Origin of the sequence: Ciceribacter sp. L1K23, from assembly GCF_018122705.1 — a bacterium.
In the GTDB taxonomy this organism is placed as follows: Bacteria; Pseudomonadota; Alphaproteobacteria; order Rhizobiales; family Rhizobiaceae; genus Allorhizobium.
In genome coordinates this window covers 1,459,618-1,573,936 of record NZ_JAGRRC010000001.1, presented here as the reverse complement: position 1 = coordinate 1,573,936, position 114,319 = coordinate 1,459,618, and the positions used below count along the sequence as shown (strand labels likewise).

The following is a 114,319-nucleotide window of genomic DNA, read 5'->3' as shown; positions in this document are numbered from 1 at the left end:
CGGAATGCCGCAACCCATCAGGATGCAGACGACGGCCGTCAGGATCAGCGTGAACAGGAGCGTCAGCGTCGGTACGCCCATCAGCTCGAACGGCAGGACGGCGAGCATGCCGTGCACCGAAGCCGCCCAGTCCTGCGCCAGACCCGTTACCATATAGGCGATCTTGAAGCCGACCCCGGTCAGCGTCACCACGCCGATGACGACGCCAACCAGCGCCGCCGCCGCCGTCACCGACAGCGATTGTTTGGCGCCGAGGATGAAGCCTTCCCACACGCCATGGGCCGCACCGCGCAGGCCGTGCATCACCCCGCTTTCGCGCACCTGCTGGATGACGAGAACGCCGATGCAGGCCGTGATCGACCAGAAGGCGGCGGAAAACGGCGTACGTCCTGAGAGCAGGATCGCGACCAGCACGATCAGCGGCACGACCGACAGCCAGCCCTCTTTCAGCACCTTCCAGGCATTCGGCAGCTCGTCGAGCGACAGCCCGCGCAGGCCGAGCCGCCGGGCCTCCAGATGCACCTGAACGAGAACGCCGAAGAAGTGCATGAAGGCCGGCACCAGCGCCGCCGTCAGGATGGTTGTGAGCGGCAGGCCGAGATATTCGATCATCAGGAAGGCAACGGCGCCCATCACCGGCGGCGTGATCTGCCCACCGGTCGAGGCCGCCGCCTCGACGGCCGCCGCGAAATGGCGGGGATAGCCGATGCGGATCATCGCCGGGATAGTCAGCGCCCCCGTCGTCACCGTATTGGCGATCGACGAGCCCGAAATCGATCCGAGCAGCGCCGAGGACAGCACCGAGACCTTGGCCGGGCCGCCGGCATAGCGCCCGGCCAGCGCCGAGGCGACGTCGATGAACAGCTGGCCGAGCCCGATGCGCGTCGCCATCACCCCGAACAGCACGAAATGGAAGACATAGGTCGCGATCACGCCGAGCGCCGTGCCGTAGATCCCCTGCGATGTCAGGTAAAGGTGGTTGACGATATTGGTCCAGCTGGCGCCCGGATGCACGAAAATGCCGGGCATCGCCTTGCCGAAATAGGCATAGGCGATGAAGAGTAGCGCGATGACAGGCAGCGGCCAGCCCATCGAGCGGCGCACCGCCTCCAAAAGCACGACGATCAGGATCGTCCCCATGACGACGTCGATCGGCAGCGGATTGCCGACGCGGAAGGCAAGATCGTCATAGATCCACGGAACGTAGAGCGCCGCGATCAGCCCGGCGATGCCGAGCACCCAGTCGGCGAGCGGCAGGCCGAAGGGGGCAAGCGCGCCCGGCCTGATCTCCTTCTTGCCGAAGGCCGAGAAGCTCAAGAACACCACGAGCAGCGTGATGCCGAGATGCAGCCCGCGATGCACGGTCGCCTGCGGAATGCCGAAGCCCGCCGTATAAAAGTGGTAGCACGACAGTAGGAACAGCACGGCCGACGTCAGGATGGTCAGCGGCCAGGCGAGCACCCGGAAGCGCAGCTCCGGATCGAAGCTCTCCTCGATCTCCTGCAATTCGTCCGCCGTCAGGTGACGGACGGTTTCGCTCTGCTCCAGGTCTTTCTTGTCCACGCTCATGGTCCCCACCAGGCTAGTCTCGGGCTTGAGAAACAAAGGGCCGCGCATGCACGCGCGGCCCCTGCTGATCGCTATCGTCAGGCGCAATCCGCGCCGGTTACTTCAGAAGCCCGGCTTCCTTGTAGAACCGTTCGGCACCCGGATGCAGCGGAATGCCGACGCCGTTGAGCGCGGTGTCCTTGGTGATCACCTTGCCCTTGGCGTGGCCGGCGTCGAGCTGCTTGCGGGTGTTGTCGTTCCACAGCGCCTTGGTGATGCCGTAGATCAGCTCTTCCGGCTGGTCGGCGCTGGTGATCCATTGCGCGCCGACGGCAAGCGTCTTCACATCGTCCGCATTGCCCTCATAGGTGCCGCCCGGAACCGTGTCGGCCGCGAAGAAGCTGTACTTCTCGCAGATCGAAGGCGCCTCGTCGCACGAGATCGGCACCAGCTTCACATCGTGCTGGCTGGCAAGCTCGGCGATCGCGCCGGCCGGATAGCCGCCGACGAAGAAGAAGGCGTCCATGGCGCCGTCGCGCATGCGGTCCGCCGCCTGGTCGGGCTTCAGATATTCGGGCGTGATGTCGGATTCGGAAAGGCCATAGCCTTCCAGGATGACGCGTGCATCGACCAGCGTGCCGGAGCCCGGCTCGTCCAGCGAAACGCGCTTGCCCTTCAGGTCGGCGACGCTGTTGATGCCGGAGCCGGCGCTCGCCACCAGGTGGATGCTTTCAGGATAGAGATTGGCGATCGCGCGCAGGTTTTCCACCGCGGGCTTGCCTTCCCAGATGCCGGTGCCGGTATAGGCCCAGGTTGCGACGTCGGACTGGGCGAAGCCCGATTCCAGCGTGCCGCCGGCAATGGCGTTGATGTTGGCAACCGAACCGTTGGACGACAGCGCCGAAGCCACGAGCCCCGGAACCCCGCACGAACCGCCCTCTTCGCAGGCGCGCGAGCCCGGAGGACTGGAGATCGCATTGGCCAGAAGACCGCCGATCGGATAATAGGTTCCGGCCGTGCCGCCGGTGCCGATCCGGAAGAACGACATGTCCTGCGCCCCGGCCGACGTCGCGAGCCCCAGCGCCAGCAGAGCGCCTGCGATCGATGTAAAGTGTCTCATGATACCTCCCGGTTTTTTCTCTTGGACATCCCCCAAGCTTATGGATGTTCGCCGGGGCGTGCAAGGCGTGGGGAGCGGACGGTTTGGGAAGGGGAGGAAATTCGGGTTGTTTTGTCGGGAGTTGGGTTAGGCGGGAGGATGCTAGGATGAGATGCCGAGCATGCGGACTGACTAGAATGGAACGACCGAGTTGGGGCAGAGAACCGGACTAACGGCTTCAGGGCATTCAGATGTAAGAACGGACAATCGGCCTGGCACACCCACATAAAGTGCGGCATTTCGCGTTCCATGCCGGATCGTTCCAATCGATCCGTAGTCTGAGGTTCCCTTTCTTGAAGATGCTTTTACGCCTTTCGGCGACCGAAACTCATTGGTGGTAGAGCCTGCGTCGGCATCTTTCACGGCTGGCGCAGAATCTGCTAGATAGACGAGCAAAGAACAAGCTGAGGGGGGACTGGATTTGACTGTAAATCTACCGCGGCGGCCCGTACGCGAGGCGCTTTCACGCTATCAGATCGGCGGCGGCCGTGGGCGCTAGCTATCCAACTAAAATCATCCTCGCCTTCCGCAGCGGCGGCGTCTGCGCCATGCCGAAATGCGGCAAGCACCTGACGTATGACTCACCGTCCGGCGATGACACTTATGTCGGCGAGGCCGCTCATATCAAAGGTGAGAAACCGAAGGCTGCACGCTACGAAGCCGCCATGGGAGATGAAGAGCGCGACCATGTCGACAATCTGCTCTATCTCTGCACCGATCATCACACGATAATCGACAAGGTGCCCGCAGATTGGCCGACGGAAAAACTCATCGAGATCAAGACCAAACATGAGAAGCAGGTCCGGCAGGCTATGGAACTGGCCTTTGCCGATGTCGCTTTCCCCGAACTCCAGAACGCCGTAGCATGGGTTTCTAACCAGCCGCCCGCGATAAACGGTTCCTTCGAACTCACCGCACCCGAAGAGAAAATCAAGAAGAATGCGCTCACGAATGGCGCACGTCACATCATAGCCGCCGGACTCATGTCCCGCGACACGGTCGCCGCATATGTTGAGGCGGAAGCGCAGCTCGATCCCGATTTCCCAGAGCGCCTAAAAGCCGGCTTCCTCGAAGAATATTTCAAGCAGCGTAAGGAAGGACATAAAGGCGACGAGCTATTCGAGCTCATGTGCGCATTCGCGCAGCGAGGGTTACGGAAGCAAGCTGACAGGACGGCGGGTATTGCGGTCTTGGTCTATCTGTTCGAAATCTGCGACGTATTCGAGAAATGATCCTGCCAACCAAACATATCCCGCAGAATGAGGCCCTACTGGGCGTGGGCGCGACGATGCTTTCGCACCTGCATGGGCCGATGACGGTCTCCGGACTCTGGGAACGCCTCCGCTCCGAACCCAATGTTGGAACGTTCGAACGCTTCGTGCTGGCCGCGAACCTCCTCTACATGATCGGAGCCATCGACATGGAGAATGGTTTGATCGTGAGGGCCGCTCCATGATCCGTTCCGTTCGCGCCAATAAAAGAGGTTTCCACACTGCCACCTTCCAGGTCGGCGTGAACCTTGTCCTCGCCGACCGGTCGAAAACCGCCGGTGACAAGGACACCACCAACGCGCTCGGCAAGTCGACCTTGATCGAGATCATCGACTTTTGCCTCGGCAACAATGCCTCCCCCAACAAGGGGCTTCGCGTCGAGGCTCTGGCAGGTTGGGCCTTCACCCTCGAACTGACGATCGCCACCAAAGTCGTGGCAGTCACACGCGAAACGGACTCTCCCGGATTCATCGCGATCGAGGGGCAGACCGATCATTGGCCCATCAAGCCGACGCTTAACAAGGAAGGCCTGTCCGGTCTCGATACCAAGAAATGGCGCACCATACTCGGTTGGGCGATGTTTGGGATCGGTGAACTGGCATCCGACGCGGGCTATAAGCCATCGGCGCGGTCGCTCCTCTCCTATTTCGTACGAAATCAGGCGGCAGCCTATAACACACCATTCAAATATTTCGATAATCAGAAGACCTGGGACATTCAAGTACACAATGCGTTCCTACTCGGTCTTAACTGGGAAAAGGCCGCAATATGGCAGCAACTCAAGGATCAAAAAAACGCCCTCGAAGCGCTCAAACAGGCAATCAAGACCGGCGCAGTCGACGGTGAACTGGCATCCCTCGGCGAACTGGAAGCGGAGCGACTGCGCCTGTCGAACCAGCTTGAGCGTGAGCGGGAGGCCCTGTCCAATTTTCGCGTCCTGCCGCAATATCGCGAGATCGAGGCGCAGGCCAACGGCCTGACTGTTGAAATTCATGAGATGGTCAACGCCAACATCATCGACAAGCGTCGGCTCGATCGATATCGCGATTCGCTAAGAGGTGAAGACCCGCCGACCGATACCCGCCTGGAAGCACTCTATGCTGAGGCAGGCGTTGCCTTACCCGGGGCCGTCGTCAAAACCCTCACCGACGCTCGAAGTTTCAACGCCAAGATCGTGTCCAACCGGCGCGATTTCATCGCAAGCGAGGTTTTTGCCCTCGAAAGCGCCATCGCCGAACGACAGATCCAGCTCGCAACGTTGACAAATCGGCGCGCCGAATATCTCAACACTCTCGCCGGCCAAGGCGCACTCGAAGAGCTGACACAGCTACAGGATCTTCACGCCGCAACTCGCCTAAGAGTTGACGCATTGACAACCCGCATCACTCAGCTGCAGCAAATGACGACCAAGGCCGATACGATCAAGGTCGAGACCGTCGCGCTCAAACGATCGGCGACCCTCGACTATGAGGAACGGCGTGAGGTCTGGTCGAAGGCGCTTAGCCTGTTCTCGGAATTCTCCGAGAACCTCTACAAATCGCCTGGGCGACTCGTCATCGACATTGGCGATACCGGCTACAAATTCGATGTCGAGATCGCCGGCAGCCCGAGCGAGGGTATCAGCAAAATGAAGATTTTCTGCTACGATCTGATGCTGATCTCCTTCGCACGCGAGCGCGGCCTGGGCATTGACTTCCTCATCCACGACAGCACCATTTTCGATGGCGTCGATCCGCGCCAGCGTGCCCATGCCCTCGAACTGGCTGCGGCCATGGCCACGAAATACGGCTTCCAATACATCTGCACACTGAATACTGACATGGTGCCCGCCAAAGACTTCTCGGGCAATTTCGACTTCGAAGCCCTGGTCCGTTTGCGGTTGACCGACACCGACCCCAGCGGAAGCCTGCTCGGCTTCCGCTATTAACACCCCAGCCATGATAAGTTGGTCGCAGATGAAGCGGTCCAGAGACATTATTCGGGCTGTCTGAGCGGACCTTCCAGATAGTAGGCAATGAGGGCTCCGAATACTCACTTCGACATTTGCTTGGCCGCGTTGTCGCCGGCGGAGCTCAGCACGCGAGAAGTCTGCTTTCCGGAGAAAAATCAGATCGGCCTTAGCAACTGAAAAGAAGGCTCCGTCCCCCTCACCCCCACAAACTCCAGAAAAACCGCCCTGACACCACCAGCAGAAACACCCCGAAGCCGATTTCCAGCTGGCGTTTGCTCATTTTGTGCGCCAGCTGCGCGCCATAGGGGGTGACGAGGAAGGTGATGGGGATGATCAGCGCCACCGCGATCCAGTTGATGAAGCCGGTGGAAAACGGCGGCAAGAGCGGATCGCCCCAGCCGGCGACCACATAGCCGGCGAGCCCCGGCAGCGCGATCAGCACGCCGACCCCGGCCGACGTCGCCACCGCCTGGTGGATCGGCCGGCCGTAGAAGGTCATGAAGGTGTTGTTGAGCACGCCGCCGCCGATGCCCATCAGCCCGGAGAGCAAGCCGATGCCGGTGCCGACGAGAAAGCGCGCCGGCTGGCCCGGAAGGTCGGTGCCGAGCTGCCAGCGCCCGTGCAGGAAGATCATCCTGATAGCAAGCGCCAGCGCAATGCCGGCGAAGATCGCCCGCAGTGCCTCGCTCGAGGCATAGGCCGCGATCACGCTGGCGAGGATCGCGCCAAGCGGCACGGCGAGGATCCAGCCCTTGAGCAGATCGTGGTCGACGGCGCCGCGCTGCCGATGCGCCAGGAACGAGCGGATCGAGGTCGGCACGATGATGGCAAGCGACGATCCCACCGCCAGATGCATGCGCACCGCATCGTCGATCCCCACATAGCCGAAGATCTGGTAGAACACCGGCACCAAAACCGCCCCGCCGCCGATGCCGAACACGCCGGCGAGCAACCCCGCCACTGCGCCCGCCGCCATCAGCATCCCGCCAAACATCAGAAGGTCGGAAATGGGGTACATGTCACACCTCGTGCGGACCTCGCCCACCGAAGGGTGGCCCGTTGCAGACCGACGCCCGCCAACCGCTCCGGTCATCCGGACCGCCGGCGCCAGCGTCATAAGATGGTGACGTTGATAGCGGATTATCCGGCCCGGACAAGGAAGGCATGGCCGATCCCGGTACGCTTCCCGCAAACCGCTCCGGGACATCGATCTGGAGGGCATTGCGAGGGGGTAATCCTCAAACGCGCACGGCCGCGGCAACCGACGACCGGACCAACCGATACCCGAGACCGCGAGCGGCAGGCCTTGCCTTCCGGTCCCGTCCTTTCCTCCAGCCGCGGCCTCCCCGCCCGCCGCGACGCTGGGTTTGGCCGGCGCTCCCCCGCGCGCCGGCTATTTTTTTTGCCTTGCGGCTCAGTCGACCGTCCGGCTCGGAGGTTTTGAAACGCCGCCGGTCACCGTCGGGTCCGGCGTGATGTCCGTCGAGGCCTCACCCAGCGTGTCCTGCGGCATCGCAGGTGCCACAGCAGGCGGCGCGACGACATAGACAGGCTGATCCGTGCCGATCCCGTCGACGACCGGCTGCTCGGTCGCCCCTTCGGCGATCACCATGTCCTCCGGCGCGATGGGCACAGCCGGCGGCGGTGCCACGACCGTTTCCTGCAGCGTCGTCCCCGGCGCCGCGCCGATCCCGAGCCCGGCATCCATGCTCACCCCGTCGGCGGGAATGGCATACGCCCCCCCGGCAAGCGTCTCGCCACTTGTCTCCCCGGACGTCGCGTCATCGGCCACCACAGCGCTGCCCGCCGGTTCGGCCCAGGTCTGCGTCATCGCCGCACCCGAAGCCGTCTCCGGTGGCACGATCGGCTGCGCCGCCTGGTCGGCCATGGGCGCGTCCGGAAAGTCGGCGGCGGCCATTGCGCCGCTCTCCGTTGCGTCGCCGGTGTCGGCGCCGGGATCGCCCACCCGGCCAATCAGCTGCCGGCTGCCATCGACACGGCCGACGAGCTGCCGGTCCGGGCTTGTTCCCGATCCGATCTCCGCCGGCGGCAGGAAACGCTCCGGCGAACAGCCGGCCAGCGGAACGACCGGCACCAGCAGCGGCAGAACCCGCCGGCAAAGGGAGGAAAACAGCATCGACACACCATCCCGCGACAGCTCACCCGCCGCGCCTTCGCGCCAAGGATGGCCGAGAGACGTTTATCAATCCTTTCGGGCGCTCCTGCCGGCACCGGCGCCTCCGTCCACGCCGCATCGGCATGCGCGCCTTCGCCCTATCGCCTCACGCCCCTGGCCCTGCTAAGAGAGAGCGTATCGCAAGGCACGCCTGGAGGCAGGAGGTTGACATGCCAGGATCCGACATCATCCGTTTGACGCTCGCAGCGACGCTGTTCGTCGCCCCGGCCCTCCCGGTGGCGCTGCCGGTACTTGGGGCCGCGTCGCCCGCCGCCGCCCAGTCCTCCTGCGACCGCTGGACTTCCGACGTCTGGGAGGTCGAGGGCGGCGAGGCGATGACGGCCTCCGTTTGCGCCAAAGGCCCCGCCGAGCGCCCCGCGCAGCTCTACCTGCAATGCTGGGAACCCGGCAGTTTCGCCCTCACCTTCGATGACGGCGGGTCCGGCACCCCGCCCGGCGACGATTACGAGTACAAGGGCACCTTCGTCTTTTCCTCGGGCGGCACCCGCGTCGAGAAAGAGCTTGCCTTCATGGCCATGGACGGCGTCATGGTCGCCGATATCAAGGCCGACGAGCCGCTCGCCACCCTGCTTGCCGGCGACGGCCCGCTCACCGTCAGCCCGCCCGGCCCGGACTTCGTGGAAGCCACCTTCCCGCTTTCCGGCGCGCGGGAGGCGATCGCGGCCGTCGCCGCCGATTGCGCCGCGCAATAACCCCCAAAAAGAAAGGGGCCGGCGCCAGGCCGACCCCCATCCATCGACGCCGCTGCCCCCCGGCGCGGCGCCTGATCGTCACGCCGCCCGGCGGCCGCCCTGCTGGGCTTCAGTGCCGAGACGCAGCCGGCCGAGCAGTTCGCGCAGGTTGCGGGCCTCCGCGGCAAGCGTCTGTCCGGCCGCCGTGGTCTCTTCCACCATCGCCGCGTTCTGCTGGGTCATCTGGTCCATCTGGTTGACCGAGGTGTTGATCTCCTGCAGTCCGGTCGACTGTTCGCGCGCGGCCGTTGCGATCGTGTTGACGTGATCGTTGACCCGGTTGACCAGTTGCTCGATCTCGATCAGCGCCTCGCCGGTGGAGCGCACCAGCTTGACCCCACCTTCCACTTCCGCGGCGGAATCGTTGATCAGCATCTTGATCTCCTTCGCCGCATTGGCCGAACGCTGCGCAAGCTCGCGCACTTCCTGGGCCACGACCGCGAAACCGCGACCCGCCTCGCCCGCACGCGCCGCTTCCACGCCGGCGTTCAGCGCAAGCAGGTTGGTCTGGAAGGCGATCTCATCGATCACCGAGATGATCTGGCTGATCCGGTTGGACGCGCCCTCGATCCGGCCCATGGCATCGACCGCGCTGCGCACGATTTCGCCCGAACGGTTGGCCGACGCCTTGGTCTCGTTGACCATCTCGCGCGCCTCGTTGGCCCGTTCCGAGGAGGTCCGCACGGTTGCGGTGATCTCGTCGAGCGCGGCTGCGGTTTCCTCGAGGGCTGCCGCCTGCTGCTCGGTGCGGCGAGACAGGTTGTTGGTCGCCTCGCTGATGCCTTGCGCGTTTTCCGTCACCACATTGCTGGTCTGGCTGATCGCCCCGAGCACGCTGCTGAGCGCGCCCACCGCCGCGTTGAAGTCGCGTCGCAGCTTCTCGTATTCCTCGCCGAGCGCGCCGATCGAGACCGTCAGGTCTCCCTGGGCCAGACGCTCCAGCGCCGTACCCAGTTCGTGGATCGCATGCTCCTGCCGCTCGGCCGATGTGCGCAGCACCCGTTCGTTCGACTGCCGCTCGCTGTCGAGCGCCTGCTGCTGCTCGGCCTCGCGGACCCGCAGGTTGAGCCGGTCCTTAACGGAGTCGCGCAGGATGAGCAGCGTCTTCGCCATCTTGCCGATTTCGTCTTTGTTGTCGGCATCGACGATCTCGGTGTCGATGCGCTCCTCGGCGATATCCGCCATCGAGGTGCGGATGCGGGCGATACCGCCGCAGATGCTGCGCACGACAAGCCAGGCCGCGCCGGCGATCAGCAGGATCGCCACGACGCTGATCGTACCGTACTCGATCGCGTTGCGACGGAAGGCGGCCGCCAGGTCGTCGGCATAGACGCCCGTGCCGACGATCCAGCCCCAGGGTTCGAAGCCGATGACGTGAGAGAACTTCTGCACCGGTTCGTCAAAGCCGGGCTTCGGCCACAGATAGTCGACGAAGCCTTCCTTGCTGGCCTTCACGGTATTGACGAACTCGACGAACAGGAACTTGCCTTCCGGGTCCTTGTTCTGGCTCAGATCCTTGCCGTTCAGTTCCGGCTTGATCGGATGCATGACCATGGTCGGGGTCATGTCGTTGATCCAGAGATAGCCGTCGGTGCCATAGCGCATCGCGCCGATCACCTCTTTCGCCCGCTCCTGCGCTTCTTCGCGCGTCAGCGTGCCGTCGACTTCCATCTTGTGGAACTTCTCGAACACCTTGATCGCCGTATGGTCGATCGAGGCCAGACCCGCGCGCCGTTCCTGCGCGAGGGAGTTGTAGGTATAAAAGACGCTGAAGAACAGCGTGGTGACCAGAACGGCCAGTGCCAGGGCAACAAGTAGGTAGAGCCGCATGGCGATGCTGATACGGTGCATTCGTCATCCTCCTAAATAGCGCAGTACGCGTATTAATATTGCTAAATTACGGTATAGGAGTATGTGAATGTCATTCCTTTATGAAACACTAAAGCCCCCTTGTTTTCGGAGGAGTTATCTAAAAAAAGCGATGTAATTGACGGAAAGTTGAACGAAACTCGCATGTATACGAACGAGATTCGGCCATGGAAGGGATCGAGGATGACGGAAAAAGCCATGCCGGGCGGCGAACTGACGCTCAGAACCCTTGCCATGCCGGGCGATGCCAACGCCGCCGGCGACATTTTCGGCGGCTGGGTGATGGCCCAGATGGACCTCGCCTGCGGCATCCGCGCCGCCGAGCGGGCCCGTGGCCGCGTCGTCACGGCGGCCGTCGAGAAGATGGCCTTCGACATGCCGGTCAAGATCGGCGACACGCTCTGCGTGTATACAGATATCAGCCGCGTCGGCCGCACCTCGCTGACGCTTTCGGTCGAGGTCTGGGCCCAGCGCTACCTCACCCACACCATGGAAAAGGTCACCGAGGCCACCTTCGTCATGGTCGCGCTCGACGGTGAAGGCCGCCCGACCCCGGTACCGCCGGCGTGAGTTGACCCGGCCGACCTGCCCGGCCACGCCAATCGACTTGGCACGTGCGCGTAACCCGCCCATCTCCCGACCAGCCCCTCTCTCCCGCCGCAATGTGCGAGCAACCGAGACAACCGCCGCCGTGACGGTTTCTCCGGCTTTCCAGTGGATATCTAGGGGAACGAGGGCGAGGAGTGGCCATGCGCCGCCAAGGATCGGTAAACCATTTCAACGCTTTCGCCCCCTGCCGAGTGCCGCTGACCACCCGCGCGAGACCCCGTTAACGAACTCTTATCGAATCCATGGAAGCGTGCGGTCAAATACGCGTCGGCGTGCCGATCACTTTGATTTTAGTTTTGTTTTCAGCTCGGGATACCATTTTTGGACAACCTAGCCAGCATCGGCCGGACCCGCTTCGCAGCGGCGATCCATGAAGTCCAGACAAGGGTTCTGATGGCCGGCCAGCCGTCCACCCTGGCCTTCAACACCCTCATCGTCGTCTCCGTGACCCTCCTCACCATCGCCGTGGGCGACGGGTTCTACGCCATTCTGGGCTGGGCCGCCGCGGTCCTGACAACGATCGCCTTTCGCGCGGCGCTGCAGGTCTGGTTGCGCAAGCGCCAGCTGCCGGCCATGGCGCCGCAATTCTGCCTGAGGGCCATCGGCATCGGCGCGCTCTGCTCGGGTCTTGCCTGGGCGGTCCTGCCCTTCGTCATCGCCGATTTCGAGGGCACCGGCGCGGATGCCTATGTCTACCTGATCATGATGGGCATTTCCGGCGGCGCCGTCATTCGCGGCATCGGCTGCGCCTATCCGAGCCTTGCCTTCGCCGTCCCGGTCCAGCTCGCCATCCTGGTCTCGCTGCTGCGCACCGGCGGCACGGTCGATCTGGTGCTTGCCGCCAATGTCGTCGCCTTCACGGTCATCCTCGTCCGCAGCAGTATCGACGCCGAGCGCGTCTTTGTCGGCAACGAACTGGGCAAGCTGGAAGCCACCTCCCTTGCCGGCTCGCTGTCGCGTGCCAACCGCGACATTCAGCAGTCGAACAGCCAGCTCGAGGTTGTCGCCAGCCGCGACTCGCTGACCGGCCTTCCCAACCGCACCCGCTTTGCAGAAACCCTGGCGCACACGATCGACGTGGAACGGGAACCGGCCTGCCTGCTGCTGCTTGACGTCGACCGCTTCAAGACCATCAACGATACGCTCGGCCATGGCGCCGGCGATGCCGTGCTGAAGGAGGTCGCCCGTCGTCTTCACGCGGCGGCCGGCGAGACGGGCCTGATTGCCCGGCTCGGCGGCGACGAATTCGCCATTCTGGTGACCGGAGAGGATGCGGTATCGAGGGCGGCAGTGCTTGCCGACCGCATTCTCGACGTCAGCCGCCAGCCGGTGGCGCTCGCCGGCACGGCGCTCTCCATCGGTCTCAGCATCGGTCTTGCCGGTTATCCCGACCATGCCGCCTCGGCCGGCGAACTGCTTGCCTGCGCCGATATGGCGCTCTACGCCGCCAAGGAACGCGGCCGCCGCCGCGTCCAGGAATTCGAACCGACCATGAAGTCCCGCGCCGACCGCCAGCGGCTGATCGAGCAGGATCTGGAAGCCGCCATAGACCAGTCGCGTCTCGAAGTCTGGTTCCAGCCGCAGGTGAGGCTCGATACCGGCGAGATCACCGGTTTCGAGGCGCTGCTGCGGTGGTTCCACCCGCAGCTCGGCGTGATCTCGCCGCCGGAAGTGGTCGAGGCCGCCCAGGCACTGCATCTCGCCGAACGGCTGACGGAATTCGTCGCCGACCGCGCCTGCCGGCTGCTCTCCCGTCTCGCCGGCCTCGGTCTGCCGGCCGCCACCGTCGCGCTCAACGTGTCGCCCAACGAGTTCGCGCTCTATTCGGTCGCCGACATGTTGGAGCGCGTCACCAACGCCCATGCGATCGATCCCCGGCTGCTGGAAATCGAGATCACCGAGGAGGCGATCCTCGATGCAGATGGCGCCGGCGAACAGCTGAAACGCCTCGAAACCGCCGGCTACAAGCTGGCGGTCGACGATTTCGGCATGGGTCATTCCTCGCTCGCCTATCTTGTCAGCCTCAAGGTCGACCGCCTGAAGATCGACCGCAGCTTTGTCACTGGCGTCTCCGAGACCCGCGCCAACCAGGAACTGATCACCGCCCTTGTCGGCCTCGGCCAGGCGCTGTCGATCGAGATTGTCGTCGAAGGCGTCGAAAGCGCCGGCGACGCCGCCACCCTCAAGTCCCTCGGCTGCCGCATCGCCCAGGGCTACCACTTCGCCCGCCCCATGCCCGTCGAAGCCCTCGACGCCTGGCTCGACGTCAGACGGGACCGGCCGGGCAAGAGGAAGGCACGGCATCTGTCGGTGGCGTGACGGGGGCGCAGCAAAACCTACGTACCGCTGAATATTCGGTCGACTGTGCGATGGATCAGCTGGTAGGGGGCCCAAGGGGGACGTAATCCTCCTTTTTCCGATTTAAATCGCTATCGTATTCTGGCCACGCGAGACAGCTTAGCTCTCGCCAACGTTAAGTCGGTGTTATCGACCCGCGTGTAACGGTCGCCATCTACGCCGTTTAATGATATTGCGGGAAACGGACAGCATCTGGTGGTTCAGTCTGCATATCAATCTGAACCCCTAAACTAACGAGAGAACTCTCTTTGCGCCCACATTTGTCCGATTTTTATATTGAGAGCTTCAGAGAGCTACGCTCAGTCGACCTAAGCGGTTTGGAGCAAATAAACCTAATTGTCGGCGGGAATAACAGCGGAAAAACCTCTGTGCTAGAGGCAATAGCAATTGCTCTGTCACCTGTGGACGTAGTTGATTGGTCTGCGACAGCGCGAAGTAGGGAAGTACGTTCTGCCTTTCCGGCAAGCGACGGTCTAAGTGCCCTTGACGCCATCAAATGGATGTTCCCACACGATAAGGGTAGAGGGCTAGAACGACCTGATCGAATAGCGCTCCATATGCGTGGTTCATGGATAGTAGATAAACTCGTTGCTCATTGCACGGTGATCAGAGGAATAACACCGGAAGTCTTACGCAACGATACGGTGCGCCGTAGCCGTCGTAGCCGAGAAGACGCTTTTGATCTCGAAGAAACCGGATTGCACCTTGAGATAACTGCTAATTTGAACAATAGTCTTGCTGACGATCCTGAGCCTTCGCTATTCGACCCGGAAGAAAAAATTCTCTATAGAGACGTTTTTCTCTGGCCATCAAGCGGATTAACACAGCGGCAACGTTCGGCTCCAAGACTTAGAAAAGTATTGCTTGCCCCCTACTCTCATCGAAATCAACCTCTACTGCTAAAAAGTATATCAAGATTAACCCAACTCGGCTTTAAGGATCGCCTGGTAGATCTTCTCAAAAGCATCGATAATGACCTCCGCGATCTTGATATAATAACATCAGAACCATTTTACAGGCCGACATTGTTGGTTGAGCGTAAAGGTGCGGGATTTGTACCAATTAGCGTGCTTGGCGATGGGTTCCGCCGTGCGCTTTCCATCGCACTAGCTATGGTGGAGGCACGTTCTGGCGTGCTTCTTATAGATGAAATAGAGACTGCTTTTCACGTAAGTGTTTTAGACCAAGTTTTTCCTTGGATGGTTGAGATTGCCCGTGAGTTGGATGTCCAAATCGTCGCTACAACGCACAGTCTGGAAGCGATTCAAGCTATGTCAAGCGACAGGACAGGCGTCGGAGCGCTATCGTTAGCTGCTTTCCATCTTAGCTCAGACGGCCCGGGTCTCCACTCTTCAAAGCGTTATAGTCTGGACATGTTGGGGCGTCTCGTCAGAGACCGTGGGCTGGACATAAGATAAAATGGGGCACTCGTTACTCGCTGTCGAAGGTGTTCATGACGCCGCCTTTTTCGGCCTTCTCCTTGCAGAACAAGGCTTGAAAAAGGTTGCGAAGGTAAGCGACGTTCCCTCTGTCTGGCAAAAGCTTATCCCAAGCAATTTTCCCGTGAACGACCGATTGGACCATGTTGTCCACTATCCGGACATTTATCAGCATCCAGAGAAATCCGATACATCAGTTGCTATCGTAGTCGGACGGGGTCAAACACTTATCAAAGATGAGCTTATAGATGCTGTCGGCATTCTAAAGTTGGAAATGATAGAAAAAATTGCAATTTGCATTGATGCTGATTTGGATGCGAACGGTGCGTTCTCGGAAATAAATAACATATTTAACGAAGTGAATGAGTGGGCGCTTCAACAAGGAGTTTTGAAGAAGGCCTTAGTGATTCCGGACAAAGCAGGTGAATTCTCTACCGGCAAACTAAGCCTCGGAGGATTTGTTCTACCGAACAATCTTGCTGAGGGGGCATTAGAGACGCTGCTGATCGAGTTGGCGAATGAGCGCTTTGGCGAAATTAGCAAAAGAAGCTCAGTTTTCATCAGAGAGGTAGATGAAGCCCATGATTCATCCGATAAACTGATGAAAAGATTTAGGAAGGGTGGAAACCGCCTTAAAACACATACCGCGATTGTCAGCAGTTTCCTCCGACCGGGATCAAATCTAGCTGTCTCCATTGAGCAATGTGACTGGCTGCCAGAAGGTGATCATATTGCATTGATTGAGGTTCGGAAGTTCATCAAAGACTTTCTGGCGTAAAAACTGTTTCACGGCGGATCGTCGGTGTCGGACATGGGGCACGGGAGTGCAGACTTGGCGCCTCACCGCTATTGATTGTCGGTCATCAACTCTCAAGATTGGCAACGCCCCCCTCACACCTTCGCCGCCAGCCTTGCCGTCTCCACCAGCATCCGCAGATCGAGGATCATCGGCCGGATGTCGCGGTCGAAGTCGAGGGCGCGGCCGCCGTGGGGCAGTTCGAAGAAGTCCTTCGCCGTTGCCACCAGCAGGAAGCCGTGCTTGTGGTGCAGCACGATCCGGATCGGCCGCTGCGGCCATACTGTCACGAGATAGGCAAGCGCCTTGCCGAGCGCCGGCAGCCGTCCGGAGGCCGCCTCGGCATTGTCGGTCCGGAATTCGTAGAGCACCGCCTCGGGCAGGCTCTCGTCCGTCACCGCCTCCAGCCCGCCGTCCCCGAAGATCGCCCGCGCCAGGCCCGCCAGCCCGACCGGACGCGGACCGCCGGAGAGGATGCCGGGAAAGCCCGTCTCCGGCGCGAAGGCGACGATCACGCCGCGAAACACCTCCTTGCGGCCCTTGCCCTTGCCGGTGGTCATGACCGTCTCCCCGATCAGGAAGCGGAAACCGCCATCCGTGCCGCCGATCTCGTCGCGGAAGGTCGCCTGCTCGTGCGGCAGGCAGGCCTTCGGAAACCGCTCCAGCACCCGCCTCGACCCTTCGGCTTTGTAGGAGAGATCGTCGACGAAGCCGAAGATCAGCGGCAGCAGCCGGTCGCGCATCCCCTGCCGGAATCGCCGGAGCGGCCGCTCGGACCAGAAAACGGCGCCGTAGGCCAGGCCCGCGATCGCCAGGCCGGCGAGGCCGGCGATGAACCGTCCGCCGATGGCGCCGACAACCAGCAGCAGCGCGACGACCGCCACGGCGAAACCCGTCAGCGCGGCGCCGCGCCGCATCCACGCCTCTCGTTCCACGGGCGCTCGCTCGGCATTGTAGGCGTCGATCTCCGCCCTGATCCGCGCCAGTGTCTCCGGCGCCGGCGCCAGCGCCTCATGCCGTTGATCCGCCATGATGTGTTCCTCGACCCGGCGAAAGAATACCACCGCACGGCCCCGGCGCGAAGCCGCCATGACGGAGCCCCGACCATCGCTCCCGAACCCTGACATATCCTGTCAGCATCCGCGCTTTCGTTTTACTTTTGTTCCGATTTTCCCCGCCCGGCCCCTTCCCTTTGCCGCGGCTGTTCTCCATATTCCGCCCATGGCCAGATCACCGAAGAAATCCCCCGCATCCGATGGTTTCGAAGAGCAGCCCCAGGCGTCGTTCGAAGGCGCGCCGCTCACCGGCAGCGTCGCCGACTGGGTGAAGCAGCTGGAGGCCGAGGCCGAGGCCTCGACCGTCGAAAGCCAGCGCGAGCTCGCCTCGAAAGCCGGAAAACACCGCAAGAAGATCGAGATCGAGGCCCGCAAGCACGCCGAAAAGGTCGCGCTGGAAAAGGCCCAGAAATCCACCACGGCAAAGAACACCACCGCCTCGAAAACCTCCCGCGGCGTCTCGATCGGCGCCTCCTCGGACCCGAAGACCCGCGCCGCCGCCGGCCTCAATCCGGTCGCCGGCCTCGACGTGTCGCTGGAGGAGGCCGAGGGCCTGTCGAAATCCGGCGTCACCGCCACGGTCGAGGCGCTGTCGGCGCTGATCGAGAGCGGCAATCCGCTGTTCAAGGACGGCCAGATCTGGACGCCGCACCGCCCCGCCCGGCCGGAGAAATCCGAGGGCGGCATCTCGATCCGGATGGCCTCCGATTTCGCCCCCGCCGGCGACCAGCCGACCGCCATCAGCGACCTCGTCGAGGGCCTGAATTCCGGCGAGCGATCCCAGGTCCTGCTCGGCGTCACCGGCTCCGGCAAGACCTTCACCATGGCCAAGGTGATCGAGGAGACCCAGCGCCCCGCCGTCATCCTCGCGCCGAACAAAACTCTGGCTGCGCAGCTCTATTCCGAGTTCAAGAACTTCTTCCCCGACAACGCGGTCGAATACTTCGTCTCCTACTACGACTACTACCAGCCGGAAGCCTACGTGCCGCGCTCGGACACCTACATCGAGAAGGAATCGTCGATCAACGAGCAGATCGACCGCATGCGCCACGCCGCCACCCGCGCCATCCTCGAGCGCGACGACTGCATCATCGTCGCCTCGGTCTCCTGCATCTACGGTATCGGCTCGGTCGAGACCTATACCGCGATGACCTTCCAGATGACCGTCGGCGACCGGCTCGACCAGCGCCAGCTGCTCGCCGACCTCGTCGCCCAGCAGTACAAGCGCCAGGACATCAATTTCGTCCGCGGCTCTTTTCGCGTGCGCGGTGATACCATTGAAATTTTCCCCGCCCACCTGGAGGATGCGGCCTGGCGCATCACCATGTTCGGCGACGAGATCGAGGCGATCACCGAGTTCGATCCCCTGACCGGCAAGAAGACCGGCGAGATGAAGTCGGTGAAGATCTACGCCAACTCCCACTACGTCACGCCGCGCCCGACGTTGAACGGCGCCATCAAGGCGATCAAGGAAGAGCTGCGCCTGCGCCTCGCCGAGCTCGAAAAGGCCGGCCGCCTGCTGGAGGCCCAGCGCCTCGAACAGCGCACCAAGTACGACATCGAGATGCTGGAGGCGACCGGCTCCTGCGCCGGCATCGAGAACTATTCGCGCTACCTGACCGGCCGCAAGCCCGGCGACCCGCCGCCGACGCTGTTCGAATACATCCCCGACAACGCGCTCGTCTTCATCGACGAAAGCCACGTCACCATCCCGCAGATCGGCGGCATGTACCGGGGCGACTTCCGCCGCAAGGCGACGCTCGCCGAATACGGCTTCCGCCTGCCGTCCTGCATGGACAACCGCCCGCTGCGCTTCGAGGAATGGGACGCCATGCGCCCGCAGACCGTCGCCGTCTCCGCCACCCCCGGCAACTGGGAGATGGAGCAGGCCGGCGGCGTCTTCGCCGAACAGGTCATCCGCCCGACCGGCCTCATCGACCCGCCCGTCGAGGTCCGCCCGGCCCGCTCCCAGGTCGACGACGTGCTCGGCGAAATCCGCGAGACGGCGCAGAAGGGCTACCGCACGCTCTGCACCGTGCTCACCAAGCGCATGGCGGAAGACCTCACCGAATACCTGCACGAACAGGGCGTGCGCGTCCGCTACATGCACTCCGACATCGACACGCTGGAGCGCATCGAGATCATCCGCGATCTCCGCCTCGGCGCCTTCGACGTTCTCGTCGGCATCAACCTTTTGCGCGAGGGCCTCGACATCCCCGAATGCGGCTTCGTCGCCATCCTCGACGCCGACAAGGAAGGCTTCCTCCGCTCCGAGACCTCGCTGATCCAGACCATCGGCCGCGCGGCGCGAAACGTCGACGGCAAGGTCATCCTCTATGCCGACCAGATCACCGGCTCGATGCAGCGCGCCATGGACGAGACCGCGCGGCGCCGCGAAAAGCAGATGGCCTATAATCTCGAACACGGCATCACGCCGGAATCCGTCAAGGCCCGCATCTCCGACATCCTCGATTCGGTCTACGAACGCGACCACGTCCGCGCCGACATCTCCGGCGCCGGCGGCAAGGGTTTTGCCGATGGCGGCCACCTGGTCGGCAACAACCTCCAGGCCCACCTCAACGCGCTGGAAAAGAGCATGCGCGACGCCGCCGCCGACCTCGACTTCGAAAAAGCCGCCCGCCTCCGCGACGAAATCAAACGCCTCAAGGCCGCCGAACTCGCCACGATGGACGACCCGATCGCGAAGCAAGAGGCGAGGAATACGGAAAATGGTGGTGCGCGGCGCGGCCGCGAGTCGATCTCCCCACCCGTGGGGGAGATGTCCGGCAGGACAGAGGGGGGCACCCCGAACTCCGACCACCCCCGCCTCTCCACCTCCGGCCGCAACAAGTCGGGCGTCCCCGAAGGCAAGGGCAGCAGCTTCTCGCCGGAAAACCCCGCCGCCACCTCCTACTTCGCCAGGCCCACCCTCAACGACATGGGCCCCGGCACCGACATGCCCACCCCCGCCGGCAAGTCGCTGTTCCGGAAAAACACCCTCGACGAAATGACCGTCGGCCGCACCGAGAAGCCGGTGACGGGCAAATTACCGGAGAAGCCCGCGACGCCCCCTTCTCCCCGCGAGCGGGGAGAAGGTGCCCGGAGGGCGGATGAGGGGCAGGCCGACGACCCCTCCTCGGGCTCGACCCGAGGACCCATCATCCGCGCCAAATCCGGCGCCGGCTCCTACGAAGACCCCGCCGACACCAGGCGCAAGGGCCGCACCAAGGGCAAGACCGGCCGACCGGGGCGTTAAGGATGATACGCTATCATCCAATTGACGCTGGCGTCACGGTCCCCTGCACCGACCTGTGCCTCAGCGGCATGCACCACAGCTATGTGTTTCTCGGCAAAGGCGATCCGTTGGTCGAGCACGAGGGCAATCCCTTCTCCGCCGACTTCAGTTTCACGGAAACGGATGGTACATCGCGCATCCTGCGCGTCTCCTTCGACCACGCCGACATCGTCCGCGTCCTTGACGAGGTGTATCTTGATAGCGAGCAATACGGTTTGGACAGGACCGGTTTGGTGCACCGGCACTTCGCCTATCGTGTCGAGAACAGCCGCTTCTGGAATGCCCAGTCGGAATTTTACCGGCAGATGAACCCCTCGGCGATACACTACCGCTTCATCACCGCAACGGCCTGCCTTGACGTGCTGACAGCGGCTGATGTGCAATTTTCCGTTTTCGACGACCCCCGCTGACACCAAGCGCTATGGGCGCACCAAGGGCAAGACTGGCCGAGCGGGGCGGTGATCCCCCTCCTCAAGCCTGCGGGCTCCGAAGCGGTGGCCGAAGGCCAGGCATCGATAAGGTCGGTGTCAGCGCCCGGAGTCCCGAGCGCGACGCCGCGCGAGGGCGATGGAGCCGCAAGAGGCATAACTGATTGGCGAGGCGAACTTGGTGAGGAGGGCAACCGCCTCAACCCGCCTTGACGAAAACCATCAACCCTCCATAATCGCCTCATCCCGAGGACAGCCCATGAACTCGATCACCGTCCGCATCCCCGACGAAACCGCCGCCCGCCTCGATCGACTGGCGGAAAAGCTTGCGCGTCCGGCCGACAGTGTCGCCGCCGATGCCATCGAGGCCTTTGTCGCCCGCGAGGAGTGGCGGATCGAGGAGATCGAGGCCGGCATCAATGAAGCCGACCGTGGCGATTTTGTCAGTGAGGACGAGGTCAACGCGGTTTTCACCCGTTTTGGCGCCAAACCCCTCAGTGCCTAATGGCACCTGTCTGTTCCACCAAACGCGCTCTAGGTCGCTTGACCAAGTAGGTCCCGTCTTACAACAGAAGAAAAGGCTCAAAAATAAACAGCCGTCACAAATGCATTAAAATTTCAAAAGCTACAATTTCGATTGAATTTCGAGTACTTTAAATACGGATAAGACGGACGCTAAAACCAATACTATACCATAGACGAACATGAAATGACCAAATGAAGACACAACAATATTGAAAACTTCCGCTTCGCGCTCCATCCCTTTGATTACGTTAAAAGGCTTGCTACGGAAAACAACTGAGATCAGCAAAGCTGATATCTGCACGATAACGGCATGTGAAACAGTGCTGGCTAACACCAAAAGCGGAGATCTATTGCCTAACTCCGGCGACGGAACGCTAAGAGCCTTGCGAGCACCTTCTCCCAAAACGGCAAAATAAAGCGCATATGCAGCGATGGAAAAACCCGCCAGCGTAGGCAACGTCGATATGGATATCTCTATCCACGAACCATTATAAATCGATCGCCAACACAGCGAGCTTATTAAAACGCTTAGCCATGTATATCCTGACCGAAGAAAGGAGGCGACCCCCCCATAGCTCCGATATAGAAGTTCGAGATTAGCAAATAAGCTTGTCCCTATGCTACTCATTAAACTGCGCTCTAACTTCCCGTATTTTTGCAAAGATATTTTCGGCCAACCCCCTGAACACAGCCAGTTCAGCTTGATCATCTTTGTAAGTGGTGACTTCCTTCAAGGGAGATTCAGCTGTGTTGTGGTCGACCGTCACACCATTTACCACGCTTCTCGCTCTCACTTGCCCGTTCTCTGCCGCAATTTTCGCCAATTTTTCCGTGCGCTCATTGGGCTTCAAGCTATGTCCTCCCTTAGCTTTTAGTGTCTCCTCGTATTCGTCCGCTTGCTGTTCTCGTAATCGCCGCTCAATGATCTCCGCCAAGTTTTTGTCTACATCGTCAGCATTTGGAGTTCTAATAACTACGTGAAGTTCTTTAAGATCTTCTAGTGCTAGGATTTCTTCGACGGCACCATAATCTTTGATGATGTCTGCCTCAACCCGTCCGTGCACACCCATGATTTCTGGCCAAGACAGAGCTTCCTTGAAATATTTTTCTACCGACCGCGTACTTAAACCCCGCGATTCAGCGTATGTGGAAAAGACTACGACATGCAAATCCGGATCAAGAACAAAATAAAATTGTGATAGATTTGGCCTCAAGCTTTCTGGGATAGAAATATCTTCTATTTTTTCCGGAACAGCAGCATCAAATGACTCTAGATCAAACCACTCACCGTCGATGTCTATCTCTGTGTATTTTGAGAAAATTCCCTCCTTTGTCGTACTGTTGTAGAAGTTGATTGCAACATAACTTTCTCCATAGACTTTCACACCCCGCCTCAAAGACGCTAGCTTGTCCAACAATGAATCGTAGTCGCGCAAATGCGTGTCAGGTATACGTATGTTGACCGCAGCAACTTCAAGCTTAGAGTCTCGAGCCATAATCGTCCCTCCAGTTTGTTTCATTCACAAGAAAAAACTACGAGAGGTTGCGTGTCAACCGTCAGTAATCGCTAATGTTATAATTGGTAGGACCCTCGGACAAGTTAGCTAACCATGCAGCTCGCTGAAATGCGTTCACCGCGCCCCACACCACCACCCCACACACACAAAAAAGCCCCCGCAAAAGCAGGGGCAAGTCTTCGGGGGACTGGGAGAAGTGCGAGCCGCGCGGGCGGGACCTGACATCCGTTCCGCGGGCCCGCAAACAGGAGGACGCCGAACCCTCGTGCGGCGCCCTCCATCTCGTTACGGCGTGACGGCGCCTTCGGCGCGGACGCCTTCAAAGGCCGGAGCGTTTTCCAGCTCTTCGCGGGTCACGTTGAGGATGATGCGGTCGGGCAGACCGTCCTCGCCGATTTCAACCGCATTGGCGTCGTTGGCGGCCATCTGGTCGCCGGCCATCGGCTCGGCCGTGCCGTCGGCGGGCATGCCGGTGCCGGTCACGGTGTTGCTGCCGGCGGTCGAGGCCGAGGTGTCGGGCGTCGTGGAAGCGGTCGTCTCGTCGGAGACGCCGGCGTCAGCGTCCGGCAGGGCTTCCGCCGCCTGGTTGGCTTCGTCCTGGGTCATGCCCGGGCCGAGCTGCAGGGCGGCCATGTTGACGGCCACGTCCTTCTCGCCGATGCCGAGGAAGCCGCCGACGCCGATGATCACCGCGTTCACGCTGCCGTCCTGGCTGACGAGCACGTCGTTGATTTCGCCGATGCTTTCACCGTCGGACCCGTAGACGCTCTTGCCTTCGAAATCGCTCACGCGCCATGCGCCGGTTTCCGGAACGGTGACGAAGGTCTCGCCCGCGCCGGCCATCTGCGTGGTGGCGCTGGTATCGGCCTGTGCGTCGGTCGGAACCGGCTTGACGGTGCCGTCAACCTGGGTTTCGGTCTGGGTCATGCCGGCGTCCGGCGTGGCCGGGTCGGCCGCGGTCTGGGCCATGGCGGCCATCGGGAAGGCGGCGGACAGCATAAGGACGCTCAGAAAACGTTTGGTCATGGGTGGTGCTCCTCTCGTGTTTGAATGACACCAACCCAACGGTGAGATCGGGGCTTTGTTCCCGACAAACCGCCATCATGAGTGGCAAAAAACAGCGACAGTCCCGTGCGGCTGCGAAAAAACACGTCCGGCGGTAACCATGTGTTCACCGAGTCGCCGCGATAAATCGCAGATAGGATCGTGATTCATTTTTCGCGAAATGCATTTTGTGACAGGAGAGATGCATGGCTCTGGTTGCCTTCAAGAACACCCATAACCAGGATGTTTACGTCAATCCGGCCCAGGTCCTCTATATCTCCACCTTCGAGGAAGGCGTCACCATCATAGCCATGGCGATCACCTCGGCCGGCGGCCAGCCTTATGCGCTCTATGTGCGCGGCAGCGTCGAACTCACCCGCCAGCGCCTCGAAGGCGGCCCCGTCCGCACCCAAATCCCCCCCCGCCCCCAGGTCGTCGCCCACCAGGTCGACCACGCCGCCGAGGCGTGAGGCGTCGCCGCCGCCGTATCTCCCCCCATGCGGGGGAGAAAGCGATTTCGATGAGTTAGTCGTGGCGCAGCCACGGCTAAACATCTGAAATCGCAAGAGAGGGGTTCGTCGCACCGTTTCCGCCTACCTCCCCACCTGCGGGGGAGGACGGAACATCGAGGCTTGACGTCAGCGCAAGCCGCCAAAACTTCAGATTTTCCTGGAGAGGGGCACAGTTCCCGTGGGCACGATCCTCACCGAGCCCCTCTCTTGCGAAATCTGAGGTTTGGCCCTGATCGGGCCAATTCCTCGATTTCGCTTTCTCCCCCGCAAGGGGGGAGATGGGCAGGCGGCGTGCCTCCCGAAAAATTATCTCCCAACAAAATCATACCCTTATCAGAAAAACACACCCACCCTCAAAAAAATCTCACCGCTGCTTTCCCCCTTCTTTTCCACGCCCGTATCCTTGTTCCCGTTCCGTCGCGGATACACCACAAGGCGTTGTGGCGAGGCGGGGCCGGCGCTGGTGGTGGGGGAAGGACGCAAGAGCCTGCCACCGGGGTCCGCGGAAAATGGTCTCCCTCCGGCGACATGGGGGAGGACGGGTTTGCAGCCAGGCCCGTCATCCAGCCCTAACCGGGCGCCGGGTGTGTCTGTGGGGCACGCAAGGGAGCGCGGGGTATGCATGCGGCGCGGGCCAACGGACCTGACAAGTCCCGGCGGCGCATGCGGGGTGGAGGTTTTGCCTCCACCGGAAACCCGACGCTCTCCCAGAGAGGCCGAAGTCGCGGATAAAAACCGCCGAACGGGGTACCGGAAGGTACCACTATACTAACTTAACGAGGTGCCCCCGGTACCCCGTCCGCTTCCCCTGTGTCTGGAGTTGAGGGGAAGAACATTACAGGTGATGCCGAACCGGAGGGTGAAGACCTGGCCGGTGTCTTGGGGTGCCCAAAAATCAAACCGATGAAAGGAACCGCAATGCAGAGCCAACTGACACCGCAGCAGCAACAGCACTATCAATACCGCCTGCGCGTCGCCGAGACCTGGCGCATGCCGGCCGCCTGCGGCTATGCCGAGTGCCGCCGCCACGGGCATTGCTTCTGGCGCCGCCGGGGCACCGCCCTGCCCCATTGCCTCAGCCTGATGGACCCGGCCGCGCAACAGCGGGTCGAGGAGATCCTCGCCGAGGTCAACATCCTGTTCGACGCCATGCGGCAACACAAGACCTATGTCGTCGACCGGGCGGACGGCCCGCGCCGCGCTTTGCAGCTTCAGGCGCTCGCCGTCGCCGCCCGCTTCTACGGCCACGGCGCGCCCGGCGATGTCAACCGCACCGCGCGGGACTGGCGGAATTTGTGCCGCAGCTACGTGAAGGATGCGCGCCGCGCCCCTGTGTCGCGCGGCAAGCTGGTGACGCCGGGCGAAAAGCGGCGCTGATCCGCCCTATTCCGCCGCCTTGGCCAGATCCTCGGTGATCTGGTCAAGCTCGTAGGAATAGCCCTCGAGCATCGTGTAGGCCTGCTCGATCGCCTCGATCTGCGTCTCCGCCTGCTTGATCGCGTCGGCTATCGATTGCGAGCGGGCGCGCAGCATCGAGCCGAGCACGTCGGTCTCCGGCTTCTTGCCCAGCCGGTCGAGGTGCTTCCTGACCCGCGCCCGGTGGCGCTCCAGCTCCAGGATGTGAAAGCGGCTCTTCAGGATGTCGTCCGAGAGCTTCCGCCGCATCGCTGCCACGGGGTCGAAGCTGCCGGGCTCGCGCTCGTCGAGGATGAAGTCGTTGACCAGCGTCTCGATCATCATCAGGCCCTTGAGGTCCTTGGCGTCGGCGAGCTGCGGATCGTAGCCGGTGTCGTCGTAGACCCGGCGGCGCACCGGGTCTTTCAACAGGTCGAAGGCCGCCTGCAGCCGCGAAAACTGCTCCGCGTCGCCGCCCGAATCCGGGTGCGCGCTCTTGGCCGCCTTGCGATAGGCCGTCTTCACCGCCTGCTCGTCCGCATCGCGCTCGATGCCGAGCATCTTGTAGGGGTCGATCACCATCGTCACCTGTCTCTCGTCGCGTTCCACCCCGGCCCGCCCACAGACCTACCGCCCCCGCCGCCCCGCTTCAAGGCTCGGATGCGCTTTCCACCGATCAATAAAGGCGGGTGTCATCACGCAAAACAAAAGGCAAAAAATGTGGTGAAAGCGAGTCGGCCACCTTACTCCGCCGCCTGCAGCTTCGGCCCGCCGGCGATATCCACCGCCGCGAAGGCGTCGAGGATCACCTGCGGTCCCGCGCCCGCCTTGGTCGCCTCGGTCGACAGGATCTGCCGATACCGCCGGGCGCCCGCAAATCCCTGGAACAGCCCGACCATGTGCCGCGTCACGTGATTGAGCCGCCCGCCGCCCGCCACCCAGCGCTCCGCATAAGCGGCCATCGTGTCGCGCACCTTCAGCCAGTCGACCGCGTCCGCCGCCTCGCCGTAGATCGCCGCGTCCACCTCCGTCAGCAGTCCGGCATTGTGATAGGCCGCCCGGCCGAGCATTACCCCGTCCATGACCTCCAGATGCCTTACAGCCTCCCCGATCGTCGTGATCCCGCCATTGATGCCGAGGAAGACATCAGGGTTCTCCCGCTGCATCGCATGAACGAGATCGTATTCGAGCGGCGGGATTTCCCGGTTCTCCTTCGGCGACAATCCCTGCAGCCAGGCCTTGCGCGCATGGATCCAGACCGCATCCGCCCCGGCGCCCACCATGCGCCTCAGGAAATCCGGAAGCACGTCTGAAGGCTCCTGCTCGTCCACCCCGATCCGGCACTTCACCGTCACAGGCACGGTCGCAACCTTCTTCATCGCGACGACGCAGGCCTCCACGACGTCAGGCGTCTTCATCAGGCAGGCACCGAAGGTTCCCGATTGCACCCGGTCCGACGGACAGCCAACATTGAGGTTGATCTCGTCATAGCCGAAATCCGAAGCGATGCTCACCGCCTCCGCAAGCTTGCCCGGATCGGAACCGCCAAGCTGCAGCGTGACCGGATTCTCTTCCGCCGAAAACCCGAGCAGCCGCTCGCGATGCCCGTGGATCACCGCGTCCGCCACCACCATCTCGGTAAACAGCACTGCCTTCTTCGTCATCTGCCGGTGAAAGAACCGGCAATGCCGATCCGTCCAGTCGATCATCGGCGCGACGGCAAAGACGGGTGTCCGGAGATGAGTGCGCTTTTCTGCTTTGTCATGCGCCTGCAAGGATGTGATCTCCGTCTTCTTCACGCGCGTTTCGGCCCATAATCGTCGATCCCGGTCGATCTGCGAAGGGACGACCGCCCCAGCCGGTTCGTCCCACGGGATGACCGCATCCCGCCAATTGCCGCCCTTGTTACCGAAGGGCGCCGCCTTTTTCAAATCGGAAGGCCGCTTGACACATTTGTTGCACCGCACCAATAATTGCCGTGCGGCTTTTCAGCGCACTGTGGAGCATAGCCATGGCTTTCTCGGAAGTTCGCAAGCGGGAATTCATCGACGAGACATTTCGGCTGCTGTCCGGGACTTTGGGGGCTAGCAGGCTGGTCTTCTACTCCGTCGACGACAACAACAACCTGCACAACTTCGTTTGTTCGCGCGTCCCCTCCGAGTTTCTGAAAATCTACATCCGCGAAATGCACGCCCATGACCCGCTGCATGTCCGCCAGATCGAGCACGAGCAGAACCCGGTGGTCAAAATGACCGACGCGCGCCGCTATGCCCCCGAAAGCGAGGTGGCCCTCTATCGGCAATTCCTGGACGTGTTCAAGGTCAGCAACACGATCGAACTGATCTTCCAGCGCGACCGCCAGATCTACGCGGGGATCAGCGTGATGTGGACGGCCGACGACAGCATGCCGACCGACGATCAGTTCCATCTGGCCGATACGCTCCACCCCTACATCGCCTTCAATCTCAAGGAAGTGCTTCCGACACCGAAAGCCGTGGTGACGCAGAAGGCCAATGCCCTCCTGCACCTCACCCAGCGCGAGGCCGAAGTGGCGAGACTTCTGTGCTGCGGGCGGACCAATGCCGACATCGCCCAATGTCTGGGGATCGGGCTGGCAACGGTGAAGACCCATCTCATCCACATCTTCGACAAGGCCGGCGTCGACAATCGCGCGGCGCTGGTGTCGCGGATGATGCAGTTCGGCTGACATTTCCAACGACCCCGACACGTAAAGTCCGCCTCCGGCGGCGGTCGCAATCGGCTGCTCAACCGCAGGCGGCCGCAACGCTTTGCCGCGACTGCGAAAAACCGCGCTTTCTTTGACATCTGTCAACCGTTCGGTGGATGGACAAGATTTAGGCATGCACAAATATTGACCTCCAAGAGTTGACGAAACGCAGTTGAGACCCCTGCGACCGTCGGCGGTAAACACCTTGAAATGGAGGATCGTCCGTGAACGAGAGACCGACAGTTTCCCTATCCCAGAAAGCCTCGCCCACCTTCGCGCATCCGCTCGATCCGCTGACGGCGGACGAGCTGATCAAGGCCGCGTCGATCCTGCGCGCCCATTTCGATTTCGGTCCGGCGCTCCTGTTCGAGACGATCGAACTGCTGGAACCGGCCAAGGACGTCGTCCGCGCCTTCGTTCCGGGCATGCCGATCGAGCGCAAGGCCCGCTTCAACGTGCACAAGCGCGGCGGCACCGGTGTCTGGCGCGGCCGGCTGGATCTGGACACAGGCACCGTGATCAAGGTCGATTTCCTGCCCGATGCCCGGCCGATGATCTCGCCCGAAGAGTTCATGATGATCGAGGATGTGGCTAAGGCCGATCCGCGCTTCCAGGAGGCCATCCGCCGCCGCGGCATCGACAACATGGCCTATGTCTGCGTCGATCCCTGGTCGGCCGGCAACTTCTCCGTACCCGGCGAGGAAAACAAGCGGCTGGCGCATACCTTCGTCTGGCTGCGCATGTCCGATCTCGACAATTACTACGCCCACCCGGTCGAGGGACTGAATGTCGTGGTCGATGTCGACAAGCTGGAAGTGCTGCGCGTCGACGACCATTCGGCTGCCTCCGGCACCTTCGTCCCGGTCCCGGACACCCCGATCAATTACGATGCCGAGCTGCTCACCGATTTCCGCAAGCCGCTGAAGCCGCTGGACGTCGTCCAGAGCGAAGGCCCGAGCTTCACCATCGAGGGCAACAAGCTCACCTGGGACAACTGGGATGTGCGCATCAGCTTCAACGGCCGCGAGGGTCTCGTTCTGCAGCAGGTCGGCTACACCGTCGACGGCCAGCGCCGGCCGATCCTCTATCGTGTGTCGATGGCCGAAATGGTTGTGCCCTACGGCAATCCCGACGGCGTGCACTACCGCAAGAACGTGTTCGACAGCGGCGAATACGGCTTCGGCAAGCTGGTCAATTCGCTGGCACTCGGCTGCGACTGCCTTGGCCACATCCACTACATGGACGTCGTCCTGCCCGACATGATGGGCAATCCGCGCCTGATCCCGAGCGCCATTTGCATCCACGAGGAGGATGCCGGCCTCGCCTGGAAGCACTTCGACTTCCGCTCGGAACGCACCGAAACCCGCCGCCTGCGCCGCCTGGTCATCTCCTCGATCACCACGGTCGGCAATTACGAATACTGCTGCTACTGGTATCTCTTCCAGGACGGCACGATCGAATTCGAGATGAAGGCGACCGGCGTCATCAACACCGCTGCCTGCATTCCCGGCACCGAACAGAAATACGGCACGGAAGTCGCCCCCGGCGTCGTCGGTCACATCCACCAGCACGTCTTCTGCATGCGCCTCGACATGGAGGTCGACGGCCCCGACAACACCGTCGTCGAATGCGACACCGTGGCCCCGCCGATCGGCCCCGACAATCCGATGGGCAATGCCTTCTATGTCGAGCAGACGCCGCTCACCAGCGAGCTGAAAGCGCAGCGCCGGGTCGACTTCGAAAAGTCGCGCTACTGGAAAATCACCAATCCCAACGTCAAGAACTGGGTCGGCAAGCCCACCGCCTACAAGCTGGAAACCCCCTCGGCCATCCAGCCCTACACACATCCGGACGGCCCGTCCGGCAAACGCGGCGGCTTCATCTACAATCATCTCTGGGTCACACCCTACGATCCCGAGGAACGCTTCCCGGCCGGCGAGTACATGAACCATTCGAGCGGCAATGACGGCCTGCCCGCCTGGACGGCCAAGGACCGGTCCGTCGACAACACCGATATCGTCGTCTGGCATTCCTTCGGCCTGCACCACATCCCCCGCGTCGAGGACCATCCGGTGCAGCCCTGTGTGCTCTGCGGTTTCAAGCTCATGCCGGTCGGCTTCTTCAACGGCAATCCCCTGATCAACCTGCCGCCGGAAACCAACAAGGCCAGCAAGTCCAATACGCAAGGTGCTGCCTGCTGCCACAGCTGAGTACGTGGCGGATCACGCCACCGCCTGTATCGCCCCAATGCCAGATCGCAATGATTGTCGATAACGAACCAGAGGGTCCTATCCATGAAGCGTCGAAACCTCTTGCAATCCTTCAGCCAGTCCCGGCGCGCCTTTCTGCGCGACACTGTCTCGATTTCGGCGGGCATCGCCGCCGCCTCCATGATGCCGCGCGGCGCCTGGGCGGCCCGCGAAAACGAAATGAACATCTATTGCTGGGAGGGCTACAATTCCGACAAGGTGCTCGACCCGTTCCGCAAGGAATTCAACTGCAACGTCAAGGCGCAGGGGCTGATCTCCGACCCGGAAGCCGTCAACCAACTGCGCGCCGGCGACACCAAGGTCTGGGACGTCATCAATCTCAACAACGCCTGGGGCCGTCGGCAGCTCTATCCCGAAAACCTGATCAAGCCGCTGGACAAGGCGAAGTTCGAGCCCTTGTGGGAGATGATGATCCCCGAGTTCAAGTGGCCCTATCACTGGGCCATGTCGGACGACGGCAATGCCCTGCTCGGCATGATCCAGCGCTACGGCCCCTCCGGCATGCTGATCAACACCGACAAGGTGTCAGCGGAGACCCTCGCCGATGAAGGGTATGACCTGATGCTGTCGGATGACTACAAGGGCAAATATGCCGTGCTGATGTATGACGACTGGGTCATCATGCATGTGGTGATCGCCGCCGGTTTCAGCCCGTTCCGCGAAATGACCGACGACGAAATCGCCAAATACGAAGTGGTGATGCGCAAGCTGATCAACAATGCCGCTTTCCTGTCCGACGATATGAACGCCATTGCGCTTGGCATGATCAACGGCTCGATCGAAGGCTCCTTCCCCGGCAGCGTCTATTCCGTCTCGGCCGCCCGCTATGACGGCAACCCCAACCTGCGTTGCGTCGTGCCGAACAAGGGACCGGAGGAAATGGGTGGCAAGGCTGGCGTCTGCTGGATGGAACTGACCTCGCTGGTCAACAACCCGCAGCTCTCGCCGCGCGCCGAGGACTTCATCGAATACTGCTTCCGACCCGAAACCGCCAAGAACGTCTCCTTTGCCGAGGGCACCTACAATCCGGTCGGCCAGATGGGCGACCCCAAGGTTATGGCGCTGTTTAACTCAGAAGAACTCGACGCCTTCCAGTACGACACGCTGGCGGCCGACATGGCGAAGTGCGCCGACTTCGACATCATCCCGAGCTACGCCAAGCTGCACGAGATATTCCAGGCCGCCGTGCGCGAGAAGGCCTGACAAGGACGGGAGGTCGGCGCTCCCGTCCTCCCAACGCTCTGATCCTGCCAACAGACCGATGGGACCGCACGATGACAGTAACCACTGCCAACACCGATATCGCATCAGCAGCGCCCGTGCCCATTCTCCAGCTACGCGCGGTCGACAAGTTCTTCGGCGAATTCCCCGCCGTTGACCGCATCAGCCTCGACATCAGGGAGGGCGAGTTCTTCACCATCGTCGGCCCGTCCGGCAGCGGCAAGACCACCATGGTGCGCATGCTGGTCGGCATGGACAAGCCGACCAATGGCGACATCCTGCTGCGCGGCGACCGCATCAACGACGTGCCGGCCAACAAGCGCCCGACCTGCATGGTCTTCCAGTCGCTGGCGCTCTTTCCCCATCGCACCGTCGGCCAGAACATCGAATTCCCCTTGAAGATCCGCGGCGTGCCGGCAGCACGTCGCAAGGAGCAGGCGCTGGAGCTGATGGCGCAGCTTCGCTTGCCGGACAGCTATTACGGCAAGGGCGTGCTGCAATGCTCCGGCGGCGAGCGCCAGCGCGTTGCGCTAGCCCGGGCACTCGCCTTCGATCCCGAAATCCTGTTCTTTGATGAACCGCTGTCGGCGCTCGATTACAAGCTGCGCAAGATCCTCGAAAAGGAACTGAAGGACATTCACCGCGAGACGGGAAAGACGTTCGTCTACATCACCCACTCGCTCGAGGAAGCCATGGTGATGTCGGACCGCATCGGCGTGATGAACAAGGGCCGCTTCGTGCAGATCGGCACGCCCAATGAAATCTACGGCAATCCCTCGAGCCGCTTCGTCTCGGAGTTCATGGGTGAGGTCAATGTTCTCGAGGTCGGCCCCGGCCCTGATGGTACGGTGATCGACCAGACGACCGGCGCGAGCTATCTGGCCCCGCCGGTGGCCGACGCCTTTTCCGGCGGCGCGCTGGTCATCCGGCCCGAGGACATCCGCTTTCTGGACGGACCCGTCCCCCCGGCGACCAACACGCTCGAAGGCGTGGTCTACAACGAATATCTGCTGGGTTCGCGGGTGCAATATCAGGTGCGCGTTGGCGATGCGCAGGTCTTCCTGGTCGAGAAACTGCGCGAACAGCAACTGGCAGGCACCACCGACGGTCGTGTCACCATCGGCTGGGACGCCAGGGATTCGACGATCTTCCCGACCGCGCGGTTTGCCAACTGATATCAGCAGCACTGAGGGAGAATGTCGCGTATGACGGATGCAAGCGAAACGCTCAGCCACACCGCGGCCCCGCCGCGCCGGATATCCCGTACCGAGCCCTTTCAGATGCGGCTCGCGCGGGGCGTGCTGAACCCCGGCTTCCTCGCGGCATTGCCGGTCGGTCTTCTCTTGCTGGTGGGCTTTCTCGGTCCCCTCACCCTGGTCCTGGTCTTCGCCTTCATGCCGCCGCAGACCTTCTCCGTGCTGCAGATGCCGACGCTGGAAAATTTCCGCGCGATCTTCGCCGACAGCTACTACCTGTCTTTTCTGGCGTCCGTGCAGCTGGCGGCATCGACCGTCGCGATTCTCCTGGTGGTCTGCTATCCGCTCGCCATTGCCATGGTGCGCGTGTTTGATCGCTCGGCCGGCATTCTGGCCCTGCTCCTGGCCGCGCCCCTTTTCGTCGCCGACAATCTGCGGCTGATGGGCTGGATGCTGTTCCTGGTCAAGGGCGGCGTGGTCTCCGGCACCCTGCAGACCTACTTCGGCATCCCCGTCGATTCCATGCTTTACACCTTCAGCGCCACGCTGTTCGGCCTCGTCTATATCAACCTGCCGATGATGCTGTTCCCGATGATCCTCGGCGTCTCGATGGTCCCGGCCCAGATGCGCGAAGCGGCCTTCGATCTCGGGGCCAGCCGCTGGCAGGTGATGAAGGAAGTCGACATACCGCTCGCCATGCCCGGAATCATGATCGGCGCGCTGATCACCTTCATCCTGGCCGCCGGTGCGATCACCGAAGCCAAGGTACTCGGCGGCACGGCCGTCGTAATGATTGCCCAGGACATCCAGAAGGAATTCACCTTCGCGCAGAACTGGCCGAAAGGGTCGGCCCTGTCGATGCTAATGATCGTGCTGGCCGGATCGCTCGCGCTGGCCATGTTCAAGCGCGTCGATCTCGACGCCATCTTCGGCCGCAAGAGATGAGAGGAAAGAGCCCATGAACGATTTCAGCCGCAGCGCCAAGATCGCCTACGGCGGTGCCATGGCCGCCCTCATCGTCTTCATGTACCTGCCGATGATCACCATGGCGCTCGCCTCGTTCTCGCGCTCGAAATACTTCAGCTTCCCCGTGCCGAAATATTCGGACAAATGGTACCTTGAGGTATTCGAGTCCCTGTCGATCCGCGATTTCTTCTGGACCTCGACGGTCATCGCCGTGGCGGTCGCCTGCCTCTCGACCGTCCTGGCCTTCTTCGGCGCGCTCGCCTTTGCCCGCTACGACTGGAAAGGTCGGCGCCTGTTCCAGAAGATCATCCTCCTGCCCATCCTCTTTCCGCAGGCCGTACTGGGCCTTGCCCTGCTGCTGTGGTTCACCGCGCTCGGCATCACGCCCTCCTGGCAGGCGACCGTCTTTGCCCATCTGGTCTGGATCGCGCCGATCGCCACGCTGGTGATCGCCATCCAGGTCTATTCCTTCGATCCGGCGGTCGAGGAGGCCGCCTATGATCTGGGAGCGAGCCGCTGGCAGGTGATGCGCGAAATCACCCTGCCTTTGCTGGCTCCGGGCATTTTTTCAGGCTTCACCTTCGCCTTCCTGCTGTCCTGGGCGAATTTTCCGCTATCGATGCTCTCATCAGGTGCCGATTCGACCATTCCCGAATGGGTCAGCGCCAAGCTGCAATCCGGATACACGCCCCAGGTCCCGGCGGTCGGTACGCTCACCATCCTCGCCGCCGCCGTGGTGATGGCGCTCGGATACCAGATCTCGGCCCTGATGAAGCGCCGCCAGGTCAGAGGCTAAGCGCAGGGAGAATTGCGGATGATCGGCTTTCGGGCCGCTATTTTTTCAATTCGCCACCGCGCCATACATCCACAGCGATCCGGCGAGAACGAGGGCGATACCGATGCCGTGGGAGACGTGGGTTTTCGTCGCGCTCTTCTCGAGCGCCATGGCGAGGAGGAGCAGCGCCATGGCGACGATGTTCATCATGCCAAGGAAGACCATGCACATCATCAGCAGCCCGTTGGACCTTACGCAATAGCCCGCATAGCGAATGCCTGCGGGGAATGAGGAGGTAAGGCGGGCATCGCCGTGAATGTCAGGGAGGTTACACGTCGCGATCTGGAGCCGCGCGCCGTGCTTGAACCCTGTCCATTGAAAAACGCCGGCGCCAATGACAGCGGCTGCAGCCAGAACGCCCGTCAAACCTGCCGTCGAGACGAGGTGCGGACCGACGTGAAGATGCAAGCTCATGTCGACCGTCGCGAGCACCAGTGAAAACAGGATCCAGATAAAACCGTAGCCGCCGAGGAAGCCGAAAGCGGCGGAGGCGACCCCTCCGGTGCGGAGCATCCGCCAGGCAGGTGACGCGCACGGCAGCATCATGGCGAGCGTCATGATTGCCCCCATGGCGCCGAATTGGCTCCAACTGGCCCAAGAGAAATCAGGTTCTACATCCGTGACGCAAAGTGACTGCCAGAGCTCAAGGGGAATACCCTTCACCTTCAGGAGGACGCCGCTGACGACCGCCATGCCCGGGCCGAGCGACCCGGCTTCGGAGGAAAAGATGGCGGTATCGAGCATATCGAGGATTGCCAGCCAGCCGAGGGCGACAAGGCCTGCAGCCAGCACGTATGGCGGTCGTACGACAGGCGGAAACCCTGTTGAGAGCGAAAGCCGCTGTGAAGGCATACCGGTCGCTCCTCTGAAGGCAGACCCAACTTGATATGGGATTAAAGTCTGCGCACGAGGAAGTCGCTGTGCAATCAACCGTTTGGTGGAGAGCCCGAAGCGCCAGCCGGCCCGTACCACAAGCCGTTCTCGCCCCTGGCGAGCAGAGGCGTCTCAAGGCTGCCGCGCACTCGTTCCGGCCAGTGCGGCCCCTCCTCGCCCAGGGCCTTGTGCCAGCGATCGGATTGCAGCATCGCTGCGCCGACCACCACCGGCTCGACGCCGCAGGCCTCAAGAAGCGAGAGTGCCGCGCGGATCGACGCTCCGCTGGAAATCACGTCGTCGACAACAGCAACGCGGCAGTTCTTCAACAGCGGCAGCATGCGCGGATCGACGTAGAGGCGCTTCTGCTGGTCCGGCGTGGTAATGGACGACAGTGGCACCGACAAGGCATCGGAATACCAGAACTTGCGCGAGGTGCCGAGCGGCACGTAGCGGCGATGGCCAAGCTTTTCCGCCACGGCGGAGGCGAGCGTCAGCCCCAGCGTAGGCAGGCCCACCACGATATCGGGGCGCAACAGGGACAGCCGCCCGGCAAGATCCTCGGCCAGGGCGTCGACCACCGCGAAACTGGCTTGATTGACGATCAGCGAGGCGAGCGCATGTCGCCCGTCTGAGAGCGGACGGATCGGCAGGCAGATCTGACGTCCGTCGGCAAATGTCGCCGGATAGAAGGCCGCATGCCCGCCCGCCGGATCAAAACTCTTCGGCGGCAGGATGTCCTGCCAGAAATCATGGGGCAGCATGCCACTATCCTTGAATTTCTCCGGACCGCAGCGGGATGATCATCGCCCGTTATAGAGCCGCTGCGTCCAGCGTTCGCCGATGATCCGCTCCCATTCCTTCGGTTCGAAACCCTCGTAGCCGCCGCCGGGGTAGAGCGTGATTTCGCCCACGTGGACGCTGTCGTCGGAGACGAAGAAATCGATACGGGCGAAGTCGAGCTCGCGGCCGAGCGTAGAGGCGATCCGGCACATCGCTTCGAACTGCTTCGGACGCGGCACCTCACCCTTGTGATGCGGGAAATATTCGGGGTCGTAGAACGGCAGCTTGGTCCAGTCCGGCCCATAGGCACAGGATGTTGCCGTCTCGCCGTGGCGGATGTCGACCATGAAATGCGAGATCTTGCCGTCGAAGACGAAGGCGCGGAAGTCGGCGGGGATGCCGCCGTCGACGACGAGCATCTGCTCGATCATCATCTTGGGCTCGACCTGGCTGTAGGCCCATTCGCGATTGTACCTGTAGTGATTGACCGCCAGCCATTCGGCCGAAGGGTCGTCGGCCAGAAGCTCCGCGACATCCTCGGCCGTGTAGATGAAGCGCCCGAGACCGCTGGCGTGGTTCGGCTTGACGACGACCGGCAGCGGAATGGTGCTCCAGTCGACGCTCTGCAGGTCCCTGCCGGCCCAGTAGACCGGCAGCACGTGCTCGGCTCCCACCCGCTCGGCGATCCACGCCTTGACGGCATTCTTGTCCACCAGCGTGGCATAAAGAGGATTGCGGTCCCATAGCTTGCGGGCCTGCACCTTCTCGCCGAACATGACCGGGTTCGAGAGGTTCGGCCAGGCGCCTCTGATAAGACGATATTGCAGCCGGACGTAAAGCGGATCTGGGAGCGGGGCGATCAGACGCCAGGCAATCCGCCGAAAGAGATTGCCAAGACCCTTCGTATGGATTTCCTCGAGCTTGAATTTTTCTTTCCGGGCGATCGCCACGCCGCTTCCCCCTCCGTCGTGTCGTTGAAAGGCAACTCATAAGCGAGGAAACCGAAATTTGCGTAAACGCGACACTACCGGATTTCGGAGGTTCAGCGCCCCCTACAGCAGTCCGAGCTCGGCCAGTTCCCGCTTCAGGTCGTCGGGCATGTCCTCGATATTGGCACCTGAGGCGGCAAGGTCGCGGGGCGCGGCATCGGCCTCAAGATAGCGCCAGCCCTGGAACGGACGGCGCGGCGCCGGCGCGACTTCGATGACCTCTGGACCGAGGATGAGTTCGCAGCGCGTGATTCCGTCGCCACCGGTGAACGTCTTGATGTCGAGAAGTTTCTGCCTGGCCGAGAGCTGGCCCTTGATGATCCAGTAGAGCGAACCACCGTCGAGCAGTTCCGCGATGCGCTTCGGGACCATGCGGGTGACATGCGAGGAATGCGGCTCAAGCCCCGCCGCGACAGCCACCAGGCAGCGCTCAGAGACCCAGTCGCGCAGGTCATCAATCGAATCGGCTCCGACGCAGAGTTTGAGGAGATGCAAGGTCATGACTACCGAGATAACCGGTCCTGGCCAGCGGTCAAGGGCAACGCTGACGCAGACGGAGTGTGCTCAACAGCTTCAACACTCCACCACGTTCACAGCAAGCCCGCCGAGCGAGGTTTCCTTGTACTTCTCGTTCATGTCGTTGCCGGTCTGGCGCATGGTTTCGATCGCCGCGTCCAGCGGAACGAAATGCGTGCCGTCGCCCTTGAGCGCTAGCGAGGCGGCGGTGACGGCCTTGACGGCGCCGAGCGCGTTGCGTTCGATGCAGGGTACCTGGACGAGGCCCGCGACCGGATCGCATGTCATGCCGAGATGGTGTTCGAGCGCAATCTCGGCGGCGTTCTCGATCTGCTCCGGCGAACCACCCATGACGGCGGCAAGACCTGCGGCCGCCATCGCCGAGGCCGAACCGACCTCGCCCTGACAGCCGACCTCGGCGCCGGAAATGGACGCATTGTGCTTGATGATGCCGCCGACGGCCGCCGCTGTCAGCAGGTAATCGCGGATGCCTTCCTGATCGGCATCAGGATGGAAGTGCAGGTAATAGCGGATGGTCGCCGGAACGACGCCGGCCGCGCCATTGGTCGGCGAGGTCACGACACGACCGCCGGCCGCGTTTTCCTCGTTGACCGCCATGGCGTAGACGGAGAGCCAATCGTTGGCAAGCACCGGGTTCAACCGATTGGAGCGCCACTCCTCCTGCAGCTTGTCGTGGATCGACTTGGCGCGCCGCCGCACCTTGAGACCACCAGGCAGCTGACCCTCCTGTCGAAGACCGCGATCGATGCAACTCGCCATCGCGTCCCAGATCCGGTCGAGGCCGGCATCGAGCTCCTCGCGCGACATCACCGCCTCTTCGTTGGCCCGCTTCATCTGGGCGATCGTCAGCCCGGAACTTGCCGCCATCGCCAGCATCTGTTTCGCCGACGCGAAAGGATAAGGCACCTTCTGGGACGTTGCCGCCTTCTTCTGCTTCTGCATGGCGAGAAGCTCGGTGTCGGTGACGACGAAGCCGCCACCGATCGAATAGTAGATCTGGGTCAGGAGCAGCCGGCCGTCCCGGTCGAAGGCCGAGAGCCGCATGCCGTTGGCATGGCCGGAAAGCGGCGTCTTCTTGTCATAGACGAGGTCGTCCTTCGGCAGAAAACGGTACGAGGGATGGCCGGGCGGCGTCACCTGCCCCGTCCGTTCGACCTCCGCGACAATGGCTTCCATGCGATCGGGATCGACCTTGTCAGGCGCCTCGCCTGTGAGCCCGATGATGACCGCATTGCCGGTCCCATGCCCGATTCCGGTATAGGCGAGCGAGCCGTGCAGGCTGGCCTTCAGCGCCACGACATGGGCTCCGGCCGGACGTGGCCAGTCATCGGAGGCAATGAGATCCAGGAAGCGGTTGGCGGCGGTCATCGGCCCCATCGTGTGGGAACTGGACGGACCGACCCCGATCTTGAACACGTCAAACACCGAAAGAAACATGCTTTTCCCCTTGCCGCTTTTGACCAAGGCTAAATCAGCGCGGGAGCCGAACCCGGCGGCGAACCGACATCGCCTTTCATTCGAGCGACACGGAAGAGCACGGACAATACAGGAACGGCGCGGCCCGTGAAGGCCACGCCGTCAAGATTTCGAGTTGTCGAACGTCTCAGACGCGTCCGAACAGGTAGACAATAGCCAGGACACTTGTGAAGCCGATCAGCGCGCGAAACGTGATGGCCCAGCAAGACTTCTGGATGCTGTTTTCCATGATAACTCCGAATTGGTCCGCCAAATGCGGAACGCTGTCCCCCGACCGCGTTTCCGGCGCCCTTATTATTAAAATCCGTCAACCTCCGCAACCTCCAAAAAAGGCTAAACCAAGGCGACCACGACATGGCAGTCATGCACAAGACGCACGAACGGATTAAAATTCAGCCACTTAATCAAACTGTCACATTTGTGCGCTTTTGGCACACCGCCCCAATTTTGGCGTAGAGATTGCGGTCGCGTTAAGGCCTTGCCTGTGGAAATGGCAAACGCCTACAACAGGTGACCGACGACGCCTTTCAACAAGGGACCTCCGCATGCCGATCGCCGATCTCGTGGCCCTCGCCTTCTTCATCGTCAGCTGGATCGTATTCGCCTGGGTGACCGGGGGCGCGCGAATCGTTTCGCGAACCAGCCTGACGCAGGCGATGAGCGAACGGCGGCGCCAGTGGATCGAAAATTCCCTGAAGCGCGACCTGAAGATGATCGACACGCAGATTCTCGCCGGGCTGCAGAACGGCACAGCTTTCTTCGCCTCGACGTCCATCTTCGCCATCGGCGGCTGCTTTGCGCTTCTGGGCGCAGCCGAGCAGGCGGACGCGGTGTTCCGCGACCTGCCCTATGTCGCCGCCGGTGGACGCTCGGCCTTCGAGCTCAAGGTCTGTGGCCTCACTGCCATCTTCGGCTATTCCTTCTTCAAGTTCGGCTGGTCCTACCGGTTGTTCAACTACTGCACCATACTGTTCGGCAGCCTGCCGATGCAGGACGAGGCGAAACGCTATCCGCTGGCCGCACGCGAGGCAGCAGAACGGGTGATCCGCATGAATGTGCTCGCCGCCGGCAATTTCAATGCCGGGCTACGCGCGATATTCCTGTCGATCGGTTATCTCGGCTGGTTTGCGGGTCCCTATGTCTTCATACTCATGACCTCGTTCATCTTCCTCGTCCTCATCCGGCGCCAGTTCTTCTCCGAGGCGAGGCAGGCGGTGCTGGCCGAAGTGCGTCATGAAAAGGACGAATTCCGGGTCTGAAACGCGGCCGTCCGGCCCGAGTCGGCGACCCATCAGAGGCCGGAGAGGACAGCCCGTGAACAGCGATACCCCTGCCACGAAAGCCCCGGCGCCGCGCCGGATCGAGATCATCGACACGCTGCGCGGTGTGGCGCTCGTCGCCATGGCGACCTATCATATCAGCTGGGACCTGGAATTCTTCGGCTATCTCGACCCCGGAACGACAACCCACGGCCTCCTGAAATACTACGCACGCTCGATTGCCGGCAGCTTCCTCTTTCTCGTCGGCCTGAGCCTCGTTCTCGCGCATTTCCCACAGATCCGCTGGAAGGGCTTCGGCAAGCGTCTCGCCATGGTGGTCGTCGCCGCCGCCGCCATCAGCATCGCCACCTATATCGGCACGCCCGACGCCTTCATCTTCTTCGGCATCCTGCATTCGATCGCCGTCGCAAGCGTGCTCGGTCTTGTCTTCGTCAGGTGGCAGCCGCTGGCGACGCTCGCTCTCGCCGTGGCGGTGATCGCCCTGCCCCAGATCTGGCGGTCGGCGGTGTTCGATCATCCGGCATTGTTGTGGGTCGGATTGTCCGAAACGCCGCCGCGCTCCAACGACTACGTGCCACTCTTCCCCTGGTTCGGTCTGGTGCTCGCGGGAATAGCGGCGGGACGGCTGCTGCTGTCCTCAGGCTGGCTCTCGCGACTCGCGGACATGCCATCCGGGCCGCGCCTCCTCGGCTTTGCCGGGCGCCACAGCCTGGCCTTCTACCTGGTGCACCAGCCGGTACTCATCGCACTGGTCTGGATTATCGCACAGATCGCGCCACCGGCTGCCCCCGATCCCGCCGTGTCCTATCTTCGCAGCTGCGAAGTCAACTGCACCGCCCAGCAGGGTGACGCCGGCATGTGCGTGCGCTTCTGCGCCTGCACTCTGGACCGGCTGAACCAGGAAGACCTGTTCGAGCAACTCCAGTCCGGCGCAATCTCCGTGAACGAAGATGAGCGAATCTCGCGCATGGCGAGTGAATGCACAGCCGCAAGCCAATAACGGAACAGCATCATGAATGCCTATCGTTTGAAGCCAGTGCGTTTTCCTTGGCCCCCGTTTCTCTACGCCGTGGCGATCGTCGCCGCCTTCGCCCTCGGTCACCTCGTCCGCCTGCCGCTACCCGGCCGGTCGGTGCTCATTCTGGTCGGCGGACTTGTCTTGATGGCAGGGATGCTTCTCGATCTCTGGGCGCTGAAGACTCTCGTCACCGCCAAGACGACGGTGATGCCGCACAAGGCGGCCTCGCACCTGATCACCACCGGGCCATATCGTATCACCCGCAACCCGATCTATGTCGGCTATACGCTGAGCACGGTGGGGATTGGCCTTATCCTCGGCAATCCCTGGTTTGTCGTCGCGGCAATCGCAGCGGCTCTCGTCACCGATATTGTGGTGGTAAGGCGCGAGGAAATGCACCTGCTCGCCCGCTTCGGAATCGAATACGAATCGTATTGCCGTCAGACGCGACGCTGGATCTGAGAAACGGTGCGCCTCCCAGCGCTTGATCGCGTCAGGTGCCGACGCCGATCTCGACCAGACGTGTGAGGCAGGATTCCTCGGCGACATCGAGCTCGGCGATGGTTTCCTCGATATCCTTGCGCTTCTGGCGCAATTCCTCGCGCTTCTCGTCGATGCGCTTCATCATCAGCTTGAGCTGGCCGACCTCGCCCGGCGGCTCCTTGTACATCTGGATGATTTCGCGAATCTCCGCGATGGTGAATCCAATGCGGCGACCGCGCAGGATTTCCATGATCAGCCTGCGGTCGGCCGCGCGGTAGAGCCGCGTGCGACCGCGACGTTCGGGATGGATCAATCCCTCGTCTTCGTAGAAGCGCAACGTGCGGGTGGAAACGCCGAATTCCCGCGTCAGCTCCGTGATGCTATAATGTTTTTTCAAGGTCGTTCCGATTCAAAGTGCACGACCATTCTATTAACTCTTACGTAAAAGTCAATTTGCCTGCCTCACCGGATATTGAACCACCACGCCGCAAGTCCGAGGAACGAGAAGAAGCCGGTGATGTCGGTGACGGTGGTGACGAACACCGCCGAGGCGACCGCAGGGTCAGCACCGATCCTGTCGAGCAGCAACGGGATCAGGATTCCCGCTATGGCGGCCGCCATCATGTTGATCAGCATGGCCGTCGCGATAATGCCGCCGATGTTCGGGTCCTGAAACCACAGAGCGGCGACGATGCCGATCAGGATGCCGAACACCATGCCATTCAACAGCCCCACCCCCGCCTCTCGTCGGACGACGCGCCAGGCATTGTGGATGTCGAGATTGCGGGTCGCGAGCGCCCGCACGGTCACAGTCATCGTCTGCGAGCCGGCATTGCCGCCCATGCCGGCGACGATCGGCATCAGCACCGCGAGCGCCACGATCTCCTCGATGGTCGCCTCGAACAGCGAGATGACCGAGGCGGCGAGAAATGCCGTGACGAGGTTGACCGCAAGCCACGGAACACGCGACCGCGACGTTTCCCGGACGCTGTCGGAGAGCTCTTCGTCGCCGACGCCGCCGAGGCGCAGCAGGTCTTCCTCGGCCTCTTCCTGGATCACGTCGACGACGTCATCGATGGTGAGCACGCCGACGAGGCGCTCGTTCTCGTCGACGACGGCGGCCGAGAGAAGGTCGTACTGTTCGAAGAGCTGGGCCGCCTCTTCTTGGTCCATCTCGGCCGGGATCGGGTGATTGGTCTCGCGCATGATCGTCTCGACCTTCACCTGACGCTTGGTGCGCAGGATACGGTCGAGGTCGACGGCGCCGAGCAGCTTGAAGGTGGGATCGATAACGAAGATCTGCGTGAAGCTCTCCGGCAGTTCCTCCTCGTCGCGCATGTAGTCGATCGTCTGGCCGACCGTCCAGAACGGCGGCACCGCGACGAATTCGGTCTGCATGCGGCGGCCGGCCGAGCTTTCCGGATAATCGAGCGAACGCCTGAGGCGAACACGCTCGGTAAACGGCAGCTGAGCGAGGATCTCCTCGCGGTCCTCGTCGTCAAGGTCTTCCAGAATGTAGACGGCGTCGTCCGAATCGAGGTCGCCGATCGCCGCCGCGATCTGCGCGTTCGGCATCTGGTCGACGATCTGCATGCGGATCGCTTCGTCGACTTCGGTGAGCGCCGTCAGGTCGAAGTCGTCGCCGAGCAGCTTGACCAGCTCGAGACGCTGGTCCGGCTGGATCGCCTCGATCAAATCACCGAGTTCGGATTCGTGCAGCCGCGCCACATGCTGGCGCAGGAACAGCACGTCGCGGTCGGCGATCGCCGCGCCGACCAGCGTCAGGAAGTCGTGACGGACGTAGCCTTCCTCGTCGTAGATATCGTCGTGCTGATCATCCGGCGCCGGGCGGTTGAGGGCGTCTTCGTCGGTTTCGCTCATCGCTCCGCCTCTCGCTCTTGTGCCGGTTTATCCGGTCCGCGACGAGCACGGCCGGAGCTCAAATTATGCTGATGGACCAAACTCTTGCAGCACGCGCAGCAGCGCCGCCCAAGCCGGATGTCCGCCCCTCTGCTAACGCATTCGCGCCGACGCGTCCAGACCCGGAGCCACCGCCCTGGCGCATTGCACGAAGGCCCCGGCAGGTTTATCCGAAGGCGGCGAGATTTTGCCACACCGGAGGCCCTGCATGCGCCGAGACATCGTCGTCTATCCCGATCCTAGGCTCGCCGTCACCTGCCGGCCGATCACCGATTTCGGACCGGACCTGAAGGCTTTGGCGGACGACCTGTACGAGACGATAAAGGCAGCGCCCGGCGTCGGCATCACTGCAGCGCATGTGGGCGTGGACCTGCGCCTGGTCGTGCTCGACCTGCCGCAGCTTGGTGGCCGTCGCGACTTCGCCAATCCGGAGATACTGAGCGCATCCGCTCATACTATGGAGCACGGGGAAGGCAGCGTCTCGATGCCCGGCGCCATCGAAACCCTGGAGCGGCCAGCGGCGATCCGGTTGAGATACGCGGATCTGTCGGGCGCCTCCCATGAAATCGACATGGAGGGCTTCCCGGCGATCTGCATGCAGCACGAGATCGACCAGCTCGACGGCATTTTCTGGCTTCAGCGCCTGTCGCGGCTGAAGCGCGACCGGCTGGTCAGGAAATGGGAAAAGTCGCGTCCCGGCCGAAAGGCATGACCGGCGACTGAACCAAGACGCCTCTGTGACGTTTCCTTGGCACCAACCCAAGGAGCACACCGATGGCCGACGAAAAGAAGCCCCTGTCCCGCGAGGAAGACTACCGCGATTATGCCGAACGAGATGTCGATGACGGCTGGCCCTATGCCGACGAGCCGGGTGCGGCCGCGCGCCCTGTCGACAATGTCGCCTATGGTGGCGCCGGCGCCAATTTCGATCGCCAGCGCAACGAGGGTTACCGGATCAGCCGCGCCGACGAAACAGGTCTCGAGCACAAGCCGAAAGATCCCGTCCTGCCCGAAACAGATCACCGCGAAGACAGCGACCAGCTGGAGGCGGACGTCACCTCGGCAATCGAGATGATCGACGGCATCGACCCTGACGCCATCGATGTTCACGCCGACGGGCATACGGTAACGCTGACGGGTGCTGTGGACACTGCCGAAGAACGGCGCATGCTGGAGCTTGCCGTGCTCGCCGTTCCGGGCGTGGCCGAACTGCGCAACCAGGTAACCACGCTCGGCGTCGACACGCACATTCCAGCCGACGCGGACGAATGATCAGACGCGCCCGAGCTGCCGTCCAGACAACAAAAAACCCGGCCGAAGCCGGGTTTTTGGTGCGGTCGAGAAGACTCGAACTTCCACGGGTTGCCCCACAGCGACCTCAACGCTGCGCGTCTACCAATTCCGCCACGACCGCATCGTGGTAGGCCGACTTGCGCCGGCGGGGCAGCATGTAGCAAAACGATTTCCCCCGCACAAGGCCACCATGACAGATTTTTGATGAATTCCGGGAACGACCCTCCAAAGCCCTTGCATCGCGGGATTCCGGCCCTTGATATTGTCCGCCGTCGCTGCCAATTAGGGGCCGAGGTGGCCCCATGCTCCGTACCGATCTTTCCGTTGAAATGCACCCGACCATCAGCTCTGCGCCCGTGCGCTGGAGAATCTCCGATGGCCTCGTCCCCTATGAGACCGCCATCTCTACGATGGAGGCCGAGGTGGCGGCAATTGCCGACGGCACTGCGGACGAACTCGTCTGGCTTCTCGAACATCCGCCGCTCTACACCGCCGGCACCAGCGCCGACGCCAAGGACCTGATCGATCCGGATCGGTTTCCCGTTCACGCCACCGGGCGTGGCGGTGAATACACCTATCACGGCCCGGGCCAGCGGGTCGCCTATGTGATGCTCGACCTGAAACGGCGCCGGCAGGACGTCCGGGCCTACGTGGCGGCCCTGGAAGAAGTGATCATCCGCACGCTTGATGCCATGAACGTGAAAGGCGAGCGCCGCGAGGACCGCGTCGGCGTCTGGGTGCGCCGGCCGGACAAGCCGCTGCTGCCGGACGGTGCGGTGACCGAAGACAAGATCGCCGCCCTCGGCATCCGGCTGCGCCGCTGGGTCAGCTTTCACGGCCTGTCGCTCAACGTCGACCCGGACCTTTCGCATTTCGGCGGCATTGTGCCCTGCGGCATCAGCCGCTACGGCGTGACGAGCCTCGTCGATCTCGGCCTGCCTGTGATGATGGCCGATGTCGACATCAGACTACGCGAGGCGTTCGAAGAGGTATTTGGCGCGACCGCGAACGAGACGCGCAAAATCGCAAACCGGGGCGAAGACTAACAACGACCTGATCGAGATACCTGCCGCAGCGAGTTTGGTCGACATCAGAAAGCTTAGATGATGCTTTTCATACTATTCTCGACGTCGAGCTTCCGATGAGAGCAGTTACGCTATCGGCTTTCCTGTAGCCCAGAACTCATTGACCTTAGACCACCACTTGCGACTTTCAGGCTGCAGCCATGGAAGAAAGTCGTCAGGGTGAGTGTTGCGATGCAGGTGTTCATTCTGCAAATCTTCGATAAGACCTATTGTAGCCGCTTCTTTTACATACGGATCACCATTGATGTGCCAGCGTTCGACAACATCAAAGACCGCACCAAATTGATGGGTACTACCTGCCTCCAAATATTCAATAAGATGACGAGCAAGCTCCGACAGTGCGATGTAGAGTGGAAGTTCGTCTTCAGATCGATACTCGTCCTGGAATATTTTCCACTTTTCAAGGAAGGTGTGGTCAGCCACCAAAAGCGGTTCAAACATGTTCGAGCGATCGAACTCAAAAGCAGGGGTGTTGCGGTCGTGTTCTGACATGATGCTTTTGTGCTCCCATGCCGTCTGCGGTGCAAGCCTTGCTCTCAAAAAGAGGACTGCTAGTTCGCACCATGCTCGTGCCGCCCCGTCCGCTGCAATTCATCGACCTGCCGCTGCAGGATCGAGATCAGGCGCCCGCTTTCGTTATGCAGATCCCGCATGCGCAGCAGGTGGTTCTGCATCGCCTCGATAGAAAGCGCGCCGCTGGTGCCATACACCGGTCCCTCGCCCTGCCCCGTCATCAGCCACATCGGCGAGACGCCGAGAATGCCGGCGAGATTGACGAGCCGCGACGGACGCGGCTCGGCGCGATCGGCCTCCCACGCCTGCAGCGTCTCGTGGCGAACGCCGAGCTGGTTGGCGAGGTCGGCGAGGCTGACGCCCACTGCGTCTCGCGCGCTGGAAAGCCGGCCGCCGAGCGTGTCGTCACTGGCATCGGGAAAGAACTTGTCCATCCGGGTGAAGGTGTTCATGGGTATCCTTCCTGTATTTTCGCGGCCGGAGCAATTATCGCGGGGAAAAGAGTGCCGCGCTGCGGGCCGTTCTTCTTCAATTGCACTGGAACGAAGGCGATACGCCCGAAGAATGGTCCAGATGATGGCAGCTGGTACTATAGGTGGTGTGTACCGGGACCGCCACCCCGCTTGCGCCACAAAATGCCGTAGCATGACAAAAGTCGAATAAAGGGTGCTGCCAGCTTTTGGACCGCAAGGCCTTGCGAGGCCGCGACCCGCATGCTTCAAGGCGGCTTCAACGAACCGAGCCGCCATGTCGACAGCACTCCAAAACCACAGCCGCAGCCCGGTCCACGGCATGGTCCTGATGGGCGGCTGCATGCTGGTTCTGCCGCTGATGGACGCAATCGCCAAATACATGGCGTTGTACGAACACATGTCGCCGGCGCAGATCACCTTCTTCCGCTTCTTCTTCCAGTTGGCCTGCACGCTGCCCGTCCTGGTCGCACTGCAAGGCCGGGCGGCCCTCACCGCAAAACGTCCCTTCCTCAACCTGCTGCGCGGCGTGCTGCACGGCGCGGCAAGCCTGATGTTCTTCATCGCGGTCAAGTACATGCCGCTCGCCGACGTCTTCGCCATCTACTTCGTCGAGCCCTTCATCCTCACCGCTCTGTCCGCGCTCTTTCTCGGTGACCGCGTCGGCTGGCGGCGCTGGCTGGCGATCCTGATCGGTTTCGGCGGGGCGCTGATCGTCATCCAGCCGAGCTGGGAGATTTTCGGCTGGACGGCGCTGCTGCCCGTCGCCTGCGCCTTCCTGTTCGCGCTCTACATGTTCTTGAACCGCGCCATCGGTGAGGCCGATTCGCCGATGACCATGCAGACCATGGCCGGTATCGGCGGCACGCTCTTCATGGGTGCAGCGATCCTGGTCGGCGACGGGCTGGCGGTCCCGGACTTCGCGCCGTCTCTCCCGGCGTCGCTGCTCGGCCTGGTACTGCTGATCCTGCTCGGATCGATCTCCGGCTATATCCACCTTCTGGTCGTGCGCGCCTTCCGGATGGCGCCGCTCTCGGTGCTGGCACCGTTCCAGTATTTCGAGATCATCGCCGCCACCGCACTGGGCTACGTACTGTTCGGCGATTTTCCGACGCTGTCGAAATGGGCCGGTATCCTGATCATCGTCGCCTCCGGGCTGTTCATCCTATGGCGCGAACACAAGCGTGCCGGAACGGCACAGGCCTGACAACGGGTTACGGACCGCTAACCCTTCCGATTGTCCGGTTGGAAACAAATCGCGCCTATTCTGTTTCGAGTTTCATGATGAAACGGGGATAGAAAGAATGGACGATCATCGTCTTTCTTTTCCGGCATGTATGATCGCCGGGAAGACGGCGCTCGACGCCGCCGACATGGACAGATTGCGCCGCTACGCATTTCCGGAAGGGTTGCGCAGCCGACGCGACGTCATCGCGCTTCTCGGCATCAACAATCTCTGTCCCGTCAAATGTGCCGAATGGCGCAACTATGTCATCGAATCTGTCACCCTTTATCTTGTCGACGGCAGCGAACCCCGGGGCATCATCGACGACGTGTGGGGCCGCTGGCTGGAAAGCCTTCTTGCCAGCGACGGCGCGATTCATTCGACGCTCGAGCTTGAGATCGTCCTGCATGTCCTGGAGACGGCGCGGTCGGTTCCCGAATTTCTGTCGACCCTGGCACTCGACCAGTTGCGCCTGGCGGTCTGTGAGGATCGCGGCGCTTACAGGCACTGGCGCAACAACGCGGGCTCCGGGGTCGGCCTCGACGATCTCACTTTCATCTACCGCATTCTGCGCGGCTGCGTGGCTCGCGGCAAGGTCGTCCTGAGCGCACCGCAGATTGAAATCCTCACGCGGATCGAGCGAGAGACGCCCGCGGGAAGGGAGCACCATCCGGGCTGGCACGACCTGTTGTCGGCTATCGTTCCTTCCGAGGTCACCGCCAAGACCGGCAAGGCCCGATGGCTCAACGTGCCTGATCACGTTCTGCTGGAAGGCGTCAGAGCCGCCTGACCGCGACCTTGACAGCGACCGCCCAAAACGGTCCAAAGGGCGCATGGACACCAAGAACCCTCACCTTCCCATGGGCTACTCGCCCGTTCCACCCGGCAAGCTCGCCAACGTCGTCACCTGCCTCGAAATGCTCGAGCCTCCGCCAACGCGACCGGCGCCCGCCGGATCGTTGACGGTCGAACGCTGGCACAGCCCGTCAGTGGAAGACTACCGCGACCTGTTCCGGCGCGTCGGCGAGGACTGGATGTGGGTCTCGCGCCTGTTGATGGCAAAGGAAGAGCTGGCGGCCATCCTTGGCGACTCGGGCGTCGAAGTCTACACGCTGACGGATGGCCGCGAGCGGCTTGGCCTGCTGGAGCTCGATTTCCGCAAGGAGGGTGAGTGCGAACTCGCCTTCTTCGGCCTCGTTCCTGAAGCGATCGGCGGCGGCTCCGGGCGGCTGCTGATGAACACAGCGATCGGTCGCGCCTGGGAAAAGCCAATCTCGCGCTTCTGGGTGCACACCTGTAATTTCGATAGTCCGGCCGCCCTGCCCTTCTACCAGCGCTCCGGCTTCAAGCCGTATGCGGTGATGGTCGAGGTGAGCGACGATCCGCGCCTGACCGGCGAAATGCGTCGCGACGCGGCCAGCCATGTGCCGCTGATCGAAGTACCGTGAAGACCATTCTCGCCCCTTGAGGCGAACACGTCCGGCGTGCCAATGTCGGGCCGAAACAAAAGCAGATATGGAGGATACCATGGACGTTCGCGCCGCCGTCGCCACCCAGGCCGGCAAGCCCCTGGAAATCATGACGGTTCAGCTCGAAGGCCCAAAAGCCGGCGAAGTCCTGATCGAGGTCAAGGCGACCGGCATCTGCCACACCGACGATTTCACGCTGTCGGGCGCCGACCCGGAAGGCCTGTTCCCGGCGATCCTCGGCCATGAGGGCGCGGGCATCGTTGTCGATGTGGGCCCGGGCGTGACGTCGGTGAAGAAGGGCGACCATGTCATTCCGCTTTACACGCCGGAATGCCGCGAATGCTATTCCTGCCTCTCGCGCAAGACAAACCTCTGCACCGCGATCCGCTCGACCCAGGGCCAGGGCTTGATGCCTGATGGCACGAGCCGCTTTTCGATCGGCAAGGACAAGATCCACCACTACATGGGCTGCTCGACCTTCGCCAACTTCACCGTGCTGCCCGAGATCGCCGTCGCCAAGGTCAATCCGGACGCTCCTTTCGACAAGATCTGCTACATCGGCTGCGGGGTCACCACGGGTATCGGCGCGGTCATCAACACAGCCAAGGTCGAGATCGGCTCGACCGCGATCGTCTTCGGCTTAGGCGGCATCGGTCTGAACGTGCTGCAGGGTCTTCGCCTTGCTGGCGCGGATATGATCATCGGCGTCGATATCAACCCGGACCGCAAGGCCTGGGGCGAGAAGTTCGGCATGACCCACTTCGTCAACCCGAAGGACGTCGGCGACGACATCGTGCCCTATCTCGTCAACATGACGAAGCGCAACGGCGACCTGATCGGCGGCGCCGACTACACCTTCGACTGCACCGGCAACACCAAGGTGATGCGTCAGGCGCTGGAAGCCTCGCATCGCGGCTGGGGCAAGTCCGTGATCATTGGCGTCGCCGGCGCCGGCCAGGAAATCTCCACGCGTCCCTTCCAGCTGGTGACCGGCCGCAACTGGATGGGCACGGCCTTTGGCGGCGCACGCGGCCGTACCGACGTGCCGAAGATCGTCGACTGGTACATGGACGGCAAGATCCAGATCGACCCGATGATCACCCACACCATGCCGCTCGAGGACATCAACAAGGGCTTCGACATGATGCACAAGGGCGAATCCATCCGGGGCGTCGTGGTTTATTGAGCGGAAAGGCTTACGATCGGGTCGACGTGCGGAGGATGGAAGACTTCTCCGCCGTCGAGCTTTACGAGATGCTGAAGCTGCGCGTCGACGTCTTCGTTGTCGAGCAGCACTGCCCTTACCCGGAGCTCGACGGCAACGACCCGGACTGCCTCCATTTGCGGCTCTTCGATGGCGACGCCCTTGTCGCCTGCGCGAGGCTCTGGCGTCCGACTCCCGACCACCATCCCCGCATCGGCCGCGTGGCGGTCGCGCCTGAGCATAGGGGCAAGCGGCTGGGCGACGCGCTGATGCGCGAGGCGATTGCCGAGGTCGAGAAGCGCCATCCCGGCGAGCCGATCGAGATATCGGCGCAAAGCCACTTGCGGAAATTCTACGGCTCACTCGGCTTCCAGCCGATCTCCGAGGAATATCTGGAAGACGATATTCCGCATGTGGACATGCTGCGGCGGGGATGAACTGATGCCTGAAATCTATGTCGATGCAGATGCCTGTCCGGTGAAGGCGGAAATCCTCAAGGTCGCGGAACGGCATGGCCTGCCGGTGACCTTCGTCGCCAATTCGGGCCTCAGGCCCTCACGCGATCCGATGGTGAAGAATGTGATCGTTTCAGGCGCGTTCGATGCCGCCGACGACTGGATAGCGGAGCGGGCCGGCGATGGCGACATTGTTGTGACGGCGGACGTTCCGCTGGCGGGACGCTGTGTGACCGCTGGCGCTCTCGTCACCGGCCCGACCGGCCGCATCTTCGACAAGGCCAATATCGGCATGGCGACCGCCATGCGCGACCTTGGCGCGCATCTGCGCGAGACCGGCGAAAGCAAGGGCTATAACGCGGCCTTCACGCCACGCGACCGCTCCGCCTTCCTCGAAACGCTCGACCGGCTATGCCGGCGCGCAAAGGCGTGATAGCCACACCGCACGATTGAACGCAGACGACGGAGGCCCCTTGCGGCTGGAGAGTATCCTATCCCGGCGCCACAGGGCCTTTATGATCGCCATTGCGACAGCGGCGGCGGCAGGCATTGCCTGCACCCTCACGCTCCCACACCTTGCGGTCGAGCTCTCCGCCGTTGTCTTCTTTTTCCTCTATCTCGTGCTGATGATGCTTCGCCTCCCGCATCTGACGGCGGACTATCTGCATGGCAGCGCCGAAGAGGCAGACGAGCCGGCACCCGTCATCCTTCTGGTCACCCTGTCAGCAGTCGGCGTGTCCGTTACGTCACTGTTCATCGCCCTCAATGACGGCGGACGCGTCGGACTGGCGGAACTGCTCTTCGCCTTCGCATCCGTAGTCGGCGGCTGGTTCGCAATCCATATGATGGCGGCCATGCACTATGCCCATCTCTTTTGGCGCCCCGATGGCGACAAGGCCAAGGGCCGCCATCATGGCGGGCTCGACTTCCCCGCCACGCCCTCCCCTTGCGGCTGGGACTTCGTCTATTTCGCCTATGTCATCGGCATGACGGCGCAGACCTCGGACACGGCCGTGACCACGACCGCGATGCGGCGCCTCAACCTGCTGCACGCGATCGTCTCCTATTTCTTCAACACCGTGCTGATCGCCGCCGCCGTCAACGGCGCGGTGCAACTGGCCGGCTGATCTCAATTGAAATGAAAGGAACAGAAATGAAAGTCATTTCCCAGAACACGGCCTTCGGCGGCATGCAGGGCGTCTTCTCCCACGAGTCCGAGGCCTGCAGGTGCGAGATGACCTTCGCCGTCTTCGTACCGCCGCAGGCGATCGCCGAGAAGCGTCCCGTGCTCTGGTATCTGTCGGGCCTGACCTGCACCCATGCGAACGTCATGGAAAAGGGCGAGTATCGGCGGCTTGCTGCCGAACTCGGCCTGATCATCGTTTGCCCCGATACCAGCCCGCGCGGCGATGACGTTCCGGACGAACTTACCAACTGGAAGATGGGCAAGGGCGCCGGTATGTACCTCGACGCCACCGAAAAGCCTTGGGCCGATCACTACCGGATGTACACATACATCACCGAAGAACTACCGGCCCTGATCGCCGAACAGTTCCGCGTCGATATGGACCGCCAGGGCCTGCTCGGCCATTCAATGGGGGGCCATGGCGCCATGACGATCGCGCTGAAGCACCCCGACCGGTTCAAGAGCTGCTCCGCCTTCGCGCCGATCGTCGAACCCTCGACCGCCGGCTGGACCTCCGACGCGTTCGAGAAGTATCTCGGTGCCGACAGGGCCAAATGGCGCGAATACGATGCCTGCGCGCTCGTCTCCGATGGTGCCCGTTTCCCGGAATTCCTGATCGACCAGGGCAAGGCCGATCCCTTCCTCGACGAAGGACTGCGCCCGTGGCTGTTCGAGGAGGCGGTGAAGGGGACGGACATCAAGGCGACCGTGCGGATGCACGATCGCTATGACCACTCGTATTTCTTCGTCTCCACCTTCATGGACGACCACCTGCGCTGGCACGCCGAACGCCTGGGCTGAGTCTCGGTCGGCCCGCTTCGTCTATCGCGGCAGATAGGCGAAGCGGTCGAAGTCGGCGGCTTGTCCCCGCCCGCTCGTATCGAAGGCGAACATCCCGGTGAACGCACCGGTGAACGAGCCGTGCTCGCCGCGACCGCCCTCGTCGGAAACGACGCCTGCGTCTAGAACGGGACCGATCGCCCGCCATTCGTCCCGGCCGTTTTCGCTGATGTAGAAGCGCAGCTCGTTGTCGCTGACCTCCATCGCCAGCTCGACCGGCCCGTCCGTGACCGCCTCGCCCTCCCCGATAGGAAACGACAGCCGGCTTTCCGGATAATCGCCCGGGCAGCTGAGGATCGTCACGACACGGCCGAGCTTCTCGTGCAGGGTCACACCGATCGCGTGGAACTTGTAGCGGTTGTAGTAGTAGGTCAGACCCGCGACCTGCTGGTAGGTGTCGGGCGAGAAGTCGAGCACCGTCTCGGCACGGAAACAATGGCTTTCCTGGCGGCGTGCGACCAGCGACTGCTCGAACCAGGAACCGATGCTTTCGCGTCCGTAGAGGCGCAAGTGTCCAGGCCGCGCCGTCAGGCTGAAGAGCCTTGCAGGCTCCGGCGTGCGCAGCCACTGGAACTCCGGCGGCAGTTCGCCGTCGTCGAAATGCCGGACCACCGCCGAGGGCGCCTCGGGTTCGACGTCGGTCGGCGACGGCACGAAGACCTCGGGCACCTGGGTTCCGTTTGCGAGATAGAGCCAGCCGTCGTCCTTCCAGACGCATTTCTGGATCGATGTCTCACGGCCCAGCGTGCAGCGCCGCTTCGGCGCCAGTGGCCGGCCGCTCAGATGGGTATGATAGACTTCCCCATCCGGTGTCTCGACATACTGGCCATGACCGGCCCGTTGCAGCTCGGCGTCGGGATGGTCTTTCGAAGTGATCAGATGCGTCTGCGGATGCATCTGGTAGGGACCATCGATGGTGCGGGAGCGGGCCATCGTGACCGCATGGTCGTAGCCCGTACCACCTTCGGCCGTCGTCAGGTAGTACCAACCATTGTGTTTGAAGAGGTGCGGACCCTCGACGAGGCCGAGGCTCGACCCCGGGAAGATGTTCCTGATCGGGCCCACCAGTTCCTTGGCGACTGGGTCCCATTCCTGCATGAGGATGCCGTCAAAGGCCGGATGCTTGGGAGAGCCGCCGTAGCTGGCGGTGCGATGGTTCCACTGCATGTTGAGGAACCACTTGCGGCCATCGTCGTCGTGGAACAGCGTCGGATCGAAGCCGCTGGAATTGACATAGACCGGATCCGACCATTCGCCTTCGATCGACGACGCGGTGACGATGTAATTGTGCGCGTCCTTGAAGTTGCCGTCGAAGCGCTTGACGTCGGTGTAGACCAGCCAGAACAGCCCGTCGGCATGGGAAAGGCATGGCGCCCAGACGCCGCAGCTGTCGGGATTGCCGCGCATGTCGAGCTGGCTCTTCCGGTCCAGCGGCCGGCGCACCAGCGTCCAGTTCACCAGATCGCGCGAGTGATGGATCTGGACACCGGGATACCACTCGAAGGTGGAGGTCGCGATGTAATAGTCCTCACCCACCCGGCAGATGGACGGGTCGGGATTGAAGCCCGGCAGTATCGGATTGCGGATCAAATGTACGTCCTCCCAAAGGTTTCGAACTGCCCCTCATCCCCCTGCCGGGCCCTTCTCCCCGCTTGCGGGGAGAAGGAGGATGGAGGCCGGCGCTGCCACTTGTCCCTTCTCCCCGCGCGCGGGGAGAAGGTGGCGTCAGCCGGTTGAGGGGCCTGTCTTGCAAAAACTACTTTTTCCGCCGGGGCGGCCCTTTCCGTTCCGCCGAGGCGGCCCAGAGGTTGATGTCGGCGTCCCTGGCATGAACGTCGATCCGCGCCAGTTCGTCGTCGGTGAAGCTGTCGTTCTCGAGCGCCTTGACGCAGTCGATGATCTGCTGCGACCGGCTGGCGCCGATCAATGCCGAAGTGATGCGGCCGCGCCGCAGAACCCAGGCGATCGCCATCTGCGCAAGGGTCTGGCCGCGCTCCTCGGCAATGGCGTTGAGCGAGCGGATATTCTCGACATTGCGATCGTTGAGGAAGTTCGGGTCGAGAGAGCGGTCGAGCGAGGCGCGGCTGCCTTCGGGAATGCCATTGAGGTATTTGGCGGTCAGCATGCCCTGCGCCAGCGGAGAGAAGACGATCGAGCCGATACCGAGGTCTTCGAGAGTATCGATGAGCCCGTCTTCCTCGATCCATCGGTTGATCATCGAATAGCTCGGCTGATGGATCAGCACCGGTGTGCCCATCTCCTTGAGGATCGCATGGGCCTCGCGGGTGCGCTGCGAGTTATAGGAGGAAATGCCGACATAGAGCGCCCTGCCCGACCGGACGATATGGTCGAGCGCGCCGCAGGTCTCTTCAAGAGGCGTGTCGGGATCGAAGCGGTGCGAGTAGAAGATGTCGACGTAGTCGAGGCCAAGTCGCTTGAGGCTCTGGTCGCAGGAGGCAATGAGGTACTTCCGGCTGCCCCATTCGCCATAGGGGCCCTTCCACATGCCGTAGCCGGCCTTGGAGGAGATGATGAGCTCGTCGCGCAAACCGGAAAACTCGTCCTTCAGGATACGACCGAAGGCTGTTTCGGCGGTGCCGGCCGGCGGACCGTAGTTGTTGGCGAGGTCGAAATGGGTGATGCCGAGGTCGAAAGCCGTGCGGCACATGTCGACCTTGCGGTCGTGCGGCGTGTCGTCGCCGAAATTGTGCCAGAGGCCGAGCGAAATCGCCGGCAGCTTCAGCCCGCTCCGGCCGAGGCGGTTGTATTTCATTTTCTCGTAGCGATCGTCAGCCGGTTGCCAGGCCATGGTTTTCTCCCTGTCTCGTCATGCGGGCGGAGCACGTCTGCGCCCCGCCCGGACCATAAACGGCCAGTACGCTATTTCAACAGGGCCTGCGCTTCCTCGATGCCGAGCGCCGCCGGCTGGGTGCAGGTGGTGGAGAGCTCGACGAAACGGCCCTCCTCGCCGGACTGCAGGATGGCCGTCATCACGTCGACGCCATGCAGCGCCCGGTCGAGCGAGCAGCGCGCATCCCGCTTTTCGAGGATGGCCATCGCCATGTCGGCGAGGCCGGCCGTGCGGTAGTTGGCGCGAGGACCTTGCGGGCTCTCCTGGTTGTTGACGCCGAATGGATGCTCCCAGGCCGGCAAAGGCTGGATGTCCTTGTTGCGGCCCGACGCTTCGACGAGACCGCCGAAAAAGTTCGGGTCGGGCACATAGAGCGAACCTTCGGTGCCGTAGAGCTCCATGTTGGCGTGACGGTGGCTCCAGACGTCCCAGCTGGCTGAAAAGGTGATGGTGGCGCCGTTCTGGAATTCCATCAGCGCGTGGATGTTGGTCGGCGTCTCGACCGGGATCACCTCGCCCGAACGCGGCTGGCTGGTGATCGTGCGGGTCGGGCTCGCCATGGAGGTGAGAGCGGCGACGCGCTTCACCGGACCGATCAGGTTGATCAGATTGGCGATGTAATAGGGGCCGAGGTCGAGAATCGGCCCCCCGCCGGGCAGGAAGAAGAAGTCGGGATTCGGATGCCACATCTCCATGCCCGGGCTCATGACATGGCAGGTTCCCGAGGTGACCCGGCCGATGCCGCCCTGGTCGACATACTGGCGGGCGAGCTGATGCGCGCCGCCGAGGAAGGTGTCGGGCGCGCATCCGACGGAGAGACCCTTGGCGCTCGCGATGCGCCGCAGCTCCTCCCCCTGTTCAAGCGTCAGCACCAGCGGCTTTTCCGAATAGACGTGTTTGCCGGCTTCGAGGATCGCCTTCGACACCGGAAAATGCGCAGCCGGAATGGTCAGGTTGACGATGATGTCGAGCTCGTCATTGGCGAGAAGCTCCTCCATCGGCTGGGCGATGACGCCGTATTCTTCCGCCCGCAGTTCGGCGGCGTTCATATTCAGGTCGGTGCAGGCCAGCACCTTCAGCCCCTTGAAGAGCGGTGCGAGGCCAAAATAGGTGGTGGAGATATTGCCGCATCCGATGATGCCGACGCCGAGTTCGCGTGCCATGTGGTGCCTCGAAGGAAAGAAGGATGTCAGTAGGTGCCGAACGACGCGATCGAGCGCGTGATGAGGCGATCGATGTCGTTCGGATTGTCGTGTTCGACGATGTAGTGGCGGACATTGAACGGCTTAAGCGCCGCGACCAGGCCCTTCCAGTCGACGGTGCCATGGCCGACGTCAGCCCAGCCGTCCTCGTCGGTGTTCTCCCCAGCCGGCGCGATGTCCTTGACGTGGACGGAGGTGATGCGCTTGCCGTAGCTCTCGATCCACGAGAACGGATCGGCCTTGCCCCGGATCACCCAGGCGATGTCGGCCTCCCACGACAGTTCCGGCCCGCCGGCGAAGATCTGTTCCTGCGGTGTCGAGCCGTCGGCGAGTGTCGCGAATTCGAAATCGTGGTTATGCCAGCCGAAGTCGAAACCGGCGTCGCGGAAAGGCTTGCCTGCTTCCTGAAGGCGCTTGCCGAATGCGAACCATCCAGCGGCATCTGTCGGACGCTGGTCAGGCATCAGATAGGGGCAGTAGATTGCCTCAAGACCGAGCGTGCGGGCGATCGTCAGCGCCCGGTCCGTCTCCTGCTCCAGCATGTCGATGCCGAAATGCCCTGTGGGCATGGTCAGGCCGCAGCCGTCGAGCTCGTCGCGAAGGGCCTGGAGACCGCTTTCGTCGAGCGAGGCGTAGAGAGCGCCATAGCCCTCGACCTCCCGGTAGCCAGCCTTGGAAAGCAGCGGAAAAATCTTCGAAAACGGCTGGAAATTGCGGGCGCTGTAGAGCTGGAAACCGAGACTGGTCATTGTCTTTCCTCCTGGATGCCGGACGGGGCCTCGTGCTCCGCGTCCGGAAACGTGGTCATCCCGCCGACTGGCAGGAATGAAGATCGTAGAGCCTGAAGGCCGGTACCGTACCGGCGGCAGGCGGTGAAGATGGCGTGAAGACGATCCGGCGGCTCCCGCCGGCTGGAAGGTCGAAAGCGTTGTCGGAGTACCGTCCGGCCATATCGCTCTCAACCATGATGTAAAGGGCAAGACCGGTCGCCGAGACCTCCAATTCGTAGGCTCCGTCGCCAATGGTGGTAACGTTGAGATCAAGACCGGATGGCTGAAGTTCCAGCGCCTTGTAGCCTTCGGCGACGTAGTGCCCTTCGCCGCTCAAGCCATTCGACGCGATGAAGCTCCAGGCGAGGATCGCGCCTGGCGGGATGTCGACGAGATCGACGGTCGCCAGAAGCCCTGCCCTGTCCGCTCCGCACTCTCCGCTCGCTGTCTTCAGCGGCACTTGCTCGCCCGTCATCGTCAGCGCGAAGATATTGGCATCGAGCGTCACCGGTTCGGCCGTATCGTTGACCATCCGGAGCTCGATCGTCCCGCCCCCTTCGGCCGGAACCGGCATCACGTTCACCGGCTGGAAGAAACGCCGCGCCATGTAATGCATCGCCTTCCAGCCGCCGCCATGGTCGAGGCTCGACCACGAGGCGACCGGCCAGGTGTCGTTGAGCTGCCAGTAGAGCGTGCCCATGCAGTGCGGTTTCAGCGACCGCCAGTAGTCGACGGCGGTCTTGATCGCCAGCCCCTGCTGAATCTGACTCAGATAGACGAAATTGGCGAAATCCTTCGGAAAGCGGAAATACCGGAACATCGTCCCGGCGATCCGCTCGTTGCCGCCGACATTCTTCTGGTGCAGCTCCATCACCGGGGAAGCGATGTTCATGTCCTTGCGGTCCGCGAAACCTTCGATGACGGGCAGCGACGTGTAGGACTGGAAGCCGAATTCAGAGCAGAAGCGCGGCTTGACGCTCCGATAATTGTCGAACGACTTGTTCTCGTGCCAGACCGACCAGTAATGCATGTCGCCGGACCCGTCGGCATGCCAGGCGTCTCCATAGTCGAGATAGCCGGACGCCGGGCTCGATGGCCACCATATCCCCTCTGGCTCGGCCTTCTTCACGCCCTGCTCGATAACCCTGTTCAACCGGTCGTAGGCGACGAGATAGCGGTCACGGTTGTCGACCGATTCCGGGAACCAGGTGAGCGCGCCGACCAGTTCGTTGTCGCCACACCACAGCACGATCGACGGATGCGAAGCGAGCCGCTTGACCTGGTAGTCGACCTCGGCCGCGACGTTGTCGAGAAACTCGTCGCTGCATGGATAGAGATTGCAGGCGAACATGAAGTCCTGCCAGACCATCAGCCCGAGCCGGTCGCAGAGATCGTAGAACCAATCGTGCTCGTAGAACCCGCCGCCCCAGACGCGGATCATGTTCATGTTGGCCTGGATGGCCGACCGCAGAAGGTCTTCGGTCTTGTCGGGTGAGGTGCGGGAAAACAGCGCGTCGGCCGGTATCCAGTTGGCGCCGCGGCAGAAGATTTCGCGCCCGTTGATCCGGAAGGCGAAGCGGCTGCCCGCCTCGTCGGGATCGGTGAGCAGTTCGACCGTGCGGAGGCCGATCGTGCGGCTGACGCTATCGCCGGGCACATCCACCGTGAGCGTGTAGACCGCCTGCTCGCCGCTGCCGGCCGGCCACCACAGACGCGGGTTTTCGATGACGAAGACGTGGTTGACCTGCGTTTCGCCGCGCTCTATCCCGCAATCGAGACGGACGCGCTCGCCATCGAGATCGAAATGCACAGGCACGACGGTCGGATCCTGGGCGAAGACGGTGGCTGTAACGTGCAGTTCCACCGAGCCGTCGACAGCATGCACCTGCCGCGTCGTGACGTGCTCGATGCGCGCAGGCTCGAGCTTGCGGATCGCGACCCTGCCGTAGAGGCCAAGCGGCGACAGCGCGATGTTCCAGTCCCAGCCGAAATGGCATTGCGGCTTGCGCAGCATGTTGCCGTTCGGGATCGGCGAATTCCCTTTGTGATAAGGAATGTAGAACGGTTGACGCGCCTGCCGCTCGGCACCGGCTGATATCGCCGAGTGGATCACGATCCGGATGCGGTTTTCGCCCTGCTGCAAGGCATGCGAGACAGGTGGCCGGTAGCGTCGGAAGCAGTTATCCGCCGTCAGCACGGGGACGTCGTTGATGAATACCACCGCGACCGTATCGAGATAGTCGAGATCGAGATACCAGTCGCCCTCGACATGATCGACCGTGAAGCGGCGCTCGATGACCCAGTCACGCTCGGCGACCCATTGCACGGCCTCTTCGTTGCGACCGAAATACGGTTCCGGGATGACGCCCGCATCTGCGAGCGCCGAGTGCACGTCGCCGGGGATCGGCATCGACACCGCATGTTCGCCACCGCTCGTGGAAGCCTGCCACGAACCTTTGAGGTCGATCGTCTGGGAAGCGGTGTGCATCATTTTGGTCTCTCGTATCTGCGGGTCGGCCCTTTCAATGAGCCGCGCTCTTCGTTCATCCTCGCTCCGCATTGGGGCGGAACGAGGCCGAGGAGCGGTTTATCCGTCAGATGCGCTCCTCCGTCACCGCATCGAACAGCGAGGCAACAGACATGTCAAAGCCGAGACGCAAGGCGTCGCCCGGCGAGAAGCGCCGCGTGCCGCCGATGCGGACAGCCAGTACGTGACCCGCGTGCTTGAGCCACAACAGGTTGTCCGCACCCATCGGCTCCTCGATGTCGACCACGGCGTCATGGGTTTCTCCGCCGGCTGGAATGTCTTCATTGATCCGGATGTGCTCCGGACGAACGCCGAGCACGACCTCGCGACCAGCCTGAAGTGGCTCCTGCGCCTGATAACCGTCGAGCGAAAAGGCAGTCCCCTGCGTGACGAAGACGACGGCGCCGTTGCGCTCCTCCAGCTTTCCGTTGATGAAATTCATCGACGGGGAGCCGATGAAGCCGGCGACGAACTTGTTGATCGGACGATTGTAGATGGTCATCGGATCATCGAGCTGCTGGATGACGCCGCCCTTCATGATGGCGATGCGATCCGCGAGCGTCAGCGCCTCGATCTGGTCGTGCGTCACGTAGATCATCGTGTTCTTCAGCGAATGGTGCAGGCGCTTGATCTCGACGCGCAGCTCCGAGCGGAGCTTGGCGTCGAGGTTCGACAGCGGTTCGTCGAACAGGAAGACATCGACGTCACGCACCAGGGCGCGGCCGATCGCGACGCGCTGCCTCTGGCCGCCGGAAAGCTCCGACGGCTTGCGGTTCAAAAGCGGCTCGATCTGGAGGATTTCGGACGCACGGGCGACCTTCTCCTTGATCTTGTCGGAAGGCACCTTCGCGACCCTCAAGCCGAACGACAGGTTCTTCTCGACCGTCATCTGCGGATAGAGCGCGTAGGACTGGAACACCATACCGATGCCGCGATCCTTGGGCTCTTCCCAGGTGACGTTGCGACCCTTGATGAATATCTGCCCTTCGGTCGGCTCCAACAGGCCGGCGATGCAGTTGAGCAGCGTGGACTTGCCGCAGCCGGACGAGCCGAGCAGCACCAGGAACTCGCCGTCGCGAACCTCGAGATCGAGGTTCTTCAACACTTTGACCGCGCCGAACGAAAGCGAGAGATCGCGGATGGATACGCTGTTGGTCATGGATTACCCCTTCACTGCGCCTGCGGCGATACCGCGGACGAAAAGCCGGCCTGAAACGAAATAGACGATGAGGGGAACGGCGCCCGTCAGAAGCGTCGCGGCCATGTTGACATTGTACTCCTTCACACCCTGGACGGAGTTGACGATATTGTTGAGCTGCACGGTCATCGGATAGGTGTCCGGGCGGGTAAAGACCACGCCGAACAGGAAGTCGTTCCAGATGCCGGTGATCTGGATGATCATCGCGACGACGAAGATCGGCAGCGACATCGGCAGCATGATCTTGAGATAGATCTGCCAGAATCCGGCGCCGTCGATGCGCGCCGCCTTGAACAGCTCGACCGGCAGCGACGAGAAGTAGTTGCGGAACAAAAGCGTCAGGATCGGCATGCCGAAGATCGTGTGAACGATCACGAGACCGGTCAGCGTTCCATAGATGCCGAGTTCGCGCAGCGCGATGACAACCGGATAGATCATCACCTGATAGGGAATGAAGGCGCCGATGATCAGGATCGAGAAGAACAGCTCCGATCCCTTGAACCGCCAGTTGGCAAGCGAGTATCCGCTGACCGAGGCGACGAAGATCGACACGACGACCGACGGAACGAGGATCCGGACCGAGTTCCAGAACCCGCGCGAAAGGCCGTCGCAGTTGAGGCCCGTGCACGCCTCCGCCCAGGCCTTGACCCAGGGCTCGAAGGTGATCTCCATCGGCGGCGAGAAGATGTTGCCCATGCGGATCTCGGGCATGCCTTTCAGCGACGTCACCACCATGACGTAGAGCGGCAGCAGGTAGTAGAGGGCCGCGACGAACAGTGTGCCATAGAGGATGATGTTGCGGCGCGACAGCGTCCGGCGCGGACGGCGCCCGCGCGGGCCGGAGACATCGGGCGCGACGGCATCGACACCCGCGGCGGTGGTGTTGAGTGAGGATACGTTAGCCACGCTTCTTCCCTCCGAACTCGAGATAGGCCCACGGAATGATGATGATCGCGACTGTGATCAGCATCATGGTCGAAGCGGCGAAGCCCTGGCCGAGATTCTGGGCCTGGAACATGTAATCGTAGACGTATTTGGCCGGCACTTCGGACGCATTGCCCGGACCGCCGCTGGTTTGCGCCACCACGAGGTCGTAGACCTTGACGATACCGCTGGCGATGATCACGAGCGTGGTGATGAACACCGGGCGCATCATCGGGATGACGATGAACAGATAGGTGCGCCACATCGGAATGCCGTCGACGCGGGCCGCTTTCCAGATGTCCTCGTCGATGCCACGCAGGCCGGCAAGCATCAGGCACATCACAAGGCCAGTCCCCTGCCACAATCCGGCAATCAGGATGCCATAAATGACGATGTCGGGATTGTAGAGCGGATCGAACCGGAAACTCTCCCATCCGAGCGACCGCACAATGCCCTCGACGCCGAATTCCGGGTTCAGGATCCATTGCCAGACCAGGCCCGTGACGATGAAGGAGAGTGCGAACGGATAGAGGAAAATGGTGCGGAAGACGTTCTCGAACCGGATCTTCTGGTCCATCAGCGCCGCAAGCAGGAATCCGATCACCAGGCTGAAGATCAGCGAGAGGATGCCGTAGATGGCGAGATTCTGGATCGAGATGATCCAGCGCGATGTGTTCCACAGCCGCTCGTACTGGTCGAAGCCGACGAAGTTCGCGCGCGGGAGCAACTTCGAATTCGTGAACGAATAGACGATCGTCCAGATCGAGCCCCCGAAGAAGATGCCGACGGCAATCAGGATCATCGGAATGGAGGCAATCTTGGAATTCAGATTGCGGAAAAGCTGGTTGGGGCGTTTGGCAGGCGGGTGACCTGTCATCTCGTTTCCTCCTCGAGCGCTTTATCGCCGGAACACGGGGACGCGTGGCGTCAAAGCCGTCGCCGCCGAATGGTGCGGGCCAGAGACATGCCGATCCGGCCGGAGCCCGCGCGGGTTCCGGCCGGATGCAATCGTTCTCGATCAGTCGGCGGAGCCGATGATGTCGGCGAAGCGTTCCTGTGCCGCCTCGGGCGTCATCGAGTTGCTGGCGAAGAACTCGGTCAAAAGGTCTTCCTTCTGCTTCTGGCTGTCGGCCGAGAGCGCCTGGTCGGTACTGGTGAGCGCATTGCCGGCGGCAACGATCTCCAGCCCCTTCTTCATGCAGTCGTTGGCGGCCGACAGGTCGACGTCGCCACGAACCGGAAGAGAGCCCTTCTTGAGGTTGAAGGCGACCTGGGTGGCCGGATCGAGCATCGTCTGCGCGAGCACGTCCTGGGCCTTCGACTTCTCCTCGTCCTGAAGAACCGGGAAGTAGAACGCGTCACCGCCGGTGGTGATGTAGGGGCTGAGACCAAGACCTGGAAGGCAGGTGTAGTCCTTACCGGCGACCTGTCCGGCAACCTGGAACTCGCCCTGGGCCCAGTCGCCCATGACCTGACCACCGGCCTTGCCAGTGATCACCAGATTGGTCGCCTGGTTCCAGTCCTGCACATTGCTGCCGGCGGCCATTTCGCGGGCCTGGGCAGCGGCCTGGAAAACCTTCGCCATTTCCGGACCAGCCGCGGCGTCGGCATCCTTCTTGACGAACACGTTTTCGAACAGGTCCTTACCGCCGAGGTTCAGCACCAGCACGTCGAAAAGACCACCGGACTGCCAGGCCTGGCCGCCGAGGGCGAGCGGCTGCAAACCGGCTTCACGAAGCTTCGGCGCAGCGGCGACGAACTCGTTCCAGTCCTTCGGAACCGGGACGCCCGCCTTCTCGAAGGCTGCGTTCGACAGCCAGAGCCACTGCCACGAATGGATATTGATCGGCGCGCAATAAATCTTGCCATCGATGGTGCAGCTGTCGAGCAGCGACGACGGCTTGATGATGTCCTTCCACTTGCCGGCTTCGGCGACAGCCGTGAGGTCGCGCATCAGGCCTGCCTCGACAAGCTCCTGCGCCTGACGACCGTGGTTGAACTGGGTCGCGCCCATCGGGTCGCCACCGGTGATGCGGCTGATCATGATCGGCCGGGCGGTGCTGCCGGCACCGGCAATGGCGCCGTCGATCCACTTGTTGCCGGTGGCGTCAAAAGCCTTGGCGAGTTCAGCGACCGCAGCCGCTTCGCCGCCGGACGTCCACCAATGGGTTACTTCGAGATCGGTTGCCTGCGCCAGACCGAACGGCATGACGACGGTTGCCGCCAATGCGGCTGCAAAGCTACGAAAATTCATGAGTCTCCTCCCTCACTGAAACGTTGCCGTAAAAACTTATTCGAAACGATTTAGGGACGCAACCGCTCCACAGAAGAAAAAATTCATTCGCCGGCAAATCCCGCAATGATTGCATCCCAATACCTGTAACCAAATACATGCGCAGCGCATATTTTTGCGACGCAATAAGCGAAAAAGGCGTTTTCTCGATGGGTTTTACGCATTCAAAGCCTTGAAGTCTCCCTCTGCCGAATAGTACTCGCCTTCGCATCCGCACAACCGAACATCAATATCTCGTGCTTCAATCAGCGGTTATCATAACAACCGACGGGCGCAAATTTTTCTCGACATTTCTACTGTATCGTTACAGATTTATCGCTTTCAGCGCTGTGCGGCCGTGACCGCGTGGCATTGGACGAACGTGATTTAGGTCGTATAAGAACAATACAGACACACGGGGCGGGAATGGCTGAGGCATACGAGGGGGACCGCGCGAGACTCGCGGCCATGCGCGAAAGACCGACACTGAAGACGATAGCCTTCATGACGGGCCTGGGCATAACGACGGTGTCGCGTGCGCTCAAAGACGCGCCAGATATCGGAGCGGAAACCAAGGAACGCGTGCGGATGGTGGCGCGGCAGCTCGGCTACCAACCGAACCGCGCGGGCGTGCGACTGAGGACCGGCAAGACCAACGTGATCGCCCTGGTGCTGTCGATCGACGAGGAGATCATGGGCTTTTCCAGCCAGATGATCTTCGGCATTTCCGAAGTGCTGAGCGGTACGCCCTATCACGTCGTCGTCACGCCCCACTCGCACAGCAAGGATCCGATGCTGCCGGTGCGCTACATCCTCGACACCGGATCGGCCGACGGCGTCATCATCTCGCGCATCGAGCCGGATGACCCGAGGGTCAGGCTGCTGGAAGAGCGCAACATGCCATTCGCGACCCACGGCCGCACGAGCGGCGGCGTGGTTCATCCCTATCACGACTTCGACAACGAGGCCTTCGGCTACACCGCCGTCGAGAAACTCGTGAAGCGCGGTCGCCGCCGGATCGCCCTGCTCTCTCCGCCGAAGTCACTCACCTATTGCGCCCACACCCGTGCCGGCTTCGATCGGGCGCTGAAGGGTTGCGACGCCAGCGAAGTGCCGGTCTCCGTGGACATCGATACGCCGCTCGCCGACCTCAACGGCGCGATGGAGGCGCTGATGCGCTCGCCGGAACGGCCTGACGGCATCGTCTGCTCATCGAGCAGTGCCGCGATCGCCGCCAACGCCGCGATCGAGACGGCCGGACTGAAGCTTGGGCACGATGTCGATCTCGTCTCGAAGCAGGGTCTGCCGATCCTCAACTGGATTCGCCCGGAGATCATCACGGCGCTGGAGGATGTCCGCCTTGCCGGACGCGAACTCGCCAAGGCCGTCATCGCCCGCATCGACGGCATTTCACCCGATCTGCTGCAGAGCATCAGCCAGCCGGCCTGGCCGGACGAGACGCGTTAGTTCTGCTATTTCCGCCCCGGTTCTTTGGTGCAAAAATGACCCGCGATCCGGGTGCAGCCTACCCTTGACGAACCCCAAAGCTTGTGACCTTGTCTCGGCAAAAAACCAGGGGCAAAACGTGCGTCAACGTCTCATCGACATCCTGAAATCCCAGCGCTGGGAAAACTTCATCATCGCGGTCATCCTGATTAATTCCGTCACGCTCGGCATGGCGACGGACAAGGACCTGATGGCCTCCTTCGGTCCTCTGATCAACGGCATAGACCGGCTGATCCTGGCGATCTTCGTCGTCGAAATCGTGGCCCGGTTCATCGCCTTCCGCTTCCAGCTGTTCCGCGACCCGTGGAGCGTATTCGATGTGTTCATCGTCGTGATGGCACTTGTACCGGCGACCGGACCCTTCCAGGTCCTGCGCGCGCTGCGCATTCTGAGGCTCCTGCGTCTGATTTCGATCATCCCGTCGCTCCGGCGCGTTGTTGGCGGGCTTATCTCCGCCCTGCCCGGCATGGGATCGATCGTGGTGCTGCTGGCACTTCTGTTCTATGTCTCTGCCGTGATGGCGACGAAACTCTACGGTGACCAGTTCCCCGACTGGTTCGGCAGCCTGGGCGCGTCACTCTACACGCTGTTCCAGGTCATGACGCTCGAAAGCTGGTCGATGGGCATCGTCCGTCCGGTGATGGAAGCCTATCCCAGCGCATGGATGTTCTTCGTACCCTTCATCCTCCTCAGTACCTATTCGGTGCTGAACCTCTTCATCGGTGTCATCGTCTCGGCGATGCAGAAGGAAGCGGAGGCGCACACCGACGCGGAACTGCAATCGCTGCATAGCGACAATACCGCCGTCTTGGCCGAACTGCGCGCGTTGCGGGCAGAAATCGGAGAACTGCGGCAGAAGCTGACACCTTAGCGGGCAGCTTCTGCTTGCCTCACCAACCAGAACGTTGAAACGAAAAAAGCCCGTCAATGCCGGGCTTGTCCGTTATTCATCCGCAGATCAGAACGTCGCGGCACCGCTGCCCCACGGGCCGTGATGGAAATCCTTGCCGTCGATGCGGTCGAAGCCGTGAGCGCCGAAGAAGTCGCGCTGCGCCTGGATCAGGTTGGCGCTGCCGCGCGCCTGGCGATAGGCATCGAAATAAGTGAGCGCCGACGCCAATGCAGGAACGGGCAGACCTGCGGTCACGGCGGCAGCGACGACCCGGCGGAGCGATGGCAGGCTTTCCTTGACCATCACAGAGAAGGCCGGCGTGACGATCAGGTTCGCCGCATCCGGGTTTGCGGTGAAGGCACGGGTGATCTCGTCGAGGAACTGCGAGCGGATGATGCAGCCCGCGCGCCAGATCTTCGCGATCGTCGGCATCGGCAGGTTCCAGGAGAATTCCTCGCTTGCGCCTGACATCACGGCGAAGCCCTGCGCGTAAGCCGCGATCTTGGCAGCGAACAGCGCCAGTTCCAGGTCGGCTTCGACATTGCCGCCGGCAAGTTCGAAACGGGCGGTCTCCTTGCCGAACATCTTCTCGGCGACCTCGCGTTCCGCTTTCATCGACGAGAGCGAACGAGCCGCGACAGCCGCCTCGATGGCGGTCGCCGGAATGCCCATCTGCTGGGCCTCGATGACCGACCACTTGCCCGTGCCCTTCTGGCCGGCCTTGTCGAGGATCATGTCGACCATCGGTTTGCCGCTTTCGGGATCCGCGGCCATCAGCACCTTTTCGGTGATTTCGATCAGGTAGGAATTGAGGCGGCCTTTGTTCCAGCTGCCGAACATCGTGCCGATCTCGGTCGCCGAACGGCCGAGACCGTCGCGCAGGATGCCGTAGATCTCGGCGATCATCTGCATGTCGGCATATTCGATGCCGTTGTGGATCGTCTTGACGAAATGGCCTGCGCCATCCGGGCCGAGCCAGGCCACGCACGGATCGTTGTTGAACTTGGCGGAGATCGAGGTCAGGACCGGCTCGACGCGCTTCCAGCTCTCCTCCGTGCCGCCGACCATGATCGAAGGACCATGGCGCGCCCCCTCTTCGCCACCCGAGACGCCCATGCCGATGAAGGTGAGTCCGGTGTCTTTCAGCCAGTCGAACCGGCGCACGGTGTCGCGGAAGTTTGCGTTACCTGCGTCGATCATGATGTCGCCCTTTTCGAGATAGGGCTTCAGCAGTTCCATCTGCTGGTCGACCGGTTCGCCGGCCTTGATCATGATGATGATCGGCCGCGGCGGGCGAATGGACGCCACGAACTGCTCGATCGTCTCGCAGGGAACGATGCGGTCGGCGAGATCGCCGGCCTCGGCCATGAATTCCTGGGTCCGGGCAAAGGTGCGATTGAACACCGCGATCCGGTTGCCCTTTTCGGCGATGTTCAGCGACAGATTGGCGCCCATCACGCCGAGCCCGATCAACCCGATTTCCGCTTGCTGCATGCCATGCTCCGATTCATATGATCAATATCAATGGACCGTCTTGTGGCACTCCTCGTTCCTGCGGGCAAGGCTGAAGCTGTTCCGAAAAGGCATGTCAGCCTTGCGGACGATCGTCCCCGTCATCGAGCACCCGCCAGGCAGCCCCCTCCAGGTCGTCGTACTGCCCGCTCTTCAGCGACCAGAGAAAGGCGAAAAGACCTAAGCCTCCGAGAAAAAGCGCGATCGGGATGAGGTAGATCAGCATATTCATGAGGCTAGTCCCGTCCGTGGCGCGATCATACCCTGTGTCCGCATCTCGTCTGCCGCCTTCGCTTCGGCCGTGCCGAGGCGGTTGAGCCTCAGCGCATTGACGACGACGATGATCGAGGACGTCGACATGGCGACCGCGGCGATCAGCGGAGTGGCATAACCGAGGATCGCGATCGGCACGGCGAGAATGTTGTAGCCGACGGACAACGCGAAGTTTTCCCGGATGAGACGGCCAGACCGCTTCGACACCTCGATCGCAAAGGCCACAGTGTCGAGGTTCGGCCGCACGAACACGAAATCCGCCGCCTGCCGCCCGACATCAGCCGCCGTGGCCGGCGCCATCGAAACATGTGCTGCGGCGAGCGCCGGAGCGTCGTTGATGCCGTCGCCGACCATCAGCAGACGGTGCCCGCTCGCCTCCATCTCGGCGCAGAAGGCTGCCTTGTCGCGCGGGGCAAGCTCCGCTTTCCAGTTTTCGATTCCGAGCCGAGCTGCGATCGATCGCACAACGCCTGCACGGTCACCGGAGAGAATGCCGACCGAGAAACCCTGGCGCCGCATGAATGCGATCGCCTGCTCAACGCCGGGCCGCAATGTGTCCTCGAAGCGGAAGGCCTGCAGTTCCCGGCCATCGAGCGACAGCACGACCTCGGAATACGCGTGCTGGTCCTTGGCCTCTGCCTGATTACCGCAGGCGAAGCGCCGGCTTCCGAGCCGATAGACGCCCTCCTCCGTGTCGGCCTCGATCCCGGCGCCGGGGATTTCGCGCACGGTATCGAACAGGCGGGGTGCAACCAGCGCGGCAGCCGACAACGCCTGCGACAACGGATGACGGGAATGCCCGGCCAGGCCGGCAGCAATCGCGAGGGTTGACGGCGATATCCCTGTGGCATCGACCAGCCGGGGGCGGCCCAGCGTCAGGGTGCCTGTTTTGTCAAAGGCAACGGAATCGATCTCGGCCAGACGCTCCATGGCCGATCCATCCTTGACCATGATACCGGCCCGGTAGAGACGGCCGGCAGCGACCACCTGTACCACCGGAACGGCAAGGCCGAGCGCGCAGGGGCATGTGATGATGAGAACCGCGACGGCGACAAGCAGCGCATGTTTCCAGTCACCGTCGTGGAAGCCCCAGCCGAGAAAGGTGAGGAATGCGGTCAGATGCACCACCGGCGAATAAAGTTGCGCGGCACGGTCGGCGATGCGGCGGTAGCGCGCCCTGCCCCCTTCGGCCGCCTCCATCAGATGGATGACTTCCGCAAGGAACGAATTCTTCGCCGTCGCCGTCGCCTCGACGACAAGCGATCCGGTAAGGCTCAGGGTTCCCGCCTGTACGACGTCGCCGGGCGCCGCCTGCATCGGCGCGCTCTCGCCGTTGACGATGGAGACGTCCATGTCGCTCGCGCCGCTGACGATCGTTCCGTCGACCGGAATGCGTTCGCCGGCGGCAACGGCGATCCGGTCGCCGACACGGATTTCGTCGACCGGACGGTAGTCACGGCTGCCGTCGGGTGTCACAACCATGGCTCCGCGCGGGCTGAGCCGCGCCAGTCCGCTGATCGCCGATCGGGCACGGTCACGCATGATGTGGTCAAGGGTGCGGCCGATCAGCAGGAAGAACAGCAACGAGGCCGTGGCGTCGAACCAGGCGTGCTCGCCGTGGTTGATCGTTTCCCACAGCGAGATAAAATAGGATAGCGAGATCCCGATGGCGATCGGCACGTCCATATTGGTGCGACCGTTGCGGATCGCCTTCCAGGCGGAGATGTAGAAAAACCGCCCGGCGTAGATGAGCGCCGGTGCCGCGATCATCGCGGAAATCCAGTGGAACATGTCACGTGTCGACGCGTCGGCGCCGGACCAGATCGACACCGACAGCAGCATGATGTTCATCGCCGCGAAGCCCGAAACGGCAACCGCACGGACCAGCTGGTTGCGCAACTGGTCGGCGGCCTCCTCACCCGCCGCGAAAAGGTGCGTCTCATAGCCGGTGGACGCGATCGCCCGGGCGATGACCTGCGGGTCGGTGACGGCCTCGCCAACCTCTTCGCGCCAGACGACCGATACGCGGCGGGTCGACAGGTTGACGCGCGCGCGCTCGACTTCGGGCAGGCGCTTCAAAGCGCCTTCGATTGCCGTGATGCAGGCGCCGCAGTGCACGGCCGGAACGCTGAGATCGATCTGGCGAAGGCCCTCGCCAACGTCCCGGCTGGCAAGCTTCAACTCTTCCGACGTCGGCAGAGCGTGGGACGAGCGTTCGATCTCGAGAGCGCCTTCGGTTCCGGCGGCACAGCAGCTCATTTTTTTGCCTCGATCACCGCAATGCGGTTGGCTTCATGCATGATGATCTCGCCGTCACGCATCGCGATCATCTCGACGATCCAATGCCCGGGAAGAACGGGATGGCTTGCGACATAGTCGCCGTTCCCGGCCGGTTGCAGAGCGACGACAAAATCCTGATGCTCGCCGACGGGACGCTTGAAATGCGCAGTCACCGTGTCAGCGACAACGGGACCGTCATCCGCAATGCTGAGATTGTAGCGGATGTCTCCACCCGTGACTGTGAGCTTTCCCTTGATGCCGGTCGCCAGCATGTCCCGGATCGCCGCGGCCTTACCGTTGAACTGCTGGCTCGCCACATAGGTGTTCGGGACCACCAGACCGCTCCAGGTGGATGTCGCGAAATAGGCCATCAGCATGTTCACAAAGATGATCACCCCAAAGAAGGCGACCATGATCGTCGCCATGTGCCAGCCGGTGAAGACGAAGCCCGTCTTGTTTTGCTGTAACCTCATTTCTTGACTCCCGGTCCATTGAAGACGGCCTTGTAGCTCGCGGCCTCGTGACCCTCGACGTCTTCCACGATGAATTCGAACTCTTCCGACGTCCACGCGACCTGATCCCCGGGCAGCGTGACGAACACCTTCAGCGTATTGGCTTCGTCCGGCTTTGCCTCGATGACCATGCGGCGCGGGTCACCGCTCTCGACGCCGTTGGCCTTCATCGAGGCGCCAGGCAGACCTTCAAGGGCGACGCTGATTGTGCGCGGCTCAGGGATCATGTTCAAGATGCGGACAGTATAGCCGTTGCGGATCGAGCCGTCGGATTCCAGGACGTATTGCGGATTGCGGTCGTGAAGCACGTTGACCTCCAGTCTGTCGCGCGACAAAAGCGCGATCAGCAGACCGAGACCGACGGCGCACCAAACGCCCATGTAAAGCAGCGTGCGCGGACGGAAGATGACCTTCCAGTTGAAGTGCCGGATGCTGTCGCTGAACGAGCCGTCAGCCTTGCGCACCTTGCGGGGATCGATCGCCGTCGCGCCGTTGCCGGTCGCGAGCGCCATGTTCGACTGGTACTCGTCAAGCGTCGCGTAGGCAATCAGTCCGCGCGGCTTGCCGATCTTGTCCATGACACCGTCACAGGCGTCGATGCACAGCGCGCAAGTGATGCATTCGAGCTGCTGGCCGTCTCTGATATCGATCCCCATGGGACAGACCGCGACGCAGGCATTGCAGTCGACGCAGTCGCCGACCACCTCGCCGGCTGCCGCCGCCTTCTTGGCGTGCCGCGAGCGCGGTTCGCCACGCCAGTCGTTGTAGGTCACAACGAGCGAGTTTTCGTCCAGCATCGCGGCCTGGATGCGCGGCCAGGGGCACATGTAGACGCAGACCTGCTCACGCATGATGCCGCCGAACACATAGGTCGTGGCGGTAAGGATCGCCACGGTGATGTAGGCGACGGCTGGTGCCTGTCCGGTCACGACATTGACGAGCAGAGTCGGCGCGTCGGCGAAATAGAAAATCCAGGCACCGCCCGTCGCGACCGCGATGACGATCCAGGTCGCGTGCTTGGCGACGCGCTTACGGACCTTTTCGACGGTCCAGGGGCCGGCATCGAGTTTCATCCGGGCATTGCGGTCCCCCTCGATGAAACGCTCGACGACAAGGAACAGGTCGACCCAGACCGTCTGCGGACAGGTATAACCGCACCAGGCGCGTCCGACGGCCGAGGTGATCAGGAACAGGCCGAAACCGGCCATCACAAGCAGCCCCGCAACGAAGAAGAATTCCTGCGGCCAGATTTCGATAAAGAAGAAATAGAAACGCCTGTTTGCGAGGTCGATCAGCACCGCCTGATCGGGCGCGAAAGGCCCCCGGTCCCAGCGCAGCCACGGCGTGAGGTAATAGATGCCGAGCGTGATGAGCATCACCAGCCATTTGAACTGGCGAAACCGACCCTCCGCCCTTTTGGGAAATATCTTTTTACGCGCTTCGTAAAGCGGTTGTCGGACCTTGGCCGACATCACCGGTTCAGCTTCGATGCGCTCGATTTCGCCGCTGTTGGCGGCATCTTTGTCTAACTGGACGTTCATCTACGGCAACCTCGTCTTTCGAGGTTTGTCATCCCATGTCGGACGGCCATCCTCCTTGACTTATATCAAGTAGCGGCCAAGTGTCACAACAGATGCGATTTTCAATATATGGCAGGAGATTTCGAAACACCCCAAGCAAGCCGATTTCCTAGCAAATTTCGGGGGTTCCGGTGGTACACCAAAGGAAATGCGGCGGAATGTCGCCATTCCGCCGCATTGGTTTTCAACTCATTCGCCGCCGCCCAGCGAGTGGACATAGATCGCAAGCTGCTTGACCGTGGCTTCGCCAAGGCGTGCGCCCCAGGCCGGCATCACGCCGTGTTTGGGCTGTGCGACCTGGGACGCGATCCCGGCCTCACCCTGGACCTTCAGCCAGATCGCATCGGACAGATTCGGCGCGCCGAGATCGCGATTGCCCCTGGCATCCTCGCCGTGGCAGGCCGCGCAGTTGTCCATGAAGATCTGCTGGCCCGGAGCAACCATCGAGGCATCCGTCGGCGTACCAGTCAGGCTGATGACATAAGCGGCCACCTGCTTGATCTGCTCCGGCTCCAGAATGTCGGCGTAAGCCGGCATTTCGGAGACCCGAGTGTCCGGATCGCCGTCGTAACGGATGCCGTGCAGCAAGGTCGTCTGGATCGCTTCCAGATCGCCGCCCCACAGCCAGTCGTCGTCGTTGAGGTTGGGATAACCGGCACCGCCGGCCGCACCCGAACCGTGGCATGGCGAGCAGTTGACCTTGAACGCAGCAGCACCGCCAGCGGTAGCGAACTGCGTCAGTTCCGGATCGGCGATGATCTCCGTGATCGGCAGCGCCGCGATCTTGTCGAGGTAGACCGCCTGCCCTGCCTTGGCCTCGCTGAGTTCGGCCGCGACCTGGGCACGGCTCGAATAACCGAGCAGACCCTTGGTGTTTTCCGTCAGGAGCGGCCACGCCGGATACATGATCGTATAGCCGATGGCCCAGACGATCGTGGCATAGAAGGTCCAGACCCACCAGCGGGGCATCGGATTGTTGAGCTCGCGAATGCCATCCCACTCGTGGCCAGTGGTTTCGACGCCACTGATCTCGTCAATATGTTTTTCTGCCATTTCTCAATCCTCCTTGAGAGGGATGCTGGCGGCCTCGTTGGCGGACTTCTTTCCGCCCGGCCGGAACGTGAACAGGACGACCCCGACGAAGAACAGCGCCATGGCAAGAAGCCCCCAGCTGTCTGCGAAGTGGCGCATGGCCGTATAGGTTTCCATGGTTCACACCTCTCAACGGTATCCGGTCGCGTCGTCATACGTGGAGAAGTCGACGAGAGTGCCGAGCATCTGCAGGTAGGAGACCAACGCGTCCATTTCGGTCAGTTGCGCGGGATTGCCGTCGAAGTCCCCGATCTTTGCCTTCGGGTAGCGGGCAAGAAGCCCCTCCGTGTCGGCGTTCGGATCGGCCTGGGCCTTGAGATCAGCTTCCGCGTTTTCGAGCATCTCGTCGCTGTAGGGCACGCCGACAAGGCTGTTGGCCTTGAGGTTGGCCGTAACGTTCGCGACCTTGAGCGGCGTCTGCAACAGGAACGAATAGCTCGGCATGATCGACTCCGGCACGACGTCGCGTGGCTCGGTCAGGTGCTGGACATGCCAGGCGTTCGAGTAGCGGTCGCCGACGCGGGCGAGGTCAGGCCCCGTCCGCTTCGAACCCCACTGGAACGGATGGTCGTACATCGACTCCGCCGCCAGGCTGTAATGGCCGTAACGCTCGACTTCGTCGCGGAACGGACGGATCATCTGGCTGTGACAGACATAGCAGCCTTCGCGGATGTAGATGTTGCGTCCGGCCAGTTCGAGCGGCGTGTACGGCCGCATGCCCTCGACCTTTTCGATCGTGTTCTCGAGATAGAACAGCGGAGCGATTTCCACGATGCCGCCAATGGTCACGACCAGCAGCGAACCGAGGAGCAGAAGGCTCGAATTCTTCTCGAGAATTGCGTGTTTATCAAGAATGGACATTGAGCCTTCTCCTTATTCAGCGGGCTGCACGGCCGCGGGCACGATGGAGCCCGGGATCGGTGCTTCCTGCCGCTCGTATCCAAGGATGGTCATGAGCACGTTGTAGGCCATGATCACACCACCGACGAGGTACAGGCCACCACCGAGGGCGCGCAGGACATAGTAGGGGTACATCGCGGCGACCGACTCGGCGAACGAGTAGACCAGGAAGCCCTGATCGTCGTATTCGCGCCACATCAGGCCCTGCTGGATACCGGCGACCCACAGAACGGCGGCGTAGACGACGATCCCGAGGGTAGCGAGCCAGAAGTGCCAGTTGACCAGACGCAGCGAGTAGAGCCGGTTACGGTGCCACAGCTTCGGCGTCAGGTAGTAGATCGCGCCGAACGAGATCATGCCGACCCAACCGAGAGCGCCGGAGTGGACGTGACCGATGGTCCAGTCTGTGTAGTGGCTGAGCGAGTTGACGGCCTTGATGGACATCATCGGACCTTCGAAGGTCGACATGCCGTAGAAGGCAATTGCAATGACCATCATGCGGATGATCGGGTCGGTGCGGATCTTGTCCCATGCGCCCGACAGCGTCATCAGACCGTTGATCATGCCGCCCCAGGAAGGCATCCAGAGCATGATCGAGAAGACCATCCCGAGGGTCTGCGCCCAGTCCGGCAGAGCCGTATAGTGCAGGTGGTGCGGTCCGGCCCAGATGTACATGAAGATCAGCGCCCAGAAGTGGATGATCGACAGGCGGTAGGAATAGACCGGACGACCGGCCTGCTTGGGCACGAAGTAGTACATCATCCCGAGGAAGCCGGCGGTCAGGAAGAAGCCCACGGCGTTATGGCCGTACCACCACTGCGTCAGCGCATCCTGGACGCCGGAGAACAGCGAATAGCTCTTCACGCCGACGAAGGAGACCGGCATCGCCAGATTGTTGACGATGTGCAGCATCGCGATCGTGACGATGAACGACAGGTAGAACCAGTTCGCCACATAGATGTGCGATTCCCGCCGGGTCATGATCGTGCCGAGGAAGGTGATCAGGTAGGCGACCCAGACGACGGTGAGCCACAGGTCGACATACCATTCCGGCTCCGCGTATTCGCGGCCCTGGGTGATGCCGAGCAGGTAGCCGGTCGCGGCCATGATGATGAAGAACTGGTAGCCCCAGAACACGAACCAGCCGAGGCTGCCGCCGAACAGACGCTGCCGCGAGGTGCGCTGGACGACGTAGAAGGACGTCGCGATCAGGGCATTACCGCCAAAGGCGAAGATCACGGCCGAGGTGTGGAGAGGCCGCATGCGACCGAAATTGAACCAGGGCTCGATGTTGAGGTCGGGATAGGCCAGCTGCAGCGCGACCACGACGCCGACGAGAAAGCCGACGACGCCCCAGAAAACGGTGGCGATGACGCCGTATTTCACGACCTCGTCGAAATATTCCGACTTGGCCTGTGCGGAGGATGTGTCATTCGCCGGCGCGAAGGTCATGCGACGCAGCATCACAATGGTGCCGGCGGCTAGCGTAAAGAACGCAACCCACATATGGGCAGCAAAGAGGCTGTCGGCGGCAAACGCCACTCCGAGCAGCGCGGCGAAGGCAAGAACCGCCATCACCAATGTTTCAAAGGTATAATTCATTGTTGGTATCCCCCAACACATTGTGCGTTTCGTGCGCAGGTACCCCTTCGACGGACCCGAAGCGACATCCTGCATCACGGTGAGAATTGCCATTCCCGGCAACAAGCCACCTTGATCCAGATCAAGGCGAGCCTGCCTCGATTGAGGGAAAAACAATTTACTTTGGCCGGACGTCCGCGCCGCTTCTGACAGGCGGCGCAATGATGCCCCTTCAAGGACGCATAAGGCGGGCCACCCGCCTCGCGCATCCGGTCGCGACGCGCGGACGTGACATCGACGGAGAGAGCAAGATGCAGTCGGAAACGCCGTTAAGTGCCGGCATTGGCGTCATACAGGTCCAGAAACCGGGCGTATCCGGCGAGAGCAAGAACCTGGGCTGGCTGCGCCGCGCTCATCAGGAACAGCTCGCCCTCTGCCGCGAACTGGAGGAGATAGCCGATTCGCTGCCGGCAAATATCAACCGCCAGAAGTGCATTTATGCCGCCAAGGCGCTCGGCCCTTTGATTCGCGGTGTCCATCATTTCGAGGAGACAACGCTCTTTCCCTGGCTCAGCGATCGGGAATACGGAGACCTGGATCTTTCACGCACGCTAGACCGCCTGCGGTTCGAACATTGCGAGGACGAGTGCTTCGCCGAAGAACTGACCGACGCGCTCCTGCATCTCGGGGCCGGCGAGGCGGTCAACATGGAGGCTGTCGGCTATATGCTGCGCGGCTTCTTTGAGGGCGTGCGGCGCCACATAGCCTTCGAGACCGAGCACCTTCTGCAGCACCTTCCTGAGGATGCTCTGCAGACGGCCTGACGGCTCAAGGTCGTTTTCTCCCAGAGCCCTGCTTATCGCTTCGAACGTCAGGCCGCGAGAACGGTATTCCCGTCGCGAAGCGGCCGCGCCATCACAATGACGCCGAGCGTTTTGCTTGCGGACCCGGCCAGAGGACTGAGCCGGCACTCGAGCCCGCCCCCGTCCGTACCATTAGACCAGGACGGGATTTCAACAGTCTCGCCGCCCAGGCAACGATCGAAATGGTTCTTGCCGGTCGATTGAAACCAGTCCTGCCCGAACAGGTCACCAACATGCCGGCCGATCGTATCGAACGGCGTACGACCAAAATAGCGCGCATGCGCCGGGTTGCAGAACAGGTATCGATAATCCACGGTAATGACCGAGACGAGGTCTGGCAGGCTGTTGAGAACCGTCTCGTTGAGAAAGACGTCGTCGCCAAGGCCGGACCGGTTTTCCATCCCGTGCGACGTCAGGCAGGACGCGGCGACGCCTTCCGAGCCAAAGTAGCGCTCGAGCAGCACCGCCAGCATCGCGGAGTGCCTAAGCACGCAGGACCTGTCGTCTGCATCCTCGCGGATGAGGCTGTTGATGAAGCGGAGCTGCTGGTGCACCTCGTGGGAGCATTGGGCTCGGTGGTCGATGATCGCGCCGATCAATGGTTCGAGTTCGCGGTCGAGCATGCGCACGAGCCTCTCGTCCCCAACCCGAATCGCATGCTGGAGCTGATGACACTTCAGCGAAAACGCCTCGAAGAGCGGCAGCAGGCTATGATCTTTGACGTTCTGTGCCATCGTGACCGATCTGGTGCTCGACCTGTTTCTCTCCCCGGCGCATCGCGGCAACGCGGACTACGCCCCATTGCAAAGTGGGTAACATGACGCCCCTTCATGTTCAACAGACTAGGTTTAGGGTATTTGCAGAACGGAAGAATGTACTAAAATGAAGATACCGGAATGTATAAAATGCAAGTGAAATGGCCAGCGCGCAATGCTCCGGGTTTGACTTGAAATATTAGCGAATAACAACCGGTTACATTGCCTTGAAGGCGTCTGACGTTGCGCCTCCGATTGCCTGAGCGATTACAGGCTACGCTTGATCGACCAGCGATCGTGATACCAGAGCCATTGCTCCGGATATTCGCGCACCCAGCTCTCCACCTTGTCGTTCAACAACTGGGCCGTCGCATCGACATCGAGCTGACCGCGCTCGTCACGCGGAAGCGTCATGGCCGGTTCGATCTCTAGACGAAACCTGTTGTCCGGGAGGCGGATGCATCTCGCTGGATAGACTTCGCAGTTGAACTGCCGGGCGAGCTTTGCCAGCAAGGGGTTGGTCTTGACCTTCTGGCCGAAGAACACTGTCTCGCGGCCCTTGTTGAATTTCTGATCGACCAGCACGCCGACACCGCCGCCCGCCTCGAGCTGGCGGGCGAGCGCAAAGGATGACCCGGCGTGCGACGGCACCAGCTTTCCCATTCTGCCGGCGCGGAAGTCGAAGACCTTCTGGGCGATGTAGGGATTGTTCGGCGGACGGAACAGCACGGTGACATAGAGTCCGAAGGCGGCACCGGCGACCGGCAGCATCTCGAAGTTTCCCGAATGCGCGGTGAAGACGATGAAGGGACGCGGATTGTCGCGCAGGTCGAGGAAGATCGGGATTCCCGACACCTCCACCCTGCCCGTCTTTTCGCTGAACGGGTCGAAATCGAAGAGACGGTCGAGAAAGATATACTCCGCCGCCATCCGGCCCATGTGGCCCCAGGCGGCAAGCGCGATGGCCTCGCGCTCGGCCTCGCTCTTTTCCGGGAAGGCGTTGGCGAGGTTGACCTGCATTAGCCGGTGACGGCTGGTCTTCGGACCGATCCAGCGCATGGCCCGGTCGGCAAACCGGATTGCCGGGTCGGCCGGCAGGATCTTCAGGAGATTGAGCAGCGCGAATGTCAGCTGCGCCACGGCCCATTGCGGGAACCGGCGCATCGCCACAACGAATCGCGTCACCAGTGCTCTCAACGGATCAATCCATCCTGAGCACGATCTTGCCGAACACCTGGCGGCCTTCCATGCGTTCCAGCGCACGGTCGATATCGTGAAGCCCGACCTCGGTGTCGATCACCGGATGCACGATGCCGCGCGCCATCTTCTGCATGGCGTTCGCCATGTTTTCCATGCGGCAGCCGAAGGAGCCCAGCAGTTTCAGCTGCTGCTGGAACAGCATCATCAGATTCATGTCGGTCGAAACGCCGGACGTGGAGCCGCAGGTGACCAGACGCCCTCCCCGCTTCAGGCAGAGCATCGAGCCGGCCCAGGTGTCCTTGCCAACGTGCTCGAACACGACGTCGACACCCTTCTTCTTGGTGATCTTGCGCACCACACCCTCGAAACGATCGGTGCGATAGTTGATGACGTGATCGGCGCCGAGCGCCTTCGCCTTTTCGATCTTGTCGTCGGAGCCGACGGTGGTGATCACCGTGCAGCCGATGCGCTTGGCAAGCTGGATCGCGGCCGTGCCGATGCCGGAGCCGCCTGCATGGACCAGAATGGTCTCGCCGGGTTCGAGCCTGGCATTGTCGAACAGCATGTGCTCGACAGTGCCGAACGTGACTGGCGCGAGCGCCGCGGCGACGGCGTCGATGCCCGGCGGCGCCGGCACGAGCTGGCGGGCCGGAATGTTCATCTTTTCCTGCGCAAAGCCGTCGAGATGGAAGCCGTGCACACCGCCGACGTTTTCACACAGATTGTCGCGCCCCTCGCGGCAGGGCTTGCAGAGGCCGCAGACCCTGGCACCGTAGACCGAAACCAGTTGACCTGGAAGCACATTGGCGACGCCGGGACCGATGGCATCCACCACGCCGGAAGCCTCGGCACCGATGACCAGCGGCATCTTGCGCTTGGCGAACGCCATCCCGCGCCAGCCCCAGACATCGATGTGGTTGAGCGCAACCGCCTTGACCCGAAGCGTTACCTCGCCGGGGCCGGGAGCCGGCGGTTCGGCGATATCGGTGATCTCGAGCTTGCGGTCTTCGACGAGCTGCAGTGCGCGCATGGAAAATGTCCTCGCCGGTCAGGCGGTTGATTGATCTGCTGTTTGGCGGTGACTTAGGCCGGTTCCCGCGTCATGACAAGGCTGGCGTTCTGTCCGCCGAAGCCGAACGAGTTCGACAGTACGGCCGACACATCCGCGTCACGCTTCACGTTCGGCACCACATCCAGCTCGATGGCGGGGTCCGGATTGACGTAGTTGATGGTCGGTGGGACCGTCCCGGTCAGCATGGTCTGGATCGAGAACACAGCCTCCACCGCGCCGGCGGCGGTCAGCGTGTGGCCGATCATCGACTTGTTCGACGAGACCGGGATCGCCTTCAGGCGGTCGCCGAACACCGCAAGCATGGCCCCGTATTCCATCTTGTCGTTCTCGGGCGTCGACGTGCCGTGGGCATTGATGTAGCAGACCTGGTTCTCCGAGAGACCCGCGTCGTCCAGCGCCGCACGAATGGTGGCAATCGCAGGCGCACCGTCCGGCGACGAGCGTGTGCGGTGGAAATGGTCCGCCTTCTCGCCGCAACCCTTCATGATGCCGAGAACCTTCGCACCTCGGGCGACGGCCGCCTCCAGCGATTCCAGCACGAGCGTCGCCGCGCCTTCGGCGATGACGAACCCGTCGCGATCCTTGCTGAACGGCTTCGAGGCCTTCTCCGGCGGATCGTTGTGGGTCGACAACGCCGACAGCAGCGCGAACCGGATGAGCGCCTCGGCGCCAACGGAGCCGTCAGTCGCGACAGTCAGTGCGCGGTCGGTGCGGCCCTGGCGGATGGCCTCGACGCCGAGCTGGATCGCGGTGGCGCCCGAGGCGCAGGCCGTCGACAGCGTCACCGGCAGTCCGCGCGTGCCGAACCGGTCGGCGAGCCGTTCAGAGATCGAACCGAACTGGACCGCCTCCATGAACACCGGATCGGCCTTGGCGCGCATCGCGGCCGTCAGTCGATTATAGGCGTGCCCGTGGTTCTCGTCCGGCGGGCACCGCTCCACCACCCGGAAACGATCGTCCCATTCCGGCTCGACCGGCGGGGCGGCGAGGAAGAGAGGACCCTCGAAATCACCCGAAAGGCCGGCTTGCGCCAGCGCTTCGAGCGTCGTCTCGCGCGCCATCGCGTAAGAGCGCTCCACAGCGTTGACTGCCGGGAGTTCGATGAAATCGACCGTGCCTGAGATCCGGGTGTTGAGCCCTTCGGTCGGAAAGCGGGTGATCTTGTGGATGCCAGAGACGCCGCCTGTTAGCTTCGCCCAGTTATCCTGAAGTCCTTGACCGAGCGAGGTGATGACCCCCATGCCGGTGACGGCAACGATCGGGCGGCCGAGATGATCCTTGAAGCGGGACTGTGTCATGTCTGTCTCCTCAGCCTTCCGCGCTCAACCGGGCCATGCCTTCACCGCGAACATAGCCGACGGTGGTCACGATGGCGTCCGACGCTTTCGTCGTCATTGTCGCCTCGGCGCCGGCATCGAACGGCGGCACGAGCGCCTTCGTATCGAGCGCAAGCGCGGCAAGCGCCAGTCCAAGAGGGAACTGCGCCTCGAGCGCATGCCCCGTCACGCCGCCAAAGCCGCGTAGCACGGCCTGCGGGAAGGCGGTTTCAAGAGCGGATTTCTCGCGCCGGGACAGGTCGACGATGCCGCTTGCGCCCGAAAACACCAGCGTTCCCTCGCCGGCACCCGCGCCGACGGCGGCAGCCATGCGCGCCAGACGCTTTTCAAGGCCGCCGTCCTCACGGCGACCGCGGTCGCCCTCGATGGCATCGATCGTCGCGTAGATGTGAGCGGATCGGGATTCCGCGTGCGAACGCGATTCAAGAATGAGGAAGGCGCCGACGGTGCCGAACATCATGCCGCCGCCATGAGAAGCGTCGCGCTGCCAGAGCGGCTTCCACGCACCGGTCAAATGCGCCTGCACCCCTTCGACCAGCAGGAAGATATCATCGCGATCGGCGACGAAGGCGCCGCCGACGAGGGAATGGGTCGACTGGCCAGCGCGGATGCGCGCAAAGGCTGTCTCGATCGCGGAGATGCCGGCGGCTTCCTCGCCCATGAAGGTGCGCGACGATCCGGTGACTTTGTGAACGATCGAGATGTTTCCGGCCATAAGATTGGAGAGCTGTGCCAGGAAGAGGGTCGGGCGCAACTCGGTGGTGAGCTTCTCGTTGACGAGCTGGTCGCGGTCGTTGCGCTTCAGGCCCTCTTCGAGGATCAGCGTGTCAACATTGATGTCGCGTTCGCCGCCGCCGGCAGCAACGATCATGTCCATGGTCGCGCAGGCCTCCGCATCATCCTTGAAGCCTGCGTCGTCGAGAGCAAGACCTGCCGCGTAGACACCAAGCCGCTGCCAGTTTTCCATCTGCCGCTGGTCGCCACGCTTCGGGATCTGCGTCGACCAGTCGATCTCCGGCATCGGATGGATCGGGTAAGGCTTGAAACGCTCCGCTTCCACCGGTGGCTGCAAGCCTGATTGGCCGGACAACAGCGCGACATGCGGTTCCTTGCCGGTTCCATGGCAGGTGACGATGCCGATGCCGGTGATCACCACATCGTTTGGCTGTTTTGTCATATGTCGTCCTCTCGGCGGAGAGTGTGTGAAGCGGCAGCGTTGGAGCCGGGTACCGCAATGGTCGGGATGACCCGCTCTAAAAGCGCAAGCGACGCCGCCCGTCAACAGTCTTCAATCAAGGCGGAATGCAATGCAGGCGGCGACGGATCAGCCGGCGGCCTTCATTGCGGCGACAAGTCCGACCTCGACGGCACGCGCCTTGACGATGTCGCCAATCGGAATTTCGCCGAATGGCATCGTTCTCAGCTTCAACTGCGCGTCGCAGACTTTCTTGGCGCCGGCGCTGATCTTCGCCTTGGTCACCGCAAAACCGGACCCGTCATGTTCCAGACGCGCCTCGATCTCGAGCTCCGTTTCCGGCTCCACGAAGGTCCGCATCTTGGCGCCGTCGACCGTCATCAGGAAAGGCATGGCCGAAAAATCATTGAGCGCGAGCAGCAGGAAGCCGGACGCCTGGGCCATGGTTTCGATCAGGAGAACGCCGGGAACGAGCGGCATGCCGGGAAAATGTCCCTCGAATACCGGGCTCGCCGCAGGTACGCGTGACCGCGCTCGCAGTACGCGCTCGCCCAAGTCGACCGACTCGATCCGATCGATCATCTGGAAGTATTCGAGCAGCATATCGGTCTCCCGCGCCTGGAAGGGCTCAGCCCTTGGCGGCGCGCAGTTCGTCGATCTTGGCGCAGAGGTTCTTCAGGACGAAATAGTCTTCCGTCGAAACCTTGCCCTCGTTGACATCCTGCGTCCACTGTTCCAGCGGAATCTTGATGCCGAATTCCTTGTCGATCGCGAACACGATATCGAGGAAGTCGAGGCTGTCGATGCCGAGATCGTCGATCGTGTGGCTCTCGGGCGTAATCGTCTCGCGATCGATTTCGCTCGTTTCAGCGATGATGTCGGCAACCTTGTCGAATGTAGCAGTCACGCCAGTGTACCCCGTGGTCTCAAAAATCAAAGCCCCACATAGGCAAATGAAACTGAAATGCCAATGGGTTCCGCATCGCGCGGTGACGATTTGCAAGCGAAGTGTTGCCTAAACAGCAATGGAGTGGCGGCCTTTCCCGTTCGAAAGATAGGCGTCGAAGACCGCCGCGACGCTGCGGGCAAAGGGCCGACCGGCCGCCGTCAGGCTGAACCGGTCGCCCTCGATGCGACAGACGCCGTCCCTGTCGCCGGCGGCAAACACGCGTGCTTCCCCGATGACCTCGTCGGCACCGCGAGGGAAAAGCGCGCGCGCGGCCGAAAAATCGAAGCCGAAATTGCACATCACCTGCTCGATCACATAGGCCCGCAGCCGGTCATCCGCGGTAAATTCGATACCCCTGACCGCACAGAGACCATCGGCCAGCGCCATTTTCTGGTACTCGCCGGTGGCAGGCATGTTCTGGATATAGCCCTGCGGCAATTGCCCGATAGAGGATGCACCGAGACCGATGAGCACCTCGGCGCCATCGTCCGTATAACCCTGGAAATTCCGCCGCAGCTTTCCCTCGCGCGCGGCAATCGCAAGCCGGTCGGCGGGCTTGGCGAAATGGTCGATGCCGATCTGCTCGTAGCCGGCGGCAAGCAGCATGTCGGCGGCTCGCACCATTTGCTCATAGCGCGCCTCGACATCCGGAAGCGCCGCCTCAGGGATCATCTGCTGGTGCTTTTTCATCCATGGCACATGCGCATAGCCGAACAGCGCGATGCGGTCGGGATCAAGGGAAATGATATCGGTGACCGTGCTCTCAAGGGTTTCCAGCGTCTGGTACGGCAGGCCGTAGAGAAGGTCGCAATTGACAGAATGGACGCCGCGAGCCCGAACAGCCTCGACCACGCCGGCCGTCTGCTCGAACGTCTGGATGCGGTTGATCGTCTTTTGAACCCGCGGATCGAAATCCTGGACGCCGAGGCTGGCGCGCGTCATGCCAATTGCGGCGAGCGCGTCATAGCGGGAGTCGTCGAGATCGTTGGGGTCCATTTCGACGCTGATCTCCACGTCGTCGGCGAAGCTGAACGCCGCGCGCAGTCTCCGCATGAGTTCGATCATGTCATCCGGCTGGAGCATGGTGGGCGAACCGCCGCCAAAATGCACGGCCGTGACCTTCGCCGCCGGATCGATGAACGAGCCGACCTTCTCGATCTCCGCGTGGAGCGACGCAAGATAGGTGGTGATCGGCTCATACTTCAGCGTGTGTTTTGTGTGGCAGGCGCAGAACCAGCAGAGCCGGTCGCAGTACGGAATGTGAATATAAAGCGAAATGTCCTGCTCGCCTGTCAGGGCTCCGAGCCAGCGTGCGTAATTGCCGCACGCGACACCCTCATGGAAATGCGGTGCCGTCGGGTAGCTCGTGTACCTGGGAACAGCCCCGGAATACTTGGCCAGCAGGGATTTTGTCATGTCGCGTGCACCATGAATCTAAGCCTCTCGATACCTGAAGCTTAGAGGTAGTCACATTCACAACCTTTGACTTCGATCAATTTACTGGTAGATTCACGACAACAAGCAAGACGGTGAAGAACCCGTGAAAATGGGTCATTTGGTCACGTCCGTCGCGAGTCGTCTCGACGCGGCTTGCCGGCGTGTTTAAGAGGGTGGAAAAACCATGGACGCGCAGAAAACGGACGCGCAGAAGAGAGACCCCATCGATCTTGAAGCTCCTGTGGTGTGCCGGGCCTGCGAAGCTCGGCATGGCGGTGTATGCTCGACCTTGACCTCGGCACAGCTTCTCGAACTCAATCGTCATTCCACGCGCCGCAAGGTCGAAGCCGGTAACGAAGTTATCGGCCAGGGCGAGTCGATCGACAGCTATTCGAACATACTCCGCGGTGTTGTGAAGCTGTCGAAGATGATGGCCGACGGCCGTCAGCAGATCGTCGGCTTGCAGTTCGCACCCGACTTCATGGGACGACCTTTCATACACGAAAGCACCGTGACCGCGGAGGCCGCGACGGACGCGGAGATATGCTCTTTCCCAAGAGCTCTGATCGACCGCATGGTCGCCGAGGCGCCGGATTTCGAACGGAAGCTGCACGACCAGTCGCTCAAGGAACTGGACGAAGCCCGTGACTGGATGCTAACGCTCGGCCGCAAGACGGCACAGGAAAAGGTGGCGAGCTTTCTCCATCTGATCGCCAGCCATGCCGACCCGATCAAGGGACATGTCACATCGTTCGACCTGCCGCTTTCCCGCGCCGACATCGCCGATTTCCTCGGCCTGACGATCGAAACCGTGTCGCGCCAGATGACCAAGCTGCGCAAGGACGGCATCATCGTCATCGAGAACAACCGGCACGTCTCGGTTCCGAACCTCGAGCGGCTTCGGTACGCCTCCGGCAACGACTGAACCGGTCGCGGCTATCTGCGGCCCGGTTCAGCTCTAGTCCAGCGCCGTCAGCGCGTGATCACGATGCGCGTATTTGCAAGACCATTCTTCTGAGCCATCGCAAAGAGCTGAGCCGCATTGTCCGGATGCAGTCGCACGCAACCGTGCGAAGCGGGGCGCCCCAGGCGCTTCAGGTCGAACGTCGCGTGGACCGCATATCCACCCTTGAAAAAGATCGCGAATGGCATCGGCGCATTGTCATACTTGCGCGACCGGTGGTTCTTCGAAAGCCATTTCGCCGAATAACTGCCGGTCGGCGTTACGTAACCTTTGCGGGCCGTCGAGACTTTCCATCTGTATTTGACGATCCCGTTCTGGCTGACGGTCATCATCTGGTCGGAAATGCTGATGCGAGCGACGAGGCTCGCGGCTTCGGCTATCGCCGGCTGCATCTGAAGGCAAAGAAAGGCCGTGGCGACCATAAGCAACTTGCGCATGTTTTCCCCTCCGTTTTATCCCTTGCCGGGTTTTGGCGCTGCTCAAGATAGTAAAAACAGCGCTACACTCCGTTAAGGCGTATCGGATCGAAACAGTAAAGCGGGTTGCTAGACTTTTAAGGGATCGGGTGTCAGAGCGCCGTGACGGCGAAGATGGCAAGCACCAGCCCAGCCGTGACGCTGCAGGAGGCCCAGAACAGCCGCGTTGCGCGATCAATGTCCACGGCAGAGGCATCGGCGCGTCCGGCGCCGTTGATCATCGGCTCGCTGACCAGGTCGCCGCCATAGACGCGTGGACCTGCGAGCCTGAGATCGAGCGCGCCGGCGAAAGCCGCCTCGGGCCAACCGGAATTGGGCGAGCGATGCAGGCCAGCATCACGACGACCGACGCTGAAGGCACGCGACATGGCCGCGCGCCCCGCCGTGAACAATGCGCCTGTGGCGATGATGAAGAGCGATAGCCGCGCTGCCGGCCAGTTGGCCAGATCATCCAGCCGTGCTGCCGCCCAGCCGAACGCAAGATATTTCGGGCTCTTGTGGCCGATCATCGAATCCGCCGTATTGAGCATCTTGTAGGCGAATATGCCGGGAAGGCCGCCGACGGCATACCAGAAGGCCGGCGCGACCACGCCGTCGGCGAAGTTTTCCGCCAGGCTTTCTATGGCAGCCCGGCAGACCCCGGGCTCGTCCAGCGTCTTCGGATCGCGCCCGACGATCAACGACACGGCGCGACGGCCACCCTCCAGCCCGTCCTGCCGCAAGCCGTCAGCCACGGCAGCCACATGGTCCGCAAGGCTTTTCTGGGCAAGCAGCACGGCAACGATGAGGATTTCAATGAGAACGCCGAGAACATGGAGGTGCGACAGCAGTGCATGAAGGACAAGACCTGCAAGGCCGCTGCCAATCACGAGAACCGTGGCAGAGACCAAACCGTTGAGGCGCCTTTGCTCGGCGGGGAGTTCGTCGCGGTTGAAGCGGACGTCAAGGAAAGAGATTGCCGCGCCGAAGAGCACCACCGGATGCTTTACCTTTCCCCACAGCCACGGTGGATCGCCAATCAAACGATCGGCGATCAGGGCGAGGAACAGCAGAGGCAGGTGCGACATCTCAGGATTTTCCGAAAGCAGCGAGCGCTGTGGCCAGCCGGGCGTCGGACGTCTCGTTCGGGGTCAGTCCGAACCGAAGCCAGGTCGCCTCATAGTCGAAGGGCCGCGTCAGGATATGGTGGCGGCAGAGGTGTTCGTAAAGACCGCGGGCGTTGTCGTGGCGAACGAGCGCGAACAGGTTGGTGCCGCCGACGATCTGAAGGCTTGCGGTCTCCAGCACACGCCGCAGACCCGCATGTCGTTCGGAAATGACGGCGCGAAGTGCACGCGTGTCCGCGCGAAGAAGCTCGGCGGCCACCGCCAATGCCGGCCCCGACACTGACCACGGACCCAGCCAGTCCGACATCGTCGCGGCCCGCTCGGCACGCGTAAAGACGAAACCGAGCCGGACGCCCGCCATGCCGAAGAACTTTCCGAAGGAGCGGAAGACAATGAGATTGTCGTGTCGGGCAGCGAGCGGCACAAGACCGGCGCCACTTTCAGCGTCGGCAAAGGCTTCGTCGACCACCAGGAGCCCGTCGGAGGCCCTGAGCTGCGAGGCGACATCCTCCAGCAGGGATGCCTTGTGTCGACGACCATCGGGGTTGTTCGGATTGACGACGACCAGCAGTCCGTGCCGCTGGGGGTCGACGTCCTCCGGCCTGTCGAGACGATCGACGGGGAGCCCGGCGGCAGCAAGTGATCGCTCGTATTCGCCATAGGTCGGCCAGACCACGGCCGCCCGTTTTCCCGGCCCGACCAGCCGCGGCAGAAGTTGGATCGCGGCCTGCGTTCCGGGGACGGCCAGCGGCGCCAGACTGCCGGAACCGTAGAACGTCCCCGCGGCCTCGCAGGCGGCCTGTACAAGGGACTTGTCCGGCAACCGATGCCATGCTTCGGCCGGTATGTGCGGCAGATCGGGCGGACACGGATTGATGCCTGTCGACAGATCCAGCCACGCGTCCGGGGTACCGCCGAAGCGGGCGACAGCCGCCGCGATCGCTCCACCATGCGCGATCGGAGCGCTCATGGCGCGTGGCTCTCGATATCGATCAGATGCAGGAAAGAGCCTGCGACCCGGCCGCGCTGCCGGCCGAAGGTTCCGAGTTCGGCGCCAAGAGCGTCGACGGCCGAAAAGAGGGGCTCGCCCTCGCCTTCCGACACGACCGTCGCATAGTGAAATTCGTGGGCGGTCATCGGTGCGTCGAAGAAGGCCCCCACCGGCGTCACCCGACGATAGCCGAGATGACGGGACCGTGTCTGGAAGCTCGTCACGACGGGAAGCAGGCCGAGCATTTCGTGCCGCGCGCCACTCGCATCGATCAGCCCCTCGCCCATCACCATGTAGCCCCCACACTCGCCGAAGATTCGCGCGCCGCGTTCGCGGGCTGCGAGCACGCCGGCACGGAAGGTTGATGCGGCTGCGATCCTTCCCGGCTGCAGTTCGGGATATCCGCCGGGAAGATAGACGGCATCGGCGTCCGTGGCCGGTGCTTGGTCTGCGAGCGGAGAGAAGAACGATATCTCCGCGCCCCGCCGCCGCCAGCCCATCAGCATGTGTTCATATGAGAAGGCGAAAGCCACATCCCTCGCGACCGCGATCTTCTGTCCGAGCGGCGGCAACCGGTCGATATTGGCCTCTGACGGCCGGTCTGGAATGTGCCGCGCCGCACGCAGCAGCATGCCGAGATCGCATTCCGCCGCCACGATCTCGCTCGCCTGTTCGATGAACCCGTCGAGTTCCGCATGTTCGCCGGCCTGGACGAGGCCCAGATGACGCTCCGGGATTTCCAGCACCTTGTGCGACCGGATGACGGCGAAGACCGGCATGCGGATCTTTTCCATCGCAAAGCGCAGCATCTGTTCGTGCCGGTCGCTGCCGACCCTGTTGAGGATGACCCCAATGATACGGGTGTCCACCCGGTAATTGGCGAAACCGCTGACAAGCGCCGCGATAGAGTGGGAGGCACGGGCGCAATCCACCACCAGAACCACCGAAAGGCCGAGGATGGACGCCAGATCAGCCGCAGATCCGGAACCGTCGGCGGCGCCGTCGAACAGACCCATCATCGCCTCGATCACCAGCGTCTTGCCGCCGCTGGCGTGAAGCGCGGCATTCGCCAGCAACAGTTCGCGACGCATGCCCCAGGGGTCGAAGTTGAGACAGAGCTCACCGCTTGCCGCTGCGTGAAACGGGGGATCGATGTAATCTGGCCCCGCCTTGCCCGGCGCGATCGCATGACCGGCCTTCCTGAGCGCCCGGAGTAGCCCGAGCGTCACCGTCGTTTTCCCCGAGCCGGTCGACGGCGCGGCGATCATCAATCCACTCATGCACTGTCCTTCTGGGCCCGGTCCGCGAACGGATCGGGCTGCAATGTCCGCCCGGCCATGGCGCCAAGCCAGTCGAGCGATGGCCTGAGCCGCACCACCTCGCCGACAACGACGATTGCCGGCGGTTCGAGCCCCGATGCCTCGACCGCCTGGGCCGCCTCGGCGAGCGTGGTTTCCAGCACCCGCTGCCGCGCGGTCGCTGCGTCGCAGACAAAGGCAACAGGTTCGTCCGCACGACGACCCGCGGCGATCAAAGCGTCAGCGATATGCCCGATATGCTTCATCGCCATGTACATCACGATGACAGGCGAACCGCGTCCGATCGCCTCCCAGTCAATCCGGTCTGGCACGACACCCGACGAATCATGGCCTGTGAGGAAGGTCACCGCGTGATTGACCTCGCGGTGCGTTACCGGGATGCCCGCATAGGCGATACCGCCGATCCCGGCGGTAATACCCGGAACGATGCGGAACGGAACGCCATGCTCGACGAGTGTCAGCGCCTCCTCCCCGCCCCGGCCGAAGACGAAAGGATCGCCGCCCTTCAGTCGCAGAACGCGCTTGCCGCCCCGCGCGAGCTCGACCAGCCTCAGAGAGATGTCGCGCTGCTTGGCCGACGGCTTTCCACCGCGCTTGCCGGCATACTCGAGCTGCGCGCCCAGCTTCGCGAGCTTCAGGCACTCATCGTTGACCAGCGCGTCGTGCACGATCACGTCGGCCTCCGACAAGGCCTTGGCGGCCAGCAGCGTCAGGAGGCCGGGATCGCCCGGCCCCGCACCCGTCAGCCAGACATGGCCGGGCATCATCGAGGGAAGATGGGCGAAGGGATCGAACGTCATGGCCAAGCTCTATGCTCCGCATGTCGAAATTGCAATCTTTGACAGCGTTGCCGGTGCTTTCGCCCGACGTCCCGCTGGCCTATAACGACGCCATGAACACGCCGGCCGACAGTCCAGAACAAGCAAGCGCTCCCGACGGTCGTCGGCCCGGCGGTCCGCTGCGCAAGGGCTGGACCACCGGCGCCTGCGCAACTGCCGCGACAAAGGCGGCGCTGACCGCGCTTCTGATCGGCGACTTTCCTGATCCCGTCATCATCACCCTGCCACGCGGCGAGACACCGGCCTTCGCGCTGGCCATGGAGCGGCTCGGCGACGGTTTTGCAGAAGCTGGCATCGTGAAGGATGCCGGTGATGATCCGGACGTGACCCATGGGGCCACAGTAATATCCCGTGTGCGACGCCTTCCGCCCGGAAGCGGTATCCGCTTTGCCGCTGGCGACGGCGTCGGGACGGTCACCCGCCCCGGCCTGCCGATCGGAGTTGGTGAACCCGCAATCAATCCCGTGCCCCGCTCCATGATGACGACGGAAATCGAGGCGATCTGCGCCAAGCAAGGGATCGCCGCCGATATCGAGGTGACCATCGCCATTCCGGGCGGAACCGAGATCGCCCGACAGACCTGGAATCCGCGCCTCGGCATCGTCGGCGGCCTGTCGATCCTCGGTACCACCGGCATCGTCAATCCCTTCTCCTGCGCCGCCTGGATACACTCCATCCATCGCGGCATCGATGTGGCCCGCGCCATCGGCCTCACGCATGTGCTCGGCGCCACCGGTTCGACCTCGGAGAACGCCGCCCAGAAATCGCTTGGGCTTCCCCAGGAGGCCCTGCTCGACATGGGCGATTTCGCAGGCGGACTTCTGAAATATCTGCGGGTCCATCCAGTACCACGCCTGACGATTGCGGGCGGCTTTGCCAAGATGGCGAAGCTGGCGCAAGGCGCCCTCGATCTGCACTCCTCTCGCAGCCAGATCGACATGGCATTTCTGGCATCGCTGGTGGAAAAAGAACAACTGACTCAATCTCTCAGCGACCGGATTCAATCTGCCAACACCGCGCTAGAAGTCCATGAAATAACGACGGAAAACGGAATTGACCTAGCGCCCGAAATCGCCGCCCGGGCACGGCTGACAGCGCTGGATACCTTGCGCGGCGCGCCTGTCTCCGTGGATGTGATCGTCACCGACCGCAAGGGACTTATCCTCGCCCATGCCACCTGATCATCCGACATCCGGGGCGAGCAAGATACTTATCCTTGGCGGGACCACGGAGGCCCGTGCGCTGGCGGAGCGTCTGGTCGCTGAAGGCCATCACGTCATCACCTCGCTCGCCGGCCGCACGGCGGATCCTGCAATCCCCCCGGGCGATATCCGCATCGGCGGCTTCGGCGGAGTGGACGGCCTCGTCCGCTATCTGCGCGAGGAAAAAATCACGAGGGTGATCGACGCCACGCACCCCTTCGCACGACAGGTCTCCGAGAACACGGCCACCGCCTGCGCGGCGGCAGGTGTGCCACTGGAGACGGTCGACCGTCCGCAATGGCAGCCGCAGCCCGGCGACCAATGGATAGATGTATCGTCGCTGACAGAGGCGGCCGCCGCCCTGCCCGCCGGCGCCACCGTCTTCCTCGCGCTTGGCCGACAGTATATCTCCGCCTTCGAGGGTCGTGACGACTGCCATTTCGTCGTCCGAATGGTCGACCGGCCCGAGCATCGGCTGCCGTTCCGATCTCACGACCTGCTGCTCGGCAAACCATCACCGGATGCAGCCAAGGAAGCAGCGCTCTTCACTCTGTACCGCATCACTCATCTGGTGGCGCGCAACTCCGGTGGTGACGCGGGATACGGCAAGATTGCCGCCGCGCGCGCGCTCGGCATTCCCGTGATGATGATCGGCCGTTGAAACTGACTGCGGTGCGTTGAACGGGATGCCCGGACTGGTGACTTTGCTGCCTGATCAGCCCATCATTCGGCAGCACGCATCGGCGCGCGGCTGAGGTCGTTGCCTGCTTCCACGGCCTTCCGGAGCAGACCGAGCAAGGTTTCCGCCTCGTCTTCGTCCAGTCCGCGCAACATCAGCGCCTGCGCGGAGCGCACGGCGGGCTCGATCTCCTTGAGCGTTTTAGCTCCAAGCGCGGTGACCCGCAGTTCCCGGACCCGCCGGTCACTGACGCTGGCCTGACGCGTCGCAAGGCCCTTCTGCACGAGACGGTCAACGACACCGGTGATTGTCGTCCGGTCGTAGGCGATCACGCCGGCAAGACCGGCCTGATCGATGCCCGGATAACTGTCGATCGCTGAAAGGGCCGCGAACTGGACGGGCGTCAGGTCGAACCCCAGCGCATTCGCCTCGGCATGAAAGACCGCGACCGCGATCTGCTGGAAGCGGCGGGCGAGATGGCCCGGCATGTGGTCGAAATCCTTCATCGTCGTTCCTCGCAAATCTTCTTTACAGTATACCGATAATATGTATGCTGATCAATAGGAGACGGGCGGAGGATTGCCCGTAATGGGAGGCTGGCGGGGACCGTCGGGAACGGTAGTCACCCGCGAAGGAGGATCACACCATGCAGTTCCACCATAACGGTTTCAGAACGGGCGATCCGGATATCTCGGAAGCGCTCGGTCACGCAGAGCACAACCCCAACGCCCTGCCGCGCGAGGTGGATGTCGTGATCGTCGGCTGCGGGCCGGCGGGACTGACGCTTGCCGCTCAACTGTCCGCCTTTCCGGATATCCACGTCGCGATCGTCGACCAGAAACCAGGCCCTCTTGAACTCGGCCAGGCGGACGGCATCGCCTGTCGCACCATGGAGATGTTCAACGCCTTCGGCTTCGCCGAGCGGGTCCTGCGGGAATCCTATTGGGTCAACGAAACGACGTTCTGGAAGCGCTCCGACGCCGATCGGAGCAAGATCCTCCGACATGGTCGGGTGCAGGATGTGGAAGACGGGTTGTCTGAATTCCCGCACGTCATCCTCAATCAGGCGCGCGTGCATGACTTCTATCTCGATATCATGCGCAAATCCCCTCGCCGACTTGAACCGCACTACAGCCGCCGACTGTCCGACGTGACGATTGCCCCGGTCGGCGACCGCCCCGTAACAGTCTCGCTCGAGCGCCTCGACGGCGGTCACGAGGGAGAAATGGAAACGGTCAAGGCCCGTTATGTCGTTGGCTGCGATGGTGCCCGGTCCGGTGTCAGGAAAGCGCTGGGCCGCGAATTGAAAGGGGATTCCGCCAACCAGGCCTGGGGTGTCATGGACGTTCTGGCCGTCACGGACTTTCCCGATATCCGGCTGAAGGCACTGATCCAGTCCGAGGGCGAAGGCTCGATCGTGCTGATCCCGCGCGAGGGCGGTCATCTCGTCCGCATCTATGTCGAACTCGACAAGCTGGCGGAGAACGAGCGCGTCGCCACGCGCGCCATCACCGTCGACTACCTCATCGCCGCCGCCAACCGCATCCTCAAACCATACAGCATTGATGTGCGAGAGGTTGCCTGGTGGTCGGTCTACGAGATCGGCCAGCGGCTCACCGACAAATTCGACGACGTGCCGGAAAACGAGGTGTCGTCGCGCGCACCCCGGATCTTCATCGCCGGCGATGCCTGCCACACCCATAGCCCCAAGGCGGGACAGGGCATGAACGTCTCCATGCAGGACACGTTCAATCTCGGCTGGAAGCTCGCCTACGTGCTCCGGGGCCATGCCGCGCCGGATCTGCTGCACTCCTACTCCGCGGAGCGGCAGGCTATTGCAAAGACGCTGATCGACTTCGACCGGGAATGGGCGAAGATGCTGAGCGCGCCCCTGAAATCCGAACGCAATCCTGATGGCGTGGAGCCTGCCGAGGTGAAGCGCTATTTCGTCGAACATGGCCGCTACACCGCCGGCACCGCCACCGTCTACAGCCCCTCCATCCTGACGGGCAAGTCGACGTACCAAGAGCAGGCGAAAGGCTTCCTTATCGGAACCCGCTTCCACTCGGCGCCGGTGATCCGCCTCGCTGACGCCAAACCCATGCATCTCGGCCACGCTGCGAAAGCGGACGGCCGCTGGCGAATCTATGCCTTCGCCGACCGGGGAGGTCCCGCCAACGGCTCACCGCTTGAGAAACTGTGCGAATTCATGGAGACCGCATCCGAATCGCCGGTCCGGAGACATACGCCGGAGGGCGCCGACATCGACTCGCTGATCGACCTGAGGACCATCTTCCAACAGGATCACCGCGACCTTGACCTTGAGACGATGCCCGCTCTCCTGATGCCGAAGACGGGAAAGCTCGGTCTGCGCGACTACGAGAAGATGTTCTGCCCGAACCTCAAGGAAGGACCCGATATCTTTGACCTGCGCGGCATCAATCGCGATCGGGGAGCGCTGGTGGTCGTCCGGCCGGACCAGTACGTCGCTCACGTGCTGCCGATCGACGCCTACAGCGAGCTTTCCGATTTCTTCGCCGGCTTCCTGCTGCCGGCCAGCTAGCCGGCAGGATCTCGCCAGGACGTGGTCAGTCTTCCTTGACCGACACGATCGTGTCGTGGATCAGCCGGAGCACGCCGTCCGGATCGATGCCGGTGCAGACCTTCTGGCTGACGATGCCGTCCCAGTCGGACGGGCCGAAGCCCATGCCATCGGGCTTCTGGATCGTCTGACCGTCGGCGAGACCGCCGCAGACAACCCGGACGGCGCCGGAACGGGTGGTGAAGAGCTCTGGTGCAACGACATAGGCGCAGGCGCAGCTGTCATGCACCACCATGCCATCGGGCACCCGGCTTTCGTAGAACTTGATGTAGAACTGCGACAGGTCGAACAGAAGACGCGCGCGGCTGGAACCGGCGGCATCGCGGATGTCGGCAAGCTGCTGACGCGTCATCACCGTTTTCGTGGTCACGTCGAGACCTACGATCACGACGGGCCAGCTCGCGGTGAACACCACGTCCGCGGCCTCCGGATCGCCATGGATGTTTGCTTCCGCTGCCGGCGTCACATTACCATTGATGTCGAAGGCGCCGCCCATGATCACGACCTCCTTCACAAGGCCGACGATCTCCGGATCCTCCTTCAGCGCATTGGCAAGGTTGGTCATCCGACCGACGGCCACCAGCGTGACCTCCCCCGGATGGGCGCGGACGGTCTCGACGATGAACCGGTGCGCCGGACGCGGGTCAAGCGGCAGGTCGATCTCGTCGGGCACGCCAATATTGCCGAGACCATCGTCACCGTGAATGAATTTCGGCGGCTCGTGGCTGACACGGTGCGGAATGAAGGTCTCTCCCGCTCCCTTGGAAACCGGCGCGTCGATCTTCCATTCCCGCTTCAGGAACAGCGCATTGCGCGTCGTCGTCTCGATCGTCGCGTTTCCGAACACGGTGGTAATACCGACAAGGTCGATGTCCCGGTGATGATGCAGGAAGAGGAGCGCCATCGCGTCGTCGACGCCGGGATCCGTATCGAAAATGACCTTGTGCATGAAGGGGAAGCCTTTCAGAAGTGAGCCGGCGTCTTATCGCAATCCCGCAAATCGCGAAAGCAGTCACCGGGTTGTTTCGGCAAACTCCGCGAGAAGAGCGGCAAACGACTCCATTGGCGGGAACTGCTCGTAACTGTGCCGCACCGGCACCGTTACCCATGGCAGTTTTTCCGTTGCACAGGTCTCGATGAACGGCGCAATCTCCGCAGCATGATCCAGCATGCTCGAACGGATGTTGATCAGCGGGCCAAGCATCTCCGCCCGTGTAAAGATCCAGCTCAGGCAATGGGGACAGAAATTGTGCTTCAACTCGCCGTGCATGCCACCGATGACAGGCTCGAGGCCCGTAATTTCGACCGAGGCCTCGGGGAAAAGAGCGCTGAGGGAAAACGCGCTGGCTGTCATCCGCTGGCATCCCTTGCAGTGGCAGGCCATCGTCATCAACGGTTTTCCCTGTACCTTGAGGCGGACCTGGCCGCAGCGGCACGCGCCATGGGTAATGCTGTTTTCCTCCGTCATGCCTCGATCCTTTCACTGCGTTTGAAGCGACACCTGTTGGCGGGGAACCACGACAGGCGATGCAAGCCTCCGTCGCGATCTAGCACTCTTACCTGACGACAATCCAGCGGCGGAGAAAAATGTATCCGGCGGTCAGGACGACCAGGAGCCCGGACACGCGCAGCACCTGCCGGTCTATATCCGTCGAATAGGCGACAAGACCGAAAGCATAGACAGTTAGCCCGAGAGCCACATAACCGATCATCATGCGCCACCAGACTGGCGGAAAACCGGTCATCCAGCCGAGGATAACGCGGCAGACAGGCAGAGCCGGCAGACCCCATAACAGGATGTTGAACGTCCACTGCCAGGCCGTGCCGCTGTCGATCACGGTATAGCCGAGCCAGCCGCGGAAACTTCGGATCCAACCGCTTCCCATATATACGGACAGGTAGAGAAAGAGGGACATCAACATGATGATGAAGCCGGCAACAAAGGCTGCAAGGAAGACCATGTACCGGCCGAATTCGGTCGTCACATGATAACCCCGCCGAATGCCCGGGCGCTCAGCCACCCACAGCCTTCTTTTTCTTGCCGACATTCCGCAGCACGTGACTGAAACCGGAATTGTAGAGGTCGCTGTCTCGGAATTCGACGTGCCCGAACACCCTGCCAACCATGATCAGCGCCGTGCGGGTGATCTTCGCCTTGCGCACCTCTTCCGCCATGTCCTTGAGCGTCGTGCGGATGAAGAGCTCGTCCGGCCAGGTCGAGCGGTAGGCGATCACCACCGGGCAATCCTCGCCGTAGTACGGTGTCAGCGTATCGCGGATATGGCCGAGATTGCGGATCGACAGGTGGATGGCAAGCGTCGCGCGCGACTTGCCTAGGATCTCCAGCGTCTCGAATTCCGGCATCGAGGATGCCTTCATCTCGGTGCGGGTGACGATCACCGTCTGGGCGATCTCCGGCAGCGTCAGTTCCGTCTTCAGCCGCGCCGCCGTCGCAGCGAAGGCCGGCACCCCCGGCACGACGTCATAGGGAATGCCGAGCGCATCGAGCCGCCGCATCTGTTCGGCGATCGCGCCGTATATGGACGGATCGCCGGAATGGACACGCGCCACGTCCTCGCCGCGCGCATGCGCCGCCTCGATTTCGGCGATGATCTCGTCGAGATGCATGGGCGCCGTATCCTTGACGATGGCGCCTTCCGGTGCGGCCTTGACCGTCTCCTCCGGCACAAGCGATCCGGCATAGAGACAGACCGGGCAACGCTCGATAAGCCGCAGGCCGCGCACGGTGATGAGATCGGGGGCTCCGGGCCCAGCGCCGATGAAATAGACGGTCATGCCTCAGCTCCCTTCATTCCCGTATCCGCCTTTCCAGAATAGCCGCGCGGCGTGTAGACCCAGGTCTTGCCGTCGCCGGTCTCCACTGTCCGACTTTCCGAAGAACCAACGACGACCACAGTCAGCATATCGACATCATCGACATTGAGGTCGCCGAGCGGCACGGTGCGCACAGTCTCGCCATCGCGGCCGAGATTGGTGGCAAGGATCACGGGCGTTGACGCCGGGCGGTACTCGAGAAGCTTGTCGCGCGCCCAGGCGAGTTGGGTACGACGCTTCATCGAAACGGGGTTGTAGAAGGCGATGACGAAATCGCCCTCGCCGGCCGCCCTCACGCGGCGCTGGATATGCTCCCACGGCGTCAAGAGGTCCGACAGCGAGATGGTGCAGAAATCGTGCCCGAGCGGCGCGCCGATGCGGGCGGCGGCGGCCTGCAGGGCCGATATGCCGGGCGAAACCTGCACCTCGATCCGGCTTGCCGCATCGGTGATGCCGCCCTTGTCGAACAGCTCGAACACCAAGGTCGCCATGGCGTAAATGCCGGCATCGCCCGAGCAGACCAGCGACACCGTCCGCCCCTGCCCGGCGAGTTCCATGGCATGCACGACACGGGCCTCCTCCTTGCCGAGGTCGAAATCGTGTCGCGTCTTGCCGTCGCCGAGCGGTCCGAGAAGATCGAGATAGAGCGAGTAGCCGACGAGATCGGTGGAGGCAGAGACCATCGTCGACACTTCCGGCGAACGCCAGCCATCCGACCCAGGCCCGATGCCGACGACATAGAGCCTGCCCCGCGCCCGACCGATGGATTGCGGATCGACAATACCCGTGGCGCGCGCGATGGCGGCCGTCGCACCCTTCGACTTGATCTTTTCGACGACCAGTTCGCCCGATGCACCGACGGCGGCCAGAGCGGCCCCTTCGGCCACGCCGTGGCAGCCGACTTCGGCGAACACGACATCGGAGGGGTTCTTCAGCCTCGGGGCCTCGGCTTCCAGCGTCTGCGCCGTGAAGAAGCGCGCGGGGATGCCGAAATGGCTGGCAACCGCATGGATCGCCGTCTCGTCGGCCTTGAGGTCGATCGAGCAGACGGCAGCGAGGCTGTCGCGGGAAAAGCCGCCGCTCTCCAGCGCCCGCTCGGCCAGCGCAATCGCCTCTTCGCTGGACGCATGTCGCTCGCAACCCATGCCGAGCACCAGCGTCTTCGGATGATAGACGAGCTCCATCGGCTCGGGCGTCTTTATCTTGTCGGTTACGGTCAACGTCACACGGGCCTCATTGTCGAAAGGAAGTCGGGATTGAGTGAGCCAGGCGGCAACGGCCCGACCAGAGGCGCCGGCATCGATGGTCAGCCTCGCCTCGGCGCCAGCCACGAGCTCGGCCATCACAGCCTTTGCACCCAACGGATTGGCGAGCACATGACCAACCGGCGGCTGGTCCAGCGCAACGCTAAACTTCAGGTCTCCGGCCGTGGTGATCGCCGCGTGGGCACCGAGCCCTTCGGCGATCATACGCGCGAGATCGTTGGCTCCATGATGCCCGCCCAGCAGTGGCACCACGGAAGCTCCGTCCTCCGAGACAGCCAGCACGGGCGGTTCGGACTGCTTGTCGGCCAGAACCGGCGCCAGAAGCCTTATGACGGCGCCTGACGCCATCACCGCAACGATCGGCCGACCGGCGGCCAAGAGTTGCCGAAGGTGTTCCTTGGGCGAAGCGAAGGACACATCAGCCGTCGTTACCCGCGCCGTCGCTCCATGCAGCTCGCCGCCGACGATAGCGGCAATGCGACGGCCGATGCCGGACGCCTCCTCGGTTAACACCACGACAGCGGGAACAAGCCCGTTCATGCGCCAGCCTCGTTGTTGCGAAACGCCGGATGCCAGACCTCGCCACCCTTATAGATCAGGATCATAGAGAAATACGGCGCAGCGTCATCCGGCACGTCGTCGAGAGGCATCAGTTGCTGATTGTCGAGGCTGACGCGCTCCGCATAGGCCGCCTGCCCCATCAGTCCGAGCCGCTCGATCAGTGCCCGGATACGCGTGAAGTGCCGCCCGACCTTGATGATCGCCACCGCGTCGGCCGCTGCAATCCGAGCTTCAAGTATGTCATCGCCCAACGGTCCCGGCACCACGCTCAGGACGTCGTTGCGCGCTGCCAACGGTCGCTTGAGCGCCGAAGCCGCCGCCATCACCGACGAAACGCCGGGTACGATCTCGGTCGGATAGCGATCCGCTAGCCTCTCGAAAAGATACATGAAAGACCCATAGAAGAAGGGATCGCCCTCGCAGAGCACGGCGACATCCGATCCCGCATCGAGATGGCGCCCAATGGTCTCGGCGGCAGCGTCATAGACCTCCTGCGCCGGAAAACGCTCGACCCGCATGGGCATCACGACAGGCACTTCCAACTGGTGCGCTCCGATATAGGAAGCCGCGATCTGGCGGGCAAAACTCGGGCCGGTATCCGGCGCCGGATAGGCGATCACAGGCGCGGCCGTCAGAATACGGTGTGCTTTCAGCGTGATCAGTTCCGGGTCGCCGGGACCAAGTCCAAGGCCATAGAGCTTGCCGGTCATTCCACCTGTTCCTTCTTCATCACCCAGATCGTCACCGGCATCAGCGATTTCCAGCCGCAATATCGGCCGACCGGCGCGGAACGGGACACCTGGAGACGAACAAGTTCACCGCCGTGCAAGCTGCGCAGATAGGCAATCTGCCCTTCCCCCTCGATGGTGACGGCGTTGGCGACTAGCAGCCCGCCGGGTTTCAGCGCCTCGAAGCACCCCTCGAACACACCCTCATTGTTAATCCCCCCACCGATGAAGATACGATCCGGCGCCGGAAGACCATCGAGCGCGGTCGGCGCCAGACCTTCGACGATCTGCAGGTCGGGCACGCCCAACCGGTCGGCATTCTCCTCGATCATGGCGCGGCGTTCCGCCTTCGCCTCGATCGCGATCGCCTCCGTCCCCATGCCGCAGCGCAGCCATTCGACCGAGATCGAGCCGCATCCGGCCCCGACATCCCAGAGCAGCGCATTGGGCTGCGGCCTCAGGAAGGACAACGTGACCGCACGCACCTCGCGCTTGGTAAGCTGTCCATCATGCCGAAAGGCATCGTCCGGTAGACCCGGAACGGGCGGCAGCACCGCCCCGTCGCCGGCGACATCGATGCCGAGCGTGTAGAAATCGTCGATCTCGGGCTTTTCCGATGCGAAATCCTCGGCGGTCATCCGCACGATCCGTTCCGCCGCGCCGCCGATATGCTCTAGCACGGTCAGGACCGACGGCCCGAAGCCGGCGGCGACGAGACGGTCCGACACCTCCCCGGCCGTATGCCGGTCGCCGGTCAGCGCCAGGATGCGGGCACCCGGCAGCATGTGGCGGGCGAGGTGCGCGACCGGCCTGCCATGCAGCGAAATCTGCGCCGTCGTCTGCAGTGGCCATCCCAGTCGAGAGGCGGCCAGCGAGAAGGCGGACGGCGATGGAATGACATGCATCTCGCGGGCGGAGACGTACCGTCTCAGCGTCGCGCCGATACCGAAATGCATCGGATCGCCGGTCGCCAGAACCGTGACAGGCGTGCCGCGCAAAGCCAGCACCTGCTCCAGCGTATCGCGAAAACCGCCGGACCAGTTGAGCATGCGTTTCAGGCTCGGAAGCTGGCTGCCGGACAGCACCGCGTCCAGCCGTTCGCCGAGCACGATGGTCTCCGCCTGCCAGAGCAGCGATTGCGCCTCCGGCGTCAGGCTCGCAAGCCCGTTGTCGCCGATGCCGATGACGGTGAGCCAGCGGCCGGTCTGCTGTTCAGACATTGGTGCCAAGCCCTCCCGCCAGCGCATTGATCGCCGCCGACGCCATTGCAGAACCACCACGGCGGCCACGCACGGCGATATAGGGAATGCCGCGACTGTCCGCGATCAGGGCATCCTTGCTTTCCGCCGCGCCGACGAAGCCGACCGGAAAGCCGAGGATGACAGCCGGTTTCGGCGCGCCCGCATCGATTCGTTCAAGCAGGCGGAACAAGGCGGTCGGTGCGTTTCCGATCGCGACGACCGCCCCTTCCAGCCTGTCTTCCCAGAGATCGACCTGCGCGGCGGAGCGCGTGTTGCCGATCTCCTCCGCCTTCGGCCGGACCCGCTCATCGTTCAGCAGGCAGACGATATCGTTGTCGGCCGGCAGCAGCCGGCGAATGACCCCGTGGCGCACCATCTCCGCGTCGACCAGCACGGGCGCACCCTTTTCAAGGGCCGCTGCCCCGGCCTCGAACGCGCCGTCGGAGAAGGCAATGTCGCCGGCCAGGTCGACCATGCCGCAGGCGTGGATCAATCGGATGACCAGCGGCTGAAGCACGGCGGGAAAGCGACCAAGTTCAGCCTCGGCCCTGATCGTTTCGAAGGACTGGCGATAGATTTCCGCCGGGTCGCGGATGTACTGGAGGGATGCCGTTTCAGCTTGTTTAGATTCGGAGATTTCATCTGCGAGCGTTAGGTCTTGATGACCAATCCCAAGCACCCAGCCCTCCTCGGCAACCGATATCGCGACTTCCTCTTCGGTCAACATCGGCGGACGACCAAGAAGCGTCGCGAGCCGACCGTCCGCGTCGAACCGGCCGAAAGCTTCCGCCACCGCCCTCACCTGCGCCGCGTCCCTCACCTCGTCGCCGTCAGGGAGGGCAAAGAGCGACGGATAGATTTCGGCAAACACGACGGGTTTGTCGAAGCGCGTCGTGAAACCGGTCTCGAAGGGCCAAACGGCGATTTTGTCTTGAAGCCCACCTTCATCGAGAAAGCGCGAGAGGCATGCGATCCCGAGCAGCGTCTGGCTGCCGACGGAGCCGTTATAGGAGAGCTGCCAAACCGACTTCGCGCCCTTGGCGAACTGCTCCGAGCGGCGAAAGGCAAACGGCGCGCCTTGTGGCGCCGGTGGCTTCGTATCGCTCAAATCGGCGTAGACATGCTGGTGAGGGCGACCCCAAAAGCGCGGCTCTCCCGGAAAATAGGTCGCGTTCCAGCGGGAAGCCAGGTCGAAACGGTTGTTGGTATTGTCCGGCCCGTCCTCGATCTCCGCGGCGATCTTGCGCCACAGGGAACGCCAATCGGCCCTGCCGGTCAGCCGCTCCGCCGTGCCGGCGGGGTAGCCAAAGGCAAAGTCAAAGCCGCAGAGAAGGCATTCGCCCTTTGCAATCGCTTCCCGCACGATCTGATCGAGTCGCAGCATGAAGGCGTGACGGGTCGAAAAATTCTCCAGCCATTCGATCGCGGTCCCATCGCCCTCGCGCCGGGCAAGGCACGCCCAGAGCGAGTTGCGGCCGGTCACCGGTTGCCCGGCGCCCGACCAGTCGACGATCAGGATGCGATCGAACAGCGCCATTACTTCTTCTTCTGCATCGACTTCGGCCCCAGCGGATGGTCCGCGTGCGGGTACGGCGCATGATGGTGGTGATGATCGTGGCCGTGACTGTGACCATGCGAATGATCATGCCCGTGATGGGAATGATCGTGGCCGTGGTCGTGCGAATGGCCGTCATGGTGGTCATGATGGCCATGGTCATGGCCGTGATGACCGCAACCGCAATTCGGCCCGTGCTCGTGTCCGGCGAACTTTCCGCTCGACGGCGCGTCCATCACAGCCTGCAACTCGGCATCCACCGCCTTGTCCGCGAGCGCTGCATATTTGCCGCCGAGCGTGAAGGAGGCGGAATAGTCGAAGGCCGGTTCGAGATCGTGCGGCTCGGCATGCGAATGAACCGGCGTCCAGGGAAGACCATGTTCCCGGCAGAAATCCGGATCGCGACAGGAGGCATCGCAGTCACCCTTGCACGGACAGTTTTCCAAGCCCCCGCCGATCCCCTCGACATGATGGTGATGGCTCTCCTGGGGCTGGCCGATATCCGCCTCGAAGCCGAGCACCTGCTCGCGGTATTTGCACATCTGGCAGTTCATGACCGCCGCGCCCTCGAGGATTTCCTTGACGCGATCCTGGAAGGCATCGAGCACCAGCGGGTGGTCGTTGAGATAGCTCGCCTTGACGAACTGAATCTCCGGATGCCGCGCGGCCACCTCGTCGGTATAGCTGTAGATGCGCTTCACCAGCACGCCGGTGAACAGGAAATACGGAAAGACGATGATGCGCTTGTAGCCGAGCTTGGCCGCGTGTGTCAGGCCCGGTTCGACCAGCGGGAAGGTCACGCCGGAATAGCAGGTCTCGCCCCAGCCGAAGCCCATGCCTTCCCAGAGCATGCGCATCACCTTGGTGGCATTCGAGTTGGCGTCCGGGTCGGACGAACCGCGACCAACGACCATCAGCAGCGTGTCGTGCTTCTCGACGAAGCCGAGTGTCTCGTTCGCCTCGTCGACGGCCGCCTGAATACGGTCACCGGCGGCGCGGATCATCTTGAGGTCGATGCCGAGTTCGCGACCATAATTGATCACCATGCCGGGGTTCTGGGCCTGGTAGGTGTTGAGCACCGAGGGGATGTCGTTCTTGGCATGGCCGGCCGCAAACAGCATACCGGGAACGGCGAGCACCCGCGTTACGCCCTGTGCCTTGAGGCTATCGAGCCCGGCGGCGATGACGGGATTGCAGAATTCGAGGTAGCCGTACTCGACCGGCATGTCGGGATTGCGGGCGCGTAATGCCTCCGCGATCACGGCGAATTCCTTAGCCGCGTTCTGATTGCGGCTGCCGTGACCGCACACCATGATTCCGAGTTTTTCTGCCATAGAACAAGGCCTCCTTGCTTCGTTGCACCATGTACGAAGCGCCGGAATCACCTGACATGATTCCATGGCCTTTACGGACAGCTCCGGAATTGGCCCCCTGCTTGGGTCGGCCGCACCGGACTATTTCCAGCCTGTCGAACAGGCGCCGTCGCACATGGCACGAGCTTTATCCAACCCGGCTGGAGGGGTCAAACCCGTTTGCGCCGTATTGTGTGGAGGATGCGCCGATTGCGACATTCATCGGAAAGCGGAACGGTTGCGGGCACGACCGGTTTGGGGCAAGAGAGGCGACCTGTCGCAGCGTTCCGGAATTCCCGTGGTAGAACTCGCTTTCGAGAGCATCGCTCTTCTTTTCCTCGCCGCATTCATCGCCGGCTTCGTCGATTCCATCGCCGGCGGCGGCGGCCTCATCACCATTCCGGCCATGCTGATTGCAGGCATCCCACCGCTCCAGACGCTTGGCACCAACAAGCTGCAATCCATGTTCGGTTCGGCTTCCGCCACCATCGCCTATGCTAGGCGTGGCCATGTCGATCTCAGGAGCCAGTTGCCGATGGCGGTCATGGCCTTTGCCGGCGGCGCGGTCGGTGCGGTGATCGCAAGCTTCGTGCCGGGCGATGTTTTGCGCGTGCTCATGCCGTTTCTGCTGATCGCGATCGCGCTTTACTTCGCGCTGAAACCGAATCTCTCGGATGAGGACCGCCACCAGCGAATGACGCCCTTCGTCTTCGGTTTGACATTCGTTCCCCTGATCGGCCTCTACGACGGTATCTTCGGCCCAGGCACCGGTTCCTTCTTCATGCTGGCTTTCGTGTCGCTTGCAGGCTTCGGCATGCTGAAGGCGACGGCTCACACAAAGCTCCTCAACTTCGGCTCCAACCTCGGCGCGTTCGTGATCTTCACCTTCGGCGGTGTGATCCTCTGGAAGATCGGCTTGCTGATGGGGCTCGGTCAGTTCTTGGGTGCGCAGGCTGGCTCTCGGCTGGCAATGAGAAGCGGCGCAAGGCTGATCAAGCCGCTGTTGATCATCACCTGCCTGGCGCTGGCTGTTCGGTTGCTGATGGACCCGACCAATCCGGTACGGGTCTGGGCGGGTTTCTGAATTCCATCAGTATCGAACGATCTGGCGGTCACACTGGCGGATGATCTCGACGCGCGGGTCGTAGAGCGGCGCGCGGTACTCGATGTAGTATTCGTCGCAACGGACAGGACGCACCTCCACGGAGGCGGGGGCCACGACCGCCGCCGCTCGCTGCTGGACGACCACGGGCCGTTCCGTCTGGTAGAGCATGTCCGCCCCCACCGCAGGGCTTGCGCCAATCACCAGCAAGACGATCGCGGACGATAGCAGAACGCTTTGAATGACCCTCAGCATGGCGCGGCTCCTGTTGTGGACGTCTCGTAAACACGCGTGGCGCCGGGAGGTTCCCTCATAAGTTCCGGTTCAGAACTCGACGCCCACCTGCGCCTTGATACCGGACCGGAACGGATGCTTGATCAGTTCCATCTCGGTGACGAGATCGGCGATTTCGATCAGCTCTTCCTTAGCGTTACGTCCCGTCAGGACAACGTGGGTCATGTGCGGCTTCTCGGCGCTGAGAAACTCCACCACTTCGCCGATATCGATGTAGTCGTAGCGGATCGCGATGTTGATCTCGTCGAGCAGCACCATGGAATTGCTCTCGTCGCGGATCAGGTCCTTCGCCTTCTCCCAGGCTGCCTTCGCCATGGCGATGTCGCGCGCCTTGTCCTGGGTTTCCCAGGTGAAGCCCTCGCCCATCGTGTGGAACTCGCAGACATCGGAGAAATGCCGCAGGATCAGGTCGCGTTCGCCGGTCGACATAGCGCCCTTGATGAACTGCACGACCGCGCATTTCTTGCCGTGGGCGATGTGGCGGAAGATCATGCCGAAGGCGGCGGACGACTTGCCCTTGCCCTTGCCGGTATGGACGATGACGAGCCCCTTCTCGTCGGTCTTCGTCGCCATGATCTTCTCGCGGGCAGCCTTCTTCTTCGCCATTTTTTCCGCGTGGCGGGCCAGATCGTCCGTTTCCGGCTTGATGTCCTCGGTCATGTCTCACTCCCGCTATCGTCGAATGTCTTTGCATACCAGATGCGCTGTGGCGCCTGGCCGGTTTTCGGAAGGCGGCCGATCTCGGCATAGCCTTCCCGGAGATAGAAGCGTGGCGCCTGGAACTCGAACGTATCGAGATAGACGCCGGCGAGCCTATCGTTGCGCGCCATGTCCTCCGCCGCCGCAAGAAGCTTGGCACCGACGCCGCGGCCACGCGCGTGTTCGCTGACGCCGAGCAGCTTCACGTAGAGCCAGCCCTGCAGCCGCGCGCCGACCAGGCCGCCGAGCATCGTCCCATCCGGAGCACTCGCACGGATATGGACGCGCTCGCTGACGAACGGTCTGCCTAGCGCCAGCGCGGCCTCGTCAAGGATGCCGTCGACGGCGGTGACGAATTCGTCGACACCGTCCCCCGTCACTTCCGCAATCAGGATGTCAGTAGTGTCAAAGACCATGGTTCAGTGCTCGTTCTTCGGCAGGCCGTCGACGACATGCAGCCAGCCCACACGCTCGCTCCAGAAGTCATGTGCCTTGGGCACGATAGCGGACGGATCGTCGAGGCAGGCGATGTAAAGATCGATCTCCGCCGGTCGTCTTTCCGTTTCATAGGACATCGGCGAACCGCACGTGCCGCAGAAGCCGCGCGTGACGCCCGGCGACGATACGAACCGCCTCAAGCTTGCACCGGAGAGTTCCACATCCGTCCGCGCTACCGTGAAGAAACTCGCGACGCCGGACGACGTCGCCCGGCGGCAGCTCTCGCAATGACAATGGTTGGCGTTGAGGACAGGCCCCGACACCGACAGCCGCACCGAACCGCACAGGCAGCGACCTGAAAGCTCAGTCATGACACGCTCCCTTCCAGAACGATTTCGGAAAGCGAGAACTTGGCGGAATTGCTTCTCGGCGTCCACAGTCCGCGCTCGATCGCTTCGATCAGCCGCTCGGCAAGTTCCTTCAGCGCCGGGGCGTTCTTCTCCGCCATGAAACCGCGCACGCGCTCATCCATCAGAAATGCCTGGTAGATAGCCTCGAAGTGGTGGTCGCGCACGGCCCCTGTCGTCGCCGCGAAGGCGAACATGTAGTCAACAGTCGCGGTGATCTCGAAAGCGCCCTTGTAGCCGTGCCGCATCACGCCCTCGATCCACTTGGGATTGACGACGCGAGCACGCACGACCCGACCGATCTCCTCCTCCAGCGATCGGATCACCGGCTTTTCCGGCCTCGAATGATCGTTGTGGTAAACGGCGGGACGCCCTCCAGCGACGTGCTCGATCGCCGCCGTCATGCCGCCCTCGAACTGGTAGTAATCGTCGCTGTCGAGCAGGTCGTGCTCGCGATTGTCCTGGTTCTGCACCACCGCCTGCACCGAGCGCAGCCGTTCCTCGAACAGGCCGCGCTCCGCCTTGCCCTCGACATCCGCGCCATAAGCATAGCCGCCCCAGACGAGGTAAGCCTCGGCCAGATCGCCGCGCCGCTCCCAGCCCTTCTCGTCGATCAGCGCCTGCAGGCCGGCGCCATAGGCGCCCGGCCTCGAGCCGAACACGCGGTAACCAGCCCGCCGCGCCGCCTGCTTGTCGTCCAGCCCTTCCGACTTCAACTTTTCCGTTTCGGCCCGAACGCGCGCCGCGACCGGATTGTCGCCATCGTCCTCGTCGAGCGCGGCGACGGCACGGACGGCCTTGTCGAACAGCGCGATCTGCTCCGGAAAGGCATCGCGGAAGAAGCCGGAGATGCGCAGCGTCACATCGACGCGCGGCCGCCCAAGCATCGCCATCGGGATCACCTCGAAGCCGGTGACCCGTCGCGAGGCCATGTCCCAGACCGGCTTCACGCCGATCAGCGCCAGCGCCTGGGCGATGTCGTCACCACCCGTGCGCATGTTGGACGTGCCCCAGGCCGTCAGTCCGAACGAGGTCGGCCAGTCACCGTGGTCCTGCACATAGCGCTGGATCAGCAGTTCGGCGGACTTCCGGCCGAGTTCATAGGCCGCCGGCGTCGGCACCGCCCGGCTGTCGACCGAATAGAAGTTACGCCCCGTCGGCAGCACATCCGGCCGCCCCCGCGTCGGCGCTCCCGAAGGCCCCGGCGGCACGAAGCGGCCATCGAGTCCCTTGAGAAGCCCGGCGATTTCAGCAGCACCCGACTTCACCACCGCTGGCTTGAGACGCGTTTCGATTTCATGAAGCACAGCCCGCGTGGAGACCCAGTCGTCCGGTGCCTCGATATCCCCCGCCACAAGCTTCGCCGCCAGCATTTCGATCCGTTCGACCGTATCCCCGTTCGTGCGCCATGGCTGGTTGTCGAGGTCGGCAAGGATTGCAGGTTTGGGTCCGGTCCAGGGATCGGACATGACGCAATCGAGAGGATCGAAGACCGGATCACCGGCACTGAGATGAAGGTCCGCCGCAATCGCCCGCTGCAGGCTCCGGTCTCCGCCCTCGCCCAACCCGCGCGGCGCCCGCGCCAGAGCCACGACGAGATCGGTCAGCAACCGCCCCTCCGGCGCCAGACCGAACACGTGCAGCCCGTCTCGGATTTGCATTTCCTTGAGGTCGCATAGATAGGCGTCGAGCTTTTCGAGCGCCGTGTCCTCAGCCTCGCCCTTGCCGATCCCAGCGTCATGGTCGAGACCGATGTCTGCGATGAGGTCGAGGATTTGCTTTTTCAGCAGTTTCAGGCGACGCGGATCACCCCCCGCTGCCTCGTAGTATTCATCGACAAGCGCCTCGAGGTCCTTCAGGGGGCCGTAGCTCTCCGCCCGCGTCAGCGGTGGTGTCAGGTGGTCGATGATGACGGCGGAGGTACGCCGCTTCGCCTGTGTGCCCTCGCCCGGATCGTTGACGATGAACGGATAGAGATGCGGCAGCGGGCCGAAAACGGCTTCGGGATAACATGTCTCCGAGAGCGCCAATGCCTTGCCCGGCAGCCACTCGAGATTGCCATGCTTGCCCATATGGATCATCGCATCGACCCCGGCGACCTTTCGCAGATAGGCATAGAAGGCAAGATAGCCGTGTGGCGGAACGAGGTCCGGAGAGTGATAACTCTCCTTCGGATCGATGTTGTAGCCGCGCGCCGGCTGAATGCCGAGGAATACGTTGCCGAAGCGGGTGAGTGGCAACGCGAATGCTCCATCCTGAAAGAAGGGATCGCCTTCCGGTCCACCCCATCGAGCCGTGATCTCTTCTTGAATCCGCTTGGGAAGAGATTCGAAAAACGCTATGTAATCATTCAAGGAAATGACATCGCGGATTTCCCGCCCATCACGCGCGGCATTGGTCGGCCCGGCCATCATATGCGCCATCAGCGCATCGCCATCCGAGGGTATGTCGCCGACCGAATAGCCCGCCGCCTCCATCGCTCTCAGCACCTCGACGGTGCCGGCGGGCGTGTCGAGGCCGACGCCATTGCCAAGCCGGCCGTCGCGGTTCGGGTAGTTCGCCATGATCAGTGCCACGAGACGGTCCGCCGCCGGCGTCCGTCGCAGCCTAGCCCAGCGCGCCGCAAGCTCGGCGACGAAGGCCATGCGACCGGAATCGGGTTCATGGCTGACGATATTGGTCTCAACCGTCTCATCGAACCGCGCCGCCGCCTTGAACGATATCGCACGGGTCATCACCCGCCCGTCCACCTCCGGCAGCGCCACATGCATCGCAAGGTCACGTGCCGAAAGGCCCTGAGACGAGTTTTCCCAAGCGTCCAGAGCAGAACTCGAGAAAATCGCCTGCAGCACAACCGCGCCGCTCTCGTCGAGCACGGTGGACGGATTTTCACTGCCGGGTGCCGAGACCGCAAAGCCGGTGGCGTTGATCACCACATCGGGCGTCGCCTCGGCGAACACCGCCCGCAGTGTCTCAACCGAGACAGCGTCCTTGAGCGAGCCGACGAACACCGGCAATGCCCGCATGCCCTGCGCTCGCAGCGCCTCCACCATCGCCGCGACAGGCTTGGTTTCGCCGCTCTGCACGAGCGCGCGGTAAAAACAGATGGCGGCTATCGGCGCCGCTGACCCCGCAGCCTTCCGCCACTCCTCAACTCCGACGACACCCCGGCCCGGCCACCAGATGCCGGCCTTCATCAGCGGGATCGCCGGGGCAGGCCGTTCGCCTTGGTCGATCAGGAACGCGGCGTAATCCAGAAAGGCATTCGCGTTCTCTGCTCCGCCCTCGACAAGATAGGACCAGAGAACGGCAAGGTTGTCCGGCCCGACAGTCGAAAACGGCGCCAGTCCCTCATCCGGTTTGTCGTCGCCCGGCAGCACGGCGATCTTCGCGCCGCTCCGCCGAACGACCGCATGCAGCGCCTCGAGCGCATAGTGAAAATAGCTCGCCCCGCCGAGCGCCCTGACCACGATCAACTTTGCGTGCCGCGCCGTGCGCTCGACATAGGTGTCGACCGACATCGGGTGCTTGAGGCTCATCAAGCTAGCCAGTCGCACGGATGGCCCGCCCTCACGGCCAGCAGCAGCAGCGGCTGCGATCGCTGCGAGCTCCGTGTCGGCCGCAGACAGGACGAGGATGTCGCCGGGCGTCTGCCCGAGGTCGATCGCCTCCTCCCCGTCGCTGATCGAGCCTTTCTGGGCGAGCAGAAGATGCATTGATCAGCCGGCCGCCGCCTGCACCGCCTCGACCACGGCGCCGTAGTCCCACTCGTGCAGGCCGATCACCACCAGGCGCGTCTCGCGCTTGTCGCCGCTCGTCCAGGGACGGTCGAAATAGGTGTCGACGCGGCTGCCGACCGCCTGCAGGACAAGACGCATCGGCTTGCCGGGCACGTCAATGAAACCCTTGAGGCGCAGCACGTCATGGGTGGCGATCACGTCCTTCAGCTTCTCGACGAAGGCCGCCGGATCGGCGATCGGAGGCAGCTTCAGCACAAAGCTTTCGAACTCGTCGTGATCGTGATGGTGCAGGTGATCGTGATCGTCGCCGGCGGCGTGGGCCGCCTCGTGCTCCAGTTCGTGATGCGACTTGCGGTTTTCGATGTCGTCCTCCGTGCTCGCCCCGATCCCGAGCAGGACGAGCGACGGCACCTCGCCGTTCCTCGCCTCGATTAGCGCCGGCTTGCGCGCGGTACGGCCGGTCACCTCGGCGCGCACGGCCGCGACACCAGCGGCATCGAGCAGATCGGTCTTGTTGAGCACGATCAGGTCGGCGCAGGTCAGCTGATCCTCGAACAGTTCCTCGATCGGGCTTTCGTGATCAAGGCTCTCGTCTCCGGCCCGCTGGGCGGCGACCGCATCATGGTCGTCGGCGAACCGGCCCGCCGCGACCGCGACGCTATCGACCACCGTCACAACACCGTCAACCGTCACGCGGGTGCGGATGTCGGGCCAGTTGAAGGCTGCGACCAACGGCTGCGGCAGAGCAAGACCGGAGGTTTCGATGACGATATGATCAGGCTTGATATCGCGGTCGAGCAGCTTCTGCATGGTCGGCACGAAGTCATCGGCCACCGTGCAGCAGATGCAGCCATTGGTGAGCTCGATGATGTCATCCTCCGTGCAGTTCTCCGCCCCGCAGCCCTTCAGAACCTCGCCGTCGACGCCGAGATCGCCGAACTCGTTGATGATCAGCGCGATCTTCTTGCCGCCGGCATTGGTCAGCATGTTGCGGATGATGGTGGTCTTGCCGGCACCGAGAAAGCCGGTGATCACGGTAGCGGGAATTTTCTGCTGCAACATGGTTCAACCCTTCATCTTGAGCGGCAATCCGGCCGCCACGAAATAGACTTGCGCCACCACCTCGGCGACGCGCTGGTGAAGACGGCCGGCATGGTCGCGAAACTCCCGCGCCATCCTGTTGTCGGGCACGATGCCCAGTCCGACTTCGTTGGAAACGACGATCACCCG

Annotated in this window: 109 protein-coding genes and 1 tRNA gene (2 of these 110 running past the window's edge); 41 read left to right on the top strand and 69 right to left on the bottom strand. The window is 62.4% G+C overall.

Annotated features, from left to right (window positions below; genetic code table 11):
• Together J5J10_RS07320 and J5J10_RS07315 are read right to left on the bottom strand one after the other, a co-directional pair.
• Positions 1-1,569, bottom strand: partial view of a TRAP transporter permease gene (locus J5J10_RS07320; RefSeq protein ID WP_211929396.1) — the 5' portion only. 513 nt of this gene lie to the left of the window's left edge; only the first 1,569 of its 2,082 coding nucleotides appear in the window; it begins with the start codon at positions 1,567-1,569; its stop codon lies beyond the left edge, outside the window.
• 97 nt (positions 1,570-1,666) lie between these two features.
• On the bottom strand, positions 1,667-2,668 hold the full coding sequence (locus J5J10_RS07315) for a TAXI family TRAP transporter solute-binding subunit (protein ID WP_211929395.1): 1,002 nt from the start codon (positions 2,666-2,668) through the stop codon (positions 1,667-1,669).
• 527 nt (positions 2,669-3,195) lie between these two features.
• Between J5J10_RS07315 and J5J10_RS07310 the strand changes: the two genes are divergently transcribed.
• From J5J10_RS07310 to J5J10_RS07300, 3 genes are read left to right on the top strand one after another with little or no spacing between them, the layout of a single operon-like run.
• Positions 3,196-3,939, top strand: a complete 744-nt coding sequence (locus J5J10_RS07310; protein WP_211929394.1) for an HNH endonuclease — start codon at positions 3,196-3,198, stop codon at positions 3,937-3,939.
• On the top strand, positions 3,936-4,163 hold the full coding sequence (locus J5J10_RS07305; protein WP_211929393.1) for an ABC-three component system middle component 6: 228 nt from the start codon (positions 3,936-3,938) through the stop codon (positions 4,161-4,163). The genes J5J10_RS07310 and J5J10_RS07305 overlap by 4 nt, the downstream gene beginning before the upstream one ends.
• A complete protein-coding gene (locus J5J10_RS07300) occupies positions 4,160-5,905 on the top strand; it encodes a DUF2326 domain-containing protein (protein WP_211929392.1) in 1,746 nt (581 codons plus the stop codon). The genes J5J10_RS07305 and J5J10_RS07300 overlap by 4 nt, the downstream gene beginning before the upstream one ends.
• 220 nt (positions 5,906-6,125) lie before the next feature.
• On the opposite strand, the gene J5J10_RS07295 is transcribed toward J5J10_RS07300, so the two are convergent.
• Together J5J10_RS07295 and J5J10_RS07290 are read right to left on the bottom strand one after the other, a co-directional pair.
• Positions 6,126-6,947, bottom strand: coding sequence for a sulfite exporter TauE/SafE family protein (locus J5J10_RS07295; RefSeq protein ID WP_211929391.1), 822 nt, complete (start codon positions 6,945-6,947; stop codon positions 6,126-6,128).
• Positions 6,948-7,343: 396 nt separating this feature from the next.
• Entirely contained in the window at positions 7,344-8,066 is a 723-nt protein-coding gene (locus J5J10_RS07290; protein ID WP_211929390.1) for a hypothetical protein, read from the bottom strand.
• 209 nt (positions 8,067-8,275) lie between these two features.
• Here J5J10_RS07290 and J5J10_RS07285 point away from each other — a divergent pair, with 209 nt between their 5' ends.
• Positions 8,276-8,818, top strand: a complete 543-nt coding sequence (locus tag J5J10_RS07285) for a hypothetical protein (RefSeq protein ID WP_211929389.1) — start codon at positions 8,276-8,278, stop codon at positions 8,816-8,818.
• A gap of 78 nt (positions 8,819-8,896) precedes the next feature.
• Here J5J10_RS07285 and J5J10_RS07280 read toward each other — a convergent pair whose 3' ends face one another.
• Complete coding sequence (locus tag J5J10_RS07280; protein ID WP_211929388.1) at positions 8,897-10,708, bottom strand: methyl-accepting chemotaxis protein; 1,812 nt, start codon at positions 10,706-10,708, stop codon at positions 8,897-8,899.
• A gap of 201 nt (positions 10,709-10,909) precedes the next feature.
• Between J5J10_RS07280 and J5J10_RS07275 the strand changes: the two genes are divergently transcribed.
• The 4 genes from J5J10_RS07275 to J5J10_RS07260 all read left to right on the top strand — a co-directional run bounded on the left by J5J10_RS07275 (position 10,910) and on the right by J5J10_RS07260 (position 15,910).
• Entirely contained in the window at positions 10,910-11,296 is a 387-nt protein-coding gene (locus tag J5J10_RS07275) for an acyl-CoA thioesterase (RefSeq protein WP_208550974.1), read from the top strand.
• 360 nt (positions 11,297-11,656) lie between these two features.
• Positions 11,657-13,654 carry an EAL domain-containing protein gene (locus J5J10_RS07270; RefSeq protein WP_249116696.1) on the top strand — a complete coding sequence of 666 codons (1,998 nt, stop codon included), beginning with the start codon at positions 11,657-11,659 and terminating at the stop codon, positions 13,652-13,654.
• A 596-nt stretch (positions 13,655-14,250) separates the two neighbouring features.
• Positions 14,251-15,111, top strand: coding sequence for an AAA family ATPase (locus J5J10_RS07265; RefSeq protein WP_249116695.1), 861 nt, complete (start codon positions 14,251-14,253; stop codon positions 15,109-15,111).
• A gap of 1 nt (position 15,112) precedes the next feature.
• A complete protein-coding gene (locus J5J10_RS07260) occupies positions 15,113-15,910 on the top strand; it encodes a DUF3226 domain-containing protein (RefSeq protein ID WP_211929386.1) in 798 nt (265 codons plus the stop codon).
• 113 nt (positions 15,911-16,023) lie between these two features.
• On the opposite strand, the gene J5J10_RS07255 is transcribed toward J5J10_RS07260, so the two are convergent.
• Positions 16,024-16,959 (bottom strand): hypothetical protein, encoded by a 936-nt coding sequence (locus J5J10_RS07255; protein WP_211929385.1) that lies wholly within the window; start codon positions 16,957-16,959, stop codon positions 16,024-16,026.
• Between the two features lie 190 nt (positions 16,960-17,149).
• On the opposite strand from J5J10_RS07255, the gene uvrB reads away from it, so the two are divergent.
• The 3 genes from uvrB (at position 17,150) to J5J10_RS07240 (ending at position 21,211) form a co-directional block, all read left to right on the top strand.
• Positions 17,150-20,239, top strand: coding sequence for an excinuclease ABC subunit UvrB (uvrB, locus tag J5J10_RS07250; protein WP_211929384.1), 3,090 nt, complete (start codon positions 17,150-17,152; stop codon positions 20,237-20,239).
• A gap of 2 nt (positions 20,240-20,241) precedes the next feature.
• Entirely contained in the window at positions 20,242-20,688 is a 447-nt protein-coding gene (locus J5J10_RS07245; RefSeq protein ID WP_211929383.1) for a hypothetical protein, read from the top strand.
• A 277-nt stretch (positions 20,689-20,965) separates the two neighbouring features.
• On the top strand, positions 20,966-21,211 hold the full coding sequence (locus tag J5J10_RS07240) for a ribbon-helix-helix protein, CopG family (protein WP_211929382.1): 246 nt from the start codon (positions 20,966-20,968) through the stop codon (positions 21,209-21,211).
• A gap of 120 nt (positions 21,212-21,331) precedes the next feature.
• Here the strand turns inward: J5J10_RS07240 and J5J10_RS07235 are convergent, their stop codons facing one another.
• From J5J10_RS07235 to J5J10_RS07225, 3 genes are all read right to left on the bottom strand, one after another.
• Entirely contained in the window at positions 21,332-21,688 is a 357-nt protein-coding gene (locus J5J10_RS07235; protein WP_211929381.1) for a hypothetical protein, read from the bottom strand.
• A gap of 163 nt (positions 21,689-21,851) precedes the next feature.
• Entirely contained in the window at positions 21,852-22,727 is an 876-nt protein-coding gene (locus J5J10_RS07230) for a DUF4747 family protein (RefSeq protein WP_211929380.1), read from the bottom strand.
• Positions 22,728-23,033: 306 nt separating this feature from the next.
• Complete coding sequence (locus tag J5J10_RS07225; protein ID WP_249116694.1) at positions 23,034-23,774, bottom strand: PRC-barrel domain-containing protein; 741 nt, start codon at positions 23,772-23,774, stop codon at positions 23,034-23,036.
• 224 nt (positions 23,775-23,998) lie between these two features.
• Here J5J10_RS07225 and J5J10_RS07220 point away from each other — a divergent pair, with 224 nt between their 5' ends.
• Both J5J10_RS07220 and J5J10_RS07215 read left to right on the top strand, forming a co-directional pair.
• Positions 23,999-24,262 carry a hypothetical protein gene (locus J5J10_RS07220; protein ID WP_249116693.1) on the top strand — a complete coding sequence of 88 codons (264 nt, stop codon included), beginning with the start codon at positions 23,999-24,001 and terminating at the stop codon, positions 24,260-24,262.
• A gap of 960 nt (positions 24,263-25,222) precedes the next feature.
• Positions 25,223-25,681 (top strand): hypothetical protein, encoded by a 459-nt coding sequence (locus J5J10_RS07215; RefSeq protein ID WP_211929379.1) that lies wholly within the window; start codon positions 25,223-25,225, stop codon positions 25,679-25,681.
• Positions 25,682-25,687: 6 nt separating this feature from the next.
• On the opposite strand, the gene J5J10_RS07210 is transcribed toward J5J10_RS07215, so the two are convergent.
• A complete protein-coding gene (locus tag J5J10_RS07210) occupies positions 25,688-26,308 on the bottom strand; it encodes a J domain-containing protein (protein WP_208551024.1) in 621 nt (206 codons plus the stop codon).
• A 134-nt stretch (positions 26,309-26,442) separates the two neighbouring features.
• The gene (gene dusA, locus J5J10_RS07205; RefSeq protein ID WP_282960003.1) at positions 26,443-27,474 is read right to left on the bottom strand and encodes a tRNA dihydrouridine(20/20a) synthase DusA; all 1,032 of its coding nucleotides are present in this window, start codon (positions 27,472-27,474) and stop codon (positions 26,443-26,445) included.
• Positions 27,475-27,710: 236 nt separating this feature from the next.
• Here dusA and J5J10_RS07200 point away from each other — a divergent pair, with 236 nt between their 5' ends.
• The 6 genes from J5J10_RS07200 (at position 27,711) to J5J10_RS07175 (ending at position 34,876) form a co-directional block, all read left to right on the top strand.
• Positions 27,711-28,406 (top strand): LuxR C-terminal-related transcriptional regulator, encoded by a 696-nt coding sequence (locus J5J10_RS07200; protein ID WP_211929378.1) that lies wholly within the window; start codon positions 27,711-27,713, stop codon positions 28,404-28,406.
• Positions 28,407-28,651: 245 nt separating this feature from the next.
• Complete coding sequence (locus J5J10_RS07195) at positions 28,652-30,637, top strand: primary-amine oxidase (protein WP_211929377.1); 1,986 nt, start codon at positions 28,652-28,654, stop codon at positions 30,635-30,637.
• A gap of 84 nt (positions 30,638-30,721) precedes the next feature.
• Positions 30,722-31,900: a PotD/PotF family extracellular solute-binding protein gene (locus J5J10_RS07190; RefSeq protein WP_211929376.1), complete on the top strand. Its 1,179-nt coding sequence runs from the start codon at positions 30,722-30,724 to the stop codon at positions 31,898-31,900.
• Positions 31,901-31,971: 71 nt separating this feature from the next.
• On the top strand, positions 31,972-33,093 hold the full coding sequence (locus J5J10_RS07185) for an ABC transporter ATP-binding protein (RefSeq protein ID WP_211929375.1): 1,122 nt from the start codon (positions 31,972-31,974) through the stop codon (positions 33,091-33,093).
• Positions 33,094-33,123: 30 nt separating this feature from the next.
• The gene (locus J5J10_RS07180) at positions 33,124-34,059 is read left to right on the top strand and encodes an ABC transporter permease (protein WP_211929374.1); all 936 of its coding nucleotides are present in this window, start codon (positions 33,124-33,126) and stop codon (positions 34,057-34,059) included.
• 13 nt (positions 34,060-34,072) lie between these two features.
• Complete coding sequence (locus J5J10_RS07175) at positions 34,073-34,876, top strand: ABC transporter permease (RefSeq protein ID WP_208551057.1); 804 nt, start codon at positions 34,073-34,075, stop codon at positions 34,874-34,876.
• 45 nt (positions 34,877-34,921) lie between these two features.
• Here J5J10_RS07175 and J5J10_RS07170 read toward each other — a convergent pair whose 3' ends face one another.
• From J5J10_RS07170 to J5J10_RS07150, 5 genes are all read right to left on the bottom strand, one after another.
• A complete protein-coding gene (locus tag J5J10_RS07170; protein ID WP_211929373.1) occupies positions 34,922-35,767 on the bottom strand; it encodes a DUF2182 domain-containing protein in 846 nt (281 codons plus the stop codon).
• 74 nt (positions 35,768-35,841) lie between these two features.
• Positions 35,842-36,552 carry a phosphoribosyltransferase gene (locus J5J10_RS07165; RefSeq protein WP_211929372.1) on the bottom strand — a complete coding sequence of 237 codons (711 nt, stop codon included), beginning with the start codon at positions 36,550-36,552 and terminating at the stop codon, positions 35,842-35,844.
• A gap of 39 nt (positions 36,553-36,591) precedes the next feature.
• Positions 36,592-37,521, bottom strand: coding sequence for an ATP-grasp fold amidoligase family protein (locus J5J10_RS07160; protein WP_349252046.1), 930 nt, complete (start codon positions 37,519-37,521; stop codon positions 36,592-36,594).
• Positions 37,522-37,623: 102 nt separating this feature from the next.
• Complete coding sequence (locus tag J5J10_RS07155; protein ID WP_208551069.1) at positions 37,624-38,061, bottom strand: DUF1489 family protein; 438 nt, start codon at positions 38,059-38,061, stop codon at positions 37,624-37,626.
• Positions 38,062-38,133: 72 nt separating this feature from the next.
• The gene (locus J5J10_RS07150; protein ID WP_211929371.1) at positions 38,134-39,534 is read right to left on the bottom strand and encodes an L-serine ammonia-lyase; all 1,401 of its coding nucleotides are present in this window, start codon (positions 39,532-39,534) and stop codon (positions 38,134-38,136) included.
• A 584-nt stretch (positions 39,535-40,118) separates the two neighbouring features.
• Between J5J10_RS07150 and J5J10_RS07145 the strand changes: the two genes are divergently transcribed.
• From J5J10_RS07145 to J5J10_RS07135, 3 genes are read left to right on the top strand one after another with little or no spacing between them, the layout of a single operon-like run.
• The gene (locus J5J10_RS07145) at positions 40,119-40,832 is read left to right on the top strand and encodes a DUF599 family protein (RefSeq protein ID WP_208551084.1); all 714 of its coding nucleotides are present in this window, start codon (positions 40,119-40,121) and stop codon (positions 40,830-40,832) included.
• A gap of 55 nt (positions 40,833-40,887) precedes the next feature.
• Positions 40,888-41,853, top strand: a complete 966-nt coding sequence (locus tag J5J10_RS07140) for a DUF1624 domain-containing protein (RefSeq protein ID WP_349252045.1) — start codon at positions 40,888-40,890, stop codon at positions 41,851-41,853.
• 12 nt (positions 41,854-41,865) lie between these two features.
• Positions 41,866-42,333 carry an isoprenylcysteine carboxylmethyltransferase family protein gene (locus J5J10_RS07135; protein ID WP_211929369.1) on the top strand — a complete coding sequence of 156 codons (468 nt, stop codon included), beginning with the start codon at positions 41,866-41,868 and terminating at the stop codon, positions 42,331-42,333.
• 31 nt (positions 42,334-42,364) lie between these two features.
• Here the strand turns inward: J5J10_RS07135 and J5J10_RS07130 are convergent, their stop codons facing one another.
• The gene (locus tag J5J10_RS07130; protein ID WP_208551094.1) at positions 42,365-42,751 is read right to left on the bottom strand and encodes a MerR family DNA-binding transcriptional regulator; all 387 of its coding nucleotides are present in this window, start codon (positions 42,749-42,751) and stop codon (positions 42,365-42,367) included.
• A 65-nt stretch (positions 42,752-42,816) separates the two neighbouring features.
• Entirely contained in the window at positions 42,817-44,235 is a 1,419-nt protein-coding gene (gene mgtE / locus J5J10_RS07125) for a magnesium transporter (RefSeq protein WP_211929368.1), read from the bottom strand.
• 247 nt (positions 44,236-44,482) lie between these two features.
• Here mgtE and J5J10_RS07120 point away from each other — a divergent pair, with 247 nt between their 5' ends.
• Positions 44,483-44,986 (top strand): peptide deformylase, encoded by a 504-nt coding sequence (locus tag J5J10_RS07120; protein WP_211929367.1) that lies wholly within the window; start codon positions 44,483-44,485, stop codon positions 44,984-44,986.
• A 62-nt stretch (positions 44,987-45,048) separates the two neighbouring features.
• A complete protein-coding gene (locus tag J5J10_RS07115) occupies positions 45,049-45,546 on the top strand; it encodes a BON domain-containing protein (protein WP_208551117.1) in 498 nt (165 codons plus the stop codon).
• Positions 45,547-45,603: 57 nt separating this feature from the next.
• Here J5J10_RS07115 and J5J10_RS07110 read toward each other — a convergent pair.
• Positions 45,604-45,688 (bottom strand) — tRNA-Leu (locus J5J10_RS07110).
• Positions 45,689-45,869: 181 nt separating this feature from the next.
• Between J5J10_RS07110 and lipB the strand changes: the two genes are divergently transcribed.
• Entirely contained in the window at positions 45,870-46,613 is a 744-nt protein-coding gene (gene lipB, locus J5J10_RS07105; RefSeq protein ID WP_211929366.1) for a lipoyl(octanoyl) transferase LipB, read from the top strand.
• Between the two features lie 105 nt (positions 46,614-46,718).
• On the opposite strand, the gene J5J10_RS07100 is transcribed toward lipB, so the two are convergent.
• Together J5J10_RS07100 and J5J10_RS07095 are read right to left on the bottom strand one after the other, a co-directional pair.
• Positions 46,719-47,144: a hypothetical protein gene (locus J5J10_RS07100; protein WP_211929365.1), complete on the bottom strand. Its 426-nt coding sequence runs from the start codon at positions 47,142-47,144 to the stop codon at positions 46,719-46,721.
• A gap of 59 nt (positions 47,145-47,203) precedes the next feature.
• Complete coding sequence (locus tag J5J10_RS07095) at positions 47,204-47,617, bottom strand: helix-turn-helix domain-containing protein (RefSeq protein WP_249116692.1); 414 nt, start codon at positions 47,615-47,617, stop codon at positions 47,204-47,206.
• Between the two features lie 295 nt (positions 47,618-47,912).
• On the opposite strand from J5J10_RS07095, the gene J5J10_RS07090 reads away from it, so the two are divergent.
• From J5J10_RS07090 to fghA, 8 genes are all read left to right on the top strand, one after another.
• Positions 47,913-48,842, top strand: coding sequence for a DMT family transporter (locus J5J10_RS07090; RefSeq protein ID WP_211929364.1), 930 nt, complete (start codon positions 47,913-47,915; stop codon positions 48,840-48,842).
• A 97-nt stretch (positions 48,843-48,939) separates the two neighbouring features.
• Positions 48,940-49,650, top strand: a complete 711-nt coding sequence (locus J5J10_RS07085; RefSeq protein ID WP_211929363.1) for a hypothetical protein — start codon at positions 48,940-48,942, stop codon at positions 49,648-49,650.
• A gap of 43 nt (positions 49,651-49,693) precedes the next feature.
• On the top strand, positions 49,694-50,308 hold the full coding sequence (locus J5J10_RS07080) for a GNAT family N-acetyltransferase (protein WP_211929362.1): 615 nt from the start codon (positions 49,694-49,696) through the stop codon (positions 50,306-50,308).
• Between the two features lie 79 nt (positions 50,309-50,387).
• Positions 50,388-51,515: an S-(hydroxymethyl)glutathione dehydrogenase/class III alcohol dehydrogenase gene (locus tag J5J10_RS07075; protein ID WP_211929361.1), complete on the top strand. Its 1,128-nt coding sequence runs from the start codon at positions 50,388-50,390 to the stop codon at positions 51,513-51,515.
• A 35-nt stretch (positions 51,516-51,550) separates the two neighbouring features.
• A complete protein-coding gene (locus tag J5J10_RS07070) occupies positions 51,551-51,970 on the top strand; it encodes a GNAT family N-acetyltransferase (RefSeq protein WP_211929360.1) in 420 nt (139 codons plus the stop codon).
• A 4-nt stretch (positions 51,971-51,974) separates the two neighbouring features.
• A complete protein-coding gene (locus J5J10_RS07065) occupies positions 51,975-52,421 on the top strand; it encodes a YaiI/YqxD family protein (protein WP_208551157.1) in 447 nt (148 codons plus the stop codon).
• 82 nt (positions 52,422-52,503) lie between these two features.
• The gene (locus J5J10_RS07060) at positions 52,504-53,115 is read left to right on the top strand and encodes a DUF1345 domain-containing protein (protein ID WP_211929359.1); all 612 of its coding nucleotides are present in this window, start codon (positions 52,504-52,506) and stop codon (positions 53,113-53,115) included.
• A gap of 26 nt (positions 53,116-53,141) precedes the next feature.
• A complete protein-coding gene (gene fghA / locus J5J10_RS07055) occupies positions 53,142-53,975 on the top strand; it encodes an S-formylglutathione hydrolase (RefSeq protein ID WP_208551169.1) in 834 nt (277 codons plus the stop codon).
• A 21-nt stretch (positions 53,976-53,996) separates the two neighbouring features.
• Here the strand turns inward: fghA and J5J10_RS07050 are convergent, their stop codons facing one another.
• The 9 genes from J5J10_RS07050 to J5J10_RS07010 form a co-directional block, all read right to left on the bottom strand.
• Entirely contained in the window at positions 53,997-55,604 is a 1,608-nt protein-coding gene (locus J5J10_RS07050; RefSeq protein ID WP_211929358.1) for a glycoside hydrolase family 43 protein, read from the bottom strand.
• 166 nt (positions 55,605-55,770) lie between these two features.
• The gene (mgrA, locus tag J5J10_RS07045; RefSeq protein ID WP_208551171.1) at positions 55,771-56,823 is read right to left on the bottom strand and encodes an L-glyceraldehyde 3-phosphate reductase; all 1,053 of its coding nucleotides are present in this window, start codon (positions 56,821-56,823) and stop codon (positions 55,771-55,773) included.
• A gap of 71 nt (positions 56,824-56,894) precedes the next feature.
• Positions 56,895-58,028, bottom strand: coding sequence for a Gfo/Idh/MocA family oxidoreductase (locus tag J5J10_RS07040; RefSeq protein ID WP_211929357.1), 1,134 nt, complete (start codon positions 58,026-58,028; stop codon positions 56,895-56,897).
• Positions 58,029-58,054: 26 nt separating this feature from the next.
• The gene (locus J5J10_RS07035) at positions 58,055-58,816 is read right to left on the bottom strand and encodes a sugar phosphate isomerase/epimerase (protein WP_211929356.1); all 762 of its coding nucleotides are present in this window, start codon (positions 58,814-58,816) and stop codon (positions 58,055-58,057) included.
• Positions 58,817-58,871: 55 nt separating this feature from the next.
• A complete protein-coding gene (locus J5J10_RS07030) occupies positions 58,872-61,328 on the bottom strand; it encodes a glycoside hydrolase family 2 protein (protein ID WP_211929355.1) in 2,457 nt (818 codons plus the stop codon).
• Positions 61,329-61,431: 103 nt separating this feature from the next.
• Positions 61,432-62,523, bottom strand: coding sequence for an ABC transporter ATP-binding protein (locus tag J5J10_RS07025; RefSeq protein ID WP_211929354.1), 1,092 nt, complete (start codon positions 62,521-62,523; stop codon positions 61,432-61,434).
• 3 nt (positions 62,524-62,526) lie between these two features.
• Positions 62,527-63,468 carry a carbohydrate ABC transporter permease gene (locus J5J10_RS07020; protein ID WP_208551176.1) on the bottom strand — a complete coding sequence of 314 codons (942 nt, stop codon included), beginning with the start codon at positions 63,466-63,468 and terminating at the stop codon, positions 62,527-62,529.
• Positions 63,461-64,363: a sugar ABC transporter permease gene (locus J5J10_RS07015; RefSeq protein WP_211929353.1), complete on the bottom strand. Its 903-nt coding sequence runs from the start codon at positions 64,361-64,363 to the stop codon at positions 63,461-63,463. Before J5J10_RS07015 ends, J5J10_RS07020 begins: the two co-directional genes overlap by 8 nt.
• Before the next feature lie 141 nt (positions 64,364-64,504).
• Complete coding sequence (locus J5J10_RS07010) at positions 64,505-65,740, bottom strand: ABC transporter substrate-binding protein (protein WP_208551178.1); 1,236 nt, start codon at positions 65,738-65,740, stop codon at positions 64,505-64,507.
• A gap of 444 nt (positions 65,741-66,184) precedes the next feature.
• Between J5J10_RS07010 and J5J10_RS07005 the strand changes: the two genes are divergently transcribed.
• Positions 66,185-67,225, top strand: a complete 1,041-nt coding sequence (locus tag J5J10_RS07005) for a LacI family transcriptional regulator (RefSeq protein WP_208551179.1) — start codon at positions 66,185-66,187, stop codon at positions 67,223-67,225.
• A 118-nt stretch (positions 67,226-67,343) separates the two neighbouring features.
• On the top strand, positions 67,344-68,135 hold the full coding sequence (locus J5J10_RS07000; protein WP_349252044.1) for an ion transporter: 792 nt from the start codon (positions 67,344-67,346) through the stop codon (positions 68,133-68,135).
• A gap of 87 nt (positions 68,136-68,222) precedes the next feature.
• Here the strand turns inward: J5J10_RS07000 and gndA are convergent, their stop codons facing one another.
• From gndA to ccoN, 9 genes are all read right to left on the bottom strand, one after another.
• Positions 68,223-69,650, bottom strand: a complete 1,428-nt coding sequence (gene gndA / locus J5J10_RS06995; RefSeq protein ID WP_211929351.1) for an NADP-dependent phosphogluconate dehydrogenase — start codon at positions 69,648-69,650, stop codon at positions 68,223-68,225.
• A gap of 94 nt (positions 69,651-69,744) precedes the next feature.
• Entirely contained in the window at positions 69,745-69,900 is a 156-nt protein-coding gene (ccoS, locus tag J5J10_RS06990; RefSeq protein ID WP_208551182.1) for a cbb3-type cytochrome oxidase assembly protein CcoS, read from the bottom strand.
• Complete coding sequence (locus J5J10_RS06985) at positions 69,897-72,200, bottom strand: cation-translocating P-type ATPase (RefSeq protein WP_211929350.1); 2,304 nt, start codon at positions 72,198-72,200, stop codon at positions 69,897-69,899. Before J5J10_RS06985 ends, ccoS begins: the two co-directional genes overlap by 4 nt.
• Positions 72,197-72,694, bottom strand: a complete 498-nt coding sequence (locus tag J5J10_RS06980) for a FixH family protein (RefSeq protein WP_211929349.1) — start codon at positions 72,692-72,694, stop codon at positions 72,197-72,199. The genes J5J10_RS06985 and J5J10_RS06980 overlap by 4 nt, the downstream gene beginning before the upstream one ends.
• A complete protein-coding gene (gene ccoG / locus J5J10_RS06975; protein ID WP_208551185.1) occupies positions 72,691-74,274 on the bottom strand; it encodes a cytochrome c oxidase accessory protein CcoG in 1,584 nt (527 codons plus the stop codon). The genes J5J10_RS06980 and ccoG overlap by 4 nt, the downstream gene beginning before the upstream one ends.
• 228 nt (positions 74,275-74,502) lie before the next feature.
• The gene (gene ccoP / locus J5J10_RS06970; RefSeq protein ID WP_211929348.1) at positions 74,503-75,366 is read right to left on the bottom strand and encodes a cytochrome-c oxidase, cbb3-type subunit III; all 864 of its coding nucleotides are present in this window, start codon (positions 75,364-75,366) and stop codon (positions 74,503-74,505) included.
• Positions 75,367-75,369: 3 nt separating this feature from the next.
• Entirely contained in the window at positions 75,370-75,522 is a 153-nt protein-coding gene (locus J5J10_RS06965) for a cbb3-type cytochrome c oxidase subunit 3 (protein ID WP_208551187.1), read from the bottom strand.
• Positions 75,523-75,534: 12 nt separating this feature from the next.
• Complete coding sequence (gene ccoO, locus J5J10_RS06960) at positions 75,535-76,266, bottom strand: cytochrome-c oxidase, cbb3-type subunit II (RefSeq protein WP_208551188.1); 732 nt, start codon at positions 76,264-76,266, stop codon at positions 75,535-75,537.
• A gap of 12 nt (positions 76,267-76,278) precedes the next feature.
• Positions 76,279-77,907 (bottom strand): cytochrome-c oxidase, cbb3-type subunit I, encoded by a 1,629-nt coding sequence (ccoN, locus tag J5J10_RS06955; RefSeq protein WP_211929347.1) that lies wholly within the window; start codon positions 77,905-77,907, stop codon positions 76,279-76,281.
• Between the two features lie 200 nt (positions 77,908-78,107).
• Here ccoN and J5J10_RS06950 point away from each other — a divergent pair, with 200 nt between their 5' ends.
• The gene (locus J5J10_RS06950; protein WP_249116691.1) at positions 78,108-78,710 is read left to right on the top strand and encodes a hemerythrin domain-containing protein; all 603 of its coding nucleotides are present in this window, start codon (positions 78,108-78,110) and stop codon (positions 78,708-78,710) included.
• 47 nt (positions 78,711-78,757) lie between these two features.
• Here J5J10_RS06950 and J5J10_RS06945 read toward each other — a convergent pair whose 3' ends face one another.
• From J5J10_RS06945 to hemN, 8 genes are all read right to left on the bottom strand, one after another.
• Positions 78,758-79,483 (bottom strand): PAS domain-containing protein, encoded by a 726-nt coding sequence (locus J5J10_RS06945; RefSeq protein ID WP_211929346.1) that lies wholly within the window; start codon positions 79,481-79,483, stop codon positions 78,758-78,760.
• A 288-nt stretch (positions 79,484-79,771) separates the two neighbouring features.
• The gene (locus tag J5J10_RS06940) at positions 79,772-80,701 is read right to left on the bottom strand and encodes a lipid A biosynthesis lauroyl acyltransferase (protein WP_211929345.1); all 930 of its coding nucleotides are present in this window, start codon (positions 80,699-80,701) and stop codon (positions 79,772-79,774) included.
• A gap of 4 nt (positions 80,702-80,705) precedes the next feature.
• Complete coding sequence (locus J5J10_RS06935) at positions 80,706-81,734, bottom strand: zinc-binding dehydrogenase (protein ID WP_208551192.1); 1,029 nt, start codon at positions 81,732-81,734, stop codon at positions 80,706-80,708.
• A 53-nt stretch (positions 81,735-81,787) separates the two neighbouring features.
• Positions 81,788-83,074, bottom strand: coding sequence for a beta-ketoacyl-ACP synthase (locus J5J10_RS06930; protein ID WP_211929344.1), 1,287 nt, complete (start codon positions 83,072-83,074; stop codon positions 81,788-81,790).
• A 10-nt stretch (positions 83,075-83,084) separates the two neighbouring features.
• Positions 83,085-84,290 (bottom strand): beta-ketoacyl-ACP synthase, encoded by a 1,206-nt coding sequence (locus tag J5J10_RS06925; RefSeq protein WP_211929343.1) that lies wholly within the window; start codon positions 84,288-84,290, stop codon positions 83,085-83,087.
• Positions 84,291-84,437: 147 nt separating this feature from the next.
• Positions 84,438-84,911: a 3-hydroxyacyl-ACP dehydratase FabZ family protein gene (locus J5J10_RS06920; RefSeq protein WP_208551195.1), complete on the bottom strand. Its 474-nt coding sequence runs from the start codon at positions 84,909-84,911 to the stop codon at positions 84,438-84,440.
• Positions 84,912-84,936: 25 nt separating this feature from the next.
• Entirely contained in the window at positions 84,937-85,215 is a 279-nt protein-coding gene (locus tag J5J10_RS06915) for an acyl carrier protein (protein ID WP_208551196.1), read from the bottom strand.
• Positions 85,216-85,323: 108 nt separating this feature from the next.
• Complete coding sequence (hemN, locus tag J5J10_RS06910) at positions 85,324-86,673, bottom strand: oxygen-independent coproporphyrinogen III oxidase (protein WP_211929342.1); 1,350 nt, start codon at positions 86,671-86,673, stop codon at positions 85,324-85,326.
• 205 nt (positions 86,674-86,878) lie between these two features.
• Between hemN and J5J10_RS06905 the strand changes: the two genes are divergently transcribed.
• The gene (locus tag J5J10_RS06905) at positions 86,879-87,619 is read left to right on the top strand and encodes a Crp/Fnr family transcriptional regulator (RefSeq protein WP_211929341.1); all 741 of its coding nucleotides are present in this window, start codon (positions 86,879-86,881) and stop codon (positions 87,617-87,619) included.
• 47 nt (positions 87,620-87,666) lie between these two features.
• On the opposite strand, the gene J5J10_RS06900 is transcribed toward J5J10_RS06905, so the two are convergent.
• The 5 genes from J5J10_RS06900 to cobA all read right to left on the bottom strand — a co-directional run bounded on the left by J5J10_RS06900 (position 87,667) and on the right by cobA (position 92,350).
• Entirely contained in the window at positions 87,667-88,095 is a 429-nt protein-coding gene (locus J5J10_RS06900; RefSeq protein ID WP_208551198.1) for a L,D-transpeptidase, read from the bottom strand.
• A 131-nt stretch (positions 88,096-88,226) separates the two neighbouring features.
• The gene (gene cbiB, locus J5J10_RS06895; protein WP_211929340.1) at positions 88,227-89,201 is read right to left on the bottom strand and encodes an adenosylcobinamide-phosphate synthase CbiB; all 975 of its coding nucleotides are present in this window, start codon (positions 89,199-89,201) and stop codon (positions 88,227-88,229) included.
• Between the two features lies 1 nt (position 89,202).
• Entirely contained in the window at positions 89,203-90,210 is a 1,008-nt protein-coding gene (gene cobD / locus J5J10_RS06890; protein ID WP_211929339.1) for a threonine-phosphate decarboxylase CobD, read from the bottom strand.
• On the bottom strand, positions 90,207-91,511 hold the full coding sequence (locus J5J10_RS06885; RefSeq protein ID WP_211929338.1) for a cobyrinate a,c-diamide synthase: 1,305 nt from the start codon (positions 91,509-91,511) through the stop codon (positions 90,207-90,209). The genes cobD and J5J10_RS06885 overlap by 4 nt, the downstream gene beginning before the upstream one ends.
• Positions 91,508-92,350 carry a uroporphyrinogen-III C-methyltransferase gene (gene cobA / locus J5J10_RS06880; protein ID WP_211929337.1) on the bottom strand — a complete coding sequence of 281 codons (843 nt, stop codon included), beginning with the start codon at positions 92,348-92,350 and terminating at the stop codon, positions 91,508-91,510. The genes J5J10_RS06885 and cobA overlap by 4 nt, the downstream gene beginning before the upstream one ends.
• Before the next feature lie 38 nt (positions 92,351-92,388).
• Between cobA and J5J10_RS06875 the strand changes: the two genes are divergently transcribed.
• On the top strand, positions 92,389-93,570 hold the full coding sequence (locus J5J10_RS06875; protein ID WP_249116690.1) for a cobalt-precorrin-5B (C(1))-methyltransferase: 1,182 nt from the start codon (positions 92,389-92,391) through the stop codon (positions 93,568-93,570).
• Positions 93,560-94,252 (top strand): cobalt-precorrin-6A reductase, encoded by a 693-nt coding sequence (locus J5J10_RS06870; protein WP_211929336.1) that lies wholly within the window; start codon positions 93,560-93,562, stop codon positions 94,250-94,252. Before J5J10_RS06875 ends, J5J10_RS06870 begins: the two co-directional genes overlap by 11 nt.
• Positions 94,253-94,314: 62 nt before the next feature.
• Here the strand turns inward: J5J10_RS06870 and J5J10_RS06865 are convergent, their stop codons facing one another.
• Positions 94,315-94,776 (bottom strand): MarR family transcriptional regulator, encoded by a 462-nt coding sequence (locus J5J10_RS06865; protein WP_211929335.1) that lies wholly within the window; start codon positions 94,774-94,776, stop codon positions 94,315-94,317.
• A 140-nt stretch (positions 94,777-94,916) separates the two neighbouring features.
• Between J5J10_RS06865 and J5J10_RS06860 the strand changes: the two genes are divergently transcribed.
• Positions 94,917-96,833, top strand: coding sequence for an FAD-binding monooxygenase (locus tag J5J10_RS06860; protein WP_211929334.1), 1,917 nt, complete (start codon positions 94,917-94,919; stop codon positions 96,831-96,833).
• A 25-nt stretch (positions 96,834-96,858) separates the two neighbouring features.
• Here J5J10_RS06860 and J5J10_RS06855 read toward each other — a convergent pair whose 3' ends face one another.
• The 9 genes from J5J10_RS06855 to J5J10_RS06815 form a co-directional block, all read right to left on the bottom strand.
• The gene (locus tag J5J10_RS06855) at positions 96,859-97,821 is read right to left on the bottom strand and encodes a nucleoside hydrolase (RefSeq protein ID WP_211929333.1); all 963 of its coding nucleotides are present in this window, start codon (positions 97,819-97,821) and stop codon (positions 96,859-96,861) included.
• Between the two features lie 63 nt (positions 97,822-97,884).
• Positions 97,885-98,340 carry a GFA family protein gene (locus J5J10_RS06850; RefSeq protein ID WP_211929332.1) on the bottom strand — a complete coding sequence of 152 codons (456 nt, stop codon included), beginning with the start codon at positions 98,338-98,340 and terminating at the stop codon, positions 97,885-97,887.
• An 88-nt stretch (positions 98,341-98,428) separates the two neighbouring features.
• Complete coding sequence (locus J5J10_RS06845; RefSeq protein WP_211929331.1) at positions 98,429-98,893, bottom strand: hypothetical protein; 465 nt, start codon at positions 98,891-98,893, stop codon at positions 98,429-98,431.
• A complete protein-coding gene (gene cobM, locus J5J10_RS06840) occupies positions 98,886-99,668 on the bottom strand; it encodes a precorrin-4 C(11)-methyltransferase (RefSeq protein ID WP_211929330.1) in 783 nt (260 codons plus the stop codon). The genes J5J10_RS06845 and cobM overlap by 8 nt, the downstream gene beginning before the upstream one ends.
• Positions 99,665-101,512 carry a precorrin-3B C(17)-methyltransferase gene (cobJ, locus tag J5J10_RS06835; protein ID WP_211929329.1) on the bottom strand — a complete coding sequence of 616 codons (1,848 nt, stop codon included), beginning with the start codon at positions 101,510-101,512 and terminating at the stop codon, positions 99,665-99,667. Before cobJ ends, cobM begins: the two co-directional genes overlap by 4 nt.
• The gene (gene cobI / locus J5J10_RS06830) at positions 101,509-102,243 is read right to left on the bottom strand and encodes a precorrin-2 C(20)-methyltransferase (RefSeq protein ID WP_211929328.1); all 735 of its coding nucleotides are present in this window, start codon (positions 102,241-102,243) and stop codon (positions 101,509-101,511) included. Before cobI ends, cobJ begins: the two co-directional genes overlap by 4 nt.
• Positions 102,240-103,481 (bottom strand): precorrin-6y C5,15-methyltransferase (decarboxylating) subunit CbiE, encoded by a 1,242-nt coding sequence (gene cbiE / locus J5J10_RS06825; RefSeq protein ID WP_211929327.1) that lies wholly within the window; start codon positions 103,479-103,481, stop codon positions 102,240-102,242. The genes cobI and cbiE overlap by 4 nt, the downstream gene beginning before the upstream one ends.
• Positions 103,474-104,139 (bottom strand): precorrin-8X methylmutase, encoded by a 666-nt coding sequence (locus J5J10_RS06820; RefSeq protein WP_349252087.1) that lies wholly within the window; start codon positions 104,137-104,139, stop codon positions 103,474-103,476. The genes cbiE and J5J10_RS06820 overlap by 8 nt, the downstream gene beginning before the upstream one ends.
• Positions 104,140-105,038: 899 nt before the next feature.
• Positions 105,039-106,391, bottom strand: coding sequence for a sirohydrochlorin chelatase (locus J5J10_RS06815; RefSeq protein ID WP_208551213.1), 1,353 nt, complete (start codon positions 106,389-106,391; stop codon positions 105,039-105,041).
• A gap of 316 nt (positions 106,392-106,707) precedes the next feature.
• On the opposite strand from J5J10_RS06815, the gene J5J10_RS06810 reads away from it, so the two are divergent.
• A complete protein-coding gene (locus J5J10_RS06810; RefSeq protein ID WP_211929326.1) occupies positions 106,708-107,493 on the top strand; it encodes a TSUP family transporter in 786 nt (261 codons plus the stop codon).
• A 6-nt stretch (positions 107,494-107,499) separates the two neighbouring features.
• On the opposite strand, the gene J5J10_RS06805 is transcribed toward J5J10_RS06810, so the two are convergent.
• The 7 genes from J5J10_RS06805 to cobU all read right to left on the bottom strand — a co-directional run.
• Positions 107,500-107,766, bottom strand: a complete 267-nt coding sequence (locus tag J5J10_RS06805; RefSeq protein ID WP_211929325.1) for a hypothetical protein — start codon at positions 107,764-107,766, stop codon at positions 107,500-107,502.
• 69 nt (positions 107,767-107,835) lie between these two features.
• Positions 107,836-108,465: a cob(I)yrinic acid a,c-diamide adenosyltransferase gene (cobO, locus tag J5J10_RS06800; protein ID WP_211929324.1), complete on the bottom strand. Its 630-nt coding sequence runs from the start codon at positions 108,463-108,465 to the stop codon at positions 107,836-107,838.
• Positions 108,462-108,920 (bottom strand): GNAT family N-acetyltransferase, encoded by a 459-nt coding sequence (locus tag J5J10_RS06795; RefSeq protein ID WP_211929323.1) that lies wholly within the window; start codon positions 108,918-108,920, stop codon positions 108,462-108,464. The genes cobO and J5J10_RS06795 overlap by 4 nt, the downstream gene beginning before the upstream one ends.
• Positions 108,921-108,923: 3 nt before the next feature.
• Positions 108,924-109,313, bottom strand: a complete 390-nt coding sequence (locus J5J10_RS06790) for a GFA family protein (protein WP_211929322.1) — start codon at positions 109,311-109,313, stop codon at positions 108,924-108,926.
• Positions 109,310-113,065 (bottom strand): cobaltochelatase subunit CobN, encoded by a 3,756-nt coding sequence (gene cobN / locus J5J10_RS06785; protein ID WP_211929321.1) that lies wholly within the window; start codon positions 113,063-113,065, stop codon positions 109,310-109,312. Before cobN ends, J5J10_RS06790 begins: the two co-directional genes overlap by 4 nt.
• A gap of 3 nt (positions 113,066-113,068) precedes the next feature.
• Entirely contained in the window at positions 113,069-114,151 is a 1,083-nt protein-coding gene (gene cobW / locus J5J10_RS06780) for a cobalamin biosynthesis protein CobW (protein WP_211929320.1), read from the bottom strand.
• Positions 114,152-114,154: 3 nt separating this feature from the next.
• Positions 114,155-114,319, bottom strand: partial view of a bifunctional adenosylcobinamide kinase/adenosylcobinamide-phosphate guanylyltransferase gene (cobU, locus tag J5J10_RS06775; protein WP_211929319.1) — the final stretch only. It continues 351 nt past the right edge of the window; 165 of the gene's 516 nt are visible here — the last part of the coding sequence; its start codon lies off the right edge, out of view — the gene reads right to left on this strand; the stop codon is at positions 114,155-114,157.

Bases quoted from the DNA above. Each gene is read 5' to 3' on its own strand.
- J5J10_RS07115 (WP_208551117.1), top strand. From the start codon at position 45,049: ATGGCCGACGAAAAGAAGCCCCTGTCCCGCGAGGAAGACTACCGCGAT.
- J5J10_RS07145 (WP_208551084.1), top strand. From the start codon at position 40,119: ATGCCGATCGCCGATCTCGTGGCCCTCGCCTTCTTCATCGTCAGCTGG.
- J5J10_RS07065 (WP_208551157.1), top strand. From the start codon at position 51,975: ATGCCTGAAATCTATGTCGATGCAGATGCCTGTCCGGTGAAGGCGGAA.
- ccoO (WP_208551188.1), bottom strand. From the start codon at position 76,266: ATGTCCATTCTTGATAAACACGCAATTCTCGAGAAGAATTCGAGCCTT.
- ccoN (WP_211929347.1), bottom strand. From the start codon at position 77,907: ATGAATTATACCTTTGAAACATTGGTGATGGCGGTTCTTGCCTTCGCC.
- J5J10_RS06945 (WP_211929346.1), bottom strand. From the start codon at position 79,483: ATGGCACAGAACGTCAAAGATCATAGCCTGCTGCCGCTCTTCGAGGCG.
- J5J10_RS07080 (WP_211929362.1), top strand. From the start codon at position 49,694: ATGGACACCAAGAACCCTCACCTTCCCATGGGCTACTCGCCCGTTCCA.
- J5J10_RS06850 (WP_211929332.1), bottom strand. From the start codon at position 98,340: ATGACGGAGGAAAACAGCATTACCCATGGCGCGTGCCGCTGCGGCCAG.
- J5J10_RS07300 (WP_211929392.1), top strand. From the start codon at position 4,160: ATGATCCGTTCCGTTCGCGCCAATAAAAGAGGTTTCCACACTGCCACC.
- J5J10_RS07070 (WP_211929360.1), top strand. From the start codon at position 51,551: ATGGAAGACTTCTCCGCCGTCGAGCTTTACGAGATGCTGAAGCTGCGC.
- J5J10_RS07265 (WP_249116695.1), top strand. From the start codon at position 14,251: ATGCGTGGTTCATGGATAGTAGATAAACTCGTTGCTCATTGCACGGTG.
- J5J10_RS07150 (WP_211929371.1), bottom strand. From the start codon at position 39,534: ATGTTTCTTTCGGTGTTTGACGTGTTCAAGATCGGGGTCGGTCCGTCC.
- J5J10_RS07305 (WP_211929393.1), top strand. From the start codon at position 3,936: ATGATCCTGCCAACCAAACATATCCCGCAGAATGAGGCCCTACTGGGC.
- J5J10_RS06790 (WP_211929322.1), bottom strand. From the start codon at position 109,313: ATGACTGAGCTTTCAGGTCGCTGCCTGTGCGGTTCGGTGCGGCTGTCG.
- J5J10_RS07025 (WP_211929354.1), bottom strand. From the start codon at position 62,523: ATGACCAACAGCGTATCCATCCGCGATCTCTCGCTTTCGTTCGGCGCG.
- cobA (WP_211929337.1), bottom strand. From the start codon at position 92,350: ATGACGTTCGATCCCTTCGCCCATCTTCCCTCGATGATGCCCGGCCAT.
- J5J10_RS07275 (WP_208550974.1), top strand. From the start codon at position 10,910: ATGACGGAAAAAGCCATGCCGGGCGGCGAACTGACGCTCAGAACCCTT.
- J5J10_RS07240 (WP_211929382.1), top strand. From the start codon at position 20,966: ATGAACTCGATCACCGTCCGCATCCCCGACGAAACCGCCGCCCGCCTC.
- J5J10_RS07200 (WP_211929378.1), top strand. From the start codon at position 27,711: ATGGCTTTCTCGGAAGTTCGCAAGCGGGAATTCATCGACGAGACATTT.
- cbiE (WP_211929327.1), bottom strand. From the start codon at position 103,481: ATGTCTGAACAGCAGACCGGCCGCTGGCTCACCGTCATCGGCATCGGC.
- cobM (WP_211929330.1), bottom strand. From the start codon at position 99,668: ATGACCGTCTATTTCATCGGCGCTGGGCCCGGAGCCCCCGATCTCATC.
- J5J10_RS07245 (WP_211929383.1), top strand. From the start codon at position 20,242: ATGATACGCTATCATCCAATTGACGCTGGCGTCACGGTCCCCTGCACC.
- gndA (WP_211929351.1), bottom strand. From the start codon at position 69,650: ATGCAGCAAGCGGAAATCGGGTTGATCGGGCTCGGCGTGATGGGCGCC.
- fghA (WP_208551169.1), top strand. From the start codon at position 53,142: ATGAAAGTCATTTCCCAGAACACGGCCTTCGGCGGCATGCAGGGCGTC.
- J5J10_RS06905 (WP_211929341.1), top strand. From the start codon at position 86,879: ATGGACGCGCAGAAAACGGACGCGCAGAAGAGAGACCCCATCGATCTT.
- J5J10_RS07165 (WP_211929372.1), bottom strand. From the start codon at position 36,552: ATGCTGCCCCATGATTTCTGGCAGGACATCCTGCCGCCGAAGAGTTTT.
- J5J10_RS07090 (WP_211929364.1), top strand. From the start codon at position 47,913: ATGTCGACAGCACTCCAAAACCACAGCCGCAGCCCGGTCCACGGCATG.
- mgtE (WP_211929368.1), bottom strand. From the start codon at position 44,235: ATGAGCGAAACCGACGAAGACGCCCTCAACCGCCCGGCGCCGGATGAT.
- J5J10_RS06950 (WP_249116691.1), top strand. From the start codon at position 78,108: ATGATGCCCCTTCAAGGACGCATAAGGCGGGCCACCCGCCTCGCGCAT.
- J5J10_RS07005 (WP_208551179.1), top strand. From the start codon at position 66,185: ATGGCTGAGGCATACGAGGGGGACCGCGCGAGACTCGCGGCCATGCGC.
- mgrA (WP_208551171.1), bottom strand. From the start codon at position 56,823: ATGGCCTGGCAACCGGCTGACGATCGCTACGAGAAAATGAAATACAAC.
- J5J10_RS07280 (WP_211929388.1), bottom strand. From the start codon at position 10,708: ATGCACCGTATCAGCATCGCCATGCGGCTCTACCTACTTGTTGCCCTG.
- J5J10_RS06885 (WP_211929338.1), bottom strand. From the start codon at position 91,511: ATGAGTGGATTGATGATCGCCGCGCCGTCGACCGGCTCGGGGAAAACG.
- J5J10_RS07015 (WP_211929353.1), bottom strand. From the start codon at position 64,363: ATGACAGGTCACCCGCCTGCCAAACGCCCCAACCAGCTTTTCCGCAAT.
- hemN (WP_211929342.1), bottom strand. From the start codon at position 86,673: ATGACAAAATCCCTGCTGGCCAAGTATTCCGGGGCTGTTCCCAGGTAC.
- J5J10_RS06860 (WP_211929334.1), top strand. From the start codon at position 94,917: ATGCAGTTCCACCATAACGGTTTCAGAACGGGCGATCCGGATATCTCG.
- cobN (WP_211929321.1), bottom strand. From the start codon at position 113,065: ATGCATCTTCTGCTCGCCCAGAAAGGCTCGATCAGCGACGGGGAGGAG.
- J5J10_RS07085 (WP_211929363.1), top strand. From the start codon at position 48,940: ATGGACGATCATCGTCTTTCTTTTCCGGCATGTATGATCGCCGGGAAG.
- J5J10_RS07095 (WP_249116692.1), bottom strand. From the start codon at position 47,617: ATGAACACCTTCACCCGGATGGACAAGTTCTTTCCCGATGCCAGTGAC.
- J5J10_RS07155 (WP_208551069.1), bottom strand. From the start codon at position 38,061: ATGACCTTGCATCTCCTCAAACTCTGCGTCGGAGCCGATTCGATTGAT.
- J5J10_RS07040 (WP_211929357.1), bottom strand. From the start codon at position 58,028: ATGGCACGCGAACTCGGCGTCGGCATCATCGGATGCGGCAATATCTCC.
- J5J10_RS07135 (WP_211929369.1), top strand. From the start codon at position 41,866: ATGAATGCCTATCGTTTGAAGCCAGTGCGTTTTCCTTGGCCCCCGTTT.
- J5J10_RS07035 (WP_211929356.1), bottom strand. From the start codon at position 58,816: ATGACCAGTCTCGGTTTCCAGCTCTACAGCGCCCGCAATTTCCAGCCG.
- ccoS (WP_208551182.1), bottom strand. From the start codon at position 69,900: ATGAATATGCTGATCTACCTCATCCCGATCGCGCTTTTTCTCGGAGGC.
- J5J10_RS06900 (WP_208551198.1), bottom strand. From the start codon at position 88,095: ATGCGCAAGTTGCTTATGGTCGCCACGGCCTTTCTTTGCCTTCAGATG.
- J5J10_RS07075 (WP_211929361.1), top strand. From the start codon at position 50,388: ATGGACGTTCGCGCCGCCGTCGCCACCCAGGCCGGCAAGCCCCTGGAA.
- J5J10_RS06935 (WP_208551192.1), bottom strand. From the start codon at position 81,734: ATGCGCGCACTGCAGCTCGTCGAAGACCGCAAGCTCGAGATCACCGAT.
- J5J10_RS06795 (WP_211929323.1), bottom strand. From the start codon at position 108,920: ATGGTCTTTGACACTACTGACATCCTGATTGCGGAAGTGACGGGGGAC.
- J5J10_RS06815 (WP_208551213.1), bottom strand. From the start codon at position 106,391: ATGGCAGAAAAACTCGGAATCATGGTGTGCGGTCACGGCAGCCGCAAT.
- J5J10_RS06805 (WP_211929325.1), bottom strand. From the start codon at position 107,766: ATGCTGAGGGTCATTCAAAGCGTTCTGCTATCGTCCGCGATCGTCTTG.
- J5J10_RS07100 (WP_211929365.1), bottom strand. From the start codon at position 47,144: ATGTCAGAACACGACCGCAACACCCCTGCTTTTGAGTTCGATCGCTCG.
- J5J10_RS07175 (WP_208551057.1), top strand. From the start codon at position 34,073: ATGAACGATTTCAGCCGCAGCGCCAAGATCGCCTACGGCGGTGCCATG.
- J5J10_RS06920 (WP_208551195.1), bottom strand. From the start codon at position 84,911: ATGCTGCTCGAATACTTCCAGATGATCGATCGGATCGAGTCGGTCGAC.
- cobI (WP_211929328.1), bottom strand. From the start codon at position 102,243: ATGACCGGCAAGCTCTATGGCCTTGGACTTGGTCCCGGCGACCCGGAA.
- cobO (WP_211929324.1), bottom strand. From the start codon at position 108,465: ATGACCGAGGACATCAAGCCGGAAACGGACGATCTGGCCCGCCACGCG.
- J5J10_RS07215 (WP_211929379.1), top strand. From the start codon at position 25,223: ATGCAGAGCCAACTGACACCGCAGCAGCAACAGCACTATCAATACCGC.
- J5J10_RS07220 (WP_249116693.1), top strand. From the start codon at position 23,999: ATGGCTCTGGTTGCCTTCAAGAACACCCATAACCAGGATGTTTACGTC.
- cbiB (WP_211929340.1), bottom strand. From the start codon at position 89,201: ATGTCGCACCTGCCTCTGCTGTTCCTCGCCCTGATCGCCGATCGTTTG.
- J5J10_RS07030 (WP_211929355.1), bottom strand. From the start codon at position 61,328: ATGATGCACACCGCTTCCCAGACGATCGACCTCAAAGGTTCGTGGCAG.
- J5J10_RS07170 (WP_211929373.1), bottom strand. From the start codon at position 35,767: ATGCCTTCACAGCGGCTTTCGCTCTCAACAGGGTTTCCGCCTGTCGTA.
- J5J10_RS06925 (WP_211929343.1), bottom strand. From the start codon at position 84,290: ATGACAAAACAGCCAAACGATGTGGTGATCACCGGCATCGGCATCGTC.
- J5J10_RS07315 (WP_211929395.1), bottom strand. From the start codon at position 2,668: ATGAGACACTTTACATCGATCGCAGGCGCTCTGCTGGCGCTGGGGCTC.
- ccoP (WP_211929348.1), bottom strand. From the start codon at position 75,366: ATGGCAGAAAAACATATTGACGAGATCAGTGGCGTCGAAACCACTGGC.
- cobW (WP_211929320.1), bottom strand. From the start codon at position 114,151: ATGTTGCAGCAGAAAATTCCCGCTACCGTGATCACCGGCTTTCTCGGT.
- J5J10_RS07260 (WP_211929386.1), top strand. From the start codon at position 15,113: ATGGGGCACTCGTTACTCGCTGTCGAAGGTGTTCATGACGCCGCCTTT.
- J5J10_RS07190 (WP_211929376.1), top strand. From the start codon at position 30,722: ATGAAGCGTCGAAACCTCTTGCAATCCTTCAGCCAGTCCCGGCGCGCC.
- J5J10_RS07185 (WP_211929375.1), top strand. From the start codon at position 31,972: ATGACAGTAACCACTGCCAACACCGATATCGCATCAGCAGCGCCCGTG.
- J5J10_RS06930 (WP_211929344.1), bottom strand. From the start codon at position 83,074: ATGACACAGTCCCGCTTCAAGGATCATCTCGGCCGCCCGATCGTTGCC.
- J5J10_RS07255 (WP_211929385.1), bottom strand. From the start codon at position 16,959: ATGGCGGATCAACGGCATGAGGCGCTGGCGCCGGCGCCGGAGACACTG.
- J5J10_RS06985 (WP_211929350.1), bottom strand. From the start codon at position 72,200: ATGAGCTGCTGTGCCGCCGGAACCGAAGGCGCTCTCGAGATCGAACGC.
- J5J10_RS07285 (WP_211929389.1), top strand. From the start codon at position 8,276: ATGCCAGGATCCGACATCATCCGTTTGACGCTCGCAGCGACGCTGTTC.
- J5J10_RS07295 (WP_211929391.1), bottom strand. From the start codon at position 6,947: ATGTACCCCATTTCCGACCTTCTGATGTTTGGCGGGATGCTGATGGCG.
- J5J10_RS07180 (WP_211929374.1), top strand. From the start codon at position 33,124: ATGACGGATGCAAGCGAAACGCTCAGCCACACCGCGGCCCCGCCGCGC.
- J5J10_RS07230 (WP_211929380.1), bottom strand. From the start codon at position 22,727: ATGGCTCGAGACTCTAAGCTTGAAGTTGCTGCGGTCAACATACGTATA.
- J5J10_RS06980 (WP_211929349.1), bottom strand. From the start codon at position 72,694: ATGAGGTTACAGCAAAACAAGACGGGCTTCGTCTTCACCGGCTGGCAC.
- uvrB (WP_211929384.1), top strand. From the start codon at position 17,150: ATGGCCAGATCACCGAAGAAATCCCCCGCATCCGATGGTTTCGAAGAG.
- J5J10_RS07060 (WP_211929359.1), top strand. From the start codon at position 52,504: ATGATCGCCATTGCGACAGCGGCGGCGGCAGGCATTGCCTGCACCCTC.
- J5J10_RS07120 (WP_211929367.1), top strand. From the start codon at position 44,483: ATGCGCCGAGACATCGTCGTCTATCCCGATCCTAGGCTCGCCGTCACC.
- cobJ (WP_211929329.1), bottom strand. From the start codon at position 101,512: ATGAACGGGCTTGTTCCCGCTGTCGTGGTGTTAACCGAGGAGGCGTCC.
- J5J10_RS07225 (WP_249116694.1), bottom strand. From the start codon at position 23,774: ATGACCAAACGTTTTCTGAGCGTCCTTATGCTGTCCGCCGCCTTCCCG.
- J5J10_RS06870 (WP_211929336.1), top strand. From the start codon at position 93,560: ATGCCACCTGATCATCCGACATCCGGGGCGAGCAAGATACTTATCCTT.
- J5J10_RS06855 (WP_211929333.1), bottom strand. From the start codon at position 97,821: ATGCACAAGGTCATTTTCGATACGGATCCCGGCGTCGACGACGCGATG.
- cobD (WP_211929339.1), bottom strand. From the start codon at position 90,210: ATGAGCGCTCCGATCGCGCATGGTGGAGCGATCGCGGCGGCTGTCGCC.
- ccoG (WP_208551185.1), bottom strand. From the start codon at position 74,274: ATGAACGTCCAGTTAGACAAAGATGCCGCCAACAGCGGCGAAATCGAG.
- J5J10_RS06965 (WP_208551187.1), bottom strand. From the start codon at position 75,522: ATGGAAACCTATACGGCCATGCGCCACTTCGCAGACAGCTGGGGGCTT.
- J5J10_RS06865 (WP_211929335.1), bottom strand. From the start codon at position 94,776: ATGAAGGATTTCGACCACATGCCGGGCCATCTCGCCCGCCGCTTCCAG.
- J5J10_RS07290 (WP_211929390.1), bottom strand. From the start codon at position 8,066: ATGCTGTTTTCCTCCCTTTGCCGGCGGGTTCTGCCGCTGCTGGTGCCG.
- J5J10_RS07010 (WP_208551178.1), bottom strand. From the start codon at position 65,740: ATGAATTTTCGTAGCTTTGCAGCCGCATTGGCGGCAACCGTCGTCATG.
- lipB (WP_211929366.1), top strand. From the start codon at position 45,870: ATGCTCCGTACCGATCTTTCCGTTGAAATGCACCCGACCATCAGCTCT.